The sequence below is a fragment of the Proteus faecis genome (assembly GCF_003144395.1).
GTDB classification, from domain to species: domain Bacteria; phylum Pseudomonadota; class Gammaproteobacteria; order Enterobacterales; family Enterobacteriaceae; genus Proteus; species Proteus faecis.
In genome coordinates, this window is record NZ_PENZ01000034.1 from 403,701 (window position 1) to 519,043 (window position 115,343).

Genomic DNA, 115,343 nt, shown 5'->3' on the forward strand with positions numbered 1-115,343 from the left:
TTTTATGATGTTTAAAATAATCATTATCAGCAATGTGACCATTATCTAACTTTGAACGACTTGAATAAAAAGTCCTTCTCCATTTTTTATTTAAACTCACTGATTTAACTAGACTTACAATGTAAGAAGGGTCTTGAAACCAACTCCATTCTGAAACATAAATGTCACCAATGATATCAACCCATGACTTACGATTCTCAGGTAAAAAATACAATATTGCGCCATTATCTAACTCTATTTTTGTTATAGGATTATTACTTTTTATACCTAAGAAATATTTAACAATCTCCATTTCATTAGAGATAAATTCATCATCTGGCCCACAAATATGGCTTATATATATTTTATTTCTTCCTGTTAAACAGGCATCTAATAACCCCTCTAGAGCAAAGAAATAACTGCTACCTATTTGACGCGCTTTATGTAAATATCTATTTCTTTCAAACCTGTGGTTATACCAACGTGTTTGCCATGGATATAATTTATCTAACTTGCTATATAAACTTACCAATAAATCAGTTGTTACCTTGACTTTCATTTTATCTCTCCTCACTCATACCAATAAATTTTCTATATTTCTCTGCAATAAAAAAATATGATTCAATAAAAATATAAAGAGGCCATAACGTTGAATAATCTATCGCTTCGCCAAAACTATATTTATTGCGATAACTCTTTTTTGATTTAATAGTCCTGTATATAAAAAGAGTTACCGACACCAATAAATAAAACAAAATTAAATATTTAATCATTTATTCCTCTCAATTTATTAACCTTAGCCATTACCCTATCTCGTGTATTTGATATATTCTTTTGCTTCACTTTTTCAAAATTAACTTTTTCTCGTTTCGTTGATGAAATTTGAATCTTCCCGTTCTCAAACCAAATCACTTCATCGCCATAACTCAGGCGCATACCGTTCATCACCATTGACCACATTGTGTCTGGCGGTAAATCCAATCCCATTTTTTCGGCAAAAGCTTTAAACTCAGGTATCAAACGTTCCTGATTTTCACTTAATGACACGGTTGAAATTATTCGCTGATTCTTTTTATGCTCTAAAACCTCACCAAATGATTTATCCCAATCGCTATATTGTGAACGTAGGTCAAAAACATCAGGCTCAGAAATCCCCCATACGGGCGATTTTAAGCCCCTATCGTGTAGGTTTTTAATATCGGGTGAACTGCCCGATCCACAGTTATTGACAGGACTCCGAGGCGCGCTAATCGCGCTTTTTAAAGTCAAAACCCGACCCGTTTCTAACTTACGCTTATGCTCAATTGCCTCAATATCCTGCTTAGATTTGCGGACTAAACGATACTGACGTTCACGCGTTTTTACTAAATCACCGCTTTTCAATGGTGAACATAGCCCAATAACGCGCATCACTTCTTCATCATAAGAATTCGGCTCATCTGCAACAATACGAGCGACTAATAACGTTTGTAGGTTACGCTTAACGTTAGGCCCTCCTTGATGCTCAATATAAGCGGCGAAATCCCCGGCATCGGCAGACGCTCTTACTTTTTCCGCTATATCACCCAACTTATCAGCGATACTCACACCACGAACACGGCGACACTCACGCCATACGCCTTTAGACGGTAAGCCAAACATGTGAAATTGAGGAATACGCCAAGTTGATGCCCACGCGGTAACAGCAGATGCAACCTCGGTTAATAACTCTCCCGATTCGTCATCAACTTCGCCCTCTAACGCATAACCATCAATATTTTTAGAAATGTATTTAGCGAGATAACCCGTCGCACCGCCTTTATTTAAATGCTTTGCTTCAAAACGGTGTTTCTTTGCGCCTCGTTCTTCGCCATCTTCTTCAAGGGCGTACTTACGCATGATCTCAATCGCTGATGCACGTTGAGATTTATCCAGAAACATCATCATGTGCCAATGTGGCGTAGCGTCATGATGAGGTTCAACAACCCTGATCCCATAATAGTTAATGCCTTTGTCTTTAAAGGCTGTGCGAATTTTTGCCCAAACTCTTACTAAATAACGCTGACCATCTTTCGGAGTGTATGCACTGTTATTCCATTTCTCGTTAATGAGAACTTTTTTCTTTTTCTCATCTTTAGAAACGTTAATTTGCTTGGTGGGATGGTATTTTGAAGGGGTGGTTAACGTAATAAATAAACCAATATCGCCCCGTTCTTCTGCAACTTTTTGAATACCTGCGGCTTGCGCCATTAATTCCATACGGCGAATTTTAGGGTTAGCGATACTTGCTAATACTTTTTCCATTAAGTCAAAGCGATCACCCGATTCAACATCTTGAATATCCATCATTTCAAGATAATTCATATTCGCTAAGCGTTGCGCTCTGACTTCACGAACCGCATTTTTACTGGCGTAAGGCGTCTTATCTGAATTCACATCACCAAAGGCAATATGCAAAGACTCACGCCAACGCTGACGATGAGCCTTTAACTTTTTCAGCCACCAATCTTCATTAGTTAACCGACTTAATCCTGATAGCGCATCTTCAGGTGTTAACTTCCATTTTTGCACTTTTCCCCAAAACAATGGCGTTACATGTAAATAGGTAATTAACTGCCCTAATTGATGATAAATAGGGTTAATCACTTTTAGGTTAAGTAACACCTCACGATCACCGTTATTTTCAGCAATTGCCTGATCAGCTAATTCATCGAATAAGTTGTCACACGCATTCGCGAATGACTTCGCCATATGACGCAATATTTTGTCATGCGCATCGGGCAAGCGATTAAAGAACATGGCTTGATCAAAATCTCTATCTAACAAGAATTGACGCTTATCTTTCGCTAAACCATAGCGCGCATTAACAGCTTGCAAACGCTGATAAACGCTTTTATGAAACTTAAACACCAGCCAGTTATGAACTTCTTTAGGTGTTTTCTCTTTTCTAAGATGTTCGATGTATTTAAATAAGCGGGATTTAAGAAAACGAGGCAGTTTTTCAATATCGAATAAAATCGCTTGCCCCTGAGCCAATTGCTCACGGGTAAGCGGTCTTTCATAAACAACAGGCTCGTGCTGTTTCCCATTCCACCAATACGTCCATTGCATATCAGCAGGATAGGAAACAGGAGGCTGAGAAAAATCAATCAAACGGCTAGCCATTACAGCACACCGCCTAAACGTTTCGGATCAATAATTTCAATGGCTGTTTCGCACAGTTTAGCGACGTGAGTCATTATCTCTATCAATTCAGAGATAGACTTAATTTCTGCGCAAATAACACGACTCACATGCGCACCAACAACGCCAGCAGTCACATTTACCGCAGAGTCATACCACGCAATCACTTCACGGCGCACACGACCATCAATAACAGTGACTTCAATTAACCCAAATTGTTTTTTCCAATAAACGATAGCAAAACGGGTGCCGGTAATATGCACCCCATTTTTTGGATCTTGAATATCAACATAGCCCTGTTCCATCAGCATACCTCCGGCAATACGGCGATAATTTCTTTTGCTGATTGGCGATTTCCATTTGCAGAAATAGAACGAGGCGCATCAATCTCGTGAATAATAAAACCGAGGTCGGCATACATCCCTTTTGCATGAATGGAATTAGAGACGGTAATCGGGTTACCTTGTGATTGATTTAATGCCTTTAGCGCTTGAGCTAATTCAATTTGATGAGCGTGAGTAAAATCAGTGTGATGATATTTAGTAAAACATTTCTCATCCCCCATATATGGAGGATCACAATAAACACCATCCCCGAAGTCAACGAGTGATAAAGTATCTTGCCATTCTAAACAGGCGATAATGGCATTAGTAGCTTTTTCAGCAAATTGCCTGATTTCTTCCTCTGGAAAATAAACACGGCCATATGTTCCAAATGGCACGTTAAATTCACCTGAATTGTTATATCGACATAACCCATTAAAGCAATGACGATTTAAATATAGAAATCTTGCTGACTGTATATATTTATCACATTCGCTTTTATCTAATACCTTAATTGAATTAAATAATTTCCTAATAGAAATGTAATCATTTTTATGATTATTTTCTTCCCATGCATAGAACTCTTTACGTGCCATTATTTCAGTATGTTCTACGACATTACGATATAAACTAATTAAATCCTGATTGGCATCAGCAATTAAATATTCTTCATATTCCGTATTCATCATAACCGCACAAGAACCCGCAAACGGCTCAACTAAGCGCTTTGCTTTTGGCAAATACGTAATTAATTTATCCATGATGCGGGCTTTTGAACCCGCCCATTTCAGAATGGTTTTATTAGCCATTATTCATCATCCTCAATAATAGAAAATGAAAGCATTACAAATTTAGGTTTATCGCCTAACTCTGGAATAATAGAATTAATACAGGTGATATCGGTAATAACCGTTCTAATAACATTTCCCGTATATTCGCCATAATGAAAAAGGTGACGGAATTCTCTTGGAGGAATAGCATTAAATTCACGTAAAACTAAAAGATCCCCGACTTGAAAATCTCTATCAGCTCGACAAAATTCGGCTTTTTTCGCTCCAATACGTACTTGATTGAAATATTGATGGTTTATTTTTAATTCATGCGTATATCGTTGCATTTTAAACACTCCGATAATGCTTAGATTTCAATTCATGCACTGTCTGGCAATCCGCACAGCGGGTGCATCCCATTACTGCAATACGGCGCTTTTCGGGTATTTCACGACCGCAATCTTCACATTCAAACGCTGATACACCGACGTAACGCCCTGTTACTGCTTTTATTTGTTTATCAAGCAATAACTGTGATTGTTCGCAGGCTAAATCCATTTCTTTAGACATAATTCCATTCCTGCGCTTGATGTTCGATAGACTCGGCTTCACCTTCTAATAATTGAAATACTTGCGAAGGCTCCATTCGTTCACTTAGTGCTCTTGATGCTAATTTGCGTAAACGGGCAGAAAAAAGAACCGCCCGAGATTTTCTTTCATCTTCTCGAACGGCATTAATTAAATCGGTTACATCACTTTCTTTAGACATAATCAGACCTCTGATAATCAGATATAAAAAGTCCTGACAAATAAATGTCATTTATTTTTTAGGTGTAATTAAATAGGCATTGCTAATTTATTCGGGATTAATGCGCTTAATACTTTTATTTGATGAAGTGCATTAATTATTTTTATTTTATCTTTCCTCTTTAATAATAAATAATCTGTTCCGTTCTTTTCTTTTTCTATCTCAGCAAGATAATAAATCATCTGATATATACGATTATTTTCATTTCTTAAATAATCAAGAAACTCACTAACCTGAATATCATCACTATTTTTATTTAACTTACTTAATAAATCAGCCCTAACTTCTGCTGTTTTATTCATACCACTGACGCGCTCATCAAATGAAAGACCATCATTGCGATAGTGCTTTACAACTTTAGGCTGATAAAAATCATCATTGCCTTGTAGTTGCTCTCTTGCTTGGATAAGCTCCGCGGCATTCATAACAACACCTAGATAGAAACTTTCACAAGAAAAGAAATAATAACAATGGCACATAAAGCCAGTGTTACTTTATCCGCTTTTGAATACTTTTTACTTTTATAAGTAAAAGATTCACTGTTTAATTTATATTTATTTCGTTGCTTGATTAATTCATTCATAAGTTATTTCTCCATTTATATTCGGTTTTTTATCCATGACCGAAAACATGGTGCTGTGCTAATATTGAATCGCCAAAAACAAAACAAGCACAGAAGGAACATAAATATGTCAATCGAGAAAGACACTAAAAACAAACTAACTAATCTTCTTCTTCAAGTAAAAAGCATAAAAGAACCCATTACTTGTGAAGAAGCTCTTGATTTAAGAAATTTAGCATCAGAGCTTTCACGTGAAATTTACAATAAGTTCCATACACAACAAAAAGGTAGCGTTGATATTATTGATTGCTTTTAAAATGAGTTACGTCGATGCAGTGCAATAATTGCATCAAACACAGCTTGTAAATCTCCAATATAAAAAGACGTCATAGTGGGATTAACCTCCCTTATGGCGTTTAATATTGAAAACATTAAAGTCATTCTAGATACTGTGCCTAATGATTTTATTTCTTCTTTTCCTAGCCCATTCTCTTTTTTAGGAAGTGATAACGTATATTTCTTCACTTCTGAAATTAGTATTTCTAATTTTTCATTATCTTCTGATTTAATTAATTGACTCATTGAATGTCACCTTTTAACCCATCAATATATTTAACCGCCTCAGCCATTGCATCAAACTTACCGAATGACTGATCATCTAACCAAACGTGATAACGAGTAACTGGGCTCATTGCTTTTCGTGGCAACTTAATAATCGTAAAACCACGATACATAAAACTATGCTCAGTTATTTGTCGTATCATGATTTCAGCCCTAGCCACACCAACCAACCGTCACGCATCTCTTTTGGTAAAGATTCATAAGCCATCTTTAAACCGTTATTCCATGCAGGCAGATAAACATAGTTTTCGGCTCTACTTGAACCCGGTCTTTTCATTTGAATAATGGGTAACTTTCCTGCTTTGCGCATATCAGAAACGGCGCTAACTGGCTTACCAATTAATTCAGCAAATTTTTCCTCCGTCACGCCATCTGACAGACTTACGATTTTCTCTCTCATCTGCTACCCTCTTATGTCGGGCGCTTTATAGCGCCTTAAGACTCTTTGCTTCCCTGCAAGTAAATATCTAATACTCGATACAATATGGAGAACTCCACATAATGTCAAGATCGCAAGGTGAGAAATTACGATTAATGCGTAACTCCGAACAGATGACAAAAAGGGAACTCGCTGATTTGGTTGGGCTAAATTATGCAACCTACCACGGTTATGAAAGTGACAAATCGAAAATGACGTTTGAATCAGGGGTGAAAATCTTTTCCGCCAAAGTATTCAGGAAATATCGAGACTGGTTTATGTTCGATGAAGTTAATCCCGATGCTGGGCAAATCGCACCGGCACTCGCACACAGTGGGCAAGACAACACGCAATCATCCCACTCAGACAAGAAAATTGGATAACAATACATCAAGCATTTTGCGAATTTATTGATTCGCAAAGCATTTGTTCCATTGGAGGGTTTTCTTATGACAATTAAGAAACTCGAAAATGGTCAATATGAAGTGGACATTAGACCGGCTGGCCGTCACGGAAAACGGATCAGACGACGCTTTGAAAAAAAGCAAGAAGCTATTTTATTTGAACGTTATTCACTGGCTAATCAGCAAACAAAAGATTGGGTAGAAACATCAACCGATATTCGCCCTCTTAGCGATTTAATTGATATTTGGTGGGATGTGTTCGGCAAAAATACACCTTATGGAAGAATGACACACCTAAGGGTGAGACGTATTGCTGAATCACTGAATAATCCCCCTGTTTGCCAATTAACCGATAAGCAATTGGTACTCTATCGTGAGCTTAGACTCGCTTCTGGCGTAAAAGCCTCAACGATAAATAGGGATATCTCAGCACTCAGCGGTATGTTTACGGCGCTTAAAAAAACGGATTTCTTTTTAAGTAAACATCCCGTTCAAGGAATATCACGGTTAAAACAGCAAACGACTGAAATGTCATATCTAACAGATAATGAAATTCAGCAATTATTAGCATTATTGGAAGGTGACAACCTAAAAGTTGCCGTTCTCTGTTTAAGCACAGGCGCCCGCTGGGGTGAAGCCCTCAAGCTAAAACGTGAACATGTGATCCAAAATAAGGTGAGATTTACGTACACCAAAACCAATAAGCCAAGAATTGTGCCAATTTCTCAAGCTGTTGCTGACATGATTTGTACAAAGAAATCAGGATTGCTCTTTACTGAAACGTCTTATCACATGTTTCGTAGAGCAATTAAAAAAGTGAAGCCCAGTATGGCATTAGGTCAGGCAACCCACGCATTGCGCCATACATTCGCCACCCATTTTATGATGAACGGCGGAAGTATTATTACGTTACAACGCATCTTAGGACACACTAATTTGCAACAAACGTTGACCTATGCACACTTTGCGCCAGACTTCTTACAAGATGCCATTCAATATAACCCTTTGAAAGGTAGCACAGAATTACTGGTTTAGAGTGTCCACATATTGTCCACACTTGAACACTTAAGGGCACTTTTTAGCCCTTTTTGATGATTTTGTGTACAAAAAAAGGCATCTTAAAAAAGATGCCTTTCTCTATAACTTATTGATTATATTTGATTTACTTATTTTGCACTGGTGCGAATCAAGTAATCAAAGGCGCTAAGTGAGGCTTTTGCACCTTCACCTGCAGCAATGATGATTTGCTTATAAGGTACTGTTGTACAGTCACCCGCAGCAAATACACCTTTGATATTTGTTTCACCGCGGGCATCAACAACAATTTCGCCCATCTTATTACGCTCAACAGTACCTTCTAACCACTGAGTATTAGGTAATAAACCGATTTGAACGAAAATACCTGCTAATGCAATATCATGCATAGAATTATCGGTACGATCTTTATATTTTAGACCAGTTAACTTAGTGCCATCACCATATACTTCTGTAGTTTGTGCATTTAAGATAACTTCTACATTACTTAAGCTACGTAATTTTTTCTGTAATACCGCATCTGCTCTCATTTCTGGAGCGAATTCTAATACTGTTACGTGTTCAACCAAGCCCGCTAAGTCAATTGCCGCTTCAACACCTGAGTTACCACCACCAATAACAGCAACTCTTTTGCCTTTAAACAGTGGGCCATCACAGTGTGGGCAATAAGTTACACCACGAGTACGGTATTCATTTTCACCGGGAACATTCATATTTCTCCAGCGAGCACCCGTTGCAATAATTAAGCTACGGGTTTTTAAAATCGCGCCTGATGCGGTTTCAATTTGGTGTAATTCCCCTTCTGATGCACCTGGAATTAAGCGACTAACAGTTTGACTATCGATCACATCTACTTGGTAATCATCAACGTGGGCTTTTAATGCACCAGCAAGTTTTGCACCTTCAGTTTTTGGTACTGAGATATAGTTTTCAATATCAACAGTATCAAGAACTTGGCCACCAAAACGTTCACCAATAAGGCCAGTATTCAAACCTTTACGAGCTGAATAAACAGCTGCTGACGCACCAGCAGGACCACTTCCCACAATTAAAACATCAAATGCATCTTTTTGGTTTAACAATTCTGCAGTACGTTTTTCTGCATTGCTGTCTACTTTGTTGACGATTTCAGCTAAGGTCATACGACCCTGACCAAACTCGTTACCATTTAAGAATACAGCAGGAACGCCCATGATGTTACGTTCCTGAATTTCATTTTGGAACATGCCTCCGTCAATCGCAGTATGTGTGATCTTCGGATTTAAAATCGCCATTAAGTTTAATGCCTGAACAACATCAGGGCAGTTATGACAAGAGAGCGAATAATAGGTTTCGAAATGAAACTCACCGTCTAACTGACGAATTTGTTCAAGTAATTCTTGTGCTTCTTTTGATGGATGCCCACCAGTTTGTAGTAATGCTAAAACTAATGAAGTAAATTCATGACCTAATGGCGAACCAGCAAAACGAACACCCGTTTCTTTCCCTGGGTTGGTAATAAGAAAAGATGGTTTACGTACATCGGCGTTATTATCTTCACGGTAAGTGACTTTATCAGATAATGGTTCGATTTCTTTTAATAACGCTTGGATATCAGCAGAATGTTTACTATCGTCTAATGTTGCTACTAGCTCAACTGGCTGGGTTAATCGTTCTAAATAAGCTTTCAATTGAGCTTTTAAATTATTATCTAACATTTTTGCACCCTCAATAAAATCGGGTGCCGAAACACCCGATAAATAACTTTTTAGTGGCTTAATTCTTATTTAGATTTTGCCAACTAAATCCAGTGATGGAGCTAAAGTTGCATCACCTTCTTTCCATTTTGCTGGGCAAACTTCGCCTGGGTGGCTAGCTACATACTGAGCTGCTTTAACTTTACGCAGCAGGTCTGATGCATCACGGCCAATACCTTCAGCAGTAATTTCAATTGCTTGGATGATACCTTGTGGGTCAACAACGAAAGTACCACGGTCTGCAAGACCTTCGTTCTCACGCATGTTTTCGAAGTTACGAGTTAATGCGCCAGTTGGATCGCCAATCATGCCATATTTGATTTTACCGATAGTTTCTGAGCTGCTATGCCATGCTTTATGGGTAAAATGTGTGTCAGTAGAAACTGAATAAATTTCTACACCCAGTTTTTGGAACTCAGCATAATGATCAGCTAAGTCACCTAATTCTGTTGGGCACACAAAAGTGAAGTCTGCAGGGTAAAAGAAGAAAACGCTCCATTTGCCTTCGACGTCCTTTTCAGTCACTTCTACGAATTGACCGTCTTTAAATGCCATGTTTTTGAATGGTTTGATTGGGGTATTAATTAAAGACATTGTATTTCCTCCTGTTTGGTATGGGACTAATGTACCTATTCCATTTTAGAATAGCTAATACATTCCTGCTATCAGTTCAATAGGTTTTACCTAATGAGTTGAAGAAATTGATAGAGGTAGGTTAATGATATGTAGCTATTAAAGCAAGGCACAACAAGTAAAGTACACCTACCTTCTCTCTGTTTAATATCCCTAGCCTCAGTAACAGTAAAATTATAACATAATGAATTATAAATAAATATTAACTCTATTATAGATAAATAAAATACTATTGTGCTAATTTGGCAGGTTTAAGAACAGTATAAGTACATTCAAATGCCGCCTTTTGAATACGATAAACATCTTGACTATCTATTGTGGATTGCACAACAGCATCGCCCGATTGAAAACGTTGCAATTCTCCCCAAGGTGCCTTCATTGCAAATGGAGGTGTAGAATCCGGTACAATAAAGTAATTCATTTCGATACCCTTTGGAGTAAAAGGCTGATAATCACGAGGATAAGACGCTAAATTAATTTCATTTTTCTCTGCGGTGTTGTAGCGTTGAGCAAATTTGGTTTTTCGTACCAATATCTCCTCATTACCTGTTTCTGGACAAATATTTTGTACTACCCAATCTCCTATTTTTGCTGGTTCTGAAATTGTTTCAATCCCTTCACCTTTAATTATAGTTGTGATGATCTCACCTTCTTTCGCGGGTCTTGCTAGAACAGGTTTTGTTTTTATTGCTACACCGGTGATGCCTGCTTGCTGAGCTTGCGTAAAGTAAGCTACGCGCTCCTTTTGTGGTAATTGAGAAAGATCATGTGTAAAACCAAATGAAGGAATTAAAGATAAACTTATTAATAGTGTTTTTGTTCTATTTTTCTTATACTTATAGGTCTTGTCGATATTTAATTTACCGCTTTGTATATAGAAAGGCATTGAATTGTTTCCTGATAAATATCATCTACACTTAATACACTACGTCTGTAAACGTTAAACTGATTATCGCAGGAAATAAAACAATAGCACGAGTAAAATCAGCTACCTAGCTAAAAATTATCAAAAGATCGAGCGATCTCACAACTTAAAAAAGAGAACATGTAATTAAGAAAAAAGATCAAATCGTTAAAGATGTTGCTTCAATCACTCCTATTTAATTAAAAGAAATTACTTATACGAATAGTTTAGTCTGATGACTATTCAATAATAAGAAAATCTGACGAAGCGTTTGAACAAATTTGAGATATTAAAGAGTAATCATGAAAAGCTAGTTAAGGCTTTTTCTTATCTGATGTTTTATATTCCAATAACTATACAAACTATATAAAAATATAAAGACCTCAATTAACTAACAATACTCTGTATCTTGAAGTCTTTATATAAAACCAATCTCTAACTATCTGTAACTAAAAACAGAGTTAAAATAGATATTTAAAGCGGACACGAGCCCCATAACGATCTTTATCACTATTGTGTACATTAATATCATCTTTGCCATCTATATGTGAATAATAAGCCCCTAAATAAGTCTTAAAATTATCCATATCTAAAATATTAGGTAATTCATAAGAAGCAAATACCGTGTTGATATTGTACTTTCCAGGATTAAGCGTTAAATAGGTGTCATTTTGACCACTCGTGGTTTCGATTTTTTGGTAGTAAGCTCTAATATCATTATGAGCGTAAATATAACCAAGTTGAAATTTGCGCCATAACACATTACTACCAATAGAAAAATCATTTTCATCTTTAGCGTCAAGATAAGCAGCACTTAAATTTGCAACAATACCGTTAATAGGATCATCAGCTAAAGTGTCCCATTTTACAGTTAAGCCATAACCTGTACGCCGTGATTGATCTTGGAACTTTCCATTTTCATCATCATAGCCATAAGCTTTGCTTATCACGTTTGCATCTATTGCGCCGGCAATAGTTAAATTGTCTTTCTGCCAAGCAACAACAGGACGCATATAAATAACATTTTTACGGTTATCAAGTTTACGCCCATGATATTCATTGCCTTTAAAAACAGAAGTTCCATCTTCAACTAAAGCATTTAGCTCAAAATACCAGTCATTATAGTGTGTATTAACCATCATACTACCACCATCACTACTACGACCGCGTCCTTCTTTCATCATATAGATATAGCCAAAACCATCACCATATAAATCATTTGCTGTATTGCCTGAATATTCAACAAATGTATCTTGATTTAAAGGAAACATGTCGTAAGCTTCATAACGACCAATTTTATATTGCCATTTATCACGTTGACCAAAGTAAAAAACAGCATCATCTAGATTCATTTTACCGGTCATGTCAGCCATAGGCTGAGCACGAAAACCGGCATAATTACCATTTTTTAATTCTCGTTCACCATCTACACCAATTAAAATACGCCCATTAAGTGACCATTTTTCATTATCATCAAAATCTTTTTGATTACCGGGCATCATTCTCATCGATGTTAGTTGCCCTTTCTTACTAGCAGCATCAATATTATATTCAACGTCACCATATAATTTGAGATCACCCCAATTTGTATTGGTAGAGAAAAAACCTGTACCTTCTTTACTTTTCGTACTAGTAAGCTGAACTGATTGTTTTTGTTTGATTTCATTAAGTTGAGTTTGTGCAATGTCTACTTTTGCTTGAGCCTCATCAGATTGCTTTTCTAATAGCGCAAGACGTTGCTCCATGTTGACGTTTGTAACATTATTTAATGTTTTTTTTTCTTGAGATAAGCTGTTGGAGTTAATTAATTGCTCAAGGCGAGCCGCTTTTTGTTCTGCAGCAGCGGCTCTAGCTTCAGCGGCGGTTGCTCGTTGTTCAAGTGCATTTAACCTTGCTTCAATTGCACTTATATCGGTTTGTGCATTGGCACATAATGGCGTAGTGAGGATTAAACTTATCACAACAGATAATGCTTTAACTTTCATTCGAATATTCCTAAGTTAGCAAATGTTGGCTTAACAGGTACGACAAATACATAGCAATCAATTCTGTTGGTCGATTGCTCTATCTGATGAGCGTATTGTTATAATAATTAGATAATATTTTTATAAATATCAATCAGTTATTCGCATCATTATTTCTATTCTTAATAATAAATAAACCGATACCTTGATAACCTTGACATTATTTATGTTTATTAACTTCTAGCATCATAAGTAAGGTTACGTTTGGACTAAGGTACTTATTCTCGTTTAAGTACTTACAAACGTTTATTATTTTGATTCGGTATTTGATTTATTATTATTTCAAGCATATCTCTGGTTTACGTTTTCAAATTTTATAATGGGTTCACTAAGTTAATTAAAATAATCGCTATTGTGGAACATTTCCACAATCATTTGTGATTTTTTTGAGGTCAGTACAAGAACCTGAGAAAATCAATGTAATAACCCATCAAAAAATGATGCATTACAAATAAATAAAGATAAGGCGTGTTTTATCAGGAATGAGGAGTTTTGATATTTAGAATAATTTTATAAGGTGATAAATGGATAGGAATTGCTTGATAGAGGGGAAAGTAGCAGAGGTTATATTATTATAACCTCTGTCCATCATTATCATATTCTACCAGGTTTACGTAATGCTCTACGAAAGTAAGAAACTGGCATTTTAGGGCAAGTTTGTTCTTTTACTGCTGGATTGTTTTCCAAATCATCTTTATCTATTTCATTATTTCTTCTTGAATTTTGTAGCCGAGTATCTGCTTTATTCATCGTCCCTTTCCTCTGAGATCAATGCCTCATTGATAGCTTCAATTTTCTCAACTGCTTCATTAAGAATAGAAGCAATACGTCCAGCTCTTTCCACAGAGAGCTCTTTTAACACTAATTTATGGCGTAAAACTGCTTTTAATTTACCAACAGCAGATTCAATTTCCTCAGAAACACCACCAGCGTTTTGAGATAAATCTCTTGCATAAGCCAGTTTTCTTTGAATATTGGCATCTATATCTTGATGTTCTGCTAAAAATGCAGCGCCTTCAGATGTAATACTGTAGTTTTTACGACCTTTTTCAGCAATCGTAGCAACTAATAGATCTTGCTCTTCAAGTAGTGTTAACGTTGGATAAATAACACCTGGGCTAGGTACATATAACCCTGAAGAAGCCTCATCTATTTCTCTAATAATTTCATAACCATGACTTGGTTTTTTCGAGATCATGCTAAGTAGCAGAACGCGTAAATCACCATGATCAAACATACGTTTTAACTGGCGACCTTGCCCTTTTCCTCTACCTGCGCATCCACGCCCACGGTGTTTTCCATGTCCATCAGAGCTATGTTCACCATGACAGCACTCACCACGATCTTTATGCCCATGACCATGTTCACCATGACAACACTCGCCACGACCTTCATGTCCATGACTATGTTCACCATGACAACAATGCTCGCCATGATTTTCTTGGTGTCGGTTATGTTTACCTTTACCACTGCAACGCCCTTTTCCGTGCGCATGTCCATGACCGCCATGTTCACCATTTTCAGCACATTGTTGATAAAGTGAGTTCAATGCTCGAATCATCATAAATATTCCCTCATTGTTTTAGATATATCGAATTTATACAGTGCAATATAATCCGATATATCTAAATGATCAAGTTTTAGATATATCTAAATATACATTTAAATCGATTATCTTATTAACAATATGATTTATCTATGATTATATTATTCAAACATAAGCTTAATTATGAATGATTATCATTCTCTAATTTGCTCTTATGTGCTATCGATGAAAATAAAAGAAGATTATTAATCAAGAAGAATAAAAAATAGGCATTTTTAGCTTAAAATGCACACGGAACAAAACAGACATTTAGAATGCAATAAGTGACGGTGTCACTTTTATCTATTAAAAAAAAGCGAAGATAATGAGGTAATAACCCACTACTTCGCTTTTTAACAAAATTTATTTCAATTGTAGAAAATATAACAAAAACGAAATATTGTTACTTGTCTAATGCAGACAAAACTACTTTCTTAATATATTGATATCCTGCTTCAATTTGTTGTTCATCACAGATTTCAGTACTTTTTATAGTAAGCTGTAGCAAGTTTAAGTGTTTGACAGTTTCCCACTCATTGTTATCAAAACCACACTCAGAACAAAACTGCGCGGGTGCATCATCGCTATTGCGAGCACAAAGCGTTAATAAACTTAAATCTTGTTTATGATGACTTTTTATCACCAAGTTTTCATAGATTGTTTTATTAAGATTATTTTGCGCTTCTAAGTCCTTATTTCCTTTCTTTACAATAGCAAAATTTAGTTTATTAAAGTCAGATGCAGATAAAACACGAATATAATAGTGATCAAATTCTTTTTCAAAAGCAGTTGCTTGATTAAAAAACTGCTCAAGCTTGATGCGCGTTTCCCATTGAATTTGTGCATATCTGCCATATCCAGATGAAGTAAAAGGATAGAGTTGATGCACACTCCACATCGATGCTACTGCTGGTGCGGATTGAATACCATCAATTTCAGGAACTTCATCAGCTTGCTCTGGACATAATCTAGGAGGGTTGGTTAAAAAACGACTAATACGCGCATCTTTAATACACACAACACCTGTAGGATATGGTGAAAATCCAGCTTGAAACGGTTCAAAAGAGACTGAATCAGCGAAAGAAAGTTGTGTAATGCTTTCATATATTTCAGGCGTCAATTCGAGTAATGGAGCTTCTTTCTTTAATTTATTACATAAAGTCTGATAAGGGATAAGTTCATAATTATCATCAAGAAATAAGCTTTTCATATAACCAAATTGCGATGCATCAATATGGATGTAAAATGAATTATTGTATTTTTCCTCGCACTCTTTTCTTAATTCAAAAAGTGGTTTTAACTTATCAACACAACCATAAGACGGTGCACCTAATATGCCTATAACGCCGAGAATGGGCTCACCTTGTTCTATCAAACGAAAAACAATACTGCGTGTTTTTTCAATATCGGTTTTAAATGTTTCATCAATCGGCAATGCTATAAGGTTGTCATACCCTAAACCAAGTATATCCATTGCTTTTTTCCAAAACTCAAAACGAGAAACAGGAACAAGCAATTTTCCTAAATGCATTGTTTTTGTCATGCCCGTCCCTCGACATGTTAAATGGCTAACATCATCAAAAATCCCGCGCTCATTGAGTTGTTCGCTTATTGCTAAAATATCCGTAACAGACATATTGAATAACTCAAAGGCTTTTTTATCTGCAACTAAATCGCGTGATTTTGGATGACGAGCGATTGCCATTGGTAATGTTTTTAAATTTCTAAGCGCCCATAATATTTCATAGCAAGCAAGAGTATGGCTTGTTGTGATATGACCAAATGCATCTTCTGATGAGAAACCGATTAATCTACAGAGATCATCTGTAATTTTCTTTTCTTGTTCTTTTAATAAGGGAGAGTGGTTATTAAAAACATTATCCGAATTGTATGCTAACGCAGAAAGATAACCGAATTTCGCCAATTGCATCACTTGAGAATGATGATGGGAAAAATAAGGTTCAATATCAGATTGATTATAATTATTTTGCTGTTTTAAAGTCTCTAAAATACTTTCATAAGCATTATCTACTGCTTTTTTTTCAATAGTGTTACTTTTTATTTTAGCGTCTAAACTCTCGCTATTATTTCTTTTCATTTTATTTGCTTTAGGAAAAGAATACTCACTATCCATTAGTATTTTTGCCATCTCTCGATAATAACATGTGAGAGTATCAATGGTTCGGGTATGGTATACACGCTCTGTAGCACTCAGACAGGTTTGTTTGTAATTTGCCATCATCGCACCTATATATAAATTTTTATTATCTGTTTTAATGAGAATTGTGTTTATTAATCGTCAATAATTAATCTTTATTCAAATGATATACTACATGATGAGTAAGAATCTTCTTTATTTTATTGATATTAGTTAATATTTTTCTAATTTGATTTAATTAAATGACATTTTAATGATAAATGATTTAGCTTTATTTGTTAGTTTCTTTAATTTATTATCAATTTTGATTTAAGTTATATTTCTGTAAATGTGATATTATTTTTGCTAAGGTCGATACTTACATCTACCTTAATGAGAATTAATGAATATTTCTATCGCTTAACAGCTATTAAAAAGAACAGATATTAAATTACTTATCTAAAATAAGAATTTATTTATTTAAATGTTATTCATTTTTTCTTCAATATATAAAAAAACACATGAAATATGAACATGTGTTTTTCGGAATATTCGTTTTTTAGAAAGTAAAATAACTTCTGGTTCTTATATCAAATAAGTTTTAAACACTCTTATTTTTACTCTTTTATGTTATAAGACAAGGTTTCAAGCATCACTTTACCAATCAAATCACCAGACTCCATTAACTCATGTGCTTTTCCCACTTCTTTTAATGGAAAAATAGCATTAATAATTGGTTTGATTTTTCCTTCAGCTATAAACGGCCATACATGCTGTTTTAGTTCTTGCGCTATTTGTGCCTTCTCTTCTATTGAGCGAGATCGCATCGTTGAACCAGTATGAATTAAACGCTTAATCATCATTGGCATCATATTTAAATTTTTAGGCATTCCTTTCATCATACCAACTTGTATAACGCGCCCAAACTTACTGGCAACTTGATAATTTTTTTCTACGTAATCCCCACCAATAATATCAAGAATAACATCAACGCCTTTCCCTTCAGTTAAGATAGGAATTTCCTTAGCAAAATCGGCTTGTTTGTAATTGATGACATAATCAGCCCCAAGATCACGAGCTACAACAGCTTTTTCTTCAGAGCCTACCGTTGTATAGACTGTTGCACCTATTGTGTGAGCAAGCATTATAGCCGTTGATCCAATTCCTGACGTTCCACCATGAATCAGAACAGATTCACCTTGTTTTAACTTACCTAACTGAAATAAATTAGCCCAAACAGTAAAGAAATTTTCAGGTAGTGCAGCTGCTTCAATATCCGTTAAATTCATTGACGGTAATGCAATATCTTCATGAGCAATACAATATTGAGCGTAACCACCTCCAGCAACTAACGCACAAACTCTATCTCCTAGTTGCCATTTAGTGCAACCTTCCCCTAATGCGGCAACTTCGCCAGCAACTTCTAGGCCTGGAATAGGTGAAGCATCTGCTGGTGGAGGATAACTACCTTGGCGTTGAAAAATATCAGGTCGATTAACGCCTGAAGCTTTAACATTGATCAAAAGATAATGTGGGGGAAGTGAAGGTATCGGTGATAGTTGGGGTTTTAATTTATCTATACCACCTGGCTCTGTAATGGCAATTTCTAACATATCTGCAGGTAAGACAGTTGTTTTCATAATAGGCTCCCATTTATTTAATCACTCACGAATTTAATGATAAATAAACAAAATCAACACGCTGTTTCTCATTTTAATAAGGATGGTCGATTATTCAGCAATAAATAACCTAAATGTATTTGAGAGAGATTATAACCAACCTTGCTTCTGATGCTGTATGCAAATCGGGCACAATTTTGCTTCTGGAGTCCAAGATAAAAAGGCTAAACGACATTTTTCACAATGAGCATCATAATAATGGTAGTGTGTGGGTTCATTATTTTTAGCAACTTTTTCATTAATATGAATGGATTTAGGAAAACAAACCACTTCACAACTCATACACCCAGTACAACGTTTTTCATCAAGCGTAAATATATTATTTTCAAGTTCAATCGCACCTTCATCACACACTTTGGCGCAGGCAGAACAAAGAATACAACTGTCTTTATCTAACTGAATTTGAAACCAACTGTCTTCAGGATAAAGTTGTTTTCTTGCATTTAATCCTGTTCTTACTTGATCTTTATTGAGTGGCTTTTCATCTAGTTTTTGACGAAAAAGCATAAAGCGACGCCCACTATCAATATCAGTAGGTTCTGTGATAATTAATTGCCAAATAGGCTCTTGTAATGTTTTTAATTGAAGATTTAAGTTTGCTAAAACAGGAAGCCATTTATCTACTAAAGGCTGTGCTATCTTCATTCCTCTAATTTGATATTGGCGGTGCCACACTAATAATTCTTCGGTGCTTGCTAATGGTTCATCATGATTAACAACAAGGTAATTATCTTGATGTGTTCTTTCGTGAGGTGCGATATTTTCTATCGCATCAACGGGACAGGTAAATAGACAATTACCACATTGAAAACAGAGTTCATTGTCTATTTTTACATCTAAATGAGCGAAAGTGATAGCGCCAACAGGACAAACTTTGGAGCAACTATCACATAGGCTTTGTTTGAGGCGTTTTCTCACACATTTATCATTAATAATCGGTTCAGGCGGAAGATCCACCTTAATAAAACGCCTCATACATCACTACTCCACTACTTAACAATAAAGAATGCAAAACGATTAAGAATTTCTGCAATCAGTATTATTGCGCTACTTGCTAACACCATACGCAATCCTGAAGTAAATACAGCATGGCGATATTTCCATACACTGTATCCCATCATTAAAATACCAAGAACGGACATAAGCCATGCAGATATTCTTAATCCGAATGTTTCATTATACGCAATGATAGGCGTATGAGGGAACGTTATTGCATCATTTGTTGAAATGACTACTGACATCCATTCCAAATAAAAAGGCTGTACAACCATACGTAATGTTACAGCAAGGAAAACAACCACTAATGCACTTATTACAATCCTTTTTGCTAGCTCATCATTCACAAATGCTTTAACACGAAATGCGGTTATTGATAATGCAATAACGGCTCCTACTGTAAATAGTGCACCTATAAACATAAAATAGGTATTTGCGTGCTGCCATGTCAGCATTGATGTGTTGTAATACAGTGATGCCATACAGAATATATCGATAATGCCAATCAAACCAATCATTGCCAGTATGGTTTTATTCATATGCCCTTTTATCAAAATAACTAAGGTATAAAGGCATAGTGCGCCAAGATAAACTGCAGCAAATATAATTTCACGACTTAGCCATGATGACGATATATGGCGTAATGCATGAAAAGCATTCCATGGGTATCCCATGTGTAAAGTTGATGCTAATAATCCTAAGCAACCTAAAATAGCACTCGTTAATAACACCGGGCGCATAGCAACAGTCGCTCTCTGGTTACCAAACTTTTTCTCTAGCCAACAAAAATAAAGTGCGGTAAAAATAGTCACACCCACAGAACTTTGGACAAATAAAGTAAAAGTAACTAATGGCCATTCACTCATGCTTGAACTCCTCCTTTTTTCGTCGCTCCAGTATGAGGTTTGATAACTAAATTCGGATTTGTCATCGTAAAATCTGGTAATCCTTGAACTTGATTCAAATCCCCGTATTTCGCCCTTAGCTCTTTAATTTTGCCAAACTTAATTGCATTTAGCGGACAGGTATCAACACAAATTGGATTTTTGCCTTCAGCTAACAAATCGATACAAAAATCACATTTTGACATCTGCCCAGTTTCTTCATTCATTTGCGGTGCACCGTAAGGACATGACCAAGCACAATACCCACAACCTACACATTTAGAAGTGTCAACGCGCACAATGCCATCGCCTTCACGCTTATGCATAGCAGTAGTCGGGCAGTTTTTCACACAAACAGGTGAATCGCAGTGGTTACAAGATAGAGTTAATGTATAAGCAAAAACATTATTAACTAGACCACCTTGTCCTGTTGGTGCAAAACCACCACCTTTTATTTCATAAATACGGCGAAAACGACGCCCTACTTCTAAATTATTTTTGTCTTTACATGCCACTTGACAAGCTTTACAACCAGAGCAACGAGAGGAATCAATAAAGAAACCAAGTTGTTCATCACTCACTGGCGCATATTCTTTAAAGTCACTCATGCTTTGGTTACCTCAACTAAAACGGTTAAATGCGAGTTGCCATGTGCTAATGGTGTCATTCGTGTAGATGTTAAAACATTAGGACATCCACCATGATCAACACCATTTTCATCGGGCGTCCACCATGCTCCGGCTTGCAATCCAACCACACCAGGGATAATACGTTGTGTTACTAATGCAGGGATTTGAGTTATTCCTCTGTCGTTATAAACACGCACCATATCACCATTTTTGATACCTCTATTTTCAGCATCAATTGGATTTATCCATACTTCTTGACGTTGTACTTCTTGTAACCATGGATTGGCATATTGAGTTGAATTTGCACGATTTTTCCCTTTCCAAGTTAGCATTTGTAATGGATACGTTGCTGTTAACTTATCTTCAGGGCCTTCAATAGCAGGTACATAATGAGATAGGGCCGGAATATCTGGATTATTCATGTCATAAAGACGTTTAGAAAAAATCTCAATTTTTCCTGATGGTGTTGGGAATGGATTGTTTTCAAGATCATTGATATTTTTTTCAAAAGCAATAAACGGTTCATCTTTGAAAAGGTAACGACGTGTTTTTAGCAACTCGTCAAAATTAGGGAAGTCGGGTCTATCTTGGAAACGTTCTTTATTTGTATTAACAAGATAAGCTATCCACTCTTTTTCACTTCGACCTTCAGTAAACGCCTCTTTCACGCCCATTTTTTCTGCTACGTCTGTTATCCACTCATAATCAGAACGGCGTTCAAAAGCAGGCTCAACCACTTTCTCAGATAAAAGGAAATAATTACCCGTTCCCCATGTATTACCAATATTCCAACGTTCTAAAAAACTGGTTTCAGGTAAAACGAGATCGGCATATTTTGCAGACGGAGAAAGATATAAGTCACTAGCAACAATAAATTCAACTTTTGAATCATCAGCTAATAACTTAGCAGCCGCATTAACATCTGGGTTTTGGTTAACTAAATAGTTGCCTGCTAAAGAAAAGATCATTTTGATATTGGTATCGAGTTTATCAACACCTAAAAGACCATCTTCAACACGTATTTGACTTGCATCATCAACCGCTTGCATCCAATTCATAATGGATATTTGGGCTTTAATTGGGTTCTTCCCAATATTAGGACCACGCATAGATTGACGATTACCAATACCACCGTAACCAGCAGCCCATGCCCCTTTTTTGCCTACATTTCCAGTGATTGCGGCTAATAGTGTCGAACCTCGAGCGCTACGTTCACCACATATATGACGTTGAGGTCCCCAACCTTGAATGAGAGCGGCTGGTTTTGTCATGGCATATTCGCGAGCGAGTTGGCGAATAGTATTTGCAGGGACTCGAGTGATTTTTTCTGCCCATTCAGGCGTTTTTTCTATTCCATCTTTTTGACCTGTTAAATATGCCACTAAGGACTCATTAGCAGGAACGCCTTCAGGCATATGCTCTTCATCAAAACCAATAACATATTTGTCAATAAAAGGTTTGTCATGAAGGTTTTCAGTAACAATGACATACATCATTGCATCCATTAAAGCATTATCTGTTGTTGGTAAAAGAGGGATCCATTGATCCGCAAGAGACTGCGCTGTATCTGAATAGCGAGGATCGACCACAATAAACTTAGTACCCTTATTTTTCATTTTCTGAAAATAATGGTTTGTATGACCAAAAATAGTTTCATTAGGGTTATGACCCCATAAAATCACTAATGGTGTATCTTCAAGTGTATCGAGTGAACTGCCTGTTTTGGATATGCCGTAAGTATAAGGGGTCACTTTGACCGTATTCCCTAAACTAACAGAATGATAATAAGGTAAGTATCCACCAGTTAAATTGAAAAGTTTCTTCATCATGGTATCACCAGAGAAGATCCCTCCCGTTACAGCGGTATTGACAGTTAAAAAACGACTTGCTGCACCATACTTTTCAGTTAAACGCAAAATATTATCTGCAATAAGCGTTGTTGCTTCATCCCATGAAATACGTTCAAATTTACCCTCACCACGCTTGCCCACACGTTTCATTGGGTATTTTAGCCTGTCAGCGTGATAAGAAAATTTACGATAACCTCTACCACGCACGCACGCTCTCATAATAGGCATCGATTCATCTAATTCATTATCAGGTCTTGTTGTGATCTGAGTAACAATTCCTTCTTTTATATGGGCTCGTATATCACACTTCCCACCACAGTCAAAAGTACTGCATGTTGCAACAACAGTGGAGGGTTCTCCATTTATTTTTGCAATTGGTAAACTTTCATCTACATTAGCTTGTGCATTTCGTGCGAAAAATGGCACTGTCACTAATGCGGCACTTGATTGAACAAAGTGGCGGCGACTTAACGACATCATCCCTTTGCTTTTCTCATTTTTTTCTATTTTTTTCATTAGTTTATCATTCTCACATAATAACTTTTATCAGTAAAAATGATAGGATATAGAGGTAAACCATCATTGATGCACATCAATACCACTAAAGAGGTAATAGAATGTTTCAATATTCCGCACTTCTTTGCCGATCTCCCACTTTTTATAAAGAAAAGCTAACTCAAGGTAGCATTAAGTTGCATCAAAAATACATTAAGTTGTTTTTCCCTGATTTTTTGTTATAAAAATAAAGAGTTATACATAAAAAAGACAAAGATAAGATAAAGCCGTAAATAAAATGTCAATATAAAGATAGAAAATATTGAAGCGCCTCTTCATTTTTGGCTTTTGGCACGGATAATTTAGTAATAGCACTATGACTTCGTTAGAAAATCGAATAATATACCAATTGAGTATAGGGTTAGCGCAAATTGTTCTAAATAGACCTTTAAGCAAAACATTGTTTTTATCAAGATACATGTTTTGTTACATTCAGAATTATTTCCACACGTACCGTTATTCCCCTTACTAATTACTTCAATATGTGTTAAAATTGACGCATATCAATATTTTTATTTGTAATGAGCAAGCTTATGATCCCAGAAAAACGCGTCGTTCGCCGAATCCAATCTGGCGGTTGTGCAATCCATTGTCAGGATTGCAGTATTAGCCAGCTCTGCATCCCGTTTACTTTAAACGAGCATGAGCTTGATCAACTCGATAATATTATCGAGCGTAAAAAGCCCATCCAGAAAGGTCAAACCTTGTTTAAAGCAGGTGATGAGCTGAAATCACTTTATGCCATACGTTCCGGTACAATTAAAAGTTATACCATTACGGAAGAAGGCGACGAGCAAATAACAGGATTTCATCTTGCTGGTGATTTGGTTGGTTTTGACGCCATTATTAATACTGAACACCCAAGTTTCGCACAAGCTTTAGAAACCTCGATGGTTTGTGAAATTCCATTCGAAACGTTGGATGACCTGTCAGGCAAAATGCCTAACTTACGTCAACAAATGATGCGCCTAATGAGTGGCGAAATCAAAGGTGACCAAGAGATGATCTTACTGTTATCGAAAAAGAATGCAGAAGAACGTCTGGCTGCTTTTATTTATAACCTCTCTCGTCGCTTCGCACAGCGTGGTTTTTCGCCTCGTGAATTCCGTTTAACCATGACTCGTGGTGATATCGGTAATTACTTAGGTTTAACCGTTGAAACGATTAGTCGCTTACTTGGTCGCTTCCAGAAAAGTGGTATGTTAAGCGTTAAAGGCAAATATATTACTATTGAAGATAGTACACTGTTAAGTGAACTTGCAGGCAAACTTCCTTCATCAGTTGAAGTTTAATCTGTTACATTTCACACGCTAATTTTATAACGGGGCACACAAATTTGTGTCCCGTTTTCTATTTTGTGCTATTGCATTTTATCTTCTTGGGTTATCTTTAAATTGTAGATGGATAAATCCAGCCCTAAAGAGGATATTACAATGGAAAAATATCAAAACCTTCTCGTTGTCATTGATCCTAACCAAGATGACCAACCAGCACTTCGCCGTGCTGTCTATATCGTTCAGCGTAATGGTGGGCGGATAAAAGCTTTTCTACCTGTTTATGATCTCTCTTATGACATGACAACTCTTTTATCTCCCGATGAACGTAATGCCATGCGTAAAGGTGTTATCAGTCAGAAGGCTGCTTGGATCAAACAACAAGCACGCTACTACCTTGAAGCAGGTATAGAGATTGATATAAAAGTCATTTGGCATAATCGCCCTTATGAAGCCATTATTGAAGAAGTTGTTGCACATCAACATGACTTACTGATTAAAATGGCTCACCAACATGATAAATTAGGCTCGCTTATTTTTACCCCGCTTGACTGGCAACTACTTAGAAAATGCCCTTGCCCTGTTTGGATGGTCAAAGATAAAGAGTGGCCTGAATACGGTACTATCGTTGTCGCTGCAAATTTATCAAACGAAGAATCTTATCATGATGCCCTTAATCTAAAATTGATTGAACTCACCACCGATTTATCTCATCGCATACAAAAAGATCCTGATGTCCATTTACTCAGCGCCTATCCTGTTGCGCCTATTAATATTGCGATTGAGTTACCTGATTTTGATCCAAATCTTTATAATAGTGCACTACGTGGTCAGCATCTCATTGCAATGAAAGAGTTGCGCCAGAAGTTCTCTATCCCAGAAGAGAAAACACATGTTAAAGAAGGATTGCCAGAGCAAGTGATCCCTCAAGTTTGTGAAGAATTAAATGCGGGTATTGTCGTACTAGGTATTTTGGGGAGAACTGGCCTATCCGCCGCATTTTTAGGAAATACAGCCGAACAACTTATCGACCATATTAAATGTGATTTGTTAGCAATTAAACCGGATGGTTTTACCTGCCCTATTACTGTTGATAGCGATCACGATTAAACTTATTGCTCTGTATACTAAAAAAGCCAGTCAAAAATTGACTGGCTTTTTGCTATTCGCTATCTATATCTGTTATAGCGCTTTTAAAATTGCATCCACACTGGCTTTAGCATCGCCAAACAACATTTGTGTATTCTCTTTAAAGAACAGTGGATTTTGAACACCTGCATAACCCGTATTCATTGAGCGTTTAAACACAATAACATTCTGCGCTTTCCACACTTCTAATACTGGCATACCCGCAATTGGGCTATTTGGATCATCTTGTGCAGCTGGGTTTACTGTATCATTAGCACCAATAACCAACACCGTATCAGTGTCGGGGAAATCATCATTGATTTCATCCATTTCTAATACAACATCATAAGGTACTTTAGCTTCTGCTAATAACACATTCATATGACCCGGTAAACGTCCTGCTACTGGGTGAATACCAAAACGCACTTTCACACCACGTTGACGCAATTTTTCAGTAATATCATGTACAGGGTATTGTGCTTGAGCAACCGCCATTCCATAGCCCGGAGTAATAATAACTGAGGTTGAGTTTTTCAGCATATCAGCCACTTCTTCAGCAGTTGTTTCGCGATACTCACCCATTTCACCGTCTTCTGTTGAAGCTGAGCCATCAGTACCAAATCCACCTGCTATTACGCTAATAAAAGAACGATTCATCGCCTTACACATAATATAAGAAAGGATAGCACCTGAAGAACCCACTAATGCACCTGTTACAATTAACAAGTCATTGCTCAACATAAAGCCTGCTGCCGCGGCTGCCCATCCAGAGTAAGAGTTCAGCATCGAAACAACAACTGGCATATCTGCACCACCAATTGATGCAACTAAATGCCAACCAAATGCCAAGGCAATCACAGTCATTATGATGATTAAGAAAACTTGTAAGCCAACACTGTCAGTTTTAACAAACCAAACCATCAATAAAAAAGAAACAACCAAAGCTGCAAGGTTTAATTTATGACGATTAGGTAACATCATCGGTTTAGATGACATTTTCCCGCTTAATTTACCATAAGCGACAATTGAACCAGTGAATGTAACCGCACCAATGAAGATCCCTAAAAAGACTTCTGTTAGGTGGATATTCACCATGACAGGATCCATTGCTGTATTATGGTCAAGATAACTGTTAAAACCCACTAAAACCGCCGCTAAACCTACAAAACTGTGTAAGATTGCGACTAATTCTGGCATTTGAGTCATTTCGACTTTTTTAGCTAAACGGATACCAATAACAGCACCGATTACCATTGCAATAATGATCCAACCCACATTACCAGCATAAGGGCCGAAAATGGTTGCGAACAATGCAATTGCCATCCCTGCAATACCAAAATAGTTACCTTGTTTAGAGGTTTCATGTTTTGATAAGCCGGCAAGGCTGAAAATAAATAATATCGCGGCGACAATATATGCCGCTGTAACAACGCCGCTGGACATAATTGTCTCCCTTATCCTTTACGGAACATTTTCAACATACGTTGAGTAACAGTAAATCCACCAAAAATATTAATACTCGCAATCAATATTGCGATAAACGAAAATAGGCTAACCCAGCCACCACTACCAATTTGGAGTAAAGCACCAACAACGATAATGCCTGAGATTGCGTTTGTCACTGACATTAATGGCGTATGCAATGAATGACTTACATTCCAAACAACGTAGTAACCGACAACACAAGAAAGTGCGAATACCGTAAAGTGAGATAAAAACTCTTTCGGTGCAACATTTGCAAGCCATGCAAACAATAAAAAGGCTATCGCTAATAAACTGTACTTTTTCCAAGGTGAAACTGGTTTAGCAACGGGTTTCTCTTGTGGTTTTGCAGCAGGAGAGGCTTTAGGCTGTGCAGAAACTTGAATAGGTGGCGCAGGCCATGTTACTTCACCAGCACGAATTACCGTCACACCACGAATGACAACATCATCAAAATCAATATTGATATTACCGTCTTTTTCTTTACACAGTAATTTCAATAGATTAACTAAGTTAGTACCATAGAGTTGAGATGACTGTGCAGGTAAACGAGCGGCTAAATCAGTGTAACCAATGATTTTTACGCCATGTTCTGTCGTAAAGATTTCATTAGGTACGGTATATTCACAGTTACCACCATTTTGAGCCGCAAGATCGACGACAACACTTCCCGGCTTCATTGAATCAACCATCTCTTTCGTAATTAAACGAGGAGCGGGTTTTCCTGGAATTAATGCCGTTGTAATGATGATATCAACATCTTTTGCTTGTTCTGCAAATAATGCCATTTCAGCATCAATAAATGCTTTTGACATTACTTTCGCGTAACCATCACCGCTGCCCGCCTCTTCTTTAAAATCAAGCTCAAGGAATTCAGCGCCCATACTTTGAACTTGCTCTTTAACTTCAGGGCGAGTATCAAAAGCACGAACAATAGCACCAAGACTACCTGCGGCACCGATAGCGGCAAGGCCTGCAACACCAGCACCAATGACCATCACTTTAGCTGGTGGTACCTTACCTGCAGCAGTAATTTGTCCGGTAAAGAATCTTCCGAATTCATGGGCAGCTTCTACAACAGCACGGTAACCTGCAATATTTGCCATTGAACTTAACGCATCGAGAGATTGCGCACGAGAAATACGTGGCACACTATCCATTGCCATAACGTTAATATTCTTTTTAGCTAACTTTTCAAGCAATGCCGCATTTTGAGCTGGCCAAATAAAACTCACCAGTGTCGCACCATCTTGTAGCAACGCAATTTCATCATCTAGTGGTGCATTTACCTTCAAAATAATGTCTGATTCCCAAACATTTTGAAGAGCTAGGATCTCAGCACCGGCTTCCTGATAAGCGTTATCTTCAAAGCTTGAGGCAATGCCTGCACCATTTTCAATAGCGACTGTAAATCCTAATTTTATGAGTTGAGCCACTGTAGCTGGTGTAGCTGCAACCCTTGTTTCATTAGAAAGTCGCTCTTTGGGTATACCAATTCGCATAATTTCCCCTTCTTATCCATAGAGTTCTGTTAAAATTTCCCCGTTAACTTCACATTTATGCAAAAAAAATGTTAAAAATAATAATATGTATGCCATTAATCGGAGTTCTAATAACCTACTGAAAATAAAACCAATAATCTATATCTGTGTAAAGCTAAAATTGAACTTAATTGGATCATTTTAGTCGAAAAGGCATATTTATGAATTATTCACTATATTCAGGTAAATATCTGGTAACATATACTGGTCATTTGACTCTGTGGCAATTCGCTAAATAAAATAATGCGACAAATGCTATTATTACATGTAATAATTAATCCCTATGTGATAAACCACGACGTTCAGCACATGACCAATATTAATTGCGCAAGGCGGAAGGATTTTGTATGAAGCTGAAAACCTCAGTCATCGCAGCAGCGATGTTATCTTTAACTAATATCACTGTTGCGCAGGCTGCTCAGGAATTAACACCCGAACAAGCTGCAGAACTAAAACCATTTGAAAGAATTACAGTTATCGGTCGTTTTAACGCCATTTATGAAGCCGCTGATGCGGTCTCTCGTCGTGCGGATAAAGTCGGTGCTGATAGTTTCTATATTCAAGGTCTAGATGATATTAGTGATAGTGGCAACATGAGTGTTACTGCTGACCTATACCATAAAGATGCACCAAAAGCAGATAAAGAAAGCTATCGTGTTTTTCATGGCGTGAAAGAACTACCAAAACCTGAAGCAATTCTGCTACAACCATTTGATACAGTTTCTATCCGTGGTTACTACCCTACAACCCCTGATATTAACAACGCAATTGCAAAAGCGGCAGCTAAAAAAGGTGCAGCATCATTCTTTATTGTTCGTAACGTATCAACGAATGATGGCGGTAACCAAGAAGTAACAGCTTATATCTACAAAAAAGATGCGCCTAAACGTGCAATTCAAGCGCCAGAGGCTGTCGTTCCTTATGATTCAGAGGCAGGTCGTGCACTTATTGCAGAAGGCGGAGCCGCTGCAAATAAAGTTGAAAAACCTGGCCTTGCTTCAAATACTGACTTTGATAGAAGCGTAGGTGCTTTTGCTGAAACACAAAGCTCTGGTGCAAGTGGTCGTTACACCGTCACTTTACCTGATGGTACTGAAATTCAAGAAGTCAACAAAGCAGCGGCTGCATTAATGGATCCTTTTGATACCATTACTTTCAGTGGCTACTTTGTGAACTCACCAGAAATCTCGTATCAGGTTGCTAAGCGTGCAGCAGCAAAAGGCGCTAAGTTCTACCATATTACAAATGAATGGCAAAGTGATGGTGGTACAGTCACTATTACTGCTGATCTGTTCAAGTAATAAAAGTTTCCCATTAAAAAACCTTGCTCTAGCAAGGTTTTTTTTATTCAAAATTTAATCAAACAATCATTATTTTATAAAAGTGAATAATTTTTATGATTTAATGCATAGACAACCAACTCAACTCTCCGTAAAATCTCGCTGTTTTTTAGTGTTTTTATCTTTATTTAAATTTGAGATATTCATATTTATTCTATTTACTGACCAAAAAACAAGAAAATACGCTATTTATTTACAATTTTAATCATGTAGGTAATTATCCTTGAATAAGAAACTTGGCTTAATATCACTCACCGCATTAGTATTAAGCTCAATGGTTGGTGCAGGTGTATTCAGTTTGCCTCAAAATATGGCTGAAGTTGCCAGCCCTGCCGCATTAATTATTGGCTGGCTGATAACCGGCATTGGAATCCTCTTTCTTGCTACATCTTTATTACTCCTCTCTCGTCTTAGACCTGATCTTGATGGTGGCATTTTTACCTATGCGAAAGAAGGATTTGGTGAATTCATTGGTTTTTGTTCAGCATGGGGTTATTGGGTCTGCGCTGTTGTTGCAAACGTTTCTTATCTTGTTATTGTTTTTGCTGCCTTTAGTTTTTTTACAGACACACCAGAGAACGTTATTTTTGGTGATGGAAATACATGGCAGGCATTAATTGGAGAATCAATTTTACTTTGGGTTGTCCATTTTCTTGTATTACGTGGTGTTCAAACTGCAGCTAGTATTAATTTAATGGCGACAATGGCAAAACTCCTTCCTTTAGGATTATTTATTATTGTCGCGCTATTAGCTTTCAATATGGATATATTTACTCTTGATTTTAAAGGTGTAAATATGGGTGTCCCGGTGTGGGATCAGGTCAAAAATACCATGCTGATTACACTGTGGGTATTTATTGGTATTGAAGGTGCCGTCGTAGTTTCCGCAAGAGCCAAAAATCGTCGTGATGTTGGCTTAGCAACAGTACTTGCCGTTGTTATCGCATTAATTATCTATATCCTCGTCACTTTATTATCGCAAGGCTTGGTTAGCCAAGCAGAGTTGGCATCAATGAAAAACCCATCAATGGCGCCATTACTCGTTCAGCTTATTGGTGGCATAGGCGAGATAATTATTGCAGCCGGTCTTATTCTCTCTGTATGTGGTGCTTATTTAAGCTGGACTATTATGGCGGCAGAAGTGCCATATATTGCTGCACTGCATCATTCATTTCCTAAACAATTAGGAATACAGAATAAAAATGATGCTCCTTCATCTTCATTATGGTTTACCAATTGTGCTGTCCAATTCTCTTTAGTTTTAATTTGGTTGACCGGAAGTAACTACAATACACTGTTAACCATTGCATCAGAGATGATCCTTGTCCCTTACTTTCTTGTCGGTGCATTTTTATTTAAAGTCGCAATCGCACGTAGCAGTCGTGCTCTATTATTAATAGCAATACCTGCAAGTCTATACGGTTTATGGCTACTTTATGCATCAGGTGTTATTAATTTATTGCTCTCTGTCGTTCTGTATGCCCCCGGTATTCTGATGTTTTTATACACACGAAAACAGTACAAAGACAAAAAGCCTCTATTCTTGAGTGAAAAGATCCTGTTAGCTCTTGTCTTATTTGGCGCAATTCCGGCATTAGGCTACTTAATTTTTTACTAAAGACAATCTGAGAGGTACTAGAGAAACGGTACCTCTCTTCTCCTTCCTTCCCCCCTCACTTCAGTTAAGCGCCTTCCTGCTAAGCTGTTATTTTTAACTTAGATGGTTAGGTATATATAAATTAAGAAACATATAGTATGTTGTAACTAATATAGAGATAGTCATTAATTAGCTGGGTAATAAAAAACCCACAAGAAGTATAACTTCTCGTGGGTCTAAACATATCTCTATAAAATTAGTTAAAACTTATTTGTTCCATCGCCTGCAATATACGTTTATCTGATATTGGATATGGTGTGCCTATCTGCTGAGCAAACAGGCTTACTCTAAGTTCCTCTATCATCCAACGAATATTTTGCACTTCTTCTTGCTGTTTTTGTTTCTCAGTTAACTTACCTAACCACTGTTGCCATTGTTGAATAACATTTTCAACTCGACTCATTTGAGCGCGATCACGGTTAGGATCAATGGCCAGTTTTTCCATTCGTTTTTCAATTGCGCTTAAATAACGAGGAATATCCGCTAGACGCTTCCATCCATGCGAAGTAACAAAACCAGGAAAAACTAACTGACCAAGTTGAGCTTTAATATCAGATAATGCAAAAGCAACGCTAATATCTACCCGCCCTTTTAAACGTTTATTGATAGCAAACACTTGAGTTAAAATCGCTTCAACTTGTTTTGCTATTTCAACCACTGCATCATTTAATTCAGATCTGACATATTCTTGCAGTTTTTGATATTCATCTTCTTGCCAAATTAAACCACCATAAGACGCCATCAATTTGTCAACACCACAAGCAATACAATCATCAATCAACTCAAGCACTTTGCCATAAGGGTTAAAGTAAAGACCAAGTTTTGCTTTATTCGGTAATTTCTCATGTAGATATTTTATCGGTGACGGAATATTTAATAACAATAACCGTCTTACCCCTTCCCACATTGAAGCTTGCTGTTCAGATTCTGTTTCAAAAAGCTTAATCCCCACACTGTTTTTTTCATCAACCAATGCAGGATAAGCTTTCACTGAATAGCCACCACGTTTTTGCTCATAACGCTGAGGCAAATCACCAAAACTCCAAATATGTAAATCTTGTTGCTCAATACCATCATCAGCGACTGCTGATAATGTTTCTTGCACTTTTTCCTTTAAGTTCTCTTTTAATTTATTGAGATCTTTACTTTCTGCTAGCGTTTTATTTTTATCGCCAACAACACGGAATGTCATTTTTAAGTGATCAGCAACTTGGTCAAGTTGCCAACTCTCTCTATCAACGGTCACTCCCGTCATACGACGTAATTCTTTTTCAAGTCTATCAAGTAAATTACCTTCAACTTGGGGTACACGCTCTAAAAAAGCAGAGGCATAGTTAGGTGCTGGTACAAAATTACGACGGATAGGTTTTGGTAATGACTTAATTAAGGCCACGATCAATTCATGACGAATACCTGGAATTTGCCAATCAAAGCCTTCGTCTTTTACCTGATTTAAAATAGGTAATGGTATATGAACAGTGACACCATCAGCCGCAGTACCTGGCTCAAATTGATAGGTTAAACGTAATTTTAGATTATCTTGATGCCAATAATTTGGATAATCTAATGCGCTAACACGTTTAGCATCATCTTTAATCAGCATACTTTTTTCAAAGTTAAGCAGATCAGGTGATGCCTTTTGAGCCTCTTTCCACCATTTATCAAAATGTCTAGACGAAACAACATCTTGAGGTATCCGTTGATCGTAGAAAGTAAACATTGTTTCATCATCAACAAGAATATCTCGACGACGAGATTTATGCTCTAACTCTTCAACTTCTGTCCGTAATTTTAAATTGTCACGGAAAAATGTATGACGAGTCTGCCAATCTCCTTCCACTAACGCATGTCGGATAAAGAGCTCGCGACATAAGAGCGGATCAATTTGGCTGTAATTAATAGGTCGAGAAGCAACAATTGGTAAACCATACAAAGTCACTTTTTCATTTGCCATCACAGCGCCTTGCGCTTTTGACCAATGAGGTTCGCTATAGTGATGTTTCACCAAATGTTCAGCAATAGGTTCAATCCATTCAGGTTCAACGCGCGCTGCGATCCGTCCCCATAAACGAGAGGTTTCGACTAACTCTGCCACCATTGTCCATTTTGGTGGTTTTTTAAATAAACCCGAACCAGGATAAATAGAAAAACGCGCATTTCTTGCACCAGTAAATTCTTGTTTATCTGCATCTTTTTGCCCAATATGCGACAATAAACCACTTAACAGAGCAACGTGGACACTTCTAAAATCTGCGGGTTCACTATTGACAGGAAAGCCTAATTCTTTAACAACTTGTCGCAATTGCGTATAAACATCTTGCCACTCTCGAACACGCATAAAGTTTAAAAACTCTTGCCGACACAACTTTCTAAACTGAGAATGGCTCAGCTCTTTTTGTTGAGTTTTTAAATAATCCCACATATTTAAAAAAGATAAGAAATCAGAATCTTTATCTTGGAAGCGTCGATGCTTTTCATCAGAAGCTTGTTGCTTATCCATTGGTCTTTCGCGCGGATCTTGAATTGAAAGTGCAGATGTAATCACCATCAACTCTTTTACTGCGCCATATTTACGCGCTTCAAGTACCATTCTCGCCAAACGAGGATCAATGGGAAGTTGTGCAAGTTGTTTCCCCATTGGGGTTAAACGATAAGCACCATTGTGATCGGTTTCGTCTTGTAACGCACCTAGTTCTTCTAATAAACGAACACCATCCTGAATGTTGCGTTTGTCGGGTGGCTGTACAAATGGGAAAGCACTAATATCACCTAACCCTATCGACGTCATTTGCAAAATAACAGATGCAAGGTTAGTTCTTAATATTTCAGGATCTGTAAATTCAGAACGAGAAATAAAATCATCTTCTGAATAAAGGCGAATACAAATACCATCAGAAACACGACCACAACGCCCTTTTCTTTGATTTGCTGAAGCTTGAGAAATAGGCTCGATTGGAAGTCGTTGCACTTTAGTCCGATAACTATAACGACTAATACGTGCAAAACCGGTATCAATAACGTACTTAATACCTGGTACAGTTAATGAAGTTTCGGCAACGTTAGTTGCTAAAATAATACGTCTGCCATTATGAGGGTGAAAAATTCGATTTTGTTCACTGTTAGATAAACGAGCAAATAAAGGCAATACTTCAGTATGGCGAAGTTGTAATTTATTCAGCGCATCAGCAGTGTCACGAATTTCTCGCTCACCGCTCATGAAAATAAGAATATCCCCCGCACTTTCTCTGCTTAATTCATCAATAGCATCAACAATGCCATCTGTCATATCCTTATCACTATCAAGTTCATCACCACCAATAGGACGATATCTCACTTCAACAGGATAAGTCCGACCAGATACTTCAATAATCGGTGCTTGATTGAAATGTTTAGAAAAACGTTCAGGATCGATGGTTGCAGAAGTAATAATGACTTTTAAATCAGGGCGCTTAGGTAATAGCTGTTTTAAATAGCCAAGAATAAAATCGATATTTAAACTACGTTCATGGGCTTCATCAATAATGATAGTGTCATATTGTAGTAACAGCTTATCTTGCTGTAATTCTGCTAATAAAATACCATCAGTCATCAATTTAACGAGAGTATTGTCGCCAACATGATCGCTAAAGCGAACCTTATAACCTACAGATCCACCTAGCGTACATTTTAATTCATGAGCGATACGTTCAGCCACTGAACGTGCAGCTAAACGACGAGGCTGGGTATGACCAATAAAACCCTTTATCCCTCTTCCTAATTCAAGACAAATTTTAGGGATCTGTGTTGTTTTACCCGAGCCAGTTTCTCCTGCAATAATAACAACTTGGTTATCGCGTATTGCATTATAAATAGCATCTTTCTTTTGACTAACAGGAAGGTTTTCTGGGTAAGTAATTTCAGGACAATTGGCACGACGGCGAATTATCATCTGTTGTGCTGTTGTGATATCGCCTTTAATTGCACTTAATACCGCTTGTTTAGACTCTTCATTATTAATTTTAGCGACGCCACGTAGACGTTTTCTTAATCGCTGCTGCTCCCGTAGCGATAGTTGCTCTATTTCTTGATAGAGCGTGGCAGATGATAATGTCACCTTTTGCTATCCTTTTTGAGGTTTATTTAACCAAATAATATTGTAGTTATGATATCACAACAGCCAATTTGCACATAAAGGGTTGATGAATTTTCTTATTACATAAATGTATATAATCAATAAATTTGAATAGCATATTTGAACGATTAACCAACCATGGCTGCTTTTATAAAGATCAACCTTCTGATCTGATTGTTCCTTTCCTAACACTGTTTTTTATCATTTATTGATATTAATAATCTACAATTTATTTTAATCGAAGATACTGTTATCGGTAAAGAATATGCACAACAGCCTCATGATTAAGAATAAAATAAATTCATTTAATTATTAATAAAGAAACAATGATAAAATAAAGATATATTTATTAGTATTTTTTATCGAGGTGCTATTTATTTATAAATACAATTATAAAAAAAACACCTCTATTTTTTTTAAAAAAAAACCTCAACAGATAAATCATTCATACCTTACCTATACGTCGAAATTTAAATCTAAGTTACCTATCATGGGAAGTATTCTTTGCTAATTATTTGATAAAACAATATTAATTATAATCACATATAACTTGCCAAATTTCACGTAAATAAATATTATTATCTCGCTCTTAATTATGAGCAAATTTGTAACTAAAATTAAAATGGACTTTAAAATGAAAAAATCATTATTTTCACTGTTAATTCTGTCTACTCTTTCTTTATCAAATCAAGCTATTGCAAAAAATAGTTATCTTATTCAGGGTAATGAAAACATATCTATCCAAGGTAATGTAATTAAAAGGGCTCCAGTTTGCACCCTAGAGAATATAGAGCCAGTTGTATTAGATAATATTTACGATGATGAAATTGAGCACTCTGAGGCAAAAGAATTTAAGATAAATTTTTCTAATTGTACTCATTCTGATGAATTTAAAGAGTTCTCTATTAAACTTCAACGACAAGAATCTAATGCATTAAAAAATACTCTTCAAGGGAAAGATGCAACCAATGTTTTAATTCAATTACTTGATGAAGATGATTATCCAATTTTATTAAATCAAGAAAATAACCTTACTTTTAAAAAGGGTGTTGTTGATGGTAATGCTGAATTTACATTAAAAGCAAATTATAAGGCACCAGCAAGTGGGGAAATTAAAGCCGGTCAATTCGCCTCTAACTTAGTTTTTGATGCTTACATCAATAATGATATCATTGAAGATATTGAATAAATCATTGCTAATGACCGCATGTCATAAGCATTATTTCTCTTTGAACTTTAATTAAATAAAAAGCCGGAATGCCGGCTTTTTTATTCTTAAACTAATATAAAGTTGATTAAAAACCACATGTTTAAAAAATACAGCATATATATAATATCATTTTTTCTTACATTCTCATCTTATGCTTCTATTCAAATAAGTCAGGATAAGTTTTTTTACAAAGAGCAAGATAAGGAAATTCTATTTAATATAAAAAACAAAAATGAACAAAACACATATATTGTTCATAGCTGGGTATCACACTATAAAAAAGAAAGTAGTGCTGAGGCACCATTTATCATATCCCCTAGTTTAATAAAATTAGCACCAAATGAAAAATTCACATTAAAAATTATCAAAATGGATGACATAAAAGAAATTAACCAAGAGTCTATATATAGAGTAAATGTAAAATTAGTTCCAGTTATGGATAATGAAATGGTTGATAAAAACATTCTCCTTATCTCTTTAAATTCAATATATAATCTTTTCTATACACCTAAAAATATTGCAAATAAAGATAACAACAAAGATATTAGTTTTTCTATTAATGCTGATAATTACATTAAAATAAATAACCCTACCCCTTACTTTATTACAATAAAAGAAATAATCATAAACAATATTAATTTATTGGATAAAGCAATAACCATACCGCCATTTAAATATTATAAAATAAAAAATATAACTAAAAATATCAAAGATAAAAAAGTATATTGGAAAAAAGTAAATGAGTATGGCGAGACCATTACTGGCACACCAAAGGAACTTACTTATGAGTAAGATAATTTTTATACTAAAAACATCTTTACTATTGATATTAAATGTATACCCTTTTTTTTCTATTGCGCACAGTAATATTCATCCTTTATACAAAAAAGTATTATCAAACATTGATAATAAAATTATCGATAGCTTATTAATTAATGAGCATCCGGACGGCTATTACTCAACAAATTTACATATCAACAACCAGAAAAAAGAAACTATTATTTTATATTATGAAAATAAAGATGGAATATTAACGCCAAGGATTAATGTTGATAACTTAATTCGTTTAAATATCTCACCATCTTTTTATAATATCCCTTTGGATTTAAATTCTGATTTCTTATTAAGTGATTACAATATTGATTTTAAATATAATTTTTCAACACAATCATTATATTTAACCATTCCACAGAAAGCATTAGAAAATAAAAAAAACAAACTATCAGATCAAGTTTTATGGGATGATGGTGTCCCTGCTTTATTTAGCTCATATTCCTATTTTGGCAAATATAACAACAAAAATAAAATAGATCATAAAATCAATTTTAATTCAGGTGCTAATTTAGGTGCTTGGCGAGTACGTAGTCAAAGTTATTATCATTACACTGATAAGCAACAGCAGTTCAAATTATACTCACTATATGCTTATCACCAATTAAATACGCTGTTGGCAACTCTGAATATGGGTGAGTTTCGGCCAATAAGTAGAATGTTATCGACGGATAAATTGATTGGATTCCAACTCATATCAAGCAATTTGCTCTCTGGTAATGACCTCTATATGAACAGCCCTATCATAGAAGAAATAGCAGAATCCAATGCTGAAATTAAAGTGAAACAGCAAGGAAAAACAATTTATGAAACTATTGTTCCTCCAGGTCCTTTTGTTTTAAATGATTTACCTGTTATAGGGAGCAATGAATTAGTATTAGAAATAAAAGAGGCTGATGGGCGTATAAGAAAAAGTACGCATTACTTTACTTCAATGCCAAATCAATTAAAAAAAGGTCGTTATCAATATAATTTTATTTCTGGATATTCTTATGATAGATACAATCAGCATAACAACTCAAATGAGAAGCCTATTTTTTTACTGAGTGAATTCTCTTATGGCATTAATCAAAAAATAACGGCCTATGGTGCAATCAGAAAAATGCTTAATCACAATACCTTCTTTTCAGGATTATCATTGGATTTAGGTCATTGGGGGGGGTTAGCGAGCGATATTAGTTATTTTAACTATAATAACCTATTAAAATATCAATTGCGCTACCATAAACGCTGGAGCAATACTGGTACTTCTTTAAATATATCCTCTAGCCATTACCAATCAATAAAAGATGATGATAATAGCAATAAAAAAAGTCAAAAAGATAGAATAAAAAATAGATATTCAATTTCTCTTTTTCAACCCATTAAATATTTTGGTACATTCTCTCTTGGTTACCATCAAAATTCCTTTACCAAAATAAAAAATAATTTTATGATAAATACCTCTCTCTCATCTTCTATAAAAAAAATACATTATAGTGTAAAATATCAATATGAAAATAAAGGACATTATAATGATAATCATTTTTCTTTAAATTTTAGGATCCCATTAATAAGTAAATCTCATTCTTATCATTGGATAAACAATCAATTTAATTATCATTCAAATAATAAAAGTTATATAAATAGTACAACTATAGGTGGGAGTTTACTAGAACATCATCGCTTAGGATATTCTATTAATTACCAACGGAATTTTAGCAACCCGAATGTTAACCAGAATACCTCACTAAATGCACAATATAGAGGGGAATACCAATCTTATTCTATTAATACTACTAACTCGCCTAATAACACCTTTTTCAGGTTAGGAGTTAATGGTGCGATAGTTATACATCAAAGTGGAATTACCTTAGCATCTAATTTAAGTAATACTTTTGCTATTGTAAATACTAATGGCATAGCCGGAATTAAAACTAATAACTCGTCAAAAACCACTACAGACAATAATGGTAATTTAATATTATCGAACATCACTCCATATCGTAAAAATATTATTGGACTAAATATACGTTCGTTACCCAAGTTTAGTAGTACAAACACTCAAAGTAAAATTATCGTTCCTACATTAGGTGCAGTATCAAAAATCAATTTCCCTGTAAATATGGGCTATAATGTTTTGTTTACCTCAAATACACCTATTCCGTTTTCTGCAAATGTAATGGTATTTGATAATAATAATAATCTTAGTTCTACTGACTTTGTCTATGATCATAATAGAATTTTTCTCTCGGGAATAAAAGAAACAGGATGGGTACAAGTAAAATGGGGAGATGCAGAAGAAAAACAATGCATCTTCCATTATGACATAAAAAATGAAATAAAAAATAACTCACTTATTAAAAAAGAAATTAGCTGTCAATAATTAATAATTATATTCTTACATATTTATTGAAGAGTTTTATATGAAATCAATAAACATAATGGTTTTAATCCCTATATTATTACTATACTTTCCTTTTATTGCTTTATCTGAAAATAGAAGAGGAAGTTTACCACCTCCAGTAAACTGTGATATTTACATACCTTATACCACTGTATTTAGCAATATAACTTCTGATGATTTTACTGCATCTCATGCAGGAGCATTAGCTAATGAAGACTATAGTGAAGTTATTCTGCTATCATTTGAAAATTGTTCACAAACTAATACTGAAATAACAGTAAGTATTGATAATAAAAGTATTGATTTTAATAATGGCTACTTTATAAATCATGCAACTGGCCCCACGGCGAGTAACAATATTACATTTCAATTGATTAATGATGAAAATAATCCTATTAATTTAAACCAGAAAAATAAATTCACTAAAATCATTGATGAACATAATGAAGCACATTTTCACTTTTTATTAAATTATGTCAAGAAAGATGATCTCCCTCCAATGCCAGGAAGTATAACTACTCATATCATGTTTAATATGGAAGCGAACGATCAGATTATTGAGTCAGATAAATTAATAGACATAGGTTATCAAGAAGACTAAAAAATAAAGTGATAATAAATATTATAAGTATATTAATTATCAGATAATAATTTAGTCTATTTTTTTATTACTACATTACTTGGGCAGTGGATATTATTTCTTAATCCACTGCCCATTAATGCCTTTTACAAACTCACCTTCATTGGCTCTTGCCACTAATTTCTCACCTGCAAGCCGAGCAACAGATTCTGGTGTTACTTGATTCGTTTTAGCGATTTCAGCATATTTTGTTTTTCTAGCTTGATTTATTTCATCAACAAGCTGCTGGGCTTGCTTGTTATTTGTCTGTACCAGTTCAATATAACCGCTAAAGGTTTCCCCAACTAATCCTTGTGATCTCGCTTCATCAAGTGTTAAAGCCATAACATTCGTGCTCGTTAGAGCAATGATTATCCCAAAACTTAACAGATATTTTTTATAATTCATCATTTATCCTTTAAAAAATGGCGCTGTTATTTTTTAAGAGATCTTCCACTTGTCTATCTATTTTTACATTAATCTCATGTTCGATTTTTACATTCATATTAATATTTATCGGTTTATCCGGTGTTGCGACCTCTAATCGAATACATCCGGTTAAAATTGATATTCCCATTGCCATGATCGTGAATAAAAATAGATTTTTTAAGAATAATGGTTTCACTCTGACTCACTCCCTAAATCTGATAAGCTTTTTTCTAACCACTCTTCCAATTGTGAACCAAATCGTAAACTTCGCCATAATTGAAAGACATTTTCTTCGTGACGATAATTGAAATTAACCTGGCGACGTTTATCTTCAAGGGGATTTGTTCCTCGAATCTCAGCTTCTAGCACTAACTCACCTAAATTACTTAAATTCACACGAGTCCAAGAACGACTGATTTCTAGATAACGCAACCATGCCATAGCAACACCGGCTGACATGTTATTATTATCAATCGAATCAACAAAATCTTTATCAAGCCTTAACGTTAAATAAGATGAATTAGCCAGCCAACCATCTTTAATAATCCATTGATTATTGCTAATAAAAAATGGGAACTCACCACTTACTTTACCTGATGCTGCGAATTGCGTCACTTTTAATAAAGTAAACAGATGACTTAATTGAATATTATCAACAGAAATAATCGCTGCGTCATGTTGTGGTATTGCTAATTTTGCTAAAGATAGTGTTCCATCCAACATTGCTACATTAACGTTAGATAAGACTAATGGCTTACTTTCAGTTGCTGGATAAAAACCTTTAAGATCGGCTGTAATATCGGTCATTTCAAAAAGATTATTAACACGCTTTATTCGTAACTGAACAGGCTGTTTTACACCAAGTTGCCATTCATCACCGTTTAAACGCCAAGGTAAGATAAAATCTAAACCTTCTAGGATGCCATCTTTAAGCCACATTCCCCCTTGTTTAACAACAAGGTGACCACCAGCAATTAATCCTTGTCCTGGTGCAATAGAAAAATCTGCTTGCGTATATAACTCACCTTTATCAAGCGTAATTCCTAAATCTGCGGGGATAAGTGATTGAAAAACATCAATTGGCTGTAACGGCCAACGCATTTGACCTCTTAATCTTGCTCCATCCCAACGTGTATTAATTGCAATTGGCCCTATATTGGGTTTGGCACTCAATTCACCTTTTACATTAAAATTAAAGGGGGATTTACCACTCACCGTAGCAATAAAATCTGTCTTATCTAAAAAACCACCAGCAGGAAAATCAATGCGCTGACTCGTTAATTTTAGCTTTCCATTAAATGTCGACGTTTTATCATCTCTATTCCAACGAAATGGGCTTAGCAAAGATAATCGTGGTGCTGTCATTACGGTATGTTGATATTTTAAAACATCAAAACCTGTGTTGAGTTTTTCAAAACTCACTAATTTATCAACCCAAGAACCTGTCCCTGCAATATCCCAACGCGCTTTTAATGGTAGTAAATTCCCATCGCCCCAATAGCGCCATTGCCAAGTTCCATTATCAGGTAAAAAATTAATAGCTTTACCTTGGAAATGAATGCGGTAATCTCCCCAAATACTATCTTGGGCAACAACTATCGCATTTAAACGCCCATTAAAACCTTTTGATGAAAGTGTGGTTCCGGCTAAAGGTAAACGAGCATCTGTGACGGTAAGCGTTTCAGTGACTGGTCCTTTAAAACGAAATAAAGAACCAGATTGAAATTCAATAGTAGGATTGGTCAACATGCCAGTAACTTTAACTGGTAATTGCGCAGTGGCTTGCATTAATTCTTTATTAATAACACCTGTGATTTGAATAGGGATTTGAGCATCTAACCAATTAACTGCTGTTTCAGGGATCGATATCACTAAATTTCCTTTCCCCGCTTTGCCTTCTGTCATCACGTTTAATCGCGCAGTTAATCTTAAATCCGCCAATCCTTTTTGCCATTGGGCAATATTAATATTTACACCACCTCGCAAAGGTTGATCTAATCCAAACCATTCCCAACGGCCTTGCTCAATAACAATATTTTCAGATGTGACTGTCCATGGTAATAAAGCCAATGCGTGACCACCACCCTGTTCAGCAACTGAAATAGTGCCAGATTGTCCTATCCATTCAAGAATAAAAACTAAAGGATGAGCATAATCAGAAGCTAATAAAGTGGCATTGATGGTGCCTTTTTCTGGTAATGACGCAATATCTAGAGGAAGCGCTATTTCTGCAGCAAGTTCAATATTATTGTCATCAGGTAAATTCACTTTAAGCTGTTTAATATCAAGCCACTGGTTATCTCTAATAAAAATAGCAAGTTGAGCATTTTTTCCTTGGTAAGAAATTAAACGCCCATTATTTTGTGTTTTTAGCTGTAACGCACCTTGATAACGGCTATTTTCTTTTAAAAACACATTGTCGATATTGACAGATAAATGAGGTATTGAGGTGAGTAGTGAATTTATCTCAAGAGGAACGGTTGCCGTTTCTTCTTGCTTACTTGCAGGCATCATTGAAAAACATTTTTCATCAATGGCAAGTTGCTGGCTATTAAATTGAAGTTTATCAATCTGCTCTTTTTGATAAGAGAAAACAAAGTTATCAAGATTAGCTAAAGTGCAGCTCTCTGTCTTTAATGCGATATTTTCAACTGAAACGCCCATAGGCTGTAACTTGGGCTGTGATAACGAAAGTGTTACACCTTCAGGTAAGTAATAATCGGCAACAACTGGCAACCAACGAGGAATTGATACCCATAAAGCAGTGCCTATTAGACTGGTGCCTAGTAGTATCATCCCTGTCCATTTGATTGTTTTTCTTAACAACACATCATATTCCTTTTAAACAAACCTGAATCATCCACTTACCTCGTTAAATTGTTTATAATGATAGTATTAATTTCTTTCATATTGGGGCTGGATAATTCTTGTTTTTCCAGTCTCTGAATAAAAATTTAATCGAGAGTAGAGAAGACTGGATGAAAATCGTTTCCTATAGTACTAAACATTATGATCGTAAGCACATGGAATGGGTCAATCAACATAATGGATATCATTATGATATTGAATATTTCGATTTTAATTTAACAGAACAAACTGCAAAAAATGCCGTTGGCGCTGATGCTGTCTGTATTTTCGTCAATGACGATGCAAATCGTGCGGTTTTACAAGAGCTTGCTAGCCTTAATATACGTATCCTCGCATTACGCTGTGCTGGATTCAATAACGTTGACTTAGAAGCTGCCACTGAATTAGGCATAACAGTTGTCCGTGTTCCGGCTTACTCGCCAGAAGCGATTGCAGAACATGCTGTTGGCATGATGCTATCACTTAATCGTCGTATACACAGAGCTTATCAACGTACTCGTGATGCTAACTTCTCATTAGAAGGCTTAACTGGCTTTAATATGCATAATCGCACTGCCGGTATAATTGGTACAGGTAAAATAGGATTAGCGACATTACGCATATTAAAAGGCTTCGGCATGAAATTACTGGCTTATGATCCTTATCCAAATCAAGCAGTACTGGATTTAGGTGCCGAATATGTCGATTTAGCAACAATTTACAGAAATTCTCATGTGATTTCATTACATTGCCCATTAACCGCAGATAATCATCACCTATTAAATGAAACTGCTTTTGCACAAATGAAAGATGGTGTGATGATTATTAACACTAGTCGTGGTGCATTAATTGACTCTGTAGCTGCAATTAATGCATTGAAACAAAGCAAAATTGGTGCATTGGGAATGGACGTTTATGAAAATGAACGCGATCTTTTCTTTGAAGATAAATCAAATGACGTGATCCAAGATGATATTTTTCGCCGTCTTTCTTCTTGTCATAACGTGCTGTTCACAGGACATCAGGCTTTCTTAACAGAAGAAGCCTTAATTAGTATTAGTGAAACAACACTGCACAATATTAAAGAAGTTGCTTCAGGCATTGAGTGCGTTAATCAGATCAAAGCTTAGTTCTAAGCATTAAGAATAAACCTAATAAAAGCCCCCTTGCCGTAGATACGCTAAGGGGGCTTGTTATTTATTATCGATGTGAGGCTTATTTTTCTTGAGTATCGATAACTTCCGTTGATTGCGTTGGAACAAAAGGTGAAAGCGTTTCTTTCTCTTCATCCACTTTAAATTGTGAAACCAATTTAGCTAATTGATGAGCTTCATCATCCATATTCGCTGTGATAGTGGCTGATTCTTCAACTAATGCTGCATTTTGTTGAGTAACGGTGTCCATTTCACTGACAGCTAACGCAATTTGGTTTATACCCATACTCTGTTCATTAGAAGCAAGAGCAATCTGTTGCATAAAGTCATTCACCTGATTAATTGTTGTAACAATCTCTGACATTGAACGTCCAGCTTGCGCAACTTGCTGCGAACCAACATTGACTTTATTAACAGAGTGCGTAATCAACTCATTGATCTCTTTTGCAGCTTCCGCACTACGACTAGCTAAATTACGCACTTCAGATGCAACAACGGTAAATCCTCTGCCTTGTTCACCCGCTCTTGCCGCTTCAACTGCTGCATTCAATGACAAAATATTCGTTTGATTAGCAATACTGTTAATAATGTCATTGATATCTGCAATTTTCTTCGCACTTTCAGAGATTGAATGCATAGTTTCGACCACGCTATCCATCACATTTTCGCCGTTTTGGGCAGATGCAGTTGCTGTTAGTGCTAATTTGCTTGCTTCACGTGAATTATCTGCGTTTTTTTCAACGGTTGTTTTAATTTGCTCCATGCTCGCAACCGTTTCTTGTAATGCACTCGCCTGCTCTTCAGTACGGGAAGATAAATCGGTATTTCCTGTCGCGATTTCGCTTGCACTAACACTAATAGTATTAACGGCATTCTTTACGGAAGAGATCATATGGCTTAATGAATTCTTCATCTTATTCATTTCATTGAATAACAAACCAAATTCATTAGTACCGTGATTCTCTACACGCATGCTTAAATCGCCTTGACTCATTTTACTAAAGATATTGATTAACACTCGAATATTGCTAATAAAAGTATGGGAAAACCAACGCAATATAAAGATAAATAAGAGAATAACGATAGTACCAGTAGAAATTGACACCATCATCAAGCGTTCTTGAGATGTTTTTGCAATATCGATATAACTATTTTCAATACCATTAGCAACCGCATAATATTTCATAGTAATATCATTTAACTCGTCCATTTTAGCACTGGCCGAGTGTGTTGTTAGCTCACCTTTACGCAGTCTATCCAGTGCACCGGTGAAAATATCAAGCAGTTCATCAAAACGCTTCGTCATATCATCAGCTAATTCTCTCCCCTCTAAGGTGAGTTTTTCTGTATCTGACCAACGGTGGATCTCTTCACGGGTTATTTCAATATATTCTGCTGTTTGGTGAAAATATTTTGCTGAAGGTTTTTCATTAACACGCAATTGCCCATCTAACCCATTAATATTTGCCCTGATCACGGCCATTTGATATCGCGCTTTGCCCATAAGTAACATTTGCTGACTTAGGCTATTTGATGAAACGAAATTATTATAGGATCGAGTGGAAGCATCATAACTAAAATAAATAATGCTCATAATCAACGCAAATAAAATGGCCAGCATGACCTTAACGGTCTTTTCTATACTGATATTTTTAAACATGGTCATATTCCATCAAAATATACAGAATTTTTTATCTGTACATTTGTAAGATATCAGAATGCACTCTTTCTCTCTGACAAAGAGCATATTCCCTGGTGTAAATAAAATAAGGCTAAAAAAATTTATTCATTAGAATATAAAGGCTCGTAGGATCTGCCTTCATTTATAATGTCGGTAATAATGAGGGAAAACTTTAGAGTGCAGTGAAAACCATTTTTCATTTATAAAATAAACGATTACTTTATCCACCAATACGCAAATTATCTATACAATATCCCGTAATGAAGGGGATTTCACTCATAAAAAGATAATTTATTAGTTATTTTTTAGTTTTTGTAATTTTATTTGTTTATTTTCATCTTAAGCTTTAATAGGTATATATACCTATTAACATTAATTTATTTAATTCTAAGATTAATTTATAGTAAGTTTAAAAGTTTTTTATTTCCAATAAAAATAAAGCAGTTTCTAAAAACCGCTTTAATTGTTTATTTATTATGAGTCAGTTAATTTTATTAAGAAATTTAAATAATTTTTTTTATTAATAGCTTTTCAGTTAGTTCAATAAGTCTTATCACATTTAATGGCGTTTCTCTTTTTTTAACCTCTTCCAAAGAAAGCCATTGGAAAGATTTATTTGTTAATTGGCTATTTTTTAACGGTTTGCAAAGATAAATCATATCGATGTGATAATGAAATCCTTGTTTTTTATCGTGAATGGGTTCTTTTAAAATAGCGAGAGGTTTTACAAGCTCAATAACATCATCATTATTTAGGTTAAGGCTAAACTCAGGTTGATAACAAAGACACTCACACAATAAACCTGTTTCTTCTTCTATTTCTCTTAATACTGCATCTTGTGGCTCTTCATTTTCTTCTATATGGCCACCAGGTGGTAACCAACAGCCTATTTTAGAATGTAAATGAAGAAGGAATTTGCCCTGCCCATCGAATACAATGCCCGTTGCTGTGAAATGGCTCTTAGGCACTTCTATTGTCATAATATTCTGATCCTTTGCTCTGTTTATTTTTATCCAATCTACATCACATCTATTATTATGTTTGTGCTATTTATGGTTTTTCGCATTTATCGAAGATTGTTTTATCCCCATCAAAAAATCAGAAAATATCATTTTAAAGTCCTTACAGGCATTTTCAGATAATGTAGCTTCATTCTTTAAATTAATCGTGATATGCGTGACAAATCCATAAATTAAATTCACAACAATATCAGAAGAATAAGTACAAATTTCTTGTTGATCATAGAGAACATCTACACATTTTTTAATTCGAGGAATAAGAATTTGTGAATCAATCTCATCCCATTCTTTCCAACCTAAAACTGAAATTATTTCTTGTAAGGGAATAAGCTTATCTTTATGTTGATAAATATGATCAACACAAACACTAAAAATAACCTCTAACTCCTGCCACTGATCATCATAGGTAGGAATTTGAACGAGTTTTTCGACAACTTTATCAACCTGAAAAAGGTAGCACTCTTTTAATAACGCTTTTTTATTACTAAAGTGGTGATAGAAAGCCCCTTTCGTTACTCTTGCGTGACGCGATATTTCATCAACGGAAACATTACAATAGTTCTGATTTATAAATAGTTCTTGCGCTGCTTCACGTAATGCAGAACGCGTTTGCTCTGAATTCTCTTGTTGCCGAGATTTTATTTCCATGATAAAACCCTTAAAACATACCATAAGTATGTAATAATATATGGGTATCAGTTTCGTGTAAACTGAACAAAATATTTTCAGGAAATTATCATGTCATCTCAGTACAATGGGCTTATCCCCTCAAATACCTTATCCTCTTTTAATATAGAAATTATCAAAGAACTTCTTCTCTGGATTGAGGTGAATCTGGAAAAGCCGTTGCTACTTGATGATGTTGCGATCCGTTCTGGTTATACAAAATGGCACTTACAACGCGTATTTAAGCAAGCAACAGGATTAACACTTGCTTCGTATATTCGAGGACGACGCTTAACAAAAGCGGCAACAGAATTACGTTTAACCAAATTACCTATTCTGACTGTGGCATTGCGTTATCAGTTTGATTCTCAACAATCATTTACACGTCGATTTAAAGCCACGTTTGGTGTAACACCTACAGAATACCGTAAACTTGATAATCTTTGTGGTAATAATTTTCAGCCACCAATCAATTTTGATGTTGTTGATTTGCCTATTCCTAAAATTATGGAATTGCCTGAAAGTTATGTTTATGGGATGCAATATCAATATTTTTGTTCAATCGAAGATATTGGCAAATTGCACGAAGATATTCGTCACCAATTTTGGAATGATTTTTTACTGTATACGGACAAAAATTTTACAGAAAGCACTGTGCTTATTTCGTACCAACCAAACACATTACGTAAAAATAAAATCCAGATTGATTATGAAATTGGGTTAAATAGCTTAGATCATTTTACAAAAACAAGTGGCTTTAGAAAAAGAGTGATTGAGGCTGGGCGTTATGTCAGATTCCAATTCAAAGGAACTCTAGAAGAATATAAACAGTTTGCGATGAAAATTTATTTTTATACCCTGCCCTCATTAGGTTTATGTCGTCGCTTAGGTGCTGATATTGAAAGATATGTCTGTATAGAAACTGATATTGATTTAATGGAATTACCCAAAACCTTAGAAATTGATTATTTCGTTCCTATTCATTAATGATCCTAAAATAGCCTGAATTTTCAGGCTATTTTATTAAGAGTAGATTCGTTTTATAAAGGCTGCTGTGCAATAACTTTTTTATCGTTTTTTCTGTACAATAATTCACTAAGTTAGCTGTTTACTGATTATTAAAACAAAATTTCTTATTACATCCCTACAAAAACAAATAAGGTGATCATGCGCACTTCTCTTCTATTTTTACTCTCTGCTTTTTTACTTCCTTCTTTCGCAAGTTATGCAGAAATATCAACACATCTACTCCCACGGAAAGATGGCAGTGAAATTAGCTATTACGTGGATAAAAGAGCTGAAAAAAATCAAACGTTATTAGTATTAATGCAAGGCTCTGACTGTAACAGCATTAAAAATAATGTGTTTATCCAAGAAACCTTTGGTCACTGGCTACCAAATAGTGATGTTTTAATGGTGGAAAAATACGGTATTACCGCTCAATTACCTTATTCGCAATATGATGGTGAGCGTATTGATTGCCCTAAAAGCTATCAACGTCATGATAATCCCAAACAACGAACCGAAGATTATGAGGCAGTGTTAGATAAATTATCTTCACAGTATCCAAATATTATTTTACTTGGTGGAAGTGAAGGCGCGACGATAGTACATTTGATGGTAACAAAACGCAATGATATTAAAGTCGCTATTGCGCTAAATGGCGGAGGACGTTTTTTTCTTGATGATGTTCTTTATAATATCCGTCATACCACACCAAAAGAACATGTTGAAGATGCTCTAAATGGCTTCCAGCAATTTGCTGACGCAATAAAAAACGCTCAAATAGATGATGAACAATTTATAAGCGAGCACAGTAAAATATGGTGGCAACAATTTTTTACTATCGATTTACTTAAAATCATTAAAAGTAATCAACACACCCCAGTGTTAATTATTCAGACACTTAATGACACTAATGTAAATGTCGATTCATTTTATCAACTAAGCCAAGATATTAATCAGCCTAATGTGAAGTTTATTAAATATGAAAAATTAGATCATGGGTTTTATAATGAACAAGGTGAGCGTTTAACGAATAAAATAATCAATGATATACAGCATTGGTACTCTCAATATGAACAACAGCCCAAAGCGTGATTTAATAGCTTATCTATTATTTTAGGTTTATTGTTCTTACTTGACATTTTTAATCAATCGAAAAAGTAATTCTATTTTTTTATTGGTTTGCATTTTTATTATCCTATACTTAAATAGTAATAAAATTGCTTACTAACTGATTTAAAGCAGGATCTTTATATCGTTAATTCTATATAATGATAATTATTCTCTTTTTTAAGTTTGGGATAAAAATGGAAAGCACGACCACACTTTTACGTCTTGATAAAGTAAGTTATCGAATTGATAACAAAATTATCCTCGACAATATCAATTTTGAACTTCAACCTTCTGAATTTAAACTTATCACAGGCCCATCAGGTTGTGGTAAAAGTACCTTACTCAAGATTGTCGCTTCTCTACTATCACCCACTAATGGTTCAATTTTCTTTGAAAATAAAGACTATTTAACCTTGTCCCCCGAAGAATATCGCCAACAGGTCTCTTATTGTACTCAAACCCCTATGTTATTTGGTGAGACTGTTTACGACAACCTTAAATTTCCTTATTTCTTACGAAAACTCCCAGTGGATGATAAGAAACTGGTGCATGATTTGGATTATTTTTGTTTACCTGAATCGATTATGAAAAAAGGAATTAATGAACTTTCGGGTGGGGAAAAACAACGTATTTCACTGATAAGAAATCTACAATTTATGCCAAAAATCTTATTACTTGATGAGATAACAAGTGCATTAGATGAAAATAATAAAACAAAAGTGAATGATATTATTCACCACTACGTTAAAGATCAAAATCTCGCCGTATTATGGGTCACACACGATCAAAATGAAATAAAACATGCTGATGATGTGATCTCATTATCTTCTCACAATGATGCCTGATTATTTCTTTCTTTATCAGTCACCTCTTTGTTATGAGCGAACATAATATTATGAACGAACATACGATAAGCAATGAATCTCTGATTTTCTCGCTTTTATTAGTTCTCGTGGCTATTTTTATTAGTCGCAAAGAGAAATTAGCTTTAGAAAAAGACATTATTTGGAGTACAGCAAGAGCCATCATTCAACTATTAATTGTTGGCTATGTCTTAACCTATATTTTCCATGTCGACCATTTTATACTCACCTTCTTAATGGTGTTATTTATCTGCTATAACGCAGCTCATAATGCCAAAAAACGAAGCAAATACGTTAAAGATATTTTTCTGATCTCTTTTACTGCTATTACAACTGGGGCATTATTAACTTTAGCTATTTTACTGCTCACCAATTCAATTGCTTTTACGCCAATTCAAATTATCCCAATTACAGGGATGATTGCCGGAAATGCCATGATAGCAACAGGGCTCTGTTATAACAATTTGGGTCAACGTTTTCAAAATCAACAACAGCAATTGCAAGAGATGTTAAGCTTGGGTGCTACACCTAAACTAGCTTCAATGAGTATTATTCGAGATAGTATTAAATCTTCATTAATTCCGACCGTTGATGCAGCAAAAACTGTGGGTATAGTTAGTTTACCAGGCATGATGTCAGGGCTTATTTTTGCCGGTGTTGATCCATTACAGGCCGTTAAATATCAAATTATGGTGACTTTTATGTTGATGGCAACAGCCAGTATTTCAACCATTATTGCTTGCTATTTAACCTATAAGAAATTTTTTAATCAGCGCCACCAGCTTATTAATTTTGAGAACCGCTAACTATAGTTATTAACTCTATTGAAAAAGGTCACCCAATTGAGTGACCTTTTTAATAAAATAAGAGATTAACCACGTCCTTTCGGCCGATTAAGAATATGCTCTTCCCAATCTTCAACTTCCGTTTCTGGCACCGCAATATATCTTACTGAAATATTGTTTTGGTGCATTCTTGCTTTATTACCAGCAATTAAAGGATGCCAACTTTGTAACGCCTTACCTTCTGCTAACAGACGATATGCACAAGTCATTGGTAACCACTCAAATGTTGGTAAATTATACCGTGTAAGCTTTATACAATCTGGCTCATAACGGAAACGATCTTCGTAATTACTGCATTGGCAGGTTTTAATATTTAGCTGATTACAAGCGACATTGGTAAAGTATATCTCGTCAGTATCATCATCCATTAACTTGTGTAAACAGCACTGTCCACACCCGTCACAGAGCGATTCCCACTCATCATCACTCATTTCATCTAATGTTTTAGTCTGCCAAAAAGCTTGTGTCATCTCTACGTTATTACCTTATTGCTCATCTAATACGAATTAAATAACCCGCGTTGTCAGCTGATGTTCATTAACGCTTAATACCAACATATCACCTGATTCTAGAGGGCCAACACCTTCAGGTGTTCCCGTTAAAATCACATCACCAGGACGTAGGGTGAAAAAGCGAGACATATAGCTGATAAGGGGTAAAACTGGCGTTAGCATATCACGACTGTTACCCTGCTGACGAATCTCATCATTAACACGTAACATTAAATCCGCATTTTGCGGATCGCCAAATGAATTGACAGGGATAAAACCAGATAAAGGTGCCGAGCCATCAAACGCTTTACTTTTTTCCCACGGTTGCCCTGCTTTTTTCAATTTACCTTGTAAATCACGTAATGTGAGATCAAGACCAATACCAAAACCCGCAATTGCACGATCAACTCTATCTTCATTAGCTTGCTTAAGTGGTTGACCAATAAGTACAGCTAATTCAATTTCGTGATGAACCGCCCCCATATCTCTTGGGATAGCAATAGGTTGGCGAATATCACACATAGCGGTTTCTGGTTTGATAAAAATCACCGGCTCTTCTGAGCGAACCGATCCCATCTCTTTAATGTGATTTGCATAATTACTGCCAACGCAAATTACTTTATTAACCGGAAAATCAAGTAACGCACCTTCCCAATCACGATGTTGATACATATTGTGTTCCTTTTAGGTAAATTGCTGTGTTTTATTTCACGGCAAAACGCGATTAGCTCGCGTTAGACAATGAATTTATTTTATTAGCAACGCCATCAGCCATTGTGACAATGCTAAGGGCAAAAAAGTAAGAGCTGTTCCAATGCATAATCGTACGGAAGTTCTGTGTCACTAAGTAGCTTCTGTGTAAATCATCATCAGGAATAATTAACCATACAGACATCGCATCGTTTAATTGGCTATTTACAGGTAATTGAACACCCAATGCTTTCCATTGAGCGACCGTTTTTTTCTGCTCGGTCTTAATGCCTTCAAGCTGTTGGTTGAAATCTACCGATAAAGTAACTTGTTCTCCCCAAGGGAGTCCACTTTCCCAACCTTCAGTCGCTAAATAGTTAGCAGCCGAAGCAAAAGCGTCTTCTTGAATATTCCAGATATCGATTTTTCCATCACCATTGCCATCGGCAGCATAAGTTAGGAAGGATGATGGCATAAACTGAGTTTGTCCCATCGCTCCTGCCCATGAGCCTTTGAGGCGCTGTCCTTGAGGGATATGTCCTTCTTCAATAATCTCTAATGCAGCCATCAATTGACGAGTAAACAGTGCTTCTCGACGGCCCTCAAATGCGAGCGTTGCAAGTGCAGAGACAACATCCTCTTTGCCTTGCACTTTACCGAAACCACTTTCAAGCCCCCATAACGCAACTATGTAGTTAGCAGGCACACCATATTTTTTACTGATTTGCGCTAAGGTATCTTGATGCTCTTGGTAAAGCTTAGCCCCTTGGTTTAAACGACCATTGGTGACAATGCGTGGTAAATAAACATCGAGTGTAATTTTCTTTTCCGGTTGATTACGGTCTGATTTAATCACTCGTTCAATAAAATGTGCTTCTGAAAAAGCAAAATCTATTGTTTCTTGTTTATATCCCAATTGAGCTGCTTTCAATTTTAATGCTTCGATATAAGCGGGAAATTGTGCAGAAGTACGAGTTTCTTTAGGAAACGCTTGTTCTAACGATGCAACATCCACTTGTTTCCATCGAGGTGTTTTTTGTGCTTCAACAGCCGTTGCCCCAGGTGGGACAATTTGTCTTTCAGCCAACTTTTGTTGGCTATTCGTACACGCAGATAACATTAAACCGGAAACAATCACAGCGATGAATGAATATTTGAACATTTATGCTCCTTTTATCTCGATGATTTATTCAGTTTTTTCTGATTTTTTTAATTCATCTAAATAAGCATTTAACATACTTTCGACAGGTGGTGGCACTTGTAAGTAAAAACCCTGCTCAACTAATGCCTTTTTGACCTTTTCAATGTCAGCATGCGCTAAACGCTGTCTATCCGCGAGATTAAGCAACATTGAAAACTGTGGTTCGCCAAAACTTTGTAATAATTCGTCCGGAATTCGAGAGAAATCATCCTTTTTTTCGATGTATAAATAAGTTTGATCACGTTTGGTACTACGGTAAATTGCACAAATCATTTTCATTAAACTCTAATTATTAAAATAAGCGACTTGCCTGAATATTTTAGTAAATATAACATGCTTATATACTTTCGTAATATCGTCTCTGGTTTTTTGTGCCAGATTATAAAAAATTTACTGAGTCAGATAGATGTCAAACACGCCCATTGAGTTAAAAGGCAGTAATTTTACCCTTTCAGTACTCCATTTAAACGATGGAACACCGAAAGTTATTCGTCAGGCTATTTCAGAAAAAATTGCACAAGCGCCTCAATTTCTGAAAAACGCACCTGTAGTTATCAATGTTTCTGCTTTAGCTGATGAAAATATTGATTTTAAAAAACTGAGGCGAATTGTAGAAGATGCTGGCTTACGAGTCGTGGGAATTAGTGGTAGTTCAGACGCTCAACAGAAAGAAGCGATAATTGCCGCACAGTTACCTATCTTAAATGAAGGTAAAATAGTTAAGCCAAGCACTCAGGCAAATAACGATAAAACGAATGAAGCACCGACAGCTGTTCGTCAAAAAACAAAAATCATCCATACTCCTGTTCGTTCAGGTCAGCGTATTTATGCTCAAAATAGCGATTTAGTCGTTATTAGTAATGTGAGTGCAGGCGCTGAATTAATTGCTGATGGTAATGTCCATGTCTACGGTGTATTGCGTGGACGTGTCCTTGCAGGGGCATCGGGTGATAATGAGAGCCATATTTTTTGTACACATCTGTCTGCTGAACTTGTTTCTATTGCTGGTCAATATTGGCTAAGCGACCAAATTCCTACAGACTTTGTTGGTAAGTCAGTACAACTGAGTCTGAAAGAGAATGAATTAACAATCGAGAACTTAATTTAGAGCATCGACAAGGAATCACTCCATGGCACGCATTATTGTTGTTACGTCAGGTAAAGGTGGGGTTGGTAAAACAACTTCCAGCGCGGCCATTTCTACCGGCCTCGCTCAAAAAGGTCATAAGACGGTTGTTATCGACTTTGATATTGGGTTACGTAATTTAGACCTTATCATGGGTTGTGAACGTAGAGTTGTTTATGATTTTGTTAATGTTATTCAGGGGGATGCATCTTTAAATCAAGCTTTGATTAAAGATAAGCGTACAGAGAATCTGTTTATTCTCCCTGCTTCACAGACAAGAGATAAAGACGCGCTCACCCGTGATGGTGTTGAAAAAGTATTAGATGAACTCGATGAGATGGGTTTTGATTTTATTATTTGTGACTCTCCTGCGGGTATTGAAAGTGGCGCATTAATGGCCCTTTACTTCGCAGATGAAGCGATTATCACAACAAACCCAGAAGTATCATCTGTACGTGACTCCGACCGTATTTTAGGCATTCTTGCCTCTAAATCACGTCGTGCTGAACGTGGTGAAGATCCAATTAAAGAACATCTGCTATTAACTCGTTATAATCCTGGTCGTGTTAGCCGCGGTGACATGTTAAGTATGGAAGATGTCCTTGAAATTCTATGCATTCCACTATTGGGTGTTATTCCAGAAGATCAATCTGTTTTACGTTCATCTAACCAAGGTGAACCTGTTATTTTAGATGGCGAATCTGATGCAGGTAAAGCCTATTCAGATACAGTAAATCGTTTGTTAGGGGAAGAACATCCATTCCGTTTTATTGAAGAAGAGAAAAAAGGCTTTCTGAAACGCCTTTTTGGGGGGTAAAAGATGGCTTTACTAGATTTTTTCCTGTCGCGTAAAAAGTCGACAGCTAATATTGCCAAGGAGCGTCTACAAATAATCGTAGCAGAACGTCGCCGTGGTGATAGCGAGCCAGCTTATTTACCTGATATGAAAAGAGATTTATTAGGTGTCATCTGTAAATATGTGCAGATAGATCCAGATATGCTTTCTGTTCAATTTGAACAAAAAGGCGATGATATCTCTGTATTAGAGCTAAATGTGACTTTACCTGAGAGTGAAGAACCTACAAAGTAAATCATATTTTACGCTTTATATAAGTCATTATTCACAGAGCCAGCCATGAACGATAATTAATTTGATTGGCTCTGTGTTTAATTATATACATATTGAAAACACCTGAATGCGCAAATAGCGCTATATCTCACTACTATTTTCATCATTGGTGATAAGTCAAAGGAGGCAGGTTATTTCGCAATAACATCTATTATATTGACTAATAATTTATTTAACCTATCTATTGCCTCACCTTTTTTAGGTATTTTTTGTGTGCAAAAATAAGAGCCTCAAAAGAGACTCCTATTCATTATTGTTTATTAAACTAACAACCTAACTTATTTGGGGTATTGGAGATTAGAAAACAAACAATTAATAAGGCTATGGATATTGTGCCAGAATTTCTGTCACTTTCTCTTCTAATAATGCTTTACGCCAGCGTGAAATCAATTCAGGTTGCCCTTCTTTTATTTTCCAGTGAATACTCAATAATTGGTTAATCTGTCTTCTTGATGCTAACAGCTCAGGGTTATAGCGTTTATCTTCACTAATTTCTTGAATAACCGCTTTAATCGCTTTAAATGCTTTTTTGTAGTTTGGTTGTTCGATTAAATTGCCAATAGGCTCTGGACAATCTTCATCTTTAATTTCTTTAGCTTTAACAACAAAATCTAATAAGCGACGACCATGGCAACGGATCTCTTGACCTGAAAGTGACAATGCATCGAGCTCTGCTAATGATGAAGGAAGATAACGAGCAACAGACCATAAATGCTCTTCTCTTACAACAAAGTTTAATGCCATATCACGAGATTTAGCTTGATTTAAACGCCACTGAGCAAGCATTTGTAAGCATGCTAGCTGTTGACCTTTTAATTGCCATGCATTGCTTATATCACGATAAGCAAGCTCTGGTACCACCGTTTCTTGTCGACGTTCAGCAATCATTTCGCATTCATCGGCAATAGCATCCATATAGCCAGCTTCTTCAGCTTCTTTAATTAATTTTTCAGCTAAAGGTAGTAAATAGAAAACATCACCACTCGCATATTGACACTGTTTTTCAGTTAAAGGGCGCGCTAACCAATCTGTACGAGATTCACTTTTATCTAGTGCAACATTTTCATATTTCTCAACTAATGTCGCAAAACCACAAGAAATGGGATGACCTAAAAATGCAGCAACCACTTGAGTGTCAATCATCGGTGTTGGGACACAGCCAAACTGGTGAGAAAAGACTTCGAGATCTTCACTTCCAGCATGGAGAAACTTCATAATACCCTGTTTTGTTAATAGCTCAACAAACGGAGCCCAATCCTTAATTGCTAACGGATCAATAAGAGAGATCTGTTTACCGTCATACATCTGGATCAAACCAAGATGTGGGTAATAGGTACGTATGCGGACAAACTCTGTATCTAAAGCAATTTGTGAAGCCTTTGAAGCGGCTTTACAGGCGGTATCTAGTGCAGTGTCTGTCGTAATCAATTGATAATTCAAAACAGGTTTCTCTTATTTTTATGTCTAATGATTTTTTATTTAATCACAAAAACGCCGGTATAAACCGGCGAAATTGAAAAAGGTTATTGAGTGTTGTATCAAGATTCAGTTGAGGTTTTCAACTCTTTTTCTTCATTTCTTAACTCTCTGCGTAAAATTTTACCAACATTCGATTTTGGTAATTCATCACGAAATTCAATAATTTTAGGTACTTTATAACCTGTTAGGTAACGACGACAGTGTGTTTTTATCTCATCTTCTGTTAATGATGGATCTTTTTTCACAATGAAAACTTTAACCGTTTCGCCCGAGTTTTTACTTGGTACACCAATCGCAGCTGATTCTAAAACCTTAGGATGCGCAGAGACAACCTCTTCCACTTCATTAGGGTATACATTAAAACCTGAAACTAAGATCATATCTTTTTTACGATCGATGATACGGATAAAGCCTTCATCATCCATTGTGGCTATATCACCGGTTGCAACCCATCCATCATGTAAGACTTCATCAGTTGCATCAGGACGGTTCCAATAACCTTTCATGACCTGAGGACCACGAACCCACATTTCACCGCCGACAGTGCGATCCACTTCGTTACCTTCATCATCAATAAACTTAACGTCCGTTGAAGGCACCGGCAACCCAATGCTACCACTGTATTTTTTCAGATTATAAGGGTTACCTGTAACTAACGGAGAACATTCAGTCAAACCATAACCTTCTAACAAATGTTTACCGGTTAACTCTTCCCACTCTTTAGCAACACTACTTTGTACAGGCATACCACCGCCCACAGAGAGGTTTAGTTTGGAGAAATCAAGCTGACGGAATTCTGGATTGTGTAACCAAGCATTAAATAAAGTATTTACGCCTGTAATTGCAGTGACAGGGTAACGTCCTAGTTCTTTAACTGTCCCTTTCACATCACGCGGATTGGTAATAAGTAAATTTTTACCACCAATTTCAATAAAGAGCAGGCAGTTTACGGTTAAAGCAAAAACGTGATATAGCGGTAACGCTGTAACTACCAGCTCTTTACCTACATTTAGTGCAGGGACATAAGCCGCTTTTGCTTGTTCAAGGTTTGCCAACATATTGCGATGCGTTAACATCGCACCTTTAGCGATTCCCGTTGTTCCTCCTGTGTATTGTAAGAAGGCTAAATCTTTTCCTGTAATTTCAGGTTTAATATATTGCATACGATAGCCAAAATGCATTGCTCTACGAAATGAAATTGCATCAGGCAAGTTATATTTAGGCACTAATCGTTTGATATATTTAACAACAAAGTCGACTAATGTTGCTTTAGGACGAGATAGTTGATCACCCATTCGGGTCAAAATAACGTGTTTAATATTGGTATTAAATACGATTTTTTCGAGCGTATGCGCGAAGTTAGAGACTATTACAATGGCACTTGCACCACTGTCATTTAACTGATGTTCAAGTTCTCTTGGTGTGTAAAGAGGGTTTACGTTTACGACAACCATGCCTGCACGAAGAATACCGAAAAGTGCGATAGGATATTGCAATAAATTAGGCATCATTAATGCAACACGATCACCTTTTTTTAATCCTAAGCCATTTTGCAGATATGCTGCAAATGCACGGCTACGCTCTTCAAGTTTGCGATAAGTCATGACCTCGCCCATATTAATAAAGGCGGGTTGATCTGCGTAATTTGCGACAGCGTTTTCAAGCATCTCAGCAAGGGATGCAAAACGGTCCGGGTCAATTTCAGCCGGAACATCTGCCGGATAACGTTTTAGCCAGACTTTTTCCAAAGTAGTACTCCTGATTAATCGCACTTCTTAGGTTAATATTATGTTTCACTTTTAACAAAGTATTAACTCATCCTACCAGCACAAACAATTTTCTGTTGTTAAGATGCGAAGTGTGTCACTAAATATTTTCTTTTTTAGATTAACAAAAAAGAAGGCGGTCAAAACCGCCCTCTCTTTTATTTTTATTCAACTTTAATAACTCTATTAGATAGTTACCTAATATATTATAGATGTTGATTATACACCGTTTCACACGAATGGAGATAAAATATTATATCGTCATGTAATCTGATACCCTATTTTTATTCTAAAACGGGTACAACCTGACCAGCTCCATATGGATATCCACCATAACCGCCATATCCATTGTGATAACCCCAATATGGGCCATCTCCATAATATCCCCATGTCATAACAGGTGCTGGCATAATGACTTGCTGTGTCAGTGTCCAACGTTTCATACCCGTCACATCTATACGTAAGAATGGATAAGTGGCTTCGCCCACTTTGCCAGATTCAACACCTTTTATAGTACCAACAACTGTTACATACTGATTTTTATAATCAGTAGGATCTAAGAAATGCATAACATTAGCATAGAGACGCCCAATAGAAGGCTGTCGCAATTCGGGTGCTGCATCGTATTGAGAAAGAGGCATAACAGCAATCTCTAGCTGTGTTGATGATTGAAGGTTTTTAACATCAATCACACGCCCACCAAAACGCCCTTCTTGACCAATATAAAGCTCAGGTGCAACAAAAACTCTATTTAAATCAGTAACAGGCGTTGCTGATGTACCTTTTATTGATTCAGGTATAGAGACGCATCCCGCCAGAAACAAAGCACTAGATAAAAATAGCACTTTGCTTACCAAACAGTAGTTTAATTGTCTGTTCATAAACCACCTCATTGCAAGTCAATATTAACGTTACTCTATAATAATATTATAGCTTAGCTTCACTTTTAGGCGTCTAATTGATACATAAATTTATTCACGACCAGGCAGTTTTTTCCACGTCACTTCATTACGTAAATAAACAGGTTCAGCATCTTCAACTTTCGTTGCTTTACCTTTATGCCAAGCGTTTACAGCAAGGGGTAACATATCTTGTGCAGCAGGAAGCGTAATCTCAGTTTCAACAACAGTAAAAGGCAGTGCCTCTTTTAAATCAGGGTAAGCTTGCCAGCCTGTACCTGCCATTGCCCAAGTTCCCATTGTGGATTGTAATGTTTCAATAAATTGTTCAGGTTTCATCACCGCTTCAGTGTCTTCCCCCACCCAAGCACCTTCATCATTACGCTGATATTGAGCGCAATATATTTCGCCCATACGTGCATCGATTGCTACCAGAACATGTTTAATACCCGTTGTTCTAAAGACACCTTCAGCCATTGTGGCAAGTGATGAAATACCAATCATTGGCAATTCAGCACCTAACGCAATACCTTGTGCAACCCCCACACCAATACGAACGCCTGTAAAACTTCCTGGGCCTCGACCAAAAGCAAGTGCATCTAATGACTGCAATGTGATGTTTGCTTCTTCTAAGGCGCTTTTCACCATAGGTAAAATCTTTTGTGTATGTTCACGAGGTGAGATCTCAAAACGTGAAGCAACAACGCCTTCATTCCAAACTGCAACAGAACAAGATTCTGTTGCAGTATCAATTGCTAAAATTCGCAGTGACACGCCATAACTCCGGCAAATTCGATAATTAAAAGAGGAAGAATAATATCATAATAGTGTTCAACAGAATAAACACACATTCTGTGCGATCGCTATTATGAATCCGATATTTCTTGTATTTCATTCTGCTGTGCGCGTTGGCTCAAAAATTTCATTGTTTTTTCGAGTGATCGCGTGCGTGGTGATGGTGGCAAACTACTTAAAAAAACCTCACCATATGCACGAGAAACCAACCTATCATCACAAACTATAATTGCGCCATAATCATACACATCACGAATTAATCGCCCGACACCTTGTTTTAAACTAATGACAGCATCAGGAATTTGGACATCTCTAAAGGCATCTCCGCCCCGCAACTCACAATCTTCAATACGAGCCCTTAATAAAGGATCATCGGGTGCAGTAAATGGTAATTTATCAATAATCACACAAGACAGTGTATCGCCACGCACATCAACACCTTCCCAAAAACTTTGAGTCGCAACTAAAAGCGCATTTCCTGATGAGACAAATTTTTGCAGTAATTGTGTTTTACTCATCTCACCTTGCATCAATACGGGTAATGGCAAATTGGCTTTAAACTCTTCAGCAAGTCCACGCATCATGGCATGTGAAGTACAAAGGAAAAAACAGCGACCTTGGTTTTTTAAAATAACAGGCGTTAGCATAGTCGCTAAACGTTTCGCCGTATAAGGTTGATTTAATGGGGGCAAATAACGTGGTACACAGAGTAACGTCTGATGTTGATAATCAAATGGGCTGTTTAAAATCAGTGTTGTCGCATTTTCTAAGCCCAACCTATCCGTGTAATAAGACATTTTCTCATTTACAGAAAGTGTTGCGGAAGTAAATACCCAACTACTTTTATGTGATTTGATTAATTCGCGAAATTTATCTGCGACAGAGAGAGGCGTAATAGCTAATAAAAAATGGCGACCATAACTTTCAAACCAGTAGCTATAACCTGGAATTGTGGTATCAATCAAGCGTTTCAATCGATTGCGATAAACGGTGGCTCGTTCAAAAGCACTATCAAGTAATTGGCTTCGACCTAAAGAGAGTTTCATAACGTCATAACTCAATTCTAAGGCATCATCCAGTAATGTAAGAAAACGTTTTGTTTCACTACCTTGCAATAGCTCACGTAAATTTCCCCTATACCCCGCCTCACCTAGCACTAAACGAAAATCCATCACCATTTGGGTTAATCTATCAGCACTTTTTTGCAACTGAACTTGATCACGAACTTCTGTACGGTAAGCCACTGTCATATCTCTGGCTAGATCAAAAAGCTGCCTACTGGTAAGTTGTTGACCAAAATAGTGGCTAGCAATATCTGGAATTTGATGGGCTTCATCAAAGATCATAATTTCAGCTTCCGGAATTAACTCACCAAAACCAGTATCTTTAACGACAGTATCAGCCATAAATAGATGGTGATTAACCACCACAATATCCGCATCCATTGCTTTTTTACGTGCACTTAGAACATAACACTCTTTATAACGAGGGCAATCACTTCCTAAACAGTTATCGTTAGTGCTAGTGACTAAAGGCCAAACGCGACTATCTTCTGCAACACTATGACAGCGACTAACATCACCATCTTCGGTCTGTGTTGACCATTGGCGTACATACATTACATCAGACAAAATTTCGGCTTCAAGATCACCACCACTGAGCATTTGCTGATCAAGCCGTTCTAAACAGAGATAGTTAGAGCGCCCTTTTAATAACGCGGTGTTACCATCATAATTAATCGCTTCAATGATCGTGGGTAAATCTCGACTATATAATTGATCTTGTAAGGCTTTAGACCCTGTTGAGATAATCGTTTTTTTACCCGAACGCAACGCGGGCACAAGATAAGCATACGTTTTTCCTGTACCTGTACCCGCCTCAGCGATAAGTACACCTTGCTTATCAATAATTTCAGTTATTGATTTCGCCATTTGTCGTTGAGCTTCACGGGGATGAAATCCTGGAATAGTTCGGGTTAAAATCCCGTTTTCTGCAAAATCGTCTGACACAGGCATACTCTTTTTATAAAATAAGACGTAAATTATGCCAGTGGATAACCCAAAGTACCACCTATGCCGTTAATACAAAGGAGAACTCATAATGACAATTAAGCGTATCGACCCTGAAGATCGCTGGTCTGAAGCCGTAATTCATAACGACACAATTTATTACACTGCAGTGCCAGAAAATTTATCAGACGATATTATTGAACAAACAGCAGACACATTAGCGGCAATTGACGTTTTGTTACAACGTGTAGGTTCTGATAAAACTAAAATTCTTGATGCGACAATCTTTTTAGCTGATAAAGCCGATTTTGAAGGTATGAATAAAGCATGGGATGCATGGGTTGCCAAAGGTAGCGCCCCCGTACGTTGTACTGTCCAAGCACAATTAATGCACCCTGAATATAAAGTTGAAATTAAAATTATTGCAGCCTTATAACTGCACTATACTGAGCACCCAAATTTATGGGTGCTTATTTTTGAATTAAATTTATTAACTAAATCAAGATAGCTGTCTAATAAACACTCATCACCATACTTATCTTTTTTCATTTTATCAGCAAAAAATAACATCGCTGATAAAATAATAGTAACAGGGTCTTTCTATGAGAAAAACTCTACATATTCATCATTATTAAAGACAGAAAAGCTATTTTATTTTTAAATCTCAGTATTTATTTCTAATTAAGAAGTAAATAAATATTTTGACTCTCTGTTTTAATTATTTAAAAAAGCAAGCGATGACGATATTATCGAATAGTTATAAAATAAATAATATGAGTATCGATATGGACATAACAACATTACTTCTTTTTTTACCCGCCTGTTTTGCATTAAATTTAGCTCCAGGCCCAAATAACTTATTATCCATTAATAATGCAACACATTATGGTTTTAAAATTTCTTGCATAGGTGGATTAGGTCGGCTCGTGGCTTTTATTTTTATGCTCTGCCTAGCTTCTCTAGGGTTAGCTGTAGTTTTACACACTTCTGAACTTATCTTTTACGCAATTAAGTTTTTAGGTGTTGCTTACTTATTATATTTAGCTGTTCAACTTTGGCGAGCACCTGTAGAAGGATTTGCATTATTAAAAGCGACACAAAATAAAAGCTCTTTGACACTAATGAAGCAAGAGTTTTTTGTTGCTTCTGGTAATCCTAAAGCTATTTTAATTTTTACCGCTTTTTTACCTCAATTTATAGATCCTGAAATGTCAACAGGCTATCAATTTGCAATTTTAGGTACACTTTTTCTTCTGCTAGAATTTATTGCCATTATGCTTTATGCCGCTATCGGTCTGTATATGAAACAACTTTTAGTAAAACCTAAATCTAAACGTATTTTTAATCGCGTTTGCTCCTCGCTTTTGATATTCGCAAGTATGGGCTTACTTTTAGGGCAACGAAGCAAAAGTTAAATTTTATCATTATCGTTTTAAATAGATTTAATTGTGAAAAAAAGCTGAATTCTTATGAATTCAGCTTTTTTAATGTCATTTATTTTGCTGCGATAATTCTATTTTTGTTTTATCAATATCTCGCTCATTGAGTTAATAAGATTTAGGCAAATTTAATCATTACCATACCAACCAGTAATAATATAATCCCCCCCCATCCTTTATAATTGAGTCTCTGATTAAATAAAATCCAACCAGCGGCGATAGTTGCAATAATTCCGAATGCTCCCCAAAGGGCATAAGCAACAGAAAGCTCTATCCCTTTAACGGCCATAGCAAGTGCACTAAAGGCGCCTAATACACAAATCAATGATAATATTCCTAATCCCATACGGCTAAAGCCATTAGACATTTTTAAGAATATATTTGCGACAATCTCAAGCACTACGGCTAGTATTAAGAACGCACCATGCCACCATTCAAATTGAGCTAACATAATTAAGCCTCCTTAATATTAGCAGGAATTGGCTTATTCGCTCCTTTTACAGCACTGGCAACGTGCTTAGCTTTACCGGCGATACTTTTTACCGAGGCAGTTGTTTTCTTAGCAACAGCCGATTTTTTAGTACCTGATTTGATAAGCGTGATCCCTGCAATCAACATTGCTAGGCCACCTAATTTTAGTGGTGAGAGTGATTCACCAAACCACAGAACGCTGAATGTCGTAATAATGACAATTCCAATACCTTCCCACAGTGCATATGCTACACCTAATGCCACTTTTTTAACGGCTATGGCTAAAAAGATATAGGAAGTGGCAATCATTAACCACATGACTATCATACCCGTGTAACCACCGCTTACACTGGCGTACTTCATTGATAAAGTACCGATAACCTCACAAACAATAGCTAATGCTAAAAATATCCAATAAATCATTTTTTCATCTCTCATACACATTCGAAATACGCCAAAACGTTTCTTGCGCAGAAGATAGAGAATATGTAGATAGTCTTTCTGGCGGCAATAATAGCCGAACGTTAAGGCAACGTCGTTTCCTGATAACTCAGGAATTAAGATGAGAGGTTTCTATAATGCGCCACACCAGTAGTGTTCGCTGGATAAAATAGCAGAAAGGAATAACTTATAGGTAGAACGTTTAACTTTGACGCTTTTGGCGCTAGTCATGATTATTTATTCTTTCATCGCACAGACCATCCGCACGATATACTCCGAACCCTCATATAAGATGGTTAAATGTTACATGATATTTCTATCATGCCAAATTATTTAAAGCAATCCTTTTGAAGAAAATTTTTTAGTTAATTAGTTGGTTTTATTTAAGTTTTAGTTTCTAGTTAAAATTAGATTGCATAGTTAATCAACAGTTTTACGATCCTTCAGTAGTTTTATTCATCTAAATTGCTGGAATTATGCTTAAAGATATTTAAGTGAGACAAAAACACCCAGCATAACTGGGTGTTTTTGTTTTAGAATGGACAATCAAAATCAATTATTCAATTTCATTCCAAGAGCGACCATCACGCGTGATCATTGCAACAGATGCAACTGGTCCCCATGTTCCCGCTTGATATGGTTTAGGGAGCTCATTATCACATTCCCATGCATTGATAATTGAATCAACCCATTTCCATGCTTCTTCTACTTCATCACGACGCACAAACAACGCTTGAATACCACGCATGGCTTCTAACAGTAAGCGCTCGTAAGCATCCGCTAAATGCGTCTGGTTGAATGTTTCCGAGAAACTCAAGTCCAGCTTAGTTGTTTGTAAACGGTGTTTATGGTCGAGTCCAGGTGCTTTATTTAGCACTTCGATGTCGATCCCTTCATCTGGCTGTAAACGTATAGTGAGCTTATTTTGTGGTAACTCTTGGTAAGTCTCGCTGAAAATATTCAGCGCAGGCTTTTTAAAATAAACCACAACTTCTGAACATTTACTTGGTAGACGCTTACCTGTTCTTAAATAGAAAGGAACACCAGCCCAACGCCAATTATCGATATCAGCACGAATTGCCACAAATGTTTCAGTATTGCTGGTTTTATTGGCCCCTTCTTCATCAAGATAACCGGGTACTTTTTTACCCTGTACAAAGCCACCTGTATATTGTCCACGAACCGTTTTTTCGCGAATATTTGTGTTATCAATACGGCGCAATGAACGCAAAACTTTCACTTTTTCTTGACGAATACTGTCAGCAGTTAAATCAGCTGGCGGAGACATCGCAATCATAGTCAGGATTTGTAATAGGTGATTTTGCACCATATCACGCATTTGACCTGCTTGATCAAAATATCCCCAACGCCCTTCAATACCCACTTCTTCTGCAACTGTAATTTGGACATGATCAATCGTTTTATTGTCCCAGTTGTTAACAAAAAGGGAATTGGCAAAACGAAGAGCTAAAAGGTTTAATACCGTTTCTTTCCCTAAATAGTGGTCAATACGATAAATTTGGCTCTCTTTAAAGTATTTTGCCACACTATCATTAATAGAAACTGAAGAGGCTAAATCTGTCCCTAATGGTTTTTCCATTACGACACGGTTTGGCTCTTTATTTAATTTTGCATGACCTAATCCCTGACACATTGCACTAAAGGTACTAGGTGGCATCGCAAAATAGTAGATAGCTGGTAACTTATCTTGTTTTAGGTGTTTTGATAATTCAATAAAATGGTCTGTTTCATTGACATCAAGATTACAAAAATCGAGACGATCACTTAAACGTTGCCAAATTTCAGGATTAATTTCTTCTTTTAAAAAGGTTTTTAACGCTTCATGAGCGACATTTTTATATGCCTCAACATCCCAATCAGCACGGCCGACACCAATAATACGAGAGTCAGGGTGAATATATCCTGCTTTTTCCAATTGATATAATGATGGAATGAGCTTACGGCGTGCCAGATCCCCTTTCGTACCGAAGATAACCAGATCACAGGCCTGAGCAGTCGATATCGCTGCCATAGAACGTCTCCTCATGATGAGATTTTGTAATTTTGTTACAGAACTTTGTATTAATGTACTCTTTTGAATGTATTCAGTAAATACACTTGCACATTTTACTCTTTAACTTAGCACACATATTGTGGCACTTCATTTTATGACCCGTGTTTTTATCTTTTCTTGTAACTTTACTACAGTTTTGTTTCTTGTTTTCAGCTTTGAAAGTTAGACACACGTCATACTTTAACGAAAAAAGCCCAGCTTACCGATGGTTTACACTGCAAGCCTTGTTCTTTGCGTAGTATATTTTCATAAAACCGTTATAGATTTCTCCTTTTATTGAAATTGGTAAAGCCAAGGATCTGTATATTTAATGAATATATTGGAAAGGGTTCAGTCGAATCTGGACATCTTGAGTAAATCAGAAAAAAAAGTCGCAGAGGCTGTTTTAACTGCACCACAAACAGTTATCCATTCAAGTATTGCCTTAATGGCTAAAACCGCTGATGTCAGTGAGCCAACTGTTAATCGATTTTGCCGACGAATGGCAACAAAAGGATTTCCTGATTTCAAATTACAATTAGCACAAAGCATTGCCAACGGTACGCCTTATGTAAATCGTAATATTGATGATTCTGATACGGTCTCTTCTTATACCAATAAAATTTTTGAATCCGCAATGGCGGGACTTGAAAACGTTAAAAACAATATTGATATCGCCGCTATCAATCGTGCCGTTGATATTTTGACGCAAGCTAAAAAAATTTCTTTTTTTGGTTTAGGTGCATCAGCAGCCGTTGCTCACGATGCCATGAATAAGTTTTCTCGTTTTAATATTCCTATCACTTATTTTGATGACATTGTTATGCAACGAATGAGTTGCATAAACAGTACTGATGGAGATGTGGTCGTTATTATTTCACATACCGGTCGTACTAAAAATTTAGTTGAAATTGCCAAAATCGCACGGGAAAACGATGCGGCTGTTATTGCCATTACAACTCCGGGCTCTCTTTTAGCCTCTGAAGCGACCCTTCCCATCTTGCTTGATGTACCAGAAGATACTGATATCTACATGCCAATGATCTCCCGCCTTGCCCAACTGACTATTATTGATGTTCTCGCAACAGGATTTATTTTACGCCGAGGACCAAAATTCAGAGATAACTTGAAGCGCGTCAAAGAAGCTTTACGTGATTCACGGTTTGATAAATAACCGTTTTTAATTATTCTGTTAGTATTGTCACACTTCAAATTGTGCCCCTGACTAGATAAGTTTTTGAAAAATGGTAGCATATCTGCGAGCTAACTCTCGTATATAATGAAAACAGCTGTATATGTTGCAATTAGCTTGAAGCGTTTCACTTAACATATTGGGTAAAACACAGTCTTATTTCTGTTTTATCCAATTGCCAACACCTTTCGTTCAAGGTCAACGGAGTAATACATGTCCAGACGGCTCAGAAGAACAAAAATTGTTACCACCTTAGGCCCAGCAACAGATCGTGATAATAACTTAGAAAAAATTATTATTGCTGGCGCAAATGTTGTTCGATTAAATTTCTCTCATGGTTCTGCAGAAGATCATCTTGCTCGCGCAAATCGTACACGTGAAATTGCAGCAAGATTAGGTCGCCATGTTGCTATTCTCGGTGATTTACAAGGCCCTAAAATCCGTGTATCTACCTTTAAAGATGGAAAAGTTTTCCTGAATGTCGGTGATAAATTCTTACTTGATGCAGCGCTCGAAAAAGGCGAAGGTAATCAAAATCAAGTAGGTATTGATTATAAAGGCTTACCAGCCGATGTAGTTCCAGGCGATATTTTACTTCTTGATGATGGTCGAGTTCAGTTAAAAGTCCTCAAAGTAGATGGTTTAAAAGTCTTTACTGAAGTGACTGTTGGTGGCCCTTTATCTAATAATAAAGGTATTAATAAGCTCGGTGGAGGCCTCTCTGCTGATGCATTAACAGAAAAAGATAAGCAAGATATTATCACTGCTGCAAAAATTGGTGTTGATTACCTTGCTGTTTCATTCCCAAGAACGGGCGAAGATCTTAACCTTGCTCGCCGTTTAGCTCGTGATGCTGGCTGTGAGTGCCAAATAGTGTCAAAAGTAGAACGAGCTGAAGCAGTTGCTAATGATGAAATCATTGATGAAATCATTCTTGCTTCAGATGTAGTTATGGTTGCTCGTGGCGATTTAGGCGTTGAAATTGGTGATCCTGAGCTGGTTGGCGTACAGAAAAAACTAATTCGTCGTGCTCGTCAGCTTAATCGTGTCGTTATCACTGCCACTCAAATGATGGAGTCAATGATAACAAATCCAATGCCAACTCGTGCCGAAGTAATGGACGTTGCTAACGCCGTATTAGATGGTACTGATGCCGTTATGCTTTCAGCAGAAACCGCCGCAGGACAATATCCAGCAGAAACAGTCGCTTCAATGGCTCAAGTCTGTTTAGGTGCTGAAAAAATGCCAGCTGCCAATGTTTCTAAGCACCGTTTAGATATGGTGTTTGATTCAGTGGAAGAAGCCATTGCGATGTCTACAATGTATGCAGCTAATCATATGAAAGGCGTTAATGCGATTATTGCAATGACTGAGTCAGGTCGTACTGCTCGCATGATGTCTCGTATCAGTACAGGTTTACCCATTTTCTCAATGTCTCGTCATGAGAAAACATTGAATCAAACCGCACTCTATCGTGGCGTGACACCTGTTTATTGCAGTACACACACAGATGGAATTGCCGCTGCTAATGAAGCAATTGGTCGTTTACGTGATAAAGGTTTCTTAGTTTCTGGTGATTTAGTGTTAGTCACTCAGGGTGACCAAATGGGTACAATCGGTAGCACCAATACATGCCGTATTCTGACTGTTGAATAACACAGAACTCTAAATCGTAATAACAAAACGGGCTCTTTATTAAGAGCCCGTTTTTTATCTGTTTATTTTTCGTACATGAATTAGTCCAAGATATTCTCACGAGCGTAAGGCTCTATTTCGCCCTCTTTACGTGTCTTCAGCAATTTTAAGATCCACGTATATTGCTCTGGCGTTGGTGTCACAAGTGCTTCTAACTCTTCATTCATTCTACGAGCAATATAGGCATCATCTTTATCTTCAATATCATCCATGGGCTCACGAACAATAATACTCAGCTGATGTGTTTTATGACAATATACGGGGAACAATGGTACGATAGCCGCTCGGCATACTTTCATTAATCGCCCAATTGCGGGTAATGTCGCTTTATAGGTACCGAAAAAATCTACAAATTGGCTATGCTCTGCGCCATGATCTTGATCTGGCAGATAATAGCCCCAGTACCCCTGTCGCACGGAAGAAATAAAAGGCTTAATGCCTGCTTCGCGTGAATGTAATCGACCATCAAAATGATGACGTGCTTTATTCCATAAATAATCAGCAACAGGATCTTTTTGGTGGTGAAACATCGCTGCCATTTTCTGGCCTGTTGATGCTAATAACATTGCAGGGATATCAACTGCCCAGCCATGAGGCACCATAAAAATAACATTACGGCCTTGCTCTTTAAAACGCTCAATGATTTCTAGCCCCTGCCAAGATGTACGTTTTAATATACGTTCAGGGCCTCTTAAGCAAAGCTCTGCCAACATCACAAAAGATTGGGGCGCAGTTTCAAACATGCTGTCGAGAACATTTTCACGTTGCGTTTTATTCCATGTTGGAAAACAGTATCTCAAGTTGATATCTGCACGGCGTCTTGCGCTTTTCGCTTTACGTCCAACAAAACGACCAATAGCAGCAAGAAATGGATCACGCCACTTTACTGGCATATAAGCTAATACACTTAATACACCTGCACCTAACCATGTTCCCCAATGACGAGGATGTAAATAGGCACAGTGAAAAGTGGGTACATAACCCGCTTTGCTATCTGTATCTTTTTCTTTATTCATCAGATAACTCTCTGAATTGATATCCCAAATAGGCGTAAAAAACATTAAAACAAAAACGGATGATATCAATCATCCGCTTTTATGTCTTTAAAATCGTGTTTATTGTCAATCGGCTAGCACTAACTGAGGTTTAATCTCTTTTACTTTAGCAAGATATTCTTGTTTATCTTTACCTGTTAAACCATCAGCTCGAGGCAAAGTTGCCGTAAGTGGATTGACTGCTTGTTGGTTGATCCACAGCTCATAGTGCAAATGAGGCCCTGTAGAACGACCGGTATTCCCTGATAAGGCAATTCTATCCCCACGTTTAACTCGTTGTCCTGGTTTTACAAGTAACTGACGTAAGTGCATATAACGTGTGGTGTATTGGCTACCATGACGAATAGCGATAAAGTTACCCGCAGCACCACTATATTTTGCCACAATAACTTCACCATCCCCTGTTGCTAGTACAGGTGTTCCTACTGGCATAGCAAAGTCGACACCTTTATGAGCAGCTAAACGCCCCGTAACAGGATTAATACGACGAGGATTAAATTGAGAGGAAACTCTAAACTGCTTCACTGTTGGGAATCGCATAAATCCACGTTCTAACCCACCAGCTTGGCTATCATAAAAACGACCATCTTCAGCAAGGAAAGCATAGTAATCTTTGCCTGCGCTGCGTAAACGCACACCAATAAGTTCACTTTGCTCTGTACGGCCATCAAGCACTTCACGAGAAAAAAGTGCAGCAAATTGATCGCCACTTTGTAGTTTTTTAAAGTCTACTTGCCATTGCAATGCTTTAGTCACTGCACGTGCTTCTGAATTAGTTAAACCTGCATTTGTTGCGCTAACAGAAAAACTACCACGAATAACACCAGTGGTAACGCTGTTTTTCCACTCACCTTTTTGAAACTCTTTTGTCTCTTTGAAGCCCGTTTCAGTGCGAGTATAAACACGTGTTTCGCGACGAGAAATCCCCCAACTTAACTCTTTTAGCAACCCATTATCATCAAGCTCCCAGCTAATAGATTGCCCGATTTTAAGGTTTCTAAGATCTTTATTTTGATTAGAAATAGTTGCGATATCAGAAGAATCAATACCAAACTGAGTTAATATTGAACTTAGTGAATCACCACTAGAGACAATATAAGTATGAGGAACTTGTGCAACTGCAGTGCTTGTATCTGTACCATCTTCCGCACCGACTAACCCTTCATCAGTAAGCTGATCACTACTGTCAGTGATAATGTCATCTGTATTTTCACTTTGTACTGCTGAAGGCATTTGAATGCTGACAGGAACTTCTCGGCTTTGCTCATTTTGAAGAACCACTGGTCGCCAAATTGCGACGGCCAGTGTTGCTGCAGTTAACGAACCAAGCATTATCTTATGTGGGAGTGGTAAACTTAAATATACCTGTGCAATGGATTTCTTCTGCTGCACGTTCTTAATTCCTTATTGTGTTTCATTCAGGCAGCTCGCATATTGGTTAGCTAGTTGGGTAAGGAATTTTATATAGCTCTCTTGAGTCAGAGCAATCCCACTTCCTAGGGGGTCTAATACACCCATTTTAACCCCAGTGCCTTTCGCCACTGTTTCTATTACCGTCGGCCTAAATTGTGGCTCAGCAAAAATGCAGGTTGCTTTTTGCTCAACCAACTGTGTTCGTATTTGATGTAATTTCTGTGCACCCGGCTGTATTTCAGGGTTGATAGTAAAATGACCTAACGGCTTTAAATTATAATGTTTTTCGAAGTAGCCATAAGCATCATGAAAGACAAAATAACCCTTATTTTTCACAGGCGACAGAATATTAACAAGATTTCTATCAGTTTGCTTGAGTTGTTCGCTGAATTTACCTAGGTTTACGTCCAGAAGTTCTTTTTTATCTGGATAGAGTGTAATTAACCTTTCGTGGATCTGTTTTGCAGACGACAACGCAATTTCTGGTGATAACCAGATGTGCATATTATAATCACCGTGAGAATGATGTTCGTGATTTTCCTCATGTTTATGCACATTGTCACCATCATCTTTCAATAAAAGCGACTTTATTTCGTTAGTTTCCGCTAAAGCCAACTTATGATTGTCAGTAAGTCTGTTTAATGGCTTATCTAAAAACACTTCCATATCTGGTCCTACCCATACCATCAGGTCTGCGGAGGTGATTTTTTTCAAATCAGAAGGTTTTAATGCATAATCGTGTGGAGAGGCTCCATCTGGCAATAAAACTTCTGTTGGTGTTACCCCATCAGCGATAGCTGCCGCAATAAATCCTAATGGTCTAATGGAAACGACCACATCAGCCTGCGCTGAAGCACTAAATGAGCTTATCATCGCTGTCATTAAAAATGATTTCAATAAAAAACGATGCGCAAATTTGTTGTTTTTATGTAACATAGGAAGAATTCTCGTGAATCATCATTGGAAATGTTATATTATAACGTTTCAATGATTCTGCAAGTGCTAATTTTATGTCTGACTTGATTTGTTTAAAATCGGTTTGTGTTTCTTTTGGTGAAAGAGAAATTTTAAAAGATATCTCTTTTAATCTAAAAGCAGGCCGTATTCTTACTTTACTTGGCCCTAATGGTGCTGGTAAATCTACAGTTATCCGTTTAGTTCTTGGTTTATTAAATCCAACCTCAGGAAAAGTTGAGCGTCTAAATGCGCTACGAGTAGGTTATGTGCCACAAAAACTTTATCTTGAACCAACCATGCCACTCACCGTTAAACGTTTTATGACACTAAAACCGGGAGTCCATAATAAAGATATTCTCCCAGCTTTAGAACGAGTTAATGCAGCTAAATTAATCGATCAACCTATGCAGAAACTTTCTGGTGGTGAGTCTCAACGTGTATTGTTAGCAAGAGCATTACTTAATCAGCCTCAACTTTTAGTTTTAGATGAACCCACCCAAGGTGTTGATGTTAATGGTCAATTAGCACTTTATGATTTAATTAATCAGCTTCGCCATGAATTAGGTTGTGCCATCTTGATGGTTTCTCATGATCTTCATCTTGTGATGGCAAAAACAGATGAAGTGCTCTGTTTAAATGGCCATATTTGCTGTTCGGGTACACCTGACGTTGTTTCTTCTCACCCAGAATTCATTGCCATGTTTGGAAGTCGTGGTGCTGAGCAACTGGGTATTTATCGTCATCATCACCAGCATAGTAAGGAGTGTCGTCATGATTGAGTTGCTGTTACCGGGTTGGATTGCCGGTATGCTCTTAGCAATGGCGGCGGGCCCTTTGGGTTCTTTTGTCGTTTGGCGCCGGATGTCTTATTTTGGTGATACCTTAGCACACGCTTCACTACTTGGTGTTGCTTTTGGTTTGCTGTTTAATATCGAGCCTTTTTATGCTGTTATTGCAGTCACGCTCCTTCTCGCTATTTTATTGGTCTGGTTAGAATTAAAACCTCAACTTTCTGTTGATACTCTTTTAGGGATCATGGCACATAGTGCGCTTTCTTTAGGGCTTGTGGTTGTTAGTTTAATGTCGAATGTGCGTGTTGATTTAATGGCTTATCTGTTTGGTGATTTGCTATCAGTAAACTATCAAGACGTTCTCAGTATTTTTATTGGTGTTGTGATTGTTTTATTTGTGATCCTTCGCTCATGGCGCCCTCTGCTTTCCATGACAATTAATCAAGATATGGCATTTGTTGATGGTGTAAATATTCAGAGAGAACGCTTAAAGCTAATGATGATCACCGCATTAACCATTGGTTTAGCGATGAAGTTTGTAGGTGCACTAATCATTACCTCTTTACTGATCATCCCAGCGGCAACAGCACGTCGTTTTGCTCGTTCGCCAGAGCAAATGGCTCTGATTGCAGTCGTTGTTGGTATGTTGGCAATTACAGGCGGTTTAACCTTCTCTGCTTTCTATGATACTCCCGCTGGTCCTTCTGTGGTTTTAGCGGCGAGCTGTCTATTTATCTTAAGTTTATTTGCCCCAACTAAACAGTAATTGAAATATAAATAAGATTTCATGCAAAAAATAACCCTCACTATAATTTCTAGTGAGGGTTATTTTTATGATTCATTATCGAGTTATTGTAAGGAAACTAATCTTCCATAATTCGATTAAAATGACGATAGGCATGATTAGTGGCAACACGGCCTCTTGGTGTACGCTGAATAAAACCTTGCTGAATTAAATAAGGCTCTAATACGTCTTCTATGGTTTCACGCTCTTCACCAATTGCGGCTGCAAGGTTATCTAACCCCACTGGGCCACCCATAAATTTATCAATAATGGCAAAAAGGAGTTTACGATCTAAATAATCAAAACCTGCCGCATCCACATTCAACATATCAAGCGCTTTAGAAGCAATCTCTTCATCAATAGCACCATTGCCCTTTACTTGGGCAAAGTCTCTCACACGGCGCAATAATCGATTAGTAATACGTGGTGTACCTCGTGAACGCATAGCAATTTGGCGAGCACCTTCATCTGTCATCTCTAATCCCATAAAACTAGCACTACGAGAAACAATATGCTGAAGATCGTCAACATGATAAAACTCAAGACGTTGAACAATACCAAAACGGTCACGTAATGGTGATGTTAAAGAGCCCGCTCTTGTCGTTGCCCCTACTAAGGTAAAGGGAGGTAAGTCAATTTTAATTGAACGAGCCGCAGGTCCTTCACCAATCATAATATCAAGTTGATAATCTTCCATTGCTGGGTAAAGAATTTCTTCAACAACTGGTGAAAGACGATGGATTTCATCAATAAATAATACATCATGAGGCTCAAGGTTAGTTAACATAGCAGCGAGATCACCCGCTTTTTCAAGTACAGGGCCTGATGTCGTACGTAAATTCACCCCCATTTCATTAGCAATAATATTTGCTAATGTGGTTTTACCTAATCCAGGAGGTCCAAAGATAAGTAAATGATCGAGTGCATCATGACGTAATTTAGCCGCCTGAATAAAAATCTCCATCTGTTCTCGAACTTGCGGTTGCCCAACATATTCGGCAAGAGATTTAGGGCGAATAGCCCTATCAATAATTTCTTCTTCAGGTTGTTGAATTTCTGCTGAAATCAGGCGATCTGCTTCAATCACAATGTGTTACTCCTAAATAGCCGCGCGTAACGCTTCTCTGATAAGCGTCTCACTATCTGTACCCAGCTTTGCCACTTTACTGATCATTTTTGCCGCTTCTTGTGGCTTATAGCCCAATGCGATTAATGCAGCAGAAGCTTCGGCTTCAATATCAGCCGCTTTTGGCGCTTTAGGTGAAGTGCTTTCAGGTAACTCGATATCACTATTTTCGAATAAATCACCATTAAGGCCTTTAAAGCGGTCTTTCATTTCAACAACTAAACGCTCAGCTGTTTTCTTGCCTACACCCGGTAATTTTACTAATGAAGTGATAGATTCATTTTCAATGGCGGTCACAAATTGGCGAGCAGACATACCAGATAGAATGGCTAAAGCGAGTTTAGGCCCTACACCATTTACTTTAATTAATTCACGAAAGAGTGCACGTTCTTGTTTTTGGTTAAAACCATAAAGTAATTGAGCATCTTCACGTACAATAAATTGCGTATAGATAATGGCTTCTTGGCCAATATCAGGCAATTCATAAAAACAGGTCATTGGCATATTGATTTCATAACCAACACCATTACCTGCTTCAATCAGCACCACTGGTGGCTGTTTTTCAAGAATAATTCCTCTGATACGACCTATCACTCTAACGCCTCCGCAAAAATAATTACGTCAAGTTTATAACATAAAAAAAGCTGGACGTATATCCAGCTTGTGAAAAACCAAAGACATTTACCAAGATAACAACTTATCTTAACCGGCCTCGCGTTAAAACAAGACGCGGATCACCTACACGTAATAAATTTTGGTTAAAGTGGCAATGCGTAATCGCAATCGCCAATGCATCAGCAGCATCCGATTGTGGTGCAGCAGATAATTTTAATATTGAACGCACCATATGCTGTACTTGGCTTTTTTCAGCAGCTCCCGTACCCACTACAGTTTGTTTGACTTGACGAGCGGCATATTCAAAAACAGGGAGATCATTATTAACTGCGGCAAGTATCGCAACACCGCGCGCTTGCCCAAGTTTAAGTGCCGAATCGGCATTTTTAGCCATAAAGACTTGCTCAACCGCAAACACATCTGGCGAAAATTGGGTAATAATTTCGCTAACACCTGCATAAATACGTTTAAGTCGATTAGGAAGGTCGGGAACTTGTGTACGAATACAACCACTTCCCAAATAGATAAGTTGTCGCCCTTGCTGTCGAATTACACCATAGCCTGTAACACGCGAACCAGGGTCTATACCTAAAATGATAGCCATATCAATTCCTGTTGCCGATATGGTCGATGGCGAGAGAAAAGAGCAAAAAATCTGCTCTGCTCTTCTCTTCGCACTTTTAATAACAGCGTTAAACACCGTTATTTTCGATAATCGTCAGAACGATTACAGGATATCTTCCAGTTGTTTTGCAACTTCATCTGAGATATCACCGTTGTGATACACTTCTTGTACGTCATCACTGTCTTCTAACATATCAATAAGACGCATTAACTTTGGTGCCGTTTCAATATCTAATTCTGCTTTAGTCGATGGGATCATTGAAACTTCTGCTGATTCAGCAACAAAACCTGCTGCATCCATCGCATCTTTTACTTCACCAAAAGATTCTGGTGTCGTGTAAACATCAATAGCGCCATCATCAAAAGTTTCAACGTCATCAGCACCTGCTTCTAACGCAGCTTCCATAACGGCATCTTCATCAACACCTGGTGCGTATGAAATTACACCTTTTTTGGTAAACAGATAAGATACAGAACCATCTGTTCCTAAGTTACCACCTGTTTTGGTAAATGCATGGCGAACATCGGAAACAGTACGGTTACGATTATCACTTAAGCATTCAACCATCACAGCAGTACCTGCTGGGCCGTAGCCTTCATAAATGATGGTTTCCATATTATCGTTTTCATCATTACCCACACCACGTGCAATTGCACGATTTAAGGTGTCACGAGTCATGTTATTCGATAATGCTTTATCAACTGCCGCACGTAAACGTGGGTTAGTTGCTGGATCACCACCACCTAAACGTGCTGCTGTAACTAATTCACGGATGATTTTAGTGAAAATTTTACCGCGTTTCGCATCTTGCGCTGCTTTACGGTGTTTTGTATTGGCCCATTTACTATGACCTGCCATGAAATATCTCCAAACGTGGTCTAATCATTAAATAACAAATTCTTCAATCGCTTGCTGATTACTGGCGGATTTTGTTAATTTTGCCGCCAGTGGCGCGTCTAACCATTGGTATTGCGAATGCTCAGTAAGCACAATATCTCGCTCTGCGGGTAGTGCTAATGTAAACCAATGTTCCTGACAATGAGTAACATCTGGTGCATAACGATGCCGAAAATGTGCAAAAATTTCAAAAATAATTGAGCGATGGCAATCCACCAGCTCAAGATTTTCTTTTATGATATCAATTCCAACTTCTTCTTGCACTTCGCGCAATGCCGTTTGAAAAGGCGTCTCCCCCTCCTCTAAACTGCCAGTCACAGATTGCCAGAAATCAGGATCATCTCGACGCTTTAGCATAAGCACCCGTTTGGTCTCTTTTGCATAAATAACAACTAAAACGGATATCGGGCGCTTATATTTCATCATTTACTCTTTATCTTCGCTAACTTCTTTTTGAGTTACTGCAATCGCTAACTCTTTTAAAGCATCTTCATTAGCAAAGCTTGGTGCATTAGTCATTAAACACGCAGCTGCTGTTGTTTTAGGGAAAGCAATAACATCACGAATGTTATCAGTGCCTGTTAACAACATCACTAAACGGTCTAAACCAAAAGCTAAACCTGCATGTGGTGGAGTACCAAATTTAAGAGCCTCTAATAAGAAACCAAATTTTTCTTGTTGCTCATTCGGTGCAATACCTAAAATGCTAAATACCGCTTGTTGCATTTCATTGCGGTGGATACGCACTGAACCACCACCCACTTCATAACCATTAATAACCATATCATAAGCATTTGCCACAGCACCTACTGGGTGTGCAGTCAATTCATCTGGTGATAAGTCTTTTGGTGAAGTGAATGGGTGATGCATCGCACTTAAGCTACCCGTTTCTTCATCTTCTTCAAACATTGGGAAGTCGATGACCCATAATGGTTTCCATGCATTTAAATCAGTCAGTTCAAGATCACGTCCGACTTTCAGACGCAGAGCACCCATCGCATCACTGATTGTGCCTTTACGACCTGCACCAAAGAAGATTAAATCACCGTCTGTTGCACCCGTTGTTTCTAAAATTGAGTTAACAACATCGTTAGTCAGGAATTTAGCAATTGGGCTTTGTACGCCTTCAATGCCTTTCACGCGTTCGTTAACTTTCATCCACGCAAGGCCTTTAGCACCGTAGATACCAACAAACTGTGTATATTCGTCAATATTTTTACGAGTTAATGATGCCCCACCCGGTACACGCAATGCGATAACACGGCATCTTTCATCGTTGGCAGCTTGTGCAAATACACTGAACTCAACATCTTTGACTAAATCAGCGATGTCTTTCAGTTCCATAGGGTTACGTAAATCTGGCTTGTCTGAACCATAACGACGCATTGCTTCAGCAAAAGTCATTACAGGGAATGCACCTAAATCAACATTAAGAATATCTAACCATAATGCATGGATCATACGCTCCATCACTTCGCGTACTTGATCTGCACTCATAAAAGAGGTTTCAACATCGATCTGTGTAAATTCAGGCTGACGATCAGCACGTAAGTCTTCATCGCGGAAGCATTTTACAATTTGATAGTAACGATCAAAGCCAGACATCATTAACAGCTGTTTAAAAAGCTGTGGTGATTGTGGTAACGCGTAGAATTTACCTTTATGTACTCGACTTGGAACTAAATAGTCACGCGCACCTTCTGGTGTCGCTTTTGTCAGCATAGGGGTTTCAACATCAAGGAAACCTTCACCATCCATAAAACGGCGAACAAAGCTTGTGATTTTAGCTCGGGTTTTTAAGCGCTCTGACATTTCTGGGCGACGCAGGTCTAAATAACGATAAGTTAAACGACGCTCTTCAGTATTTGTTTGATTGCTATCTAACGGTAATGGCTCTGAACGGTTAAAAATAGACAGAGATTCTGCCGCTAACTCAATCTCACCTGTTGCCATATTTTTATTAACTTGGCTATCAGGGCGAGCGCGTACTGTTCCTGTGACTTGAATACAAAATTCATTACGCAGTTCTGAAGCCTGAGAAAATGCCTCTTTCTGCTCTGGGTCAAAGAAGACTTGAACAATACCTTCGCGATCGCGCATATCAATAAAGATAAGTCCACCTAAGTCACGGCGACGGTTAACCCAACCACAAAGAGTCACTTTTTGGCCCACATGGGCGCCATTCAACTGCCCACAATAATTAGTACGCATACAATATCCTTTTACTCAGCTTGTTGTGCTTTCTGCTGCGGAAATTTTGGCAATAGTCTTTTTCGAGTAGTGTCAAAAAAAAGGCAGACATTATAACGAAAATTCTTCCCGGAGATAAGAGTATAGACCTAGTTTATATGATACATCTTTTCAAGGATTTGCTAATCCCCAAACAATTAATTAATAATAATTATTTATAGCGACAGAAGTCGCTTTGAGGTTTATCATTAAATTCGCCGTTTTTTGGCTTTGGCAATGGAGAAAAGATGGTTAGCTCGCTTTATATCATACTGGGCGCACTGTTATTGATTAAATTGTCCCTCAATGTCGTAAAACTCAGAACGCAATATCGGGTTGCTTATGGCGATGGTGGCTTTTATGAATTACAAACAGCCATCCGTGTTCACGGCAATGCAGTAGAATATATTCCAATCTCCATGATCTTATTGCTGGTCATGGAAATGAATGGTGCTTTTGTTTGGATGGTACACATCTGTGGCTCAATTTTAATCGCAGGTCGCTTTTTACACTCTTATGGATTAAAACATCGTGAACTTCGCTGGCGTCGTTCAGGAATGGCTGCCACTTACTTATCAATGGTATTGATGATCATTGCTAATATTTATTTCCTTCCTTGGATACAAATCTTTTCCTTTTATTACTAAGTCCTCGTGGGAATAACATGATCATCCATGATCAAAACCGGCATCCTTGCTGTTGTGTCTAATAACGGCAAGGTATCAAAAAGGTTTATTTATTTTTTCCAATTTCTTTCTAAATAATGCAACTTTGTGAGCACCGTCGCTTCTGGTAGAATGCGTGCTTCTTTTATTCCTTAAACCTATTTCAGTTATGTCGAATTCAAAATCATCACAACAAGACAGCTTATTTGCGACACCTATTGCTAACTTGGGTGACTGGCGCTTTGATGAAAAAGTCGCCGAAGTATTTCCTGATATGATAAAACGCTCAGTACCAGGTTACTCAAATATCATCTCCATGATTGGTATGCTTGCAGGTCGCTTTGTTACGCCCAATAGTCAAGTCTATGATTTAGGCTGTTCTTTAGGCGCTGCCACCCTTTCAATCCGTCGCAATATTGATGTTACTGGTTGCAAAATTATTGGTGTTGATAATTCACCTGCCATGGTAGAGCGCTGTCAGCGCCATATTAATGCCTATAAAGCAGATACACCTGTTGATATTATTGAAGGTGATATTCTTGATATCGAAATTAATAATGCCTCAATGGTAGTACTTAATTTCACCTTACAATTCTTAGCACCGAACGATCGCCAACTATTATTAAACCGAATTTACCAAGGTCTTAATCCTGGTGGTGTGTTAGTGCTTTCTGAAAAATTTAGTTTTGAAGATAAAGAAATTGGTGAGTTGCTCTTTAATATGCACCATGATTTTAAACGTGCTAACGGTTACAGCGAATTAGAAATTAGCCAAAAACGTAGCATGTTAGAAAATGTCATGCTGACCGATTCTGTTGAAACGCACAAAGCTCGCTTACATAATGCAGGTTTTCCGCATACAGAAGTTTGGTTCCAATGTTTTAATTTCGGCTCTCTTTTAGCGATTAAAGGCAATAATTAATGATTAATTTTGGCTCGTTTTATCAACTTATTGCGCAAGATGAGCGCTTATTTCATTGGTTAGATACATTACCAGCTCAATTATCAGAATGGCGTTCAAATGCGTTACACGGTCACTTTTCCTCATGGGAAAGAATGCTCGATGGTTTACCTGAAATTACGCCTACTGAGATTGATTTAAAAAATGGTGTAATTGCCCAACACACACCTACATTAAGCGCAGGCGAGCAGCTGGGATTAAGCAACGTTTTAAAAAATTTAATGCCGTGGCGTAAAGGCCCATTTTCACTTTATGGCGTTAATATCGATACAGAATGGCGCTCTGATTGGAAATGGGAGCGTGTTTTACCTCATCTTTCACCACTTAAAGGTCGCTTAGTATTAGATGTCGGTTGTGGTAGTGGCTATCACATGTGGCGGATGTTAGGTGAAGGTGCAGAATTTGTTGTAGGGATCGATCCTACTCAACTTTTCTTATGCCAATTTGAAGCTGTCAGAAAATTATTAGGTAATGACCAACGCGCACATTTAATTCCTGTTGGTATTGAACAAATGCCTGAATTAAATGCCTTCGATACCGTATTCTCAATGGGAGTGCTTTATCATCGCCGTTCACCACTTGATCATCTATGGCAATTAAAAAACCAGTTAGTTTCTGGTGGTGAATTAGTATTAGAAAGCCTTGTTATTGATGGTGATGAGTTTCAATGCCTGATCCCAGGTGAACGTTATGCACAAATGCGTAATGTGTATTTTATTCCATCTGCAAAAATGCTGAAAGTTTGGCTAGAAAAATGTGGTTTTAAAGATGTACGCATTGTCGATGAAAACACAACCTCACTTGATGAACAGCGTAAAACCGATTGGATGGTCACGGATTCATTAGATGCATTCTTAGATGCTGATGATAAAACAAAAACCGTTGAAGGTTATCCCGCACCTAAACGTGCAATATTAATTGCAACTAAGCCTTAATCTTTTATCTAAATTTAAAGGGATATCAAGTTATTTAATATCCCTTTCTTTCATAATATTCATCTTGCCGTTTTATTAAAAGCGCCTTATCCCCCCCCTTTATTTACAGATGAACGATTAAAGAAATCTATGGCAAAGACACCAAAGAGCAAAGTTGCTACTCAAAAAGAAATAACACAAAAAAAACAACACGCTCTTTTACAAAAGAATAAGCGTCAGCAATATAATGATCCTATCTTTTCGTCCTTTATCGAAACCACATCAGCAAAACGCCTTCCATTAACGCCATTACAACGAGGTGTTCAACTCTTTTTTTCATTATTTGACTATGCCACACAACTTTTATATATCGCGTTTATTATTACCGTTTGGTGGTTTCCTGAACATTTCTCAGTTCAAACAATTTATAATCTAACCGTTCTATTTTTATTTGAATTTATTCTCGTGCATTCTGGTGTTTTTATGGCTGCATTTGCTCGTACTAAACTGGTTTTTGCTCTTATTCCCTTTTATGGAATATTTGCACTTATTATCAATAGTATGATTATGGGTGATGAAAACCTGATTATTTGGCTTTATGCTGTGATTGTTGCTAATCGAATTATCAGTGGTTACCAAGTGAAAACTAAAGAAGAAATGGGGAAGAACTTATTCTATTCTGCACTATTAGTTTTAAATTTTATGCTATGCCTTTTCTCTGTCATGATTTTTAAATTCCTAGTCCCTTATGGCGGATTAACGCCCCAATATTTACATGAAATTGACTATCTCCATTTAATCCCACAACACAGTGATTATTTTAATGTTCCACATATTGGTATGGCTTATGGCACTCTATTTTATGGTATTCCTTTAGCCTGCATTACCTATATTAATATATCATCAATATATAAACATATAATGTTCAGAATAAAAGCTAGAGCAATAAAAACCACACACAGATAATCTTATTCAGCCCTTGTTGTTCATCTTTATTCATGTTTAAATACGCATGCTATTTCCACCAATTATTTCTCTTTTTAAGAAGGCACTTCCCTACGATGAATTAAATTCTGCCAGAAAATTTTTCAAATACCTTTTTCGGTATTCACTTTTCTGTTACTGGCAGACAATAATTTACTTCGTCGCATCTAAAAAAAGATCTCGGCTGTCTGCCACCTATTTCGCTTAGGAGGTCTTATTATGACAATAGCCTGCCACTTTTCACAATTGACTATCGAATTTAATCAGCAAAGTCTTTTTCCACCTTTAACTCGTGCATTGTCTTGTCAGCAAAATGCATTAATAGGCCATAACGGTAAAGGAAAGTCTGTACTATTAAGATTATTAGCACAAAAAATATTACCAACCACTGGCCAAGTTAATTGGAATATCCCCTTTGTTCACGTTGAACAATTAACTCGATTACAAGGTAATACACTTGCTCAAGCATTAGACATTCATGAAATTTATCAAGTATTTCAACGTGTTGATGCCGGCATTGCCACATTAGAAGATATTGAGTTACTCGATGGCAAATGGCAATTTCCTGTTATGTGGCAAAATATATTAAATTCAGCACAACTTCCTGTCGCATTAGATACTCCGATTGCACATCTCAGCGGTGGAGAACAAACACGTTTAGCGCTATGTCGTGCTTTTTTATGTGAAAATAGTTTTTTACTCTTAGATGAACCAGATAACCATCTTGATTATCAGGGACAACAATGGCTAATAAAACAATTAGCTCAGCACAAAGCTGGCTCTCTTATTGTTAGTCATAATCGAAACTTGCTCTCGTATGCTGATACTATTTTTGAATTAAGTGAGAAAGGTTTATTTGAATATGGTGGAAATTATACTTTATATGAGACACAAAAACGTGCAGAAATAGCATCGTTGGAAGCAGCAAGTGATCGACTAAACAGCCAAATTAAAAATGAAAAACGCCAGCAACAATCGACATTACAAAAAGCAGCACAACGGAAACGACAAGGCGAATCAATCAGGAAAAGTGGATCTCAGTGCTTACTTTTATTAGATATGCAAACAAATCGGGCTGAACAACGACAATCTGCAGTTGCTAAACGGCATCAGCGTATAATTGATGATATGCAATCTCAAAAGCAAAGCATCGATGAAGAAAAAGCACATGTTCATCAGCAGAAAATGGTATTAAATTATCAAAGTGATGGTCATCGTTTAAATGTATTTGTTAATAATCTTCAGCTTCCATATGGTTATCAGCACCCTATTTCATTTTCAGCTTATGGGAATGAGCATTGGCATATTCAAGGTAAAAATGGATGTGGAAAGTCAACATTATTAAAATGTTTGATCAAACAATTTGCACCACTTTCTGGTGAATTTCGTCTCAACAAAGACTTTTGTTATCTTGATCAACATCTGACTTTACTTGATAAAACATTGCCGGTTGCACAAGCACTACACCAATATCAACCCGCGATTTCTATCGAGCAATGGCGAACACGTCTTGGAATGTTAAGAATTAGAAGTGATAAATCGTTACTGCCACTTGAAAAACTAAGTGGTGGTGAGCAATTAAAAGCAACATTATTGGCTTTAACACATAGCCCAAAACCACCTGCGATATTATTACTTGATGAGCCAGATAATCACCTTGATATAGAATCCAAACAACTATTGGAAGATCTACTCGTTGAATATCAAGGCACATTATTATTAGTTTCGCATGATGAAACCTTTGTTGAACGCTGTGGTATTACGCACACGCTGGTATTAGGCTAGATTAGATAAAAAAACTGCGCTATAAAAAAGCGCAGTTCTAGAATATTTAATCCGTCTAATCAAGATGCTAATGGCGCATAAATACTCATAATATCTTTCATTGCTTCAACAGTATCTTCATCCACACAGTAATGCGTAAATTCATCAATCTCACTGTCAGAGCTCATCGTTACACCCGCTTTACGATAAATCATGGTTGAAGGTGCCACTTTTCCTGCTGAGCTGTGTATTTCTTTTAATCCTGTATCTAGGAATTTTTGGATATTACTAAGCCTTACACCCGCACCCGCCATAATTATAGGGCCTTGTGTTTTTTCATTTAACGTTCGTAACAATGACAAGCCAAGTTCTGCATTCGGTTGCTGTCCTGACGTTAAAATACGAGAAACCCCCAACTGAGTCAGTTGTTCTAACGCTAATAATGGATTAATACACATATCAAAAGCACGATGAAAAGTAATAGCTAATGGACCTGCAAGCTCCATTAAAATTTCCATTTTAGGCAAATCAATATGTCCTTCTTCATTTAAAAGACCAACAACTGCTCCTGAAAAGCCCATATCACGGATCAAACTAATATCATTTTTCATTGCTGAAAAATCAGCTTGTGAATAACAAAAATCACCACCACGCGGGCGAACGATAGGATGAACGGGAATACGAACCAACTCTCTGACTTGTCGTAGCATTCCATAGCTTGGCGTAATGCCGCCTTCTGCCGGACTCGTGCACAGCTCTATTCTGTCTGCGCCTGCTCGTTCTGCTACCAACGCACATTCAGCGCCAAAACAACAAATCTCCAATGTAGCCATATCATCCCTCTCCATCCTTAATAAAGAAAGTAATCAGAAAATAAATATCATTTCTCAGCGATTACTAACAATAGTTGTCGAATATCGTTATTCATTCAATTCCACTATCAGAGTTTTGTGCTGACACAAGCAAACTATTTTCTGAAAATGTCGTTCAACACTCACTTTCTACAATTTCAAGTAACGAATAAGGATGATACTTCACAGTGACTTTTCCATTAGAAATGGCCACCGTTGGATTAGGTAAACGCTCTTTCTCACCTTTAGGTTCACTGATTTTTAAGCTCACATTTTCTGGTAATGTTTGGGGTAAAAAAGACATGACTCGACTCACTAGCTCTCTTGGTTCGACGGAGATTACTTGCTCAATATGCTCCCAACCTTGATATTCATATGTTTTATTTGTGGGAAAAGGCAATTCAACAATTGAAACAGATTGATTTAAAATAGTTAATGGCGTTTCTAATTGAAATAGATATATTGGGCGCCCGTTAATCACATTATCAGAAATACACTTTCCACACTGACTTAATCCTATTCGCCACTGCTCAGCCAAAGCCAAATCGTGACAACGTAACGATACATGATCAGTGGGATAGATAGCTAAATCTATACCCAAACTATCGGCAAATAGTGTCATATTTTCTTCAAACAAAGAAAGCTCACGAGTTAAATCATTTAATTGAGAAATTGAAGAAAATAGCACCATTTTGAATAACCTTAATGAAAAAACAGAGAAAAAACCTTAAAGATAAGGCTGAGATGGTAGCATGTTCTAGCCGGAATATGTTATAAATTCAAGGTTAATCCTAATTCTTTATAAGAAACCTGTCAGGCTTTTGTCGTCAGGTTTTATTTTCTCAATTATTTAAGGTAACCCGGTGAATATTCAGGCTTTTCTTTCAGAAAAAATCAGTGTGGCAATGTGTGCTGCTGGCGCACCCGCTGATAGCGAACCTCTTGTCCGTCAGTCAGCCAAAGTACAGTTTGGTGACTATCAGGCAAATGGTGTCATGGGAGCTGCAAAAAAAATGGGGATCCCGCCCCGACAACTCGCAGAAAAGATCCTAGAAAAGCTTGATATTACGGATATAGCAGATAAAGTTGAAATCGCAGGTCCGGGTTTTATCAATATCTTTTTATCTCCACAATGGGTTGCAAAGCAAGCTGAATACGCATTAGCAGATGAACACCTAAACGTAACCCCAGTTGAACCTCAAACTATTGTTATCGACTATTCATCTCCGAATGTTGCAAAACAGATGCACGTTGGCCACTTACGCTCGACCATTATTGGTGATGCAAGTGCACGTACCTTATCTTTCTTAGGTCATAATGTTATTCGTGCTAATCACCTTGGTGATTGGGGTACGCAATTTGGTATGTTAATTGCGTACTTAGAGAAAAAACAGAATGAAAATGCCGCTGATATGGCGTTATCCGATCTGGAAGAGTTCTATCGTGAAGCGAAAAAACACTATGATGAAGATGAAGTGTTCGCAGAACGTGCGCGTAATTACGTTGTGAAATTACAAAGTGGTGATGAATACTGCCGTACAATGTGGCGTAAATTAGTTGATATCACCATGCAACAAAACCAAGTGACTTATCAGCGCCTTAACGTCACATTAACCGAAGATGACATTATGGGTGAAAGCCTTTATAACCCAATGTTGGCAGGTATTGTTGCTGATTTAAAAGCAAAAGGTCTTGCAGTAGAAAGTGAAGGTGCAACCGTTGTTTTCCTTGATGAATATAAAAACAAGGAAGGCGAACCTATGGGTGTTATCGTTCAGAAAAAAGATGGTGGCTACCTATATACAACAACAGATATTGCTTGTGCAAAATACCGTCACGAAACATTACATGCTGATCGCGTACTTTATTATATCGACTCTCGTCAGCACCAACATTTAATGCAGGCTTGGACAATTGTCCGCAAAGCAGGCTACATTCCTGATTCAATGTCTCTTGAACACCATATGTTCGGTATGATGCTAGGTAAAGATGGTCGTCCGTTTAAAACTCGTTCTGGTGGCACTATTCGTTTAACTGACTTACTCGATGAAGCTCAAGAAAGAGCCCGTACATTAATCGCTGAAAAAAATCCAGATATGGATAAAGACGAATTAGATAACGTTGCTCGTGTTGTGGGTATTGGGGCTGTTAAATACGCTGATTTATCTAAAAATCGTACAACAGATTACATCTTTGATTGGGATCTGATGTTAAGTTTCGAGGGGAACACAGCACCTTATATGCAATATGCTTATACTCGTGTTGCCTCAATTTTCAAACGTGCAGACATTGATGAAGATGCGCTAACACAACCTATCGCACTAACACAATCTCATGAAAGACAGCTTGCATTACGTTTAGTCCAATTTGATGAGACGATTATGCAAGTTTCTCGTGAAGGAACACCTCACGTTATGTGTGCTTATCTTTACGATTTGGCACAAACCTTCTCTGGCTTTTATGAAAACTGCCCTATCTTATCTGCTGAAGATGAAAGCACTCGCCAAAGTCGTCTAAAACTGGCTCGCTTAACCGCGAAAACTTTAAAACAAGGTTTAGATACTTTGGGTATTGAAACGGTAGATAGAATGTAATTTATCGCTGTTTTCAAATCATAGTGATAAAAAAACCGATGGTTAATACCATCGGTTTTTTGTGTATCAAATTTTAATTCAAGATAGCTAAAAATACGTCAAACAATGATGATCCAACCAAATTTTCAATGCTATTTAATTATTAATCTTCGTTAGCAGTTATAACATCCTGACACAATAGCCCTCTAATATCTTTTGCCTCAATCCAGCCATCAACACTATCTATTGGCTTACTAGGGCTGTATAAGCGGTCATTAACGTCTTTAGCGGTGAAAGCAAGCTGTTCATTCGTTTTGTCAAATACACCAACACAGTTAACAGGAGTGAGTTTTGAGGTGCTAATTTTTCCATCAGCAGTGCAACCTGCAAGAAATAACGTAGCTAATGATATAGAAATGATAATTGCTTTTTTCATAGTAGCTCCTTGACACTCTTATTTTTACCAAAATCACTAAGTGATTGTTTAGTCGTCTTTAAACTAGAAATATCTAATGACCGATAACTGCTTTAAGTATAACGAATAAATGGATAAATACTTGAGTTATTGAGCTATTAAGGAGAAATATTGACAAGGACTAGAAAAGAGAGGGAAAAACAGAAAACAGCGGCGGACAAATGAAAGCGATAATTAGTGTACCATACTGAATTCACAGTAATCTAATTACCTATTAATAATAGATTTAGCATTAATTTCATTATTCACACGACTTATTGTTTACTGCTTATCCCCAGCAATCGTATTACCTATTTGAAGCGCAGACAAAATAGATATGATCACTTTCAGTAGTACTGAACGATAACAAGCAAATAACTTTACAGTCACTGTTAATCTACCTGAATAAAGAAATAATAATATGTCTCAAATCAAAAAAATCAAATATTTTAAAATATACTGCAATTTTTTGAAATATTTGTAATATCTCATCATTAAGTAAGAAATATTTAACAGATGTGTCAATTTTTAAACCTCTACAACACAAGAGAGTTTATCTAAAAAAAGATAATTCGTCAAACCGTAAGTACCTAGAATATAGCGTCTATTTTTTTACTTTATGTAGAATCTCACGACTAGTAAACAAATTGTCTAAAGATATTCGATATGATTAATGTTTAGATAAATTTATCAATATCAATTAAAAAATGCATTCCAATACTGGAAAACTGTATAAATCATTTAGAAATTGGAAAAAAAATTTAATAAAAAAAATAGTAAGAAAAAAGATTTTTGCATTTTTCTCACTTTTTATTTTTTTAAGGATAGCCAAATCTACATAACTAAATGTTAGAAATGTGATCAATGTGGCATTAAAAATAGTCTAAAAATAGAGAAAGGTTCTAAATAAGGAAAATTGCATTGATGAAAAGATTGTTAATTTTGCAACTCCTCACTTTTATACAAAAGCGAGGAGTCTGTATTATCAGTTTTATAAAGCACGTAGTGAAAAATGGCGAGGTCTAAATCCTAGCGCATACAACGCAACAAAATAACTTCCTGCTCCGACTACTACAACTAGCAGCAAGCGCAAGATACGCATTAGCATGTTGCCAACATCCCAACTTGGCATGATCCACAACATTCCAACTAATACAGCCGCCATTACGGCAAGCGCGATAATAAGTTTTAATAAGAACACAGGCCAACCAGCTAAAGGCTGATAAATATCTTTCTTACGGATCTGCCAAAACAACATAGAGGCATTAAAACAAGCCGCAATACCGATCGAGAGCGCAAGACCTACATGTTTTAAACTACCAATAAACGCAAGATTCATTAATTGTGTGAGGATCAATGTTGCAATTGCAATTTTTACTGGTGTTTTAATATCCTGACGTGAATAAAAACCTGGTGCTAATATTTTTATGATGATAAGCCCCATTAATCCAACACAGTAAGCGATTAACGCCTGTTGTGTCATGAGTGCATCATGCGCATTAAAGTTACCATACTGGAATAAAGACGCTGTTAAAGGTCCAGATAATACCGCTAAACCAATAGTACAAGGCAGTGCTAGTAAGAAACACAGTCTTAATCCCCAATCCATCAATTTTCTATATTCTTCAGTATTACCACTGGCAAAGCTTTTAGATAATGAAGGAAGTAAGATTGTACCTAATGCAACGCCTAATACCCCTGTCGGTAATTCCATTAAACGGTCTGCATAATACATCCAAGAAACTGATCCAGACACTAAAAAAGAAGCAAAAATCGTATTGATAATTAACGATATTTGACTGACCGACACGCCCAAAATAGCCGGTCCCATCAATCTCATCACACGCCAAACACCACTATTTTTAAATGAAACACGCGGTAAAACAAGCATACCGATTTTTTTCAAATGTGGTAATTGATAACCTAGTTGTAATATTCCCCCAGCAACAACTGCCCACGCCAATGCCATAACAGGAGGATTACAATAAGGAGCGACCACTAAAGCGAAAAAGATCATACTGACATTGAGTAGCGTTGGTGCAAACGCGGGGACTGAAAAACGATTCCAAGTATTTAAAATAGAGCCCGTCAATGAAGCTAATGATATCAGGAAAATATAAGGAAAAGTGATCCGTAATAAATCTGTCGTCAATTGAAACTTATCGGGTGAACTACTAAAACCTGGTGCTGTAACATAAATCACCCAAGGCGCAGCAATAATACCAATGACGGTAACTACTGCTAGAATAAGCGTCAGCATACCCGAAACATAAGCAATAAAGGTACGCGTAGCTTCCTCACCTTGCTGACTTTTATATTCTGCCAAGATCGGAACAAATGCTTGAGAAAATGCACCTTCCGCAAAAATACGACGTAATAAGTTTGGTAATTTAAAAGCAACAAAAAAGGCATCGGTTGCCATACCTGCGCCAAAAATACGCGCAATAATTGCATCACGAATAAATCCTAGTACCCGTGAAAATAAGGTCATAGAACTCACTGCTGCAAGTGATTTAAGTAAATTCATAAAGTCATTCTGATTTTTGTTAAATAGAATAAAAAGAAAGGGACTATACTCCGTCTCTAACATCGAAAAATCAATCTTCAATTCGCTAAGAATAGGCTAACTCAGCTTACCTTCGACTAACCAAAGAGATTAAAAAATAGCTTTTTATGGCTTCGTGAGTATTTTTCTCAACATCACTTCCAACATCGCGTGCTCCTCCCCCTCATTAAATTCAGGCTCGATAATATTTCTGCCCATAGAACCATCTGCGATGACTAACAACCATGTTGCAACTTTCTCTGGTTCAAGTGTTGAGTCTATCTGCCCTTTTTTAATACCGTTTTTCAACATGGCAATCAAACGCTGTTTGTTTTTTCTTTCATTTTCAATAAAAATCTCGTGAATGCTCGCATTACGCGATGCTTCAGCAAAAATTTCAATACTAATACGCGCATATTCGGGGTGATTATAGAGCGCTATAATTTCCTTTATTAAATCGATGATTGCTTGAATACACTCTTCTTCGGCTTCATAGCGACAAAAGATATCATTAAACAGGTGTATATCCTCTAGTGCAATCGCCTCAATAATCGAGTTTTTATTCGGAAAGTAATGAAATACATTTCCAGGGCTCATGCCTGCTTCATGACAGATTTCTGCTGTTGATGTCGAGTGAAAACCTTTTACAGCAAAGCAACGTATTGCAGCATCAATAATATGCTTCATTTTCGCTTTTTGTTTTTCAGTAACAGTCTTGTTCATAACATAAAAAATCTCTGGACAAAATAAATTAGACTGAATAGTCTATAAATAACTAGACCAAGCAGTCTAAAAAGTTAACCCTATTATTGCAGAGTAACGATATCATGCAATTACTTCATGAACACTATCAGCTTCGTGTTGCAGAGCCTTCAGATATTCCTGAAATTATTCAATTATTTGCACAAGCATTTCGCTTTAAATTGAACGCTTTTAATATTGATAGCACTAATCTTAACCAATGTCGGCAATTAGAGGCTATTTGGAATTCATTAACATGTAAAAAAAATAGCCAACAATTTATTGTCACTGATGATGGAAAGATAATTGCAACATTTTGTTTAGTGGTAAAAGAAAACAACTTTATTTCAAATCCTTTTATTAAAATACCTTTCTTGAATTATTGGCGTTTTGGTATTGCTCATTATATTAAGCAAAAGATTTTCTTTTCTTTATTTGATTATACACCAAATGAAAATGAGGCTTATTTGGCACACATTGCCGTTTTATCATCATATCAAGGACATGGTATTGCCTACGCTATACTGGAGTGGATAACCCAATATAGTAAAGATATTCTGAAAAAAGCCTATTTATCACTTTATGTCGATATTCATCATAAGGGTGCACTTTATTTGTATAAAAAGAATGGATTTTATATTGAAAAAGAAGAATCATCGCGCTTAACACAGTCTATTTTCCATATTCAACATTGGTACTATATGTTGAAAAAACTGACTTAGGTGACCTATTAGCTATCCCTTTTACTATAAAAAATTGGTAGAAGCACTGACATAAGGGTATTTTTAATATAATAATAAGCAGTGCTTTTCTTCCATGATGACCAATATTAACGTTTAAAATAAGTTCGCGTTGTTAATGCAGTCAGTACGTGATCTCGCCACTCTTGATTAATTTGCAGATAGTTTTTGGCGTATCCTTCACGTTCAAAACCATGTTTAGCTAATAGGTTTCCACTGCGTAAATTATGAGGCATATAATTCGCCATAATACGATGCATCCCTTGTTGTCGTTGCATATAGCGAAGTGTTTCTGTTAACGCTTCAGACATATAGCCATGACCTTGCCATTTTTCACCGACTGAATACCCCAAAAAACAGGCATTAAAAGCGCCACGCATCACATTGCTATAATTAGCAACACCGATAACTTCATCTTCTTTTTGTGTTAATAGCAGAAAATGAAAAGCACTTTCTTGTCGGTGTAATTCATTCATAAATTGTAAACGATGTTCCCAACCAGAAGGTAAATAATGTGTTTTGTCTCTTACGGGTTCCCATGGAATTAAAAAACGACGGTTTAATGTATAATAATCAGCCAATCTTTCAGCATCTCGCTCGTATGCTAAACGAATGACCATTCTCTGTGTTTCAAAACGAATTTTAGGAATTCCGCCACGATAACCAAACATTACGATCTCATTATCCTTTGATATAAAATAAGTCTAATTCTGAAGCAACTCTTCTTATTCTGCCACTAACCTTAATAAAAAAATATCATCTTTAATTTACTAGGAATTAAGCATATTTAGAGACAGAATAGTCGAAGAAATAAATTATTTCATTCCCCCCTTATTTTATTTAAATTATTTGCTTATTGATGGTGAGTAATGGCGCTGGTGACACAAGCCCGTACTTTGGGTAAATACTTTCTCCTAATTGACAATATGTTAGTTGTCTTAGGTTTTTTCGTCGTTTTTCCGCTTATTTCTATTCGTTTCGTCGAACAATTAGGTTGGGCTGGTGTTATTGTCGGCTTTGCATTAGGGCTTAGACAATTAGTACAACAAGGTCTCGGCATTTTTGGTGGCGCAATTGCAGACCGTTTTGGTGCAAAGCCAATGATAATAACGGGCATGTTATTACGCGCTTTAGGTTTTGCTTTAATGGCAATGGCAGATCAACCTTGGATACTTTGGTTATCTTGCATTTTATCTGCATTAGGCGGCACTTTATTTGATCCCCCTCGCACAGCGCTAGTTATCAAATTAACCCGTCCTTATGAGCGCGGTCGTTTTTACTCTTTATTACTAATGCAAGATAGTGCTGGCGCCGTTATTGGTGCACTCATCGGTAGCTGGTTATTACAATATGATTTTCATTTAGTTTGTTGGGTCGGTGCGGGTGTTTTTGTTATCGCAGCCTTATTTAATGCTTGGTTATTACCTGCTTATCGTATATCTACAACTCGAACACCGATTAAAGAAGGATTAAAACGAGTATTTCTTGATAAGCGTTTTGTCTGTTATGTCTTAACGCTAACAGGTTATTTTGTATTATCCGTTCAAGTTATGTTGATGTTTCCTATTATTGTCAATGATATTGCGGGTACGCCAACTGCCGTAAAATGGATGTATGCCATTGAAGCCCTACTTTCTTTAACGTTGCTTTATCCTATTGCTCGCTGGAGTGAAAAACATTTCAAATTAGAACAGCGCTTAATGGCTGGCTTATTTTTAATGAGCATTAGTATGTTCCCTGTTGGTATGATCCATTCATTACAAAGCATCTTCTTAATTATTGGCCTATTTTATCTTGGTACTATTACAGCAGAGCCTGCACGCGAAACATTAAGTGCATCACTTGCCGATCCTCGAGCTCGTGGTAGTTATATGGGCTTTAGCCGATTAGGCTTAGCGTTTGGTGGTGCAATTGGATATACAGGTGGTGGATGGATGTATGATTTAGGCAATCAATTTGATATGCCTGAATTGCCTTGGTTCTTACTAGGAACTGTAGGTTTAATAACACTTTATGCATTACATCGCCAATTTAATCGTAAAAAAATAGAAACAGCCATGCTTACTCCCTAAAGATCAGTTAAACTCTTAGTTATCAATGATCAAGGAGTGTTTATGAAAGCCATTTTTCTAACAACTGTATTAGTATTAACAAGCTTAGTCTCTGGGTGTGATCAACTCAAGCAATTTGATGTGAGTGAAAATCTTATTAATGACTATATCAGCCAAAAAATAAATCTCCAGAAACATATTGGTGAAGATGAAGTTGTATCCGCTGATATTAAATTGAGTAATCTTTCCATTCAAATTGGTCGTACTGAGCCCGGTAAAATTAATCTTTCTGGTACAACCGATCTGATAATTAATTCGTTCTTTGGCAAGACAAGCGCTAAAGTTGAGCTTACATTATCAGGCCAACCTTCTTATCAAGCAGATAAAGGAGCGATATACATAAAATCAATGACTATTGATAGTTATAAAGTCTCTCCAGAAAAAATGGATGCTGTGGTGGTGGCACTAAAACCTTATTTAGATACAACAATCGCGACTTACTTTGATAATCATCCTGTTTACGTTCTTAATCCAGAAAAAAACAGCGCTGAAGCCGCCGCGTTTAAACTGGCTAAAGGAATTGAAGTTAAACCTGGTAAATTCGTTATCCAGCTCTAATAGTTACGCGAGTTAATTAAAAATATTTATCGTCATTAATGAGAAAGGCAAACCTAATGGTTTGCCTTTTTTATGAATACTAGAATACTTTTACAAAGAAATATTATATTACTCGGCTTCTGTATTTTCTGTCTTATCACTCTCTTCATCATCAGAGAGCTCTTCACGTAATGCGGATAACGCACCACGTGCAATACCAGCTAGTGTACGATAAAAGCCACTTGTTGCATAAGCTTCAACCTTACCTAAAAATGTTCCCGCCCAAGGTAGCAGATACTCATCAAACAATTGTATTTGTGCTAATACTTCATCTTCTGCAGAGTTATCTTCAAGCCACGACGCAGCCAGTAATAAAGCACCAAAACTGTCTGTTGCATTATCAGTAACAGGCATACCCCTTATGACTAAGAATTGACGAATATCATCTTCTTTGATCTCTTCATAATCATGGGCATAAACAGACACAGCGGGCACTTCACCTCCAAAAAGAGATTGATAATCAGCTTCTACAATAGCCAAATCTTTGACGTTATTTTTTAATGCATTAAATAACTCATCTTGCTCTAATGGCCATAGTTGACTAAGTTTTCCTTCACCAATCATTTTAATAATTGGAGATAGAATCGGATCTATGGGAGCGCGCTGAAATAATGTGCCTAAAAGTCGGCAAACTATTGAAAATTCATTCATTGTATTTTTATCCTAAAAAGTTTCGCGTTATTGTGCTTTTAATAGAAAGAAAATCAACTTTTTTCGCCCTTTCTCTTTATATTGTTAATATTAATCTTACTATCTTTAATCACTTAAAACAGAAAAAGCGCGCTCTTATATTAAGTCTTTTACTTAATATAAGAAACGCGCCTAATCCCATGCTATTTATAAAGTAGTTTTATAAAAAAGTATTAAAAACGACTTTATGACAACAGCATTTTATTGCATTTGTTAACTGGCTATATCAAGAAAATTATCTCTTACACCATTCACGCGAAACCATCCTGCAATACTTATTCTCTCTTTATTAGTAGGAAGTACTTCATGAGGAAATTGTTCTGAAAGGAAAACGACCAAACGTCCACCTTTAGGCTCAACTGTCGCAAGTTGATTATTTTCCAAATCATAAATAACTAACTCACCACCGTCTTCTTTTTTCCAATCCTCATTAAGATACAATACTGTCGTTAAACGTCGAGTAACATTCTCTTTAAATGCATCCAGATGTTTTTTATAAAAAGCACCTTTTTCATAACAAGCAAAATGCGCTTCGTATTCAAAAAGTCCTAGAAAAAACTCACGGTTGACTGCGCTCTGAATAGACGCCATTTGCATTAAGTAATGCTGAACCGGCATCCCCATTTCAGGTTCTAACCAACGTATTTTATCACTCCGAATTGTTGTTTCTTCAAGCCTATTCTCATGACGACCAATACGTGCTTGTTGTGTCTTACCATCAAAACAAGCGCTTAATTGTTGAACAGCCTCTGGTGTGAGGAAATTATCCCATACACACCATCCTTTCTCTGCTATTTGCTCAAGAAGCTCTGCTATATTCATAAAGTATATTGTCTGATAAACATGGGAGCTTACTTTATAACACCAAGTATAGAAAAATGACAATTTAATAAATTTATCTTTCTGATAACGTCAATTAATCAGATATTAATACTATAAAAATAGAATCTACGAGAATAAATAAAATATCATGCTATTTAAGACGTAGAAAAATATCTTGATAAACAGAATGTTATCAAGATGTTTTAATTTCACATTTAAAACATAATAGAATGTTTTTTTAAAAATAATAATTTGTCGACACTTTATCTAATTGTTCATTATCTTCATCATATAAAAATTTGATTTCACCTTTTATCTGGTGATAAATAATTCCTTTTGCATTCTCTAACTCTACTAATACAAGTGGTATTGATTTATCTTTCTCTAATAATTCACTAATCGACATAATATCAATTGAGCTAAGCTGATACTTCAGCTTACTAAAATCATCCTTAAATTTATCATATAAATTGCTTAATGTAGATTTAATAGAATCAGTCGTGATATTCTCATTTTTTATTATTTCATTTATTTTTTCATTAAACATTTCTTTAGCTTTTTTATAAATAATCTCACTCTTTTTATCCAGTTTATATTGAAAAACAGAGTAAGATTTGAACCTCTCATTTTTATTGTTTTTTTCTTGTGAAGATAATGTTTTCTTCCTTCCTTCTAAATCTAATAAAAATTGATTTTTAAAATTATTTCCATCCTTCAATTTATCAAAGTTAGAAATAACCTCCATCTCATTTAACAAAACAGGATCTTTTTTCATTTTATTTTTCAATTTTTTATTTGGTAACATTGTTAAATGAACACCATCAAGTTTAGAGATATTTTTACTTACATTATAAAAAGTCGGATTTTCATCGAATAACTTATTTATTTTCAATACTCTCTTATATATTCCTTTTAAATTCTTTTTTTTATTTTCAAATTTTCTTTCATCTTTTAGTTTTTGGCTGTTGAAAACATTAATACTAAATAAGCTATTAATTTTCTTCTGAAACATAAATTCAACATTTTTTATTGTTGCTAGAGGAAGCCAATTGTTTGCTTTGGTTGAATTTGTTTTTGATGGGATAAATTTTAAGTCTCTATAAGCATCAAGAAGAATTTCGAATAATTTCAAATCTATTACCTTCTTTTTTTTGGCTTCACTTATTTCCCCATAGTCAAAAAATTTATTTATATTGAAGTTTAATTTTAGCAAATTAGCAATAACATTAATCCCAATTGCATTTCTAGGTATTGACATTTGTGTTTTATTACCAAGAGATAAATTAACACCTGCATTAAGTTCACTTCTCATATCAGCTGAAATTGCTAATGATATATCCCTATTATCATTGAGTGTTGTGTTATTTTTTAATTCTTCATAAGTAAACTTCATTCCTTTATCAATAAAATCAACAACATCATCTAATGCAATTTTAAATGAAAAATCTGATTGTCTTTCATAATTAATGCTAAGATATACACTCGCCATTAATGATGTTGTTGCATTATAACTAACATTTTCTCCTATCCATTTTTTTTCACATCCAGCAATCCCTCCTGATAAACCAGCGGATACATTAATACCTTTCTTATTAATAAATGAAAATATCACTTCATTTTTTTCATTTTTTGAAAGTGTTATTGAATGTGTTTTCGCATAACTTGCTAATATAAAAGCATTAACACCAATATTTGCGTTCAAACTCATTAAATTCGTACTAAAGAAAGCACGTATCCCTTTACTATCCATAATACTAACACTACTTTTTTCTTTCATCTCTTTAACTAAAGAATAAATAACCTCACCTGCTGTCTTACTATTCTTGACTCCTTTAATATACTTGCTTAATATTTGATCTGCTTCTTTCATATTTATTCTAGCACTGTGTAAAGCTTTAAATTTATTTTCACATGGTGATGTGGAAGAATTTGAAATCTCTTTTATATTTGAAACGGCTCCTCTAAATCCAGGATCAACAGTTTTAGCAACATTTGATGCCATCGATTTATATTGTTTTAATGCATATTGTTGTTTGGTTTTATCAATGCTAATTCTTACCTTATCAATCAAAGATGAAAATAAGGGAATATAACGACTACTAAAATTACCTATTTTTTGAGTAGAAAACGGCTGACCTGAATGATAGTTATTATAATGATTCTCACCTACCATTGAATAAAATGATAAAGGAGGCTCCTGCTTTAAACGAGTAACTTCATACTGATAATCTTTAAGAGAAAAAATATTCAAAGGATCTAGATAATATATTTTTATTTTATTACCTTTATCCACAACGAGTTGGATTTGATTTAATATGGGTTTAATTGCTAATATTTTATCTGTCGATTTTAAAGGGATTTTTATTTTATGTTCTACTTCTTTATGTTCTACTTCTTTATGTTCTACTTCTTTACGCTCTACTTCTCTATGCTCTACTTCTCTATGTTCTACGACATTAGATTCTTCTATTTTCCCACTATCAACTTGATCGCTAGAAATAATTTCTTTAGGTAACCCCTTTATATAAAGCATATTATCTTTAAGACTAACGCTTAAATCTAATCCTTCACGATTAATTTTTAATACATTACTCTCTTTTAATTCCACTATATTATTGATGCTGGATAAATCTTGCTTTAGCTCATCATCAATTATGTATTTTTCATATTCAACAATAAAACTATTCTCAATAGAATTTGATGAGCTATCGTTTAAATTATAGTCTTTTTCAACTTTATTAAACTTAATTTTATATAATTCATTCTTATTTTCTTCTGCACTATCAGATTTATTTTCGCTTCTTTTATTTCCAATCAAAAAACCATTAGGATCAACATAAAGTTCTTTAAACTTCATATTATCACCTTGTTGGGATTCTATATTGAAAACATTATATTTAAATCCTCCTTTAAAGTGTTTATTATATAAACCTGTAATTAAATCATGCGTTTTACCTTTAATTAATAGTAAGGAACCATCATCTGAAAGAGTAATTCCCATATTATTAAGTAAAGATGTATTTGTTGAGCCTAAATATACATAGTTATTAGCATTATTTAAGCTAAATTTATTTTCTTTCTGTTTTTCATTTTTTTTGATATAGGTATTATTGCTATTCTTTACCTTTTTTACTCGATGCCTTTCTTTGCTTCCATCATATATACCGATAGGTATTAATTTACTGATTACTGATTTTATTTCATTAGTCATATGATGTGCCTCATAATGTTTAAATCTATAAGGCAATAATCAATAAGATAAACTGCAAATGCTATCTTTTTACAATCAGATTTTTATGAGATTATATAAAAATCAAAAAAATATTTTTTTTTTGAAAGTCAGAAGTAAAAAATAGGCAACAAATTAAAATTTGTTGCCTATTATCTAAAATTAAAAATAAATAAAATAGACTTAGTAACCGCTCATCATATCAACTACACCAAAAGGTTCTTCTCCCTTTTCAATTCGTTGAATATTATCAACAATCGTATCCATAGCTATATGTGGAATAGTGAAAGCAGCAATATGTGGTGTAATAGAAACGCGAGGGTGTGTCCAAAATGGGTGCATTCCCGCTAAAGGCTCTTGAGCAAAAACATCCAAAGTAGCATCTGCAATATGCCCTTGATCAATCGCCTCTAATAAATCTTGATCAACTAAATGCGCACCACGAGCAAGATTAATTAAATAAGAAGAAGGTTTAAGTTGTTCAAAGAGTGAGTAATTCAATATACCATGAGTTTCTGGCGTATAGGGTAATAAGTTAATCAGTAAATTACACTCTTTAAGGAAATCACTCAGTTGCTCTTTACCAAAAAAACTTTCAACATTTTTAATTTGTTTTTCACTGCGACTCCAGCAACGAACTTTAAAACCAAGCTCGGCAAGTTTAGTTGCCACACTTCCACCTAAAGCACCCGCACCTAACACACCAATCACGAAATTATCATAAGAATGCGCAGGAAGCTGTTTCCATAAGCGTTGTGATTGTTGACGTTTATAATCATCCATTCGACGAAAATAATACATCACTTTAGCAATCGCATATTCTTGCATTTGAAGCCCCATCCCGGTGTCTTCCAAACGCATAACAGGAACACCTGTCGGTAATGTGCCAGGCTTTTGTTGTTCTTGTTTTAAAATAGCATCAACACCAGCCCCTAATGCAAAAATACCTTTAAGGTGATTACGACTTGCAAGCATTTCATAAGGAGGAAGCCAAACCATCGCGTAATCAGCAGGTTGATTATCACCCGCTTCCCAAATGCGTATATTGGCATTTGGCAAACGCGCCTTCATACCATTGATCCATGTTTCTGCGTCAAAAAAAGGATGATAATAAATAATATTCATTTTGCCTTCCTCCAGCATTTTTATCATAGGGTGCGAGGGTTACGTTCTGATTTCAAGTCTCTTTGAATAAGTTGTTAATAAAAATGTTGAGAATGTTAACCAGTTAACGAAATTCTTCATTCTGTTTTCAATACAACGATCCATTTTGGTATTGCTTTACTGCATAATTTGTCTAGCATTTGTGCATATTGTTTTTTATTTGACTGCTTGATACAAAAGTTAAAGGAAAAATGCATTTAGCTGTTGACGCCTATGATCCTTTTCCATATAGTAGCGCCCCGTTGAGAGATGTTAAGTACATATCCAACAACAATACGGTGAGATGTCCGAGAGGCTGAAGGAGCACGCCTGGAAAGTGTGTATACGGCAACGTATCGAGGGTTCGAATCCCTCTCTCACCGCCATATTCTAAGATAGAGCTTAGCTTTTTAGCTAAGCTCTATTTTTTTGTTCAAAAAATACACTTATAGCCTCGTTTCTCTTCACTAAATTATTGATATCCATTCCCCCTTCATTTTTTGATGATATAATTGTTAGTATACAACATATTTTTTATTCTATTTTTTGCTTAATCGTTTATTTAATAATTTCTTTTATCACTTAATAGTCTCTGATAATTAATTTTAATGAATTAAAATAACTTATGTATTTGTTATTTATACCTATCAGATTTTTATGACATGAAAATGTTTTCATTATTTTATCTATAAACGACATTTATTCTAAAACAAAACGCTTTTTATAATTTTAAATAAATTTAAACTTTATTTTCAAGCAAGCAACAGAATAAATACAATAAGATACATTACATTATCTATTTAGGTTAACTTATTAGTTTAATTGATTTTATTTTTACTAAGCTTTAAGATATGCATTAATAATTTGATATATCACATTATTATCAGCGAATAAAAGCGATATCCTCTTTTTTCCTTATCGTCGTTATTCGGCATCTGACTTCTTATTTTGGTTTAATCCTAAATGAAAACTCATAAAGTTAACCGGGTTCGCCCCTTTAGTGCATTTATTGATGCATGTGTAAAAGAGCCTTACTCTTTTGCGCGTTTATTAAAAGATATTATTGCAGGGATCACCGTCGGAATTATCGCGATACCTTTAGCCATGGCTTTGGCAATCGGTAGCGGTGTTCCTCCGCAATACGGTCTTTATACCGCAGCTATTGCCGGTATAGTTATTGCTGTTTCTGGTGGCTCTCGATACAGCGTTTCAGGCCCTACAGCTGCTTTTGTTGTGATCCTTTATCCTGTATCACAACAGTTTGGTTTGAGTGGCTTATTGATTGCTACGCTTATGTCTGGCGTGATCTTAGTGGTTATGGGATTAGCTCGTTTTGGTAAGCTAATAGAATATATTCCTGTTTCTGTAACACTTGGATTTACATCAGGGATTGCTATTACAATCGCCACGATGCAAGTAAAAGACTTTTTTGGTCTTGAATTAGCACATGTGCCAGAAACTTATATCGACAAAGTTATTGCTCTAGGCTCTGCATTACCAACTATTCATCTTGGTGATACGCTTATTGGTCTAACAACTCTATTTGTTTTAATTTATTGGCCTAAACTGAATTTACGTTTACCTGGACACTTACCTGCTTTAATCGCGGGTACTGCAGTAATGGGTATTGTGAATATGTTCGGTCATGATGTTGCAACAATTGGCTCGCAATTTAGCTATATACTTCCTAATGGAACAACCGGCCAAGGTATTCCACCTATTTTGCCTCAGTTTGTTTTACCTTGGAATTTACCTAGCTCAGGTACATCACTGGAATTAAATTGGAGCACCGTTTCTGCTTTATTACCCGCAGCCTTTTCAATGGCAATATTAGGTGCAATTGAATCGTTATTATGTGCAGTTGTACTTGATGGCATGACAGGCAAAAAACATCACTCTAATGGCGAGTTAGTTGGACAAGGTGTTGGTAATATTGTTGCTCCTTTCTTTGGTGGTATTACAGCGACTGCAGCTATTGCACGTTCAGCTGCCAACGTGCGTGCAGGTGCAACATCACCAGTTTCAGCTATTGTTCACTCATTATTAGTGTTACTCACTTTACTTGTATTAGCCCCTTTCCTTTCTTATTTACCCTTAGCCGCAATGTCAGCACTGCTGTTAATTGTTGCATGGAATATGAGTGAAGCACGTAAAGTTATTGATCTTATTCGACATGCCCCTAAAGACGATATTATTGTCTTAATATTATGCTTATCGCTTACCGTTCTCTTTGATATGGTTATTGCAATTACTATCGGTATTGTGTTGGCTTCACTGTTATTTATGCGCCGTATTGCTAATATGACCAAAATAACTGAATCCACTTATACTGATGATGATAAGCAGTTATTGGTTGTACGTGTTAATGGCCCATTATTCTTTGCCGCCGCTGAACGTATCTTTAATGAGTTACGCGAACGCAGTAAAGGTTATAAAACCATTATTATGCAATGGGATGCCGTTCCTGTATTAGATGCGGGTGGATTACATGCGTTCCAGCATTTCGTTACTGATGTTAAAGACGATACTCATGTGATTGTGTGTGATATTCCTTTCCAACCATTAAAAACGTTGGCAAGAGCAAGAGTTACGCCAATTGAAGGGACACTGAATTTCTATCCTTCATTACAAAAAGCACTGGATGATTTGGAATTAATTCAGTAATTCTTTAGATTTTCAGATAAAAACTTAACGCCTTTAATTAAAATTAAAGGCGTTTTTAATTGCGAATAATTATAATATTTGATTTGATAAATTATTAATTTCAACTTTGTTCTTAATAAGGAATAAAAGCATTACCAATACCACTGCCTTGCACACCCTTTTTTAATAAATCTTGATAAAGTGCATTCATACCCAGCCAATGATTTTCACACCATTCAGGCGCTAATAAAGTTGGCTTTCTTGCACTGGCACAAACACGGTGATAAACAACTTCAGGTGGTGTATGACGGATCATTTCACCAGCAGTATAAACATATTGTTCTTGTGTTAATGCCGTTAAACGCCCTGCTTTCCATGCTTTGGCTATAATACTGCCCTCAACAATATGTAAAGGATGTAATTTCACGCCATCAACCCCAGTTTCAACAATGCGTTCTAAGGTTTGCATATTAAGTGCATGATCTTCACGAGGAAGCCCCACTATCAAGTGGGTACACACTTTTAAACCACGACGCCTTGCTTCTCGAGTTGTGGCTTGGTAACACTGAAAATCATGCCCTCGGTTAATCTGTTTTAATGTTTTATTATGTGCAGTCTGTAAACCCAACTCTAACCACACTTCATAACCTTGGTCTTGATAGCTTTGTAACAAATCTAACACACTAACAGGGACACAATCTGGTCGAGTTCCTACACATAGCCCCACCATATTAGCTTGCAATAATGCAGTTTCATATAGATTGCGTAAGTATTCTACTTCAGCATAAGTACTTGTATAGGCTTGAAAATAAGCAAGATAACGGCGAGCTCGACTAATATTTCTTGCTTGTTCCGCGATTTGTTCCTCAATAGAGTGATATTGCGTTAACTCATCAGCAAACGAAGAAACATTACAAAAGGTACAGCCACCTCGCCCCAGCGTACCATCACGATTAGGGCAATTGAAACCGCCATGAAGGGTGATTTTGTGGATTTTTTCGTGATAACGGCGCTGAAGATCAGCGCCGAACATATTAACAACCGTATGCAGTTGCATAACACATTTTATTTACTGGTATCTAACTCTGGGAAACTTTTTACCACTTCATCAATCGCTTTAATTTGAGCTAAGAAAGGCTCTAATTTTGCAAGTGGTAACGCTGATGGGCCATCACAAAGAGCATTATCTGGTTCTGGATGAGCTTCAAGAAATAATCCAGCAAGACCAACAGCCATACCTGCACGTGCTAATTCTGCAACTTGTGCACGACGTCCACCAGATGCAGCACCAAATGGGTCACGGCATTGTAATGAATGCGTAACGTCAAAAATAACTGGTGCACCTTGTGATGCTTGCATCATGACATGAAAACCTAACATATCAACAACTAAGTTATCGTAACCAAAATTACTACCGCGATCACACAGAATAACTTGGTCGTTACCGCCTTCCTTAAATTTATCAACGATATTCCCCATTTGACCAGGGCTGACAAACTGCGGTTTTTTCACGTTGATCACTGCACCTGTTTTTGCCATCGCTTCAACAAGATCAGTTTGACGCGCTAAAAATGCAGGTAATTGGATAACATCCACAACTTCTGATACAGGTTGAGCTTGTGCAGCTTCATGAACGTCAGTAATAATTTTAACGCCAAAAGTTTCTTTTAACTCTTGGAAAATTTTCATCCCTTCTTCTAAGCCTGGGCCACGGTAAGAATGGATTGAAGAACGGTTTGCTTTATCAAAAGAAGCTTTGAATACATAAGGAATATTCAGTTTTTGAGTTACAGTGACGTAATGCTCACAAATACGCATGGCTAAATCGCGCGATTCTAATACATTCATGCCACCAAAAAGCACAAATGGCAGGTCATTTGCTACCTTGATATCACCAATATTCACCACTTTATGTTGCATATTTATCCCTATACTGTTTGTAATGTACTGTGTTAATGAAGTACGTTTCTTAAATTTTTAATGTAGAACAATAGGATTTTGTTCTATCGAATGAATTTGGATTTTGATCATCTCTGAAATAGGATCTTCAGGACACTGTTCAACAAAATAGTTTAAATCAGAAATCGCCACATGGTTACACTCTAACTGAGCAAAAATAAGTCCGCGATCACGTATTTCGTAAGGATCTTCAGGATCAAACATTAACACCGTTTCACTGGCTTTTAATGCTTGCTCCATATTCTTTTCTTCCATTAAAGATACTTTCAATGTATCCAAAAGCTTACGAATAATAGAGCTATATTCTGATTCTTCTAAATCTGTTGCTAATAATACAGAAGAACCACCAACATTCCCTTTTAACCAAACTTCTAAGGTATGTTTAGATAGATATTCACCATTTATTGGATTTAAAAATAACGGTTGTTCATTAGGAATATCTATTCTGATAATAAGTTGTGTTGGAAAGATAACCGGTACTAAGGGTAAATTTAACGCTTGCGCGATATAAATAAGAATCGACCCCAGTGAAACAGGAGAGCCTACATGAGTCGCTAATACTTTATCTAACCATAAAGTATCAGAAAGGCGATATTTGCCACTAGCACCACTAAAATGCCACTGTTTATAAAACAGTTTTAGCAATGCTTCTAGCTGCTCTTTAATATTTCCTTGTTGGGGAATTTCGGCTTCTGCTTGTTCAACTAACTGTGCCAGTTGGTAACCAACAGAAGTGGTTGGAAAATCAGGTCGAATAGCCTGAGAGATAAGGATCATGCCCTTAACTAAAGGGGCTTTATTAAATTCGTAATCAGCTATGGTTTCTATCATAATTCCAACGACCTACTGTCACTCGCTCATTACCGCCATAATCACGGAAAGTTTCCACACAGCAGTAACCCTTATCAATAAAAATATTGCGTACACCTTCACCTTGTTGCCAGCCGTGTTCCAATAATACCCAACCATTATCAGTTAAAAACTGACGAGCAGTTTCAATGATAATTTCGATATCAGCAAAACCATTTTTACCAGCAACTAATGCAGTTAAAGGTTCAAAACGAACATCCCCTTGATGAATATGCTCATCATTCTCATCAATATAAGGAGGGTTACTAATTATCATACCAAATTGATGCCCAGAGAGTGAACTAAACCAACAACTTTCCATAAATTCGGTGTTGTTTAATGCTAAATTGCTTGCATTCTCTTGCGCTAATTTCACTGCTTCAGCTTGAAAATCCACACCAACAATATGGCAGTCTGGGCGTTCTGATGCCATTGCTAACGCAATAGCGCCGGTTCCAGTTCCTAAATCAAGAATACAGGTTGGCTCTGATGGCAGTTTTTCTAATGCTCTTTCAACAAGGCATTCTGTATCTGGACGGGGAATTAATGTTGCAGGTGAGACTTTTAAAGGCAGTGACCAAAACTCTCTCTCGCCGACTAAATAAGCAATAGGTTCACCTTTAATGCGTCGAGTAAGCAATTGCGATAACTGAGCTAACTCGTCTGACGAAAGTACCGTTTCATTAAAGGCAATTAAATAAGTGCGAGTACGTTTTGTTACGTAACCAAGGAGAATTTCAGCATCTCGTTTAGGGCTGTCACTTTCGATTAATTGCAAGGCTGCTTTACGCAGCCATTGTTCATAATTCATTAATTTAACTCAGAAAGTGCTGAAAGCTGATCCGCTTGATATTCGGTCACGATAGGCTGAATTAATGGTTCTAATTTTCCTTCCATCACCTCATCTAAACGATAAAAAGTGAGGTTGATACGGTGATCTGTGACACGACCTTGTGGAAAATTGTACGTTCTAATTCGGTCAGAACGATCACCTGAGCCCAATAAGTTACGACGTTCAGAAGCTTCTGCTTCTTGACGCTTTTGTATTTCAGCCGCACGAATACGTGCGCCTAATACAGACATCGCCTTAGCTTTATTTTTGTGCTGTGAACGTTCATCCTGACATTCCACCACAATTCCTGTTGGAATATGCGTAATACGAATAGCAGAATCGGTAGTGTTAACGTGCTGACCACCCGCCCCTGAAGAACGGAATGTATCAATACGCAAGTCACTTGGACTGATTTCAGGTAATTCAGCTTCAGGTACTTCAGCTAATACGGCAACCGTACAAGCAGATGTATGAATACGACCTTGAGATTCCGTTTCAGGAACACGTTGAACACGGTGACCACCAGATTCAAACTTCAATACACCATAAGCGCCATCGCCAACGACTTTTGCAATGATTTCTTTATAGCCACCATGCTCACCTTCGTTAGCATTCATGACTTCAATACGCCAGCGACGTGATTCTGCATAACGACTATACATACGGAATAAATCACCCGCAAATAATGCCGCTTCATCGCCCCCTGTTCCCGCACGAATTTCAAGGAAACAGTTAAATTCATCATCAGGATCTTTAGGCAGTAACAGCACTTGTAGTTGCTGCTCTAAATCATCGTTTAATGCTTGTGCTTCTTTTAGCTCTTCTTGTGCCATCTCTTTCATTTCAGGATCATCAAGCATCATTTCAGCTGCTTCGATATCGTCTTGCACTTTTCGCCATTGGCTAAAACAAGTCGTGACGTCAGTCAATTGAGAGTATTCTTTTGAAAGCGCACGAAAACGCTCCTGAGAGGCAATAACATCGGCTTCTGACAGAAGTGCCTGAATTTCTTCATAACGCTCTTGTAGAGCTTCCAACTTAGCGACAATAGAAGGCTTCATTCGTAGATTAAGATCCTGTTAGACAAAGTTAATTATGGGTAATACCCAAACTTTCACGTAATAAATTCAGGCGTTCAATATCACCATCACTGGCAGCCTGTTGAAGAGATTTTGTTGGTGTGTGAATAAGACGATTCATCAATTGATGAGAGAGTTGTTGGATAACTTTTTCTGCATCCACTCCATTTTGTATCAATGTGATGGCTTTTTCTGTCATTTCTGCACGTAACATTTCAGCGCTGTCTCGATATTCTCGAATTGCCCCCACAGCACCTTGTGCCCGTAGCCAATCCATAAATTGTCCGCTTTCTTGCTGGACAATATGCTCTGCTTGAATTGCAGCAGCTTGGCGTTGTTCACGGTTATGTTGAATAATCGCTTCTAAATCATCAACACTATAAAGATAAACATTATTCAGTTTTTCGACATCTTGCTCAATATCACGGGGAACCGCGATATCCACCAGTAACATAGGCTGATTACGTCGCTTTTTAAGAGCTCTTTCAACCATTCCCTTACCAATAATCGGTAATGGGCTTGCCGTAGAACTAATGACGATATCAGCCTGTGAAAGACATTCGTCAATATCTGATAATGTAATGACTTCGGCATCCACTTCATTTGCTAAACGCTGAGCACGTTCTTTTGTGCGATTAGCAATAACGATTTTTTTGACTTGATGTTCACGCAAGTGGCGAGCAACTAATTCTATTGTCTCACCGGCCCCTACTAACAAAATAGTCAAAGAAGACAGCGATTCAAATATTTGACGTGCTAATGTACAAGCAGCGAAAGCAACAGAAACTGCGTTCGCACCAATTTGAGTCTCTGTTCTCACTCTTTTCGCAACTGAAAAAGACTTTTGAAACAAACGTTCCAGCTCTGAAGAGAGTGAGTGATAGTTTTGAGAATCGGCAAAGGCTTTTTTAACTTGCCCTAATATTTGCGGTTCACCTAATACTAAAGAATCTAAGCCGCTCGCCACTCGCATTAAATGGCTGACAGCTTGATTATCCTGATGCCAATAAACACTATTTTTCAGTTCATTTGGCTCTATTTGGTGATATTGACATAACCAGCGAATAAGCTGTTCATGGCTATTTTCTTTGTCTTCCATACTAAGATAGAGCTCAGTACGGTTACAAGTAGACAGCACAACACCGCCTCTAACAGCGGGTTGCTGTAAGAGGTTATTTAAGGCATCACCCATGGTATCGGGAGAAAAAGAGACTTTCTCACGTAAAGCAACGGGGGCTGTTTTATGATTAATACCTAATGCTAATAACGTCATATCAACTATATCGAGTTATGAATAAATACCGCCTCGCGACTTGACTTAGTGTAAACCTAAAACAGCGCATTTAGTATGGACTCTTCATTCCGGTCATTCTACTTGATGAACAGATTCAATAAAAGAGCTTACTTGAGTGATAGAAGATTTCTATACACAATTTAACGAAATATCGTTATATCATAAGGTTTATGATACTCTTTTTTTCAACTAATAACGAATTAAAGGAATGTCTCAGCTATGTGTTCACGCTTTTTTTCAACCAAACAACTCCTGCGCCTTATCCCGCTAACGGCGTTGTTGCTGAGTGCCTGTAATCTAAATCAGATAAAGACTCAAGGTTTGGCATCTGATAACGATGTGCAATGGCAAGCTCGCCAACAAGCATTAAAAAAAATTTCACAATATGAAACCCGAGGCGCTTTTGCTTATATCGAAGATACCAACAAAACCTATGCCCGATTCTATTGGCAAGACAGAGCCGATGAGCGTTATCGCTTATTACTTACCAATCCTTTAGGTACAACCGAACTTGATTTAAATGTCATGCCCGGCGTAATTGAAGTTACTGATAATAACGGTAAAAAATATTATAGCGACAACCCTGCAGAGATGATCTACCAACTTACAGGTATGGTTATTCCACTCAAAAATCTGCGTGCTTGGCTTATTGGTTTACCAGGTGATGCAACTGATTTCGAGTTAGATGCTAATCACTTATTAAAATCTGTCACATTACCAGCACCTGAAGGTGATTGGATCGTGACTTACCAAGCTTATGATTCAAGTACCACCCCAAACTTGCCACAGCGCCTTGAGTTAAAACAGGGCGAACGTACTATCAAATTAAAAATGGATAACTGGGATATACAGCAATGACTCTAAGTTGGCCCTCTCCTGCCAAATTAAATCTTTTTCTCTACATCACGGGAAAACGCCCTGATGGTTATCACAATTTGCAAACGTTATTTCAGTTTTTAGATTATGGTGACACATTAACCATTACACCTCGTGATGATACCCAGTTAACTATCTTAACGCCAATTGATGGTGTAAAAGATAAAGATAATTTAATTATTAAAGCCGCTAAATTGCTGCGTGATTATTGCCAGCAACATAATATCTCTTTGCAGTATCACGGTGCAGATATCAGTGTCGATAAAAAACTTCCTATGGGAGGTGGCTTAGGTGGCGGTTCATCCAATGCAGCAACGACATTAATTGCACTTAATTACCATTGGCAAGCAGGACTAAGCGACGAAACCTTAGCCGAATTAGGTGTTAGTTTAGGCGCAGATGTCCCCGTATTTGTAAAAGGTCATGCCGCATTCGCCGAAGGTGTTGGTGAAATTTTGACCCCAGCAGAACCAAAAGAGCAGTGGTATTTGGTCGCACATCCTGGAATTTCCATTCCAACACCGACAATCTTCACAGATCCAGAATTAAAACGTAATTCTCCTATTCGCTCTCTTGGCGCATTATTAAAGGCTCCGTTTGAAAATGACTGTGAAATGATCGCAAGAAAACGTTTTCGTGAGGTTGAATATCTGCTTTCGTGGCTGTTAGAATATGCACCGTCACGCTTAACTGGGACAGGTGCATGTGTGTTCGGCGAGTTCGACTCACAAGTTGCCGCTAGTGAAGTGTTAATTAACGCCCCTGAGTGGGTGCATGGGTTTGTAGCGCAAGGCGTCAACATTTCCCCTCTGCATTTATTCCGCTCAAGGATACCTGTGTTATTGCACCCGTAAAATGATGTTTACAAACCTTATGTTCATAAACACGTTCTCTACAGGTCAACAATATCTCTCTCTGGACGCAAGCCTGAGGTTTTTCTCGTGCCCGATATGAAGCTTTTTGCTGGTAACGCAACCCCGGAACTGGCTCAACGTGTTGCCAACCGACTCTACACTAGCCTAGGAGACGCGGCTGTAGGTCGTTTTAGCGATGGTGAAGTCAGTGTGCAAATCAACGAAAACGTACGTGGTGGTGATGTATTTATCATTCAATCAACCTGTGCACCTACTAATGATAACTTAATGGAATTAGTAGTCATGGTTGACGCATTACGTCGAGCTTCCGCTGGTCGTATCACTGCTGTTATTCCTTACTTTGGTTATGCCCGTCAGGATCGCCGTGTTCGTTCAGCCCGTGTTCCTATTACGGCAAAAGTTGTTGCGGATTTCTTATCTAGTGTAGGCGTAGACCGCGTTTTAACCTGTGACTTACACGCAGAACAAATCCAAGGGTTCTTTGATGTACCGGTTGACAATGTCTTCGGCAGCCCAATTCTTTTAGAAGATATGCTTCAAAAAGATTTGGACAACCCTATTGTTGTTTCTCCAGATATTGGCGGTGTTGTTCGCGCTCGTGCTATCGCTAAACTGCTAAACGACACTGATATGGCTATCATTGATAAACGTCGCCCTCGTGCTAACGTTTCTCAAGTTATGCATATTATTGGTGATGTTGCTAACCGCGACTGTATCCTTGTTGACGATATGATCGACACAGGCGGTACATTGTGTAAAGCAGCTGAAGCGCTGAAAGAGCGTGGTGCGAAACGCGTATTTGCTTACGCGACTCACCCAATCTTCTCTGGTAATGCTGTTGAGAACATCAAAAGCTCTGTTATTGATGAAGTGGTTGTCTGCGATACAA

General features: G+C 36.7%; 108 protein-coding genes and 1 tRNA gene (2 of these 109 cut by a window edge). 39 read left to right on the plus strand and 70 right to left on the minus strand.

The features are described from left to right. From DK858_RS11465 to DK858_RS18075, 9 genes are all read right to left on the minus strand, one after another. A protein-coding gene (locus DK858_RS11465) for a terminase large subunit domain-containing protein (RefSeq protein ID WP_109397517.1) crosses the window boundary here: on the minus strand, positions 1-538 show its 5' portion. The gene continues 143 nt to the left of window position 1, outside the view; only the first 538 of its 681 coding nucleotides appear in the window; it begins with the start codon at positions 536-538; the stop codon falls past the left edge of the window. A 206-nt stretch (positions 539-744) separates the two neighbouring features. Beyond that, the gene (locus DK858_RS11475) at positions 745-3,123 is read right to left on the minus strand and encodes a replication endonuclease (RefSeq protein WP_109397519.1); all 2,379 of its coding nucleotides are present in this window, start codon (positions 3,121-3,123) and stop codon (positions 745-747) included. After that, positions 3,123-3,446, minus strand: a complete 324-nt coding sequence (locus tag DK858_RS11480; RefSeq protein ID WP_109397520.1) for a DUF5405 family protein — start codon at positions 3,444-3,446, stop codon at positions 3,123-3,125. Before DK858_RS11480 ends, DK858_RS11475 begins: the two co-directional genes overlap by 1 nt. Further along, a complete protein-coding gene (locus DK858_RS11485; RefSeq protein WP_109397521.1) occupies positions 3,446-4,273 on the minus strand; it encodes a DNA adenine methylase in 828 nt (275 codons plus the stop codon). The genes DK858_RS11480 and DK858_RS11485 overlap by 1 nt, the downstream gene beginning before the upstream one ends. Continuing rightward, positions 4,273-4,581 carry a DUF3850 domain-containing protein gene (locus DK858_RS11490; RefSeq protein WP_109397522.1) on the minus strand — a complete coding sequence of 103 codons (309 nt, stop codon included), beginning with the start codon at positions 4,579-4,581 and terminating at the stop codon, positions 4,273-4,275. Before DK858_RS11490 ends, DK858_RS11485 begins: the two co-directional genes overlap by 1 nt. Before the next feature lies 1 nt (position 4,582). Then, entirely contained in the window at positions 4,583-4,804 is a 222-nt protein-coding gene (locus DK858_RS11495) for a TraR/DksA family transcriptional regulator (protein WP_109397523.1), read from the minus strand. Next, a complete protein-coding gene (locus tag DK858_RS11500) occupies positions 4,797-5,003 on the minus strand; it encodes a DUF2732 family protein (protein ID WP_228407300.1) in 207 nt (68 codons plus the stop codon). Before DK858_RS11500 ends, DK858_RS11495 begins: the two co-directional genes overlap by 8 nt. A 68-nt stretch (positions 5,004-5,071) precedes the next feature. Continuing rightward, positions 5,072-5,467, minus strand: a complete 396-nt coding sequence (locus DK858_RS11505) for a DUF5347 family protein (RefSeq protein ID WP_006536691.1) — start codon at positions 5,465-5,467, stop codon at positions 5,072-5,074. 8 nt (positions 5,468-5,475) lie between these two features. Further along, positions 5,476-5,625 carry a hypothetical protein gene (locus DK858_RS18075; protein WP_162556670.1) on the minus strand — a complete coding sequence of 50 codons (150 nt, stop codon included), beginning with the start codon at positions 5,623-5,625 and terminating at the stop codon, positions 5,476-5,478. A gap of 106 nt (positions 5,626-5,731) precedes the next feature. On the opposite strand from DK858_RS18075, the gene DK858_RS11510 reads away from it, so the two are divergent. Further along, the gene (locus DK858_RS11510; RefSeq protein ID WP_036907616.1) at positions 5,732-5,920 is read left to right on the plus strand and encodes a hypothetical protein; all 189 of its coding nucleotides are present in this window, start codon (positions 5,732-5,734) and stop codon (positions 5,918-5,920) included. Here the strand turns inward: DK858_RS11510 and DK858_RS11515 are convergent. From DK858_RS11515 to DK858_RS11525, 3 genes are read right to left on the minus strand one after another with little or no spacing between them, the layout of a single operon-like run. Next, positions 5,917-6,186 carry a hypothetical protein gene (locus DK858_RS11515; protein WP_036907615.1) on the minus strand — a complete coding sequence of 90 codons (270 nt, stop codon included), beginning with the start codon at positions 6,184-6,186 and terminating at the stop codon, positions 5,917-5,919. The genes DK858_RS11510 and DK858_RS11515 overlap by 4 nt on opposite strands. Beyond that, the gene (locus DK858_RS11520) at positions 6,183-6,368 is read right to left on the minus strand and encodes a hypothetical protein (RefSeq protein ID WP_109397525.1); all 186 of its coding nucleotides are present in this window, start codon (positions 6,366-6,368) and stop codon (positions 6,183-6,185) included. Before DK858_RS11520 ends, DK858_RS11515 begins: the two co-directional genes overlap by 4 nt. Further along, entirely contained in the window at positions 6,365-6,625 is a 261-nt protein-coding gene (locus DK858_RS11525) for a Cox family DNA-binding protein (protein WP_109397526.1), read from the minus strand. The genes DK858_RS11520 and DK858_RS11525 overlap by 4 nt, the downstream gene beginning before the upstream one ends. 101 nt (positions 6,626-6,726) lie before the next feature. On the opposite strand from DK858_RS11525, the gene DK858_RS11530 reads away from it, so the two are divergent. After that, positions 6,727-7,026 (plus strand): helix-turn-helix transcriptional regulator, encoded by a 300-nt coding sequence (locus DK858_RS11530; RefSeq protein ID WP_109397527.1) that lies wholly within the window; start codon positions 6,727-6,729, stop codon positions 7,024-7,026. 66 nt (positions 7,027-7,092) lie between these two features. After that, positions 7,093-8,082, plus strand: a complete 990-nt coding sequence (locus tag DK858_RS11535; RefSeq protein WP_109397528.1) for a phage integrase — start codon at positions 7,093-7,095, stop codon at positions 8,080-8,082. Positions 8,083-8,213: 131 nt separating this feature from the next. Here DK858_RS11535 and ahpF read toward each other — a convergent pair whose 3' ends face one another. From ahpF to DK858_RS11590, 12 genes are all read right to left on the minus strand, one after another. Beyond that, positions 8,214-9,779, minus strand: coding sequence for an alkyl hydroperoxide reductase subunit F (gene ahpF / locus DK858_RS11540; protein WP_109397529.1), 1,566 nt, complete (start codon positions 9,777-9,779; stop codon positions 8,214-8,216). Positions 9,780-9,848: 69 nt separating this feature from the next. Further along, complete coding sequence (ahpC, locus tag DK858_RS11545; protein WP_109397530.1) at positions 9,849-10,412, minus strand: alkyl hydroperoxide reductase subunit C; 564 nt, start codon at positions 10,410-10,412, stop codon at positions 9,849-9,851. Between the two features lie 268 nt (positions 10,413-10,680). Then, positions 10,681-11,337, minus strand: a complete 657-nt coding sequence (locus DK858_RS11550) for a hypothetical protein (protein WP_109397531.1) — start codon at positions 11,335-11,337, stop codon at positions 10,681-10,683. A 479-nt stretch (positions 11,338-11,816) separates the two neighbouring features. Next, complete coding sequence (locus DK858_RS11555; RefSeq protein WP_109397532.1) at positions 11,817-13,340, minus strand: carbohydrate porin; 1,524 nt, start codon at positions 13,338-13,340, stop codon at positions 11,817-11,819. A gap of 633 nt (positions 13,341-13,973) precedes the next feature. Continuing rightward, positions 13,974-14,129, minus strand: a complete 156-nt coding sequence (locus DK858_RS18160; RefSeq protein WP_194294842.1) for a hypothetical protein — start codon at positions 14,127-14,129, stop codon at positions 13,974-13,976. Then, entirely contained in the window at positions 14,122-14,943 is an 822-nt protein-coding gene (locus tag DK858_RS11560; RefSeq protein ID WP_109397533.1) for a helix-turn-helix transcriptional regulator, read from the minus strand. The genes DK858_RS18160 and DK858_RS11560 overlap by 8 nt, the downstream gene beginning before the upstream one ends. Positions 14,944-15,367: 424 nt before the next feature. Continuing rightward, positions 15,368-17,203 carry a tyrosine decarboxylase gene (locus DK858_RS11565; RefSeq protein WP_109397534.1) on the minus strand — a complete coding sequence of 612 codons (1,836 nt, stop codon included), beginning with the start codon at positions 17,201-17,203 and terminating at the stop codon, positions 15,368-15,370. A gap of 515 nt (positions 17,204-17,718) precedes the next feature. Continuing rightward, entirely contained in the window at positions 17,719-18,741 is a 1,023-nt protein-coding gene (locus DK858_RS11570) for an NAD(P)H-quinone oxidoreductase (RefSeq protein WP_268842929.1), read from the minus strand. Positions 18,742-18,870: 129 nt separating this feature from the next. Beyond that, positions 18,871-19,755 (minus strand): DUF362 domain-containing protein, encoded by an 885-nt coding sequence (locus tag DK858_RS11575; protein WP_109397536.1) that lies wholly within the window; start codon positions 19,753-19,755, stop codon positions 18,871-18,873. Between the two features lie 14 nt (positions 19,756-19,769). After that, positions 19,770-20,642 carry a dimethyl sulfoxide reductase anchor subunit family protein gene (locus tag DK858_RS11580; protein ID WP_109397537.1) on the minus strand — a complete coding sequence of 291 codons (873 nt, stop codon included), beginning with the start codon at positions 20,640-20,642 and terminating at the stop codon, positions 19,770-19,772. Beyond that, positions 20,639-21,268, minus strand: coding sequence for a DMSO/selenate family reductase complex B subunit (locus DK858_RS11585; RefSeq protein WP_109397538.1), 630 nt, complete (start codon positions 21,266-21,268; stop codon positions 20,639-20,641). The genes DK858_RS11580 and DK858_RS11585 overlap by 4 nt, the downstream gene beginning before the upstream one ends. Beyond that, positions 21,265-23,655 (minus strand): DMSO/selenate family reductase complex A subunit, encoded by a 2,391-nt coding sequence (locus tag DK858_RS11590; RefSeq protein WP_109397539.1) that lies wholly within the window; start codon positions 23,653-23,655, stop codon positions 21,265-21,267. Before DK858_RS11590 ends, DK858_RS11585 begins: the two co-directional genes overlap by 4 nt. Before the next feature lie 572 nt (positions 23,656-24,227). Here DK858_RS11590 and DK858_RS11595 point away from each other — a divergent pair. Then, complete coding sequence (locus DK858_RS11595; protein WP_036912995.1) at positions 24,228-24,986, plus strand: FNR family transcription factor; 759 nt, start codon at positions 24,228-24,230, stop codon at positions 24,984-24,986. A 141-nt stretch (positions 24,987-25,127) separates the two neighbouring features. Continuing rightward, positions 25,128-26,078 carry a universal stress protein UspE gene (gene uspE, locus DK858_RS11600; protein ID WP_109397540.1) on the plus strand — a complete coding sequence of 317 codons (951 nt, stop codon included), beginning with the start codon at positions 25,128-25,130 and terminating at the stop codon, positions 26,076-26,078. A gap of 72 nt (positions 26,079-26,150) precedes the next feature. Here uspE and pntB read toward each other — a convergent pair whose 3' ends face one another. Further along, positions 26,151-27,539, minus strand: coding sequence for a Re/Si-specific NAD(P)(+) transhydrogenase subunit beta (gene pntB, locus DK858_RS11605; protein WP_109397541.1), 1,389 nt, complete (start codon positions 27,537-27,539; stop codon positions 26,151-26,153). Positions 27,540-27,550: 11 nt separating this feature from the next. Continuing rightward, on the minus strand, positions 27,551-29,080 hold the full coding sequence (gene pntA, locus DK858_RS11610) for a Re/Si-specific NAD(P)(+) transhydrogenase subunit alpha (RefSeq protein WP_109397542.1): 1,530 nt from the start codon (positions 29,078-29,080) through the stop codon (positions 27,551-27,553). A 386-nt stretch (positions 29,081-29,466) separates the two neighbouring features. Between pntA and ydgH the strand changes: the two genes are divergently transcribed. Both ydgH and DK858_RS11620 read left to right on the plus strand, forming a co-directional pair. Continuing rightward, the gene (ydgH, locus tag DK858_RS11615; protein ID WP_109397543.1) at positions 29,467-30,420 is read left to right on the plus strand and encodes a DUF1471 family protein YdgH; all 954 of its coding nucleotides are present in this window, start codon (positions 29,467-29,469) and stop codon (positions 30,418-30,420) included. Positions 30,421-30,682: 262 nt separating this feature from the next. Next, entirely contained in the window at positions 30,683-32,077 is a 1,395-nt protein-coding gene (locus tag DK858_RS11620) for a basic amino acid/polyamine antiporter (RefSeq protein ID WP_109397544.1), read from the plus strand. A gap of 235 nt (positions 32,078-32,312) precedes the next feature. Here the strand turns inward: DK858_RS11620 and hrpA are convergent, their stop codons facing one another. Further along, positions 32,313-36,209, minus strand: a complete 3,897-nt coding sequence (hrpA, locus tag DK858_RS11625; protein ID WP_109397545.1) for an ATP-dependent RNA helicase HrpA — start codon at positions 36,207-36,209, stop codon at positions 32,313-32,315. Between the two features lie 652 nt (positions 36,210-36,861). On the opposite strand from hrpA, the gene DK858_RS11630 reads away from it, so the two are divergent. The 4 genes from DK858_RS11630 (at position 36,862) to DK858_RS11645 (ending at position 41,255) form a co-directional block, all read left to right on the plus strand. Beyond that, on the plus strand, positions 36,862-37,416 hold the full coding sequence (locus DK858_RS11630; RefSeq protein WP_162556395.1) for a fimbrial protein: 555 nt from the start codon (positions 36,862-36,864) through the stop codon (positions 37,414-37,416). Positions 37,417-37,533: 117 nt separating this feature from the next. Beyond that, positions 37,534-38,229, plus strand: a complete 696-nt coding sequence (locus DK858_RS11635) for a fimbrial biogenesis chaperone (protein WP_109397547.1) — start codon at positions 37,534-37,536, stop codon at positions 38,227-38,229. Next, complete coding sequence (locus tag DK858_RS11640) at positions 38,222-40,633, plus strand: fimbria/pilus outer membrane usher protein (RefSeq protein ID WP_109397548.1); 2,412 nt, start codon at positions 38,222-38,224, stop codon at positions 40,631-40,633. The genes DK858_RS11635 and DK858_RS11640 overlap by 8 nt, the downstream gene beginning before the upstream one ends. A gap of 40 nt (positions 40,634-40,673) precedes the next feature. After that, the gene (locus tag DK858_RS11645; RefSeq protein WP_109397549.1) at positions 40,674-41,255 is read left to right on the plus strand and encodes a fimbrial protein; all 582 of its coding nucleotides are present in this window, start codon (positions 40,674-40,676) and stop codon (positions 41,253-41,255) included. A 93-nt stretch (positions 41,256-41,348) separates the two neighbouring features. On the opposite strand, the gene DK858_RS11650 is transcribed toward DK858_RS11645, so the two are convergent. The 3 genes from DK858_RS11650 to DK858_RS11660 are packed head-to-tail and all read right to left on the minus strand — an operon-like array spanning position 41,349 to position 44,531. Beyond that, the gene (locus DK858_RS11650; RefSeq protein ID WP_109397550.1) at positions 41,349-41,681 is read right to left on the minus strand and encodes a YdbL family probable chaperone protein; all 333 of its coding nucleotides are present in this window, start codon (positions 41,679-41,681) and stop codon (positions 41,349-41,351) included. Positions 41,682-41,691: 10 nt separating this feature from the next. Next, entirely contained in the window at positions 41,692-41,898 is a 207-nt protein-coding gene (locus tag DK858_RS11655; RefSeq protein ID WP_006536650.1) for a YnbE family lipoprotein, read from the minus strand. Next, complete coding sequence (locus DK858_RS11660; protein ID WP_109397551.1) at positions 41,895-44,531, minus strand: YdbH family protein; 2,637 nt, start codon at positions 44,529-44,531, stop codon at positions 41,895-41,897. Before DK858_RS11660 ends, DK858_RS11655 begins: the two co-directional genes overlap by 4 nt. Before the next feature lie 149 nt (positions 44,532-44,680). Here DK858_RS11660 and DK858_RS11665 point away from each other — a divergent pair, with 149 nt between their 5' ends. Then, on the plus strand, positions 44,681-45,679 hold the full coding sequence (locus DK858_RS11665; protein WP_109397552.1) for a 2-hydroxyacid dehydrogenase: 999 nt from the start codon (positions 44,681-44,683) through the stop codon (positions 45,677-45,679). 85 nt (positions 45,680-45,764) lie between these two features. On the opposite strand, the gene DK858_RS11670 is transcribed toward DK858_RS11665, so the two are convergent. The 3 genes from DK858_RS11670 to DK858_RS11680 form a co-directional block, all read right to left on the minus strand. After that, on the minus strand, positions 45,765-47,363 hold the full coding sequence (locus tag DK858_RS11670) for a methyl-accepting chemotaxis protein (protein ID WP_109397553.1): 1,599 nt from the start codon (positions 47,361-47,363) through the stop codon (positions 45,765-45,767). A 524-nt stretch (positions 47,364-47,887) separates the two neighbouring features. After that, positions 47,888-48,364, minus strand: a complete 477-nt coding sequence (locus DK858_RS11675) for an NUDIX hydrolase (protein ID WP_109397554.1) — start codon at positions 48,362-48,364, stop codon at positions 47,888-47,890. Positions 48,365-48,430: 66 nt separating this feature from the next. Continuing rightward, the gene (locus DK858_RS11680; protein WP_109397555.1) at positions 48,431-49,051 is read right to left on the minus strand and encodes a TetR family transcriptional regulator; all 621 of its coding nucleotides are present in this window, start codon (positions 49,049-49,051) and stop codon (positions 48,431-48,433) included. Positions 49,052-49,141: 90 nt separating this feature from the next. Here DK858_RS11680 and DK858_RS18450 point away from each other — a divergent pair, with 90 nt between their 5' ends. From DK858_RS18450 to fetB, 4 genes are all read left to right on the plus strand, one after another. Continuing rightward, positions 49,142-50,056, plus strand: a complete 915-nt coding sequence (locus DK858_RS18450) for a helix-turn-helix domain-containing protein (RefSeq protein ID WP_109397556.1) — start codon at positions 49,142-49,144, stop codon at positions 50,054-50,056. A gap of 180 nt (positions 50,057-50,236) precedes the next feature. After that, on the plus strand, positions 50,237-51,169 hold the full coding sequence (locus tag DK858_RS11690) for an alpha/beta hydrolase family protein (RefSeq protein ID WP_109397557.1): 933 nt from the start codon (positions 50,237-50,239) through the stop codon (positions 51,167-51,169). A gap of 212 nt (positions 51,170-51,381) precedes the next feature. Beyond that, positions 51,382-52,032: an iron efflux ABC transporter ATP-binding subunit FetA gene (gene fetA / locus DK858_RS11695; protein WP_109397558.1), complete on the plus strand. Its 651-nt coding sequence runs from the start codon at positions 51,382-51,384 to the stop codon at positions 52,030-52,032. 50 nt (positions 52,033-52,082) lie between these two features. Next, complete coding sequence (gene fetB / locus DK858_RS11700; protein ID WP_109397559.1) at positions 52,083-52,856, plus strand: iron efflux ABC transporter permease subunit FetB; 774 nt, start codon at positions 52,083-52,085, stop codon at positions 52,854-52,856. 65 nt (positions 52,857-52,921) lie between these two features. Here fetB and DK858_RS11705 read toward each other — a convergent pair whose 3' ends face one another. From DK858_RS11705 to DK858_RS11720, 4 genes are read right to left on the minus strand one after another with little or no spacing between them, the layout of a single operon-like run. Next, a complete protein-coding gene (locus DK858_RS11705) occupies positions 52,922-53,365 on the minus strand; it encodes a YcgN family cysteine cluster protein (protein ID WP_109397560.1) in 444 nt (147 codons plus the stop codon). Between the two features lie 36 nt (positions 53,366-53,401). Beyond that, the gene (locus DK858_RS11710) at positions 53,402-54,058 is read right to left on the minus strand and encodes a fumarylacetoacetate hydrolase family protein (RefSeq protein ID WP_109397561.1); all 657 of its coding nucleotides are present in this window, start codon (positions 54,056-54,058) and stop codon (positions 53,402-53,404) included. A 52-nt stretch (positions 54,059-54,110) separates the two neighbouring features. Next, the gene (locus DK858_RS11715; RefSeq protein WP_109397562.1) at positions 54,111-55,238 is read right to left on the minus strand and encodes a lytic murein transglycosylase; all 1,128 of its coding nucleotides are present in this window, start codon (positions 55,236-55,238) and stop codon (positions 54,111-54,113) included. A gap of 24 nt (positions 55,239-55,262) precedes the next feature. Continuing rightward, positions 55,263-55,550, minus strand: a complete 288-nt coding sequence (locus DK858_RS11720; RefSeq protein WP_069369136.1) for a YcgL domain-containing protein — start codon at positions 55,548-55,550, stop codon at positions 55,263-55,265. A gap of 133 nt (positions 55,551-55,683) precedes the next feature. Here DK858_RS11720 and minC point away from each other — a divergent pair, with 133 nt between their 5' ends. The 3 genes from minC to minE are packed head-to-tail and all read left to right on the plus strand — an operon-like array spanning position 55,684 to position 57,493. After that, positions 55,684-56,385: a septum site-determining protein MinC gene (minC, locus tag DK858_RS11725; RefSeq protein ID WP_109397563.1), complete on the plus strand. Its 702-nt coding sequence runs from the start codon at positions 55,684-55,686 to the stop codon at positions 56,383-56,385. A 22-nt stretch (positions 56,386-56,407) separates the two neighbouring features. Next, positions 56,408-57,220, plus strand: coding sequence for a septum site-determining protein MinD (gene minD / locus DK858_RS11730; protein ID WP_109397564.1), 813 nt, complete (start codon positions 56,408-56,410; stop codon positions 57,218-57,220). 3 nt (positions 57,221-57,223) lie between these two features. Beyond that, positions 57,224-57,493 carry a cell division topological specificity factor MinE gene (gene minE / locus DK858_RS11735; RefSeq protein WP_006536628.1) on the plus strand — a complete coding sequence of 90 codons (270 nt, stop codon included), beginning with the start codon at positions 57,224-57,226 and terminating at the stop codon, positions 57,491-57,493. A 360-nt stretch (positions 57,494-57,853) separates the two neighbouring features. Here minE and rnd read toward each other — a convergent pair whose 3' ends face one another. The 5 genes from rnd to DK858_RS11760 all read right to left on the minus strand — a co-directional run bounded on the left by rnd (position 57,854) and on the right by DK858_RS11760 (position 64,486). Beyond that, entirely contained in the window at positions 57,854-58,972 is a 1,119-nt protein-coding gene (rnd, locus tag DK858_RS11740) for a ribonuclease D (protein ID WP_109397565.1), read from the minus strand. Positions 58,973-59,070: 98 nt separating this feature from the next. After that, positions 59,071-60,759 (minus strand): long-chain-fatty-acid--CoA ligase FadD, encoded by a 1,689-nt coding sequence (fadD, locus tag DK858_RS11745; protein WP_109397566.1) that lies wholly within the window; start codon positions 60,757-60,759, stop codon positions 59,071-59,073. A gap of 302 nt (positions 60,760-61,061) precedes the next feature. Next, positions 61,062-61,658 carry a Slp family lipoprotein gene (locus DK858_RS11750; RefSeq protein WP_109397567.1) on the minus strand — a complete coding sequence of 199 codons (597 nt, stop codon included), beginning with the start codon at positions 61,656-61,658 and terminating at the stop codon, positions 61,062-61,064. 90 nt (positions 61,659-61,748) lie between these two features. Beyond that, positions 61,749-62,450: a tRNA (adenosine(37)-N6)-threonylcarbamoyltransferase complex dimerization subunit type 1 TsaB gene (gene tsaB / locus DK858_RS11755; RefSeq protein WP_109397568.1), complete on the minus strand. Its 702-nt coding sequence runs from the start codon at positions 62,448-62,450 to the stop codon at positions 61,749-61,751. A 92-nt stretch (positions 62,451-62,542) separates the two neighbouring features. After that, on the minus strand, positions 62,543-64,486 hold the full coding sequence (locus DK858_RS11760; RefSeq protein WP_109397569.1) for an ATP-dependent DNA helicase: 1,944 nt from the start codon (positions 64,484-64,486) through the stop codon (positions 62,543-62,545). An 85-nt stretch (positions 64,487-64,571) separates the two neighbouring features. On the opposite strand from DK858_RS11760, the gene DK858_RS11765 reads away from it, so the two are divergent. Further along, on the plus strand, positions 64,572-64,916 hold the full coding sequence (locus DK858_RS11765) for a RidA family protein (RefSeq protein ID WP_109397570.1): 345 nt from the start codon (positions 64,572-64,574) through the stop codon (positions 64,914-64,916). A gap of 349 nt (positions 64,917-65,265) precedes the next feature. Continuing rightward, positions 65,266-65,895, plus strand: coding sequence for a LysE family translocator (locus DK858_RS11770; protein WP_109397571.1), 630 nt, complete (start codon positions 65,266-65,268; stop codon positions 65,893-65,895). A gap of 142 nt (positions 65,896-66,037) precedes the next feature. Here the strand turns inward: DK858_RS11770 and mdtI are convergent, their stop codons facing one another. The 3 genes from mdtI to zwf form a co-directional block, all read right to left on the minus strand. Next, a complete protein-coding gene (gene mdtI, locus DK858_RS11775) occupies positions 66,038-66,370 on the minus strand; it encodes a multidrug/spermidine efflux SMR transporter subunit MdtI (protein ID WP_109397572.1) in 333 nt (110 codons plus the stop codon). A 2-nt stretch (positions 66,371-66,372) separates the two neighbouring features. Continuing rightward, complete coding sequence (gene mdtJ / locus DK858_RS11780) at positions 66,373-66,813, minus strand: multidrug/spermidine efflux SMR transporter subunit MdtJ (protein ID WP_109397701.1); 441 nt, start codon at positions 66,811-66,813, stop codon at positions 66,373-66,375. Positions 66,814-67,387: 574 nt separating this feature from the next. Continuing rightward, positions 67,388-68,863 (minus strand): glucose-6-phosphate dehydrogenase, encoded by a 1,476-nt coding sequence (gene zwf, locus DK858_RS11785; RefSeq protein WP_109397573.1) that lies wholly within the window; start codon positions 68,861-68,863, stop codon positions 67,388-67,390. 352 nt (positions 68,864-69,215) lie between these two features. Here zwf and DK858_RS11790 point away from each other — a divergent pair, with 352 nt between their 5' ends. Together DK858_RS11790 and pyk are read left to right on the plus strand one after the other, a co-directional pair. Then, a complete protein-coding gene (locus tag DK858_RS11790) occupies positions 69,216-70,058 on the plus strand; it encodes a MurR/RpiR family transcriptional regulator (RefSeq protein WP_109397574.1) in 843 nt (280 codons plus the stop codon). Positions 70,059-70,289: 231 nt separating this feature from the next. Then, positions 70,290-71,732 carry a pyruvate kinase gene (gene pyk, locus DK858_RS11795; RefSeq protein ID WP_109397575.1) on the plus strand — a complete coding sequence of 481 codons (1,443 nt, stop codon included), beginning with the start codon at positions 70,290-70,292 and terminating at the stop codon, positions 71,730-71,732. An 80-nt stretch (positions 71,733-71,812) separates the two neighbouring features. Here pyk and lpxM read toward each other — a convergent pair whose 3' ends face one another. From lpxM to znuA, 3 genes are all read right to left on the minus strand, one after another. Beyond that, entirely contained in the window at positions 71,813-72,787 is a 975-nt protein-coding gene (gene lpxM / locus DK858_RS11800; RefSeq protein ID WP_109397576.1) for a lauroyl-Kdo(2)-lipid IV(A) myristoyltransferase, read from the minus strand. Positions 72,788-72,892: 105 nt separating this feature from the next. Then, positions 72,893-74,218, minus strand: a complete 1,326-nt coding sequence (gene mepM, locus DK858_RS11805; RefSeq protein ID WP_109397577.1) for a murein DD-endopeptidase MepM — start codon at positions 74,216-74,218, stop codon at positions 72,893-72,895. 12 nt (positions 74,219-74,230) lie between these two features. Further along, positions 74,231-75,175, minus strand: a complete 945-nt coding sequence (gene znuA, locus DK858_RS11810; protein WP_109397578.1) for a zinc ABC transporter substrate-binding protein ZnuA — start codon at positions 75,173-75,175, stop codon at positions 74,231-74,233. A gap of 74 nt (positions 75,176-75,249) precedes the next feature. Here znuA and znuC point away from each other — a divergent pair, with 74 nt between their 5' ends. Further along, positions 75,250-75,975 (plus strand): zinc ABC transporter ATP-binding protein ZnuC, encoded by a 726-nt coding sequence (znuC, locus tag DK858_RS11815; protein WP_006536604.1) that lies wholly within the window; start codon positions 75,250-75,252, stop codon positions 75,973-75,975. Then, a complete protein-coding gene (gene znuB / locus DK858_RS11820; protein WP_109397579.1) occupies positions 75,968-76,753 on the plus strand; it encodes a zinc ABC transporter permease subunit ZnuB in 786 nt (261 codons plus the stop codon). The genes znuC and znuB overlap by 8 nt, the downstream gene beginning before the upstream one ends. Positions 76,754-76,850: 97 nt before the next feature. Here the strand turns inward: znuB and ruvB are convergent, their stop codons facing one another. The 6 genes from ruvB to aspS all read right to left on the minus strand — a co-directional run bounded on the left by ruvB (position 76,851) and on the right by aspS (position 82,245). Next, positions 76,851-77,858: a Holliday junction branch migration DNA helicase RuvB gene (gene ruvB / locus DK858_RS11825; RefSeq protein WP_109397580.1), complete on the minus strand. Its 1,008-nt coding sequence runs from the start codon at positions 77,856-77,858 to the stop codon at positions 76,851-76,853. Positions 77,859-77,870: 12 nt separating this feature from the next. Next, positions 77,871-78,491 (minus strand): Holliday junction branch migration protein RuvA, encoded by a 621-nt coding sequence (ruvA, locus tag DK858_RS11830; RefSeq protein WP_109397581.1) that lies wholly within the window; start codon positions 78,489-78,491, stop codon positions 77,871-77,873. Positions 78,492-78,594: 103 nt separating this feature from the next. After that, positions 78,595-79,116, minus strand: a complete 522-nt coding sequence (gene ruvC / locus DK858_RS11835; RefSeq protein WP_006536599.1) for a crossover junction endodeoxyribonuclease RuvC — start codon at positions 79,114-79,116, stop codon at positions 78,595-78,597. 123 nt (positions 79,117-79,239) lie between these two features. After that, positions 79,240-79,995 carry a YebC/PmpR family DNA-binding transcriptional regulator gene (locus DK858_RS11840; protein WP_023582074.1) on the minus strand — a complete coding sequence of 252 codons (756 nt, stop codon included), beginning with the start codon at positions 79,993-79,995 and terminating at the stop codon, positions 79,240-79,242. Positions 79,996-80,022: 27 nt separating this feature from the next. Next, positions 80,023-80,457 (minus strand): dihydroneopterin triphosphate diphosphatase, encoded by a 435-nt coding sequence (gene nudB, locus DK858_RS11845; RefSeq protein WP_185902130.1) that lies wholly within the window; start codon positions 80,455-80,457, stop codon positions 80,023-80,025. A gap of 3 nt (positions 80,458-80,460) precedes the next feature. Then, complete coding sequence (aspS, locus tag DK858_RS11850; RefSeq protein ID WP_109397583.1) at positions 80,461-82,245, minus strand: aspartate--tRNA ligase; 1,785 nt, start codon at positions 82,243-82,245, stop codon at positions 80,461-80,463. 266 nt (positions 82,246-82,511) lie between these two features. Between aspS and DK858_RS11855 the strand changes: the two genes are divergently transcribed. From DK858_RS11855 to DK858_RS11875, 5 genes are all read left to right on the plus strand, one after another. Further along, on the plus strand, positions 82,512-82,910 hold the full coding sequence (locus DK858_RS11855) for an MAPEG family protein (RefSeq protein ID WP_109397584.1): 399 nt from the start codon (positions 82,512-82,514) through the stop codon (positions 82,908-82,910). 187 nt (positions 82,911-83,097) lie between these two features. Next, entirely contained in the window at positions 83,098-83,850 is a 753-nt protein-coding gene (cmoA, locus tag DK858_RS11860; protein WP_109397702.1) for a carboxy-S-adenosyl-L-methionine synthase CmoA, read from the plus strand. Then, positions 83,850-84,824 carry a tRNA 5-methoxyuridine(34)/uridine 5-oxyacetic acid(34) synthase CmoB gene (gene cmoB, locus DK858_RS11865; RefSeq protein ID WP_109397585.1) on the plus strand — a complete coding sequence of 325 codons (975 nt, stop codon included), beginning with the start codon at positions 83,850-83,852 and terminating at the stop codon, positions 84,822-84,824. Before cmoA ends, cmoB begins: the two co-directional genes overlap by 1 nt. A 129-nt stretch (positions 84,825-84,953) precedes the next feature. Then, positions 84,954-85,769 (plus strand): hypothetical protein, encoded by an 816-nt coding sequence (locus DK858_RS11870; protein WP_109397586.1) that lies wholly within the window; start codon positions 84,954-84,956, stop codon positions 85,767-85,769. 237 nt (positions 85,770-86,006) lie between these two features. Further along, positions 86,007-87,572 (plus strand): ATP-binding cassette domain-containing protein, encoded by a 1,566-nt coding sequence (locus DK858_RS11875; protein ID WP_109397587.1) that lies wholly within the window; start codon positions 86,007-86,009, stop codon positions 87,570-87,572. A 59-nt stretch (positions 87,573-87,631) separates the two neighbouring features. Here the strand turns inward: DK858_RS11875 and cutC are convergent, their stop codons facing one another. Beyond that, complete coding sequence (cutC, locus tag DK858_RS11880) at positions 87,632-88,384, minus strand: copper homeostasis protein CutC (protein ID WP_109397588.1); 753 nt, start codon at positions 88,382-88,384, stop codon at positions 87,632-87,634. Positions 88,385-88,538: 154 nt separating this feature from the next. Continuing rightward, positions 88,539-89,093, minus strand: a complete 555-nt coding sequence (locus tag DK858_RS11885; RefSeq protein WP_109397589.1) for a VOC family protein — start codon at positions 89,091-89,093, stop codon at positions 88,539-88,541. A 172-nt stretch (positions 89,094-89,265) separates the two neighbouring features. On the opposite strand from DK858_RS11885, the gene argS reads away from it, so the two are divergent. Then, positions 89,266-90,996, plus strand: a complete 1,731-nt coding sequence (argS, locus tag DK858_RS11890) for an arginine--tRNA ligase (protein ID WP_109397590.1) — start codon at positions 89,266-89,268, stop codon at positions 90,994-90,996. 142 nt (positions 90,997-91,138) lie between these two features. Here argS and DK858_RS11895 read toward each other — a convergent pair whose 3' ends face one another. The 3 genes from DK858_RS11895 to DK858_RS11905 form a co-directional block, all read right to left on the minus strand. Beyond that, on the minus strand, positions 91,139-91,411 hold the full coding sequence (locus DK858_RS11895) for a hypothetical protein (RefSeq protein WP_109397591.1): 273 nt from the start codon (positions 91,409-91,411) through the stop codon (positions 91,139-91,141). A gap of 1,009 nt (positions 91,412-92,420) precedes the next feature. Next, positions 92,421-93,956: a murein biosynthesis integral membrane protein MurJ gene (murJ, locus tag DK858_RS11900; RefSeq protein WP_109397592.1), complete on the minus strand. Its 1,536-nt coding sequence runs from the start codon at positions 93,954-93,956 to the stop codon at positions 92,421-92,423. 144 nt (positions 93,957-94,100) lie between these two features. Then, positions 94,101-94,697: a TetR/AcrR family transcriptional regulator gene (locus DK858_RS11905; protein WP_109397593.1), complete on the minus strand. Its 597-nt coding sequence runs from the start codon at positions 94,695-94,697 to the stop codon at positions 94,101-94,103. Positions 94,698-94,801: 104 nt separating this feature from the next. On the opposite strand from DK858_RS11905, the gene DK858_RS11910 reads away from it, so the two are divergent. Next, a complete protein-coding gene (locus tag DK858_RS11910; RefSeq protein WP_109397594.1) occupies positions 94,802-95,437 on the plus strand; it encodes a GNAT family N-acetyltransferase in 636 nt (211 codons plus the stop codon). 107 nt (positions 95,438-95,544) lie between these two features. On the opposite strand, the gene rimJ is transcribed toward DK858_RS11910, so the two are convergent. After that, positions 95,545-96,126: a ribosomal protein S5-alanine N-acetyltransferase gene (gene rimJ, locus DK858_RS11915; protein WP_109397595.1), complete on the minus strand. Its 582-nt coding sequence runs from the start codon at positions 96,124-96,126 to the stop codon at positions 95,545-95,547. A 198-nt stretch (positions 96,127-96,324) separates the two neighbouring features. Here rimJ and mdtH point away from each other — a divergent pair, with 198 nt between their 5' ends. Both mdtH and DK858_RS11925 read left to right on the plus strand, forming a co-directional pair. Next, the gene (gene mdtH, locus DK858_RS11920; protein WP_109397596.1) at positions 96,325-97,527 is read left to right on the plus strand and encodes a multidrug efflux MFS transporter MdtH; all 1,203 of its coding nucleotides are present in this window, start codon (positions 96,325-96,327) and stop codon (positions 97,525-97,527) included. Between the two features lie 42 nt (positions 97,528-97,569). After that, positions 97,570-98,124 carry a lipoprotein gene (locus DK858_RS11925; protein WP_109397597.1) on the plus strand — a complete coding sequence of 185 codons (555 nt, stop codon included), beginning with the start codon at positions 97,570-97,572 and terminating at the stop codon, positions 98,122-98,124. Between the two features lie 108 nt (positions 98,125-98,232). Here the strand turns inward: DK858_RS11925 and DK858_RS11930 are convergent, their stop codons facing one another. The 4 genes from DK858_RS11930 to ghrA all read right to left on the minus strand — a co-directional run bounded on the left by DK858_RS11930 (position 98,233) and on the right by ghrA (position 104,029). Then, complete coding sequence (locus DK858_RS11930; RefSeq protein ID WP_109397598.1) at positions 98,233-98,814, minus strand: TorD/DmsD family molecular chaperone; 582 nt, start codon at positions 98,812-98,814, stop codon at positions 98,233-98,235. A gap of 252 nt (positions 98,815-99,066) precedes the next feature. Then, a complete protein-coding gene (locus DK858_RS11935; RefSeq protein ID WP_109397599.1) occupies positions 99,067-99,675 on the minus strand; it encodes a 2OG-Fe(II) oxygenase in 609 nt (202 codons plus the stop codon). 238 nt (positions 99,676-99,913) lie between these two features. Next, the gene (locus DK858_RS11940) at positions 99,914-102,886 is read right to left on the minus strand and encodes a hypothetical protein (protein WP_109397600.1); all 2,973 of its coding nucleotides are present in this window, start codon (positions 102,884-102,886) and stop codon (positions 99,914-99,916) included. Between the two features lie 201 nt (positions 102,887-103,087). Further along, a complete protein-coding gene (gene ghrA, locus DK858_RS11945) occupies positions 103,088-104,029 on the minus strand; it encodes a glyoxylate/hydroxypyruvate reductase GhrA (RefSeq protein WP_109397601.1) in 942 nt (313 codons plus the stop codon). A gap of 316 nt (positions 104,030-104,345) precedes the next feature. On the opposite strand from ghrA, the gene DK858_RS11950 reads away from it, so the two are divergent. Continuing rightward, a tRNA-Ser gene (locus tag DK858_RS11950) sits at positions 104,346-104,433 on the plus strand. A gap of 577 nt (positions 104,434-105,010) precedes the next feature. Next, complete coding sequence (gene dauA / locus DK858_RS11955) at positions 105,011-106,711, plus strand: C4-dicarboxylic acid transporter DauA (protein WP_109397602.1); 1,701 nt, start codon at positions 105,011-105,013, stop codon at positions 106,709-106,711. 112 nt (positions 106,712-106,823) lie between these two features. On the opposite strand, the gene DK858_RS11960 is transcribed toward dauA, so the two are convergent. The 6 genes from DK858_RS11960 to hemA are packed head-to-tail and all read right to left on the minus strand — an operon-like array spanning position 106,824 to position 112,682. Then, the gene (locus DK858_RS11960) at positions 106,824-107,747 is read right to left on the minus strand and encodes a TIGR01212 family radical SAM protein (RefSeq protein ID WP_109397603.1); all 924 of its coding nucleotides are present in this window, start codon (positions 107,745-107,747) and stop codon (positions 106,824-106,826) included. 8 nt (positions 107,748-107,755) lie between these two features. Further along, entirely contained in the window at positions 107,756-108,610 is an 855-nt protein-coding gene (gene kdsA / locus DK858_RS11965) for a 3-deoxy-8-phosphooctulonate synthase (protein ID WP_109397604.1), read from the minus strand. Positions 108,611-108,667: 57 nt separating this feature from the next. After that, entirely contained in the window at positions 108,668-109,477 is an 810-nt protein-coding gene (gene sirB1 / locus DK858_RS11970; RefSeq protein ID WP_185902268.1) for an invasion regulator SirB1, read from the minus strand. Beyond that, positions 109,461-110,309, minus strand: coding sequence for a peptide chain release factor N(5)-glutamine methyltransferase (gene prmC / locus DK858_RS11975; protein ID WP_109397606.1), 849 nt, complete (start codon positions 110,307-110,309; stop codon positions 109,461-109,463). The genes sirB1 and prmC overlap by 17 nt, the downstream gene beginning before the upstream one ends. Further along, a complete protein-coding gene (gene prfA / locus DK858_RS11980; RefSeq protein WP_109397607.1) occupies positions 110,309-111,391 on the minus strand; it encodes a peptide chain release factor 1 in 1,083 nt (360 codons plus the stop codon). Before prfA ends, prmC begins: the two co-directional genes overlap by 1 nt. A 28-nt stretch (positions 111,392-111,419) precedes the next feature. Then, positions 111,420-112,682, minus strand: coding sequence for a glutamyl-tRNA reductase (gene hemA / locus DK858_RS11985; protein ID WP_109397608.1), 1,263 nt, complete (start codon positions 112,680-112,682; stop codon positions 111,420-111,422). 240 nt (positions 112,683-112,922) lie between these two features. Here hemA and lolB point away from each other — a divergent pair, with 240 nt between their 5' ends. The 3 genes from lolB to prs form a co-directional block, all read left to right on the plus strand. Next, positions 112,923-113,561, plus strand: a complete 639-nt coding sequence (gene lolB / locus DK858_RS11990) for a lipoprotein insertase outer membrane protein LolB (protein WP_109397609.1) — start codon at positions 112,923-112,925, stop codon at positions 113,559-113,561. After that, positions 113,558-114,433 carry a 4-(cytidine 5'-diphospho)-2-C-methyl-D-erythritol kinase gene (gene ispE, locus DK858_RS11995; protein WP_109397610.1) on the plus strand — a complete coding sequence of 292 codons (876 nt, stop codon included), beginning with the start codon at positions 113,558-113,560 and terminating at the stop codon, positions 114,431-114,433. Before lolB ends, ispE begins: the two co-directional genes overlap by 4 nt. 87 nt (positions 114,434-114,520) lie before the next feature. Further along, positions 114,521-115,343, plus strand: the 5' portion of a protein-coding gene (gene prs / locus DK858_RS12000) for a ribose-phosphate diphosphokinase (protein WP_036912921.1). 125 nt of this gene lie beyond the right edge of the window; only the first 823 of its 948 coding nucleotides appear in the window; it begins with the start codon at positions 114,521-114,523; its stop codon lies beyond the right edge, outside the window.

Bases quoted from the DNA above. Each gene is read 5' to 3' on its own strand.
- fetA (WP_109397558.1), top strand. From the start codon at position 51,382: ATGGAAAGCACGACCACACTTTTACGTCTTGATAAAGTAAGTTATCGA.
- DK858_RS11550 (WP_109397531.1), bottom strand. From the start codon at position 11,337: ATGCCTTTCTATATACAAAGCGGTAAATTAAATATCGACAAGACCTAT.
- lpxM (WP_109397576.1), bottom strand. From the start codon at position 72,787: ATGAATAAAGAAAAAGATACAGATAGCAAAGCGGGTTATGTACCCACT.
- DK858_RS11690 (WP_109397557.1), top strand. From the start codon at position 50,237: ATGCGCACTTCTCTTCTATTTTTACTCTCTGCTTTTTTACTTCCTTCT.
- DK858_RS11480 (WP_109397520.1), bottom strand. From the start codon at position 3,446: ATGGAACAGGGCTATGTTGATATTCAAGATCCAAAAAATGGGGTGCAT.
- DK858_RS11485 (WP_109397521.1), bottom strand. From the start codon at position 4,273: ATGGCTAATAAAACCATTCTGAAATGGGCGGGTTCAAAAGCCCGCATC.
- pyk (WP_109397575.1), top strand. From the start codon at position 70,290: ATGTCCAGACGGCTCAGAAGAACAAAAATTGTTACCACCTTAGGCCCA.
- ghrA (WP_109397601.1), bottom strand. From the start codon at position 104,029: ATGAATATTATTTATTATCATCCTTTTTTTGACGCAGAAACATGGATC.
- DK858_RS11940 (WP_109397600.1), bottom strand. From the start codon at position 102,886: ATGACTAATGAAATAAAATCAGTAATCAGTAAATTAATACCTATCGGT.
- DK858_RS11560 (WP_109397533.1), bottom strand. From the start codon at position 14,943: ATGATGATTCGAGCATTGAACTCACTTTATCAACAATGTGCTGAAAAT.
- DK858_RS11490 (WP_109397522.1), bottom strand. From the start codon at position 4,581: ATGCAACGATATACGCATGAATTAAAAATAAACCATCAATATTTCAAT.
- prmC (WP_109397606.1), bottom strand. From the start codon at position 110,309: ATGAATTATGAACAATGGCTGCGTAAAGCAGCCTTGCAATTAATCGAA.
- DK858_RS11770 (WP_109397571.1), top strand. From the start codon at position 65,266: ATGGACATAACAACATTACTTCTTTTTTTACCCGCCTGTTTTGCATTA.
- DK858_RS11705 (WP_109397560.1), bottom strand. From the start codon at position 53,365: ATGACACAAGCTTTTTGGCAGACTAAAACATTAGATGAAATGAGTGAT.
- minC (WP_109397563.1), top strand. From the start codon at position 55,684: ATGTCAAACACGCCCATTGAGTTAAAAGGCAGTAATTTTACCCTTTCA.
- aspS (WP_109397583.1), bottom strand. From the start codon at position 82,245: ATGCGTACTAATTATTGTGGGCAGTTGAATGGCGCCCATGTGGGCCAA.
- DK858_RS11535 (WP_109397528.1), top strand. From the start codon at position 7,093: ATGACAATTAAGAAACTCGAAAATGGTCAATATGAAGTGGACATTAGA.
- ydgH (WP_109397543.1), top strand. From the start codon at position 29,467: ATGAAGCTGAAAACCTCAGTCATCGCAGCAGCGATGTTATCTTTAACT.
- znuB (WP_109397579.1), top strand. From the start codon at position 75,968: ATGATTGAGTTGCTGTTACCGGGTTGGATTGCCGGTATGCTCTTAGCA.
- DK858_RS18450 (WP_109397556.1), top strand. From the start codon at position 49,142: ATGTCATCTCAGTACAATGGGCTTATCCCCTCAAATACCTTATCCTCT.
- DK858_RS11530 (WP_109397527.1), top strand. From the start codon at position 6,727: ATGTCAAGATCGCAAGGTGAGAAATTACGATTAATGCGTAACTCCGAA.
- kdsA (WP_109397604.1), bottom strand. From the start codon at position 108,610: ATGCAACATAAAGTGGTGAATATTGGTGATATCAAGGTAGCAAATGAC.
- DK858_RS11680 (WP_109397555.1), bottom strand. From the start codon at position 49,051: ATGGAAATAAAATCTCGGCAACAAGAGAATTCAGAGCAAACGCGTTCT.
- cmoB (WP_109397585.1), top strand. From the start codon at position 83,850: ATGATTAATTTTGGCTCGTTTTATCAACTTATTGCGCAAGATGAGCGC.
- pntA (WP_109397542.1), bottom strand. From the start codon at position 29,080: ATGCGAATTGGTATACCCAAAGAGCGACTTTCTAATGAAACAAGGGTT.
- DK858_RS11760 (WP_109397569.1), bottom strand. From the start codon at position 64,486: ATGCCTGTGTCAGACGATTTTGCAGAAAACGGGATTTTAACCCGAACT.
- DK858_RS11555 (WP_109397532.1), bottom strand. From the start codon at position 13,340: ATGAAAGTTAAAGCATTATCTGTTGTGATAAGTTTAATCCTCACTACG.
- murJ (WP_109397592.1), bottom strand. From the start codon at position 93,956: ATGAATTTACTTAAATCACTTGCAGCAGTGAGTTCTATGACCTTATTT.
- uspE (WP_109397540.1), top strand. From the start codon at position 25,128: ATGGAAAAATATCAAAACCTTCTCGTTGTCATTGATCCTAACCAAGAT.
- DK858_RS11635 (WP_109397547.1), top strand. From the start codon at position 37,534: ATGTTTAAAAAATACAGCATATATATAATATCATTTTTTCTTACATTC.
- DK858_RS11790 (WP_109397574.1), top strand. From the start codon at position 69,216: ATGAATATATTGGAAAGGGTTCAGTCGAATCTGGACATCTTGAGTAAA.
- DK858_RS11500 (WP_228407300.1), bottom strand. From the start codon at position 5,003: ATGTCTAAAGAAAGTGATGTAACCGATTTAATTAATGCCGTTCGAGAA.
- hemA (WP_109397608.1), bottom strand. From the start codon at position 112,682: ATGACGTTATTAGCATTAGGTATTAATCATAAAACAGCCCCCGTTGCT.
- mdtI (WP_109397572.1), bottom strand. From the start codon at position 66,370: ATGTTAGCTCAATTTGAATGGTGGCATGGTGCGTTCTTAATACTAGCC.
- cutC (WP_109397588.1), bottom strand. From the start codon at position 88,384: ATGGCTACATTGGAGATTTGTTGTTTTGGCGCTGAATGTGCGTTGGTA.
- DK858_RS11510 (WP_036907616.1), top strand. From the start codon at position 5,732: ATGTCAATCGAGAAAGACACTAAAAACAAACTAACTAATCTTCTTCTT.
- minD (WP_109397564.1), top strand. From the start codon at position 56,408: ATGGCACGCATTATTGTTGTTACGTCAGGTAAAGGTGGGGTTGGTAAA.
- DK858_RS11525 (WP_109397526.1), bottom strand. From the start codon at position 6,625: ATGAGAGAGAAAATCGTAAGTCTGTCAGATGGCGTGACGGAGGAAAAA.
- nudB (WP_185902130.1), bottom strand. From the start codon at position 80,457: ATGAAATATAAGCGCCCGATATCCGTTTTAGTTGTTATTTATGCAAAA.
- minE (WP_006536628.1), top strand. From the start codon at position 57,224: ATGGCTTTACTAGATTTTTTCCTGTCGCGTAAAAAGTCGACAGCTAAT.
- DK858_RS11580 (WP_109397537.1), bottom strand. From the start codon at position 20,642: ATGAGTGAATGGCCATTAGTTACTTTTACTTTATTTGTCCAAAGTTCT.
- ahpC (WP_109397530.1), bottom strand. From the start codon at position 10,412: ATGTCTTTAATTAATACCCCAATCAAACCATTCAAAAACATGGCATTT.
- DK858_RS11520 (WP_109397525.1), bottom strand. From the start codon at position 6,368: ATGATACGACAAATAACTGAGCATAGTTTTATGTATCGTGGTTTTACG.
- cmoA (WP_109397702.1), top strand. From the start codon at position 83,098: ATGTCGAATTCAAAATCATCACAACAAGACAGCTTATTTGCGACACCT.
- znuC (WP_006536604.1), top strand. From the start codon at position 75,250: ATGTCTGACTTGATTTGTTTAAAATCGGTTTGTGTTTCTTTTGGTGAA.
- DK858_RS11640 (WP_109397548.1), top strand. From the start codon at position 38,222: ATGAGTAAGATAATTTTTATACTAAAAACATCTTTACTATTGATATTA.
- DK858_RS11645 (WP_109397549.1), top strand. From the start codon at position 40,674: ATGAAATCAATAAACATAATGGTTTTAATCCCTATATTATTACTATAC.
- mdtH (WP_109397596.1), top strand. From the start codon at position 96,325: ATGGCGCTGGTGACACAAGCCCGTACTTTGGGTAAATACTTTCTCCTA.
- DK858_RS18075 (WP_162556670.1), bottom strand. From the start codon at position 5,625: ATGAATGAATTAATCAAGCAACGAAATAAATATAAATTAAACAGTGAA.
- DK858_RS11935 (WP_109397599.1), bottom strand. From the start codon at position 99,675: ATGAATATAGCAGAGCTTCTTGAGCAAATAGCAGAGAAAGGATGGTGT.
- znuA (WP_109397578.1), bottom strand. From the start codon at position 75,175: ATGTTACATAAAAACAACAAATTTGCGCATCGTTTTTTATTGAAATCA.
- mdtJ (WP_109397701.1), bottom strand. From the start codon at position 66,813: ATGATTTATTGGATATTTTTAGCATTAGCTATTGTTTGTGAGGTTATC.
- DK858_RS11905 (WP_109397593.1), bottom strand. From the start codon at position 94,697: ATGAACAAGACTGTTACTGAAAAACAAAAAGCGAAAATGAAGCATATT.
- DK858_RS11765 (WP_109397570.1), top strand. From the start codon at position 64,572: ATGACAATTAAGCGTATCGACCCTGAAGATCGCTGGTCTGAAGCCGTA.
- ahpF (WP_109397529.1), bottom strand. From the start codon at position 9,779: ATGTTAGATAATAATTTAAAAGCTCAATTGAAAGCTTATTTAGAACGA.
- DK858_RS11895 (WP_109397591.1), bottom strand. From the start codon at position 91,411: ATGAAAAAAGCAATTATCATTTCTATATCATTAGCTACGTTATTTCTT.
- lolB (WP_109397609.1), top strand. From the start codon at position 112,923: ATGTGTTCACGCTTTTTTTCAACCAAACAACTCCTGCGCCTTATCCCG.
- prfA (WP_109397607.1), bottom strand. From the start codon at position 111,391: ATGAAGCCTTCTATTGTCGCTAAGTTGGAAGCTCTACAAGAGCGTTAT.
- DK858_RS11750 (WP_109397567.1), bottom strand. From the start codon at position 61,658: ATGAACAGACAATTAAACTACTGTTTGGTAAGCAAAGTGCTATTTTTA.
- DK858_RS11570 (WP_268842929.1), bottom strand. From the start codon at position 18,741: ATGAAAACAACTGTCTTACCTGCAGATATGTTAGAAATTGCCATTACA.
- DK858_RS11910 (WP_109397594.1), top strand. From the start codon at position 94,802: ATGCAATTACTTCATGAACACTATCAGCTTCGTGTTGCAGAGCCTTCA.
- DK858_RS11575 (WP_109397536.1), bottom strand. From the start codon at position 19,755: ATGAGGCGTTTTATTAAGGTGGATCTTCCGCCTGAACCGATTATTAAT.
- DK858_RS11565 (WP_109397534.1), bottom strand. From the start codon at position 17,203: ATGGCAAATTACAAACAAACCTGTCTGAGTGCTACAGAGCGTGTATAC.
- ispE (WP_109397610.1), top strand. From the start codon at position 113,558: ATGACTCTAAGTTGGCCCTCTCCTGCCAAATTAAATCTTTTTCTCTAC.
- DK858_RS11855 (WP_109397584.1), top strand. From the start codon at position 82,512: ATGGTTAGCTCGCTTTATATCATACTGGGCGCACTGTTATTGATTAAA.
- DK858_RS11515 (WP_036907615.1), bottom strand. From the start codon at position 6,186: ATGAGTCAATTAATTAAATCAGAAGATAATGAAAAATTAGAAATACTA.
- ruvC (WP_006536599.1), bottom strand. From the start codon at position 79,116: ATGGCTATCATTTTAGGTATAGACCCTGGTTCGCGTGTTACAGGCTAT.
- DK858_RS11720 (WP_069369136.1), bottom strand. From the start codon at position 55,550: ATGATTTGTGCAATTTACCGTAGTACCAAACGTGATCAAACTTATTTA.
- DK858_RS18160 (WP_194294842.1), bottom strand. From the start codon at position 14,129: ATGAATAAAGCAGATACTCGGCTACAAAATTCAAGAAGAAATAATGAA.
- DK858_RS11595 (WP_036912995.1), top strand. From the start codon at position 24,228: ATGATCCCAGAAAAACGCGTCGTTCGCCGAATCCAATCTGGCGGTTGT.
- DK858_RS11875 (WP_109397587.1), top strand. From the start codon at position 86,007: ATGACAATAGCCTGCCACTTTTCACAATTGACTATCGAATTTAATCAG.
- dauA (WP_109397602.1), top strand. From the start codon at position 105,011: ATGAAAACTCATAAAGTTAACCGGGTTCGCCCCTTTAGTGCATTTATT.
- DK858_RS11495 (WP_109397523.1), bottom strand. From the start codon at position 4,804: ATGTCTAAAGAAATGGATTTAGCCTGCGAACAATCACAGTTATTGCTT.
- DK858_RS11710 (WP_109397561.1), bottom strand. From the start codon at position 54,058: ATGTATCAACATCGTGATTGGGAAGGTGCGTTACTTGATTTTCCGGTT.
- DK858_RS11675 (WP_109397554.1), bottom strand. From the start codon at position 48,364: ATGACAATAGAAGTGCCTAAGAGCCATTTCACAGCAACGGGCATTGTA.
- DK858_RS11715 (WP_109397562.1), bottom strand. From the start codon at position 55,238: ATGTTCAAATATTCATTCATCGCTGTGATTGTTTCCGGTTTAATGTTA.
- DK858_RS11650 (WP_109397550.1), bottom strand. From the start codon at position 41,681: ATGAATTATAAAAAATATCTGTTAAGTTTTGGGATAATCATTGCTCTA.
- DK858_RS11475 (WP_109397519.1), bottom strand. From the start codon at position 3,123: ATGGCTAGCCGTTTGATTGATTTTTCTCAGCCTCCTGTTTCCTATCCT.
- DK858_RS11840 (WP_023582074.1), bottom strand. From the start codon at position 79,995: ATGGCAGGTCATAGTAAATGGGCCAATACAAAACACCGTAAAGCAGCG.
- DK858_RS11930 (WP_109397598.1), bottom strand. From the start codon at position 98,814: ATGAATGAATTTTCAATAGTTTGCCGACTTTTAGGCACATTATTTCAG.
- DK858_RS11960 (WP_109397603.1), bottom strand. From the start codon at position 107,747: ATGCAACTGCATACGGTTGTTAATATGTTCGGCGCTGATCTTCAGCGC.
- DK858_RS11665 (WP_109397552.1), top strand. From the start codon at position 44,681: ATGAAAATCGTTTCCTATAGTACTAAACATTATGATCGTAAGCACATG.
- DK858_RS11670 (WP_109397553.1), bottom strand. From the start codon at position 47,363: ATGTTTAAAAATATCAGTATAGAAAAGACCGTTAAGGTCATGCTGGCC.
- DK858_RS11885 (WP_109397589.1), bottom strand. From the start codon at position 89,093: ATGGTGCTATTTTCTTCAATTTCTCAATTAAATGATTTAACTCGTGAG.
- rimJ (WP_109397595.1), bottom strand. From the start codon at position 96,126: ATGTTTGGTTATCGTGGCGGAATTCCTAAAATTCGTTTTGAAACACAG.
- DK858_RS11630 (WP_162556395.1), top strand. From the start codon at position 36,862: ATGAAAAAATCATTATTTTCACTGTTAATTCTGTCTACTCTTTCTTTA.
- DK858_RS11925 (WP_109397597.1), top strand. From the start codon at position 97,570: ATGAAAGCCATTTTTCTAACAACTGTATTAGTATTAACAAGCTTAGTC.
- DK858_RS11585 (WP_109397538.1), bottom strand. From the start codon at position 21,268: ATGAGTGACTTTAAAGAATATGCGCCAGTGAGTGATGAACAACTTGGT.
- zwf (WP_109397573.1), bottom strand. From the start codon at position 68,863: ATGGCAGCGATATCGACTGCTCAGGCCTGTGATCTGGTTATCTTCGGT.
- DK858_RS11870 (WP_109397586.1), top strand. From the start codon at position 84,954: ATGGCAAAGACACCAAAGAGCAAAGTTGCTACTCAAAAAGAAATAACA.
- DK858_RS11505 (WP_006536691.1), bottom strand. From the start codon at position 5,467: ATGAATGCCGCGGAGCTTATCCAAGCAAGAGAGCAACTACAAGGCAAT.
- DK858_RS11590 (WP_109397539.1), bottom strand. From the start codon at position 23,655: ATGAAAAAAATAGAAAAAAATGAGAAAAGCAAAGGGATGATGTCGTTA.
- fetB (WP_109397559.1), top strand. From the start codon at position 52,083: ATGAACGAACATACGATAAGCAATGAATCTCTGATTTTCTCGCTTTTA.
- pntB (WP_109397541.1), bottom strand. From the start codon at position 27,539: ATGTCCAGCGGCGTTGTTACAGCGGCATATATTGTCGCCGCGATATTA.